Annotated in this window: 110 protein-coding genes and 2 tRNA genes (2 of these 112 cut by a window edge); 57 read left to right on the forward strand and 55 right to left on the reverse strand. The window is 37.7% G+C overall.

Annotation, left to right across the window (positions count from 1 at the left end):
* Together LC418_RS07220 and LC418_RS07225 are read left to right on the forward strand one after the other, a co-directional pair.
* Window positions 1-979: the 3' portion of a glycoside hydrolase family 55 protein gene (locus LC418_RS07220; protein ID WP_223558603.1), read on the forward strand. 584 nt of this gene lie to the left of the window's left edge; the window shows 979 of its 1,563 coding nt (coding positions 585-1,563); the start codon falls outside the window, past its left edge; its stop codon occupies window positions 977-979.
* 164 nt (window positions 980-1,143) lie between these two features.
* The gene (locus LC418_RS07225) at window positions 1,144-3,234 is read left to right on the forward strand and encodes a M13 family metallopeptidase (RefSeq protein ID WP_223558604.1); all 2,091 of its coding nucleotides are present in this window, start codon (window positions 1,144-1,146) and stop codon (window positions 3,232-3,234) included.
* Between the two features lie 64 nt (window positions 3,235-3,298).
* Here LC418_RS07225 and LC418_RS07230 read toward each other — a convergent pair whose 3' ends face one another.
* On the reverse strand, window positions 3,299-4,345 hold the full coding sequence (locus LC418_RS07230) for a hypothetical protein (protein ID WP_223558605.1): 1,047 nt from the start codon (window positions 4,343-4,345) through the stop codon (window positions 3,299-3,301).
* A 353-nt stretch (window positions 4,346-4,698) separates the two neighbouring features.
* Between LC418_RS07230 and LC418_RS07235 the strand changes: the two genes are divergently transcribed.
* The 9 genes from LC418_RS07235 to LC418_RS07275 all read left to right on the forward strand — a co-directional run bounded on the left by LC418_RS07235 (window position 4,699) and on the right by LC418_RS07275 (window position 13,160).
* Window positions 4,699-5,145 (forward strand): type VI secretion system contractile sheath small subunit, encoded by a 447-nt coding sequence (locus LC418_RS07235; protein WP_223558606.1) that lies wholly within the window; start codon window positions 4,699-4,701, stop codon window positions 5,143-5,145.
* A gap of 21 nt (window positions 5,146-5,166) precedes the next feature.
* Window positions 5,167-6,528 carry a DUF5458 family protein gene (locus LC418_RS07240; RefSeq protein ID WP_111956046.1) on the forward strand — a complete coding sequence of 454 codons (1,362 nt, stop codon included), beginning with the start codon at window positions 5,167-5,169 and terminating at the stop codon, window positions 6,526-6,528.
* 64 nt (window positions 6,529-6,592) lie between these two features.
* Complete coding sequence (locus LC418_RS07245; RefSeq protein ID WP_223558607.1) at window positions 6,593-7,066, forward strand: hypothetical protein; 474 nt, start codon at window positions 6,593-6,595, stop codon at window positions 7,064-7,066.
* Between the two features lie 195 nt (window positions 7,067-7,261).
* Window positions 7,262-8,296, forward strand: coding sequence for an A/G-specific adenine glycosylase (mutY, locus tag LC418_RS07250; protein WP_223558608.1), 1,035 nt, complete (start codon window positions 7,262-7,264; stop codon window positions 8,294-8,296).
* A gap of 44 nt (window positions 8,297-8,340) precedes the next feature.
* Window positions 8,341-8,898, forward strand: coding sequence for a gliding motility lipoprotein GldD (gene gldD, locus LC418_RS07255; RefSeq protein ID WP_111956052.1), 558 nt, complete (start codon window positions 8,341-8,343; stop codon window positions 8,896-8,898).
* 27 nt (window positions 8,899-8,925) lie between these two features.
* Window positions 8,926-9,849: a PfkB family carbohydrate kinase gene (locus tag LC418_RS07260; protein ID WP_223558609.1), complete on the forward strand. Its 924-nt coding sequence runs from the start codon at window positions 8,926-8,928 to the stop codon at window positions 9,847-9,849.
* Between the two features lie 87 nt (window positions 9,850-9,936).
* Entirely contained in the window at window positions 9,937-11,301 is a 1,365-nt protein-coding gene (locus LC418_RS07265; RefSeq protein ID WP_111956054.1) for a peptidylprolyl isomerase, read from the forward strand.
* Between the two features lie 91 nt (window positions 11,302-11,392).
* Window positions 11,393-12,382 (forward strand): NAD(P)H-dependent flavin oxidoreductase, encoded by a 990-nt coding sequence (locus tag LC418_RS07270; protein ID WP_223558610.1) that lies wholly within the window; start codon window positions 11,393-11,395, stop codon window positions 12,380-12,382.
* Between the two features lie 10 nt (window positions 12,383-12,392).
* On the forward strand, window positions 12,393-13,160 hold the full coding sequence (locus LC418_RS07275; protein ID WP_223558611.1) for an alpha/beta fold hydrolase: 768 nt from the start codon (window positions 12,393-12,395) through the stop codon (window positions 13,158-13,160).
* Window positions 13,161-13,346: 186 nt separating this feature from the next.
* Here the strand turns inward: LC418_RS07275 and LC418_RS07280 are convergent, their stop codons facing one another.
* Both LC418_RS07280 and LC418_RS07285 read right to left on the reverse strand, forming a co-directional pair.
* Window positions 13,347-13,964 (reverse strand): HD domain-containing protein, encoded by a 618-nt coding sequence (locus LC418_RS07280; RefSeq protein WP_223558612.1) that lies wholly within the window; start codon window positions 13,962-13,964, stop codon window positions 13,347-13,349.
* Window positions 13,965-13,990: 26 nt separating this feature from the next.
* Window positions 13,991-14,290, reverse strand: coding sequence for a rhodanese-like domain-containing protein (locus LC418_RS07285; protein WP_111956060.1), 300 nt, complete (start codon window positions 14,288-14,290; stop codon window positions 13,991-13,993).
* A gap of 163 nt (window positions 14,291-14,453) precedes the next feature.
* Here LC418_RS07285 and queG point away from each other — a divergent pair, with 163 nt between their 5' ends.
* The 4 genes from queG to LC418_RS07305 all read left to right on the forward strand — a co-directional run bounded on the left by queG (window position 14,454) and on the right by LC418_RS07305 (window position 17,572).
* A complete protein-coding gene (gene queG, locus LC418_RS07290) occupies window positions 14,454-15,407 on the forward strand; it encodes a tRNA epoxyqueuosine(34) reductase QueG (protein WP_223558613.1) in 954 nt (317 codons plus the stop codon).
* Window positions 15,408-15,763: 356 nt separating this feature from the next.
* On the forward strand, window positions 15,764-16,441 hold the full coding sequence (locus LC418_RS07295; RefSeq protein WP_420837283.1) for a TIGR02117 family protein: 678 nt from the start codon (window positions 15,764-15,766) through the stop codon (window positions 16,439-16,441).
* Between the two features lie 7 nt (window positions 16,442-16,448).
* Window positions 16,449-17,096: a murein L,D-transpeptidase catalytic domain-containing protein gene (locus LC418_RS07300; protein WP_223558615.1), complete on the forward strand. Its 648-nt coding sequence runs from the start codon at window positions 16,449-16,451 to the stop codon at window positions 17,094-17,096.
* Between the two features lie 14 nt (window positions 17,097-17,110).
* Window positions 17,111-17,572, forward strand: coding sequence for an SRPBCC family protein (locus tag LC418_RS07305; RefSeq protein ID WP_223558616.1), 462 nt, complete (start codon window positions 17,111-17,113; stop codon window positions 17,570-17,572).
* A gap of 76 nt (window positions 17,573-17,648) precedes the next feature.
* Here the strand turns inward: LC418_RS07305 and LC418_RS07310 are convergent, their stop codons facing one another.
* Window positions 17,649-18,077, reverse strand: a complete 429-nt coding sequence (locus tag LC418_RS07310; RefSeq protein WP_111956070.1) for a cold-shock protein — start codon at window positions 18,075-18,077, stop codon at window positions 17,649-17,651.
* A 682-nt stretch (window positions 18,078-18,759) separates the two neighbouring features.
* Here LC418_RS07310 and LC418_RS07315 point away from each other — a divergent pair.
* The 3 genes from LC418_RS07315 to LC418_RS07325 all read left to right on the forward strand — a co-directional run bounded on the left by LC418_RS07315 (window position 18,760) and on the right by LC418_RS07325 (window position 20,977).
* A complete protein-coding gene (locus LC418_RS07315) occupies window positions 18,760-19,143 on the forward strand; it encodes a DoxX family protein (RefSeq protein ID WP_223558617.1) in 384 nt (127 codons plus the stop codon).
* Between the two features lie 81 nt (window positions 19,144-19,224).
* A complete protein-coding gene (locus LC418_RS07320; RefSeq protein ID WP_223558618.1) occupies window positions 19,225-20,295 on the forward strand; it encodes a sensor histidine kinase in 1,071 nt (356 codons plus the stop codon).
* Window positions 20,276-20,977, forward strand: coding sequence for a LytR/AlgR family response regulator transcription factor (locus tag LC418_RS07325; RefSeq protein ID WP_174772294.1), 702 nt, complete (start codon window positions 20,276-20,278; stop codon window positions 20,975-20,977). The genes LC418_RS07320 and LC418_RS07325 overlap by 20 nt, the downstream gene beginning before the upstream one ends.
* A gap of 262 nt (window positions 20,978-21,239) precedes the next feature.
* Here the strand turns inward: LC418_RS07325 and lgt are convergent, their stop codons facing one another.
* The 3 genes from lgt to LC418_RS07340 all read right to left on the reverse strand — a co-directional run bounded on the left by lgt (window position 21,240) and on the right by LC418_RS07340 (window position 23,704).
* Window positions 21,240-22,076 (reverse strand): prolipoprotein diacylglyceryl transferase, encoded by an 837-nt coding sequence (lgt, locus tag LC418_RS07330; RefSeq protein WP_223558619.1) that lies wholly within the window; start codon window positions 22,074-22,076, stop codon window positions 21,240-21,242.
* Window positions 22,077-22,293: 217 nt separating this feature from the next.
* The gene (locus LC418_RS07335) at window positions 22,294-22,488 is read right to left on the reverse strand and encodes a cold-shock protein (RefSeq protein WP_034704100.1); all 195 of its coding nucleotides are present in this window, start codon (window positions 22,486-22,488) and stop codon (window positions 22,294-22,296) included.
* 91 nt (window positions 22,489-22,579) lie between these two features.
* Window positions 22,580-23,704 carry a DEAD/DEAH box helicase gene (locus LC418_RS07340; protein WP_223558886.1) on the reverse strand — a complete coding sequence of 375 codons (1,125 nt, stop codon included), beginning with the start codon at window positions 23,702-23,704 and terminating at the stop codon, window positions 22,580-22,582.
* Between the two features lie 519 nt (window positions 23,705-24,223).
* Here LC418_RS07340 and LC418_RS07345 point away from each other — a divergent pair.
* Window positions 24,224-25,171: a beta-1,6-N-acetylglucosaminyltransferase gene (locus tag LC418_RS07345; protein ID WP_111956078.1), complete on the forward strand. Its 948-nt coding sequence runs from the start codon at window positions 24,224-24,226 to the stop codon at window positions 25,169-25,171.
* Window positions 25,172-25,331: 160 nt separating this feature from the next.
* Here the strand turns inward: LC418_RS07345 and LC418_RS07350 are convergent, their stop codons facing one another.
* A complete protein-coding gene (locus LC418_RS07350) occupies window positions 25,332-25,697 on the reverse strand; it encodes a sigma-70 family RNA polymerase sigma factor (RefSeq protein ID WP_111956080.1) in 366 nt (121 codons plus the stop codon).
* Between the two features lie 522 nt (window positions 25,698-26,219).
* Here LC418_RS07350 and LC418_RS07355 point away from each other — a divergent pair.
* Together LC418_RS07355 and LC418_RS07360 are read left to right on the forward strand one after the other, a co-directional pair.
* Window positions 26,220-27,215: a terpene synthase family protein gene (locus tag LC418_RS07355; RefSeq protein WP_223558621.1), complete on the forward strand. Its 996-nt coding sequence runs from the start codon at window positions 26,220-26,222 to the stop codon at window positions 27,213-27,215.
* Between the two features lie 459 nt (window positions 27,216-27,674).
* A complete protein-coding gene (locus tag LC418_RS07360; protein WP_223558622.1) occupies window positions 27,675-28,928 on the forward strand; it encodes a hypothetical protein in 1,254 nt (417 codons plus the stop codon).
* A gap of 71 nt (window positions 28,929-28,999) precedes the next feature.
* Here LC418_RS07360 and LC418_RS07365 read toward each other — a convergent pair.
* Together LC418_RS07365 and LC418_RS07370 are read right to left on the reverse strand one after the other, a co-directional pair.
* Window positions 29,000-29,079: transfer RNA gene (locus LC418_RS07365), tRNA-Leu, on the reverse strand.
* A gap of 68 nt (window positions 29,080-29,147) precedes the next feature.
* Window positions 29,148-29,915, reverse strand: coding sequence for an MBL fold metallo-hydrolase (locus LC418_RS07370; RefSeq protein ID WP_111956086.1), 768 nt, complete (start codon window positions 29,913-29,915; stop codon window positions 29,148-29,150).
* 54 nt (window positions 29,916-29,969) lie between these two features.
* Here LC418_RS07370 and LC418_RS07375 point away from each other — a divergent pair, with 54 nt between their 5' ends.
* Both LC418_RS07375 and LC418_RS07380 read left to right on the forward strand, forming a co-directional pair.
* Window positions 29,970-31,397 carry a TonB-dependent receptor gene (locus LC418_RS07375; RefSeq protein WP_111956088.1) on the forward strand — a complete coding sequence of 476 codons (1,428 nt, stop codon included), beginning with the start codon at window positions 29,970-29,972 and terminating at the stop codon, window positions 31,395-31,397.
* 11 nt (window positions 31,398-31,408) lie between these two features.
* Window positions 31,409-31,858 (forward strand): GAF domain-containing protein, encoded by a 450-nt coding sequence (locus tag LC418_RS07380; RefSeq protein ID WP_111956090.1) that lies wholly within the window; start codon window positions 31,409-31,411, stop codon window positions 31,856-31,858.
* A gap of 338 nt (window positions 31,859-32,196) precedes the next feature.
* On the opposite strand, the gene LC418_RS07385 is transcribed toward LC418_RS07380, so the two are convergent.
* The 7 genes from LC418_RS07385 to LC418_RS07410 form a co-directional block, all read right to left on the reverse strand.
* Complete coding sequence (locus tag LC418_RS07385) at window positions 32,197-32,934, reverse strand: ABC transporter substrate-binding protein (protein ID WP_223558623.1); 738 nt, start codon at window positions 32,932-32,934, stop codon at window positions 32,197-32,199.
* 22 nt (window positions 32,935-32,956) lie between these two features.
* Window positions 32,957-34,279, reverse strand: coding sequence for a magnesium transporter (mgtE, locus tag LC418_RS07390; RefSeq protein WP_111956094.1), 1,323 nt, complete (start codon window positions 34,277-34,279; stop codon window positions 32,957-32,959).
* A 172-nt stretch (window positions 34,280-34,451) separates the two neighbouring features.
* Entirely contained in the window at window positions 34,452-34,616 is a 165-nt protein-coding gene (locus tag LC418_RS07395; protein ID WP_157963372.1) for a hypothetical protein, read from the reverse strand.
* 29 nt (window positions 34,617-34,645) lie between these two features.
* Entirely contained in the window at window positions 34,646-34,789 is a 144-nt protein-coding gene (locus LC418_RS07400; protein ID WP_157963373.1) for a bacteriocin-like protein, read from the reverse strand.
* Between the two features lie 36 nt (window positions 34,790-34,825).
* On the reverse strand, window positions 34,826-34,987 hold the full coding sequence (locus LC418_RS21090; protein WP_420837281.1) for a bacteriocin-like protein: 162 nt from the start codon (window positions 34,985-34,987) through the stop codon (window positions 34,826-34,828).
* A 20-nt stretch (window positions 34,988-35,007) separates the two neighbouring features.
* The gene (locus LC418_RS07405; protein ID WP_156122694.1) at window positions 35,008-35,160 is read right to left on the reverse strand and encodes a bacteriocin-like protein; all 153 of its coding nucleotides are present in this window, start codon (window positions 35,158-35,160) and stop codon (window positions 35,008-35,010) included.
* 449 nt (window positions 35,161-35,609) lie between these two features.
* Complete coding sequence (locus tag LC418_RS07410) at window positions 35,610-36,161, reverse strand: pyruvate decarboxylase (RefSeq protein ID WP_111956245.1); 552 nt, start codon at window positions 36,159-36,161, stop codon at window positions 35,610-35,612.
* Between the two features lie 174 nt (window positions 36,162-36,335).
* Between LC418_RS07410 and rpsO the strand changes: the two genes are divergently transcribed.
* Window positions 36,336-36,605 (forward strand): 30S ribosomal protein S15, encoded by a 270-nt coding sequence (gene rpsO / locus LC418_RS07415; RefSeq protein WP_034704056.1) that lies wholly within the window; start codon window positions 36,336-36,338, stop codon window positions 36,603-36,605.
* Window positions 36,606-36,661: 56 nt separating this feature from the next.
* Here the strand turns inward: rpsO and LC418_RS07420 are convergent, their stop codons facing one another.
* Both LC418_RS07420 and LC418_RS07425 read right to left on the reverse strand, forming a co-directional pair.
* Window positions 36,662-37,021, reverse strand: a complete 360-nt coding sequence (locus LC418_RS07420) for a DUF4260 domain-containing protein (protein ID WP_223558624.1) — start codon at window positions 37,019-37,021, stop codon at window positions 36,662-36,664.
* Window positions 37,022-37,159: 138 nt separating this feature from the next.
* Window positions 37,160-38,581: a sugar MFS transporter gene (locus tag LC418_RS07425; protein ID WP_223558625.1), complete on the reverse strand. Its 1,422-nt coding sequence runs from the start codon at window positions 38,579-38,581 to the stop codon at window positions 37,160-37,162.
* A gap of 444 nt (window positions 38,582-39,025) precedes the next feature.
* Here LC418_RS07425 and LC418_RS07430 point away from each other — a divergent pair, with 444 nt between their 5' ends.
* Window positions 39,026-41,305, forward strand: a complete 2,280-nt coding sequence (locus tag LC418_RS07430) for a polyribonucleotide nucleotidyltransferase (RefSeq protein ID WP_111956100.1) — start codon at window positions 39,026-39,028, stop codon at window positions 41,303-41,305.
* 301 nt (window positions 41,306-41,606) lie between these two features.
* Here LC418_RS07430 and LC418_RS07435 read toward each other — a convergent pair whose 3' ends face one another.
* From LC418_RS07435 to LC418_RS07450, 4 genes are all read right to left on the reverse strand, one after another.
* On the reverse strand, window positions 41,607-44,774 hold the full coding sequence (locus LC418_RS07435; protein ID WP_223558626.1) for a M1 family aminopeptidase: 3,168 nt from the start codon (window positions 44,772-44,774) through the stop codon (window positions 41,607-41,609).
* A gap of 2 nt (window positions 44,775-44,776) precedes the next feature.
* Window positions 44,777-45,649: an ABC transporter ATP-binding protein gene (locus LC418_RS07440; RefSeq protein ID WP_223558627.1), complete on the reverse strand. Its 873-nt coding sequence runs from the start codon at window positions 45,647-45,649 to the stop codon at window positions 44,777-44,779.
* A gap of 205 nt (window positions 45,650-45,854) precedes the next feature.
* On the reverse strand, window positions 45,855-46,058 hold the full coding sequence (locus tag LC418_RS07445) for a helix-turn-helix domain-containing protein (protein WP_040995723.1): 204 nt from the start codon (window positions 46,056-46,058) through the stop codon (window positions 45,855-45,857).
* Between the two features lies 1 nt (window position 46,059).
* A complete protein-coding gene (locus LC418_RS07450; RefSeq protein WP_223558628.1) occupies window positions 46,060-46,575 on the reverse strand; it encodes a DUF2975 domain-containing protein in 516 nt (171 codons plus the stop codon).
* A 161-nt stretch (window positions 46,576-46,736) separates the two neighbouring features.
* Between LC418_RS07450 and LC418_RS07455 the strand changes: the two genes are divergently transcribed.
* Window positions 46,737-47,081 carry a TfoX/Sxy family protein gene (locus LC418_RS07455; protein WP_223558629.1) on the forward strand — a complete coding sequence of 115 codons (345 nt, stop codon included), beginning with the start codon at window positions 46,737-46,739 and terminating at the stop codon, window positions 47,079-47,081.
* Window positions 47,082-47,149: 68 nt separating this feature from the next.
* Here the strand turns inward: LC418_RS07455 and LC418_RS07460 are convergent, their stop codons facing one another.
* The 5 genes from LC418_RS07460 to LC418_RS07480 form a co-directional block, all read right to left on the reverse strand.
* Window positions 47,150-48,208 carry a nucleotidyltransferase domain-containing protein gene (locus tag LC418_RS07460; protein ID WP_223558630.1) on the reverse strand — a complete coding sequence of 353 codons (1,059 nt, stop codon included), beginning with the start codon at window positions 48,206-48,208 and terminating at the stop codon, window positions 47,150-47,152.
* 67 nt (window positions 48,209-48,275) lie between these two features.
* A complete protein-coding gene (locus tag LC418_RS07465) occupies window positions 48,276-49,025 on the reverse strand; it encodes a nucleotidyltransferase domain-containing protein (RefSeq protein WP_223558631.1) in 750 nt (249 codons plus the stop codon).
* 161 nt (window positions 49,026-49,186) lie between these two features.
* Entirely contained in the window at window positions 49,187-49,324 is a 138-nt protein-coding gene (locus LC418_RS07470) for a hypothetical protein (protein ID WP_165570718.1), read from the reverse strand.
* Between the two features lie 254 nt (window positions 49,325-49,578).
* Window positions 49,579-50,598, reverse strand: a complete 1,020-nt coding sequence (locus LC418_RS07475; RefSeq protein WP_223558632.1) for a helix-turn-helix transcriptional regulator — start codon at window positions 50,596-50,598, stop codon at window positions 49,579-49,581.
* Window positions 50,599-50,783: 185 nt separating this feature from the next.
* A complete protein-coding gene (locus LC418_RS07480) occupies window positions 50,784-51,116 on the reverse strand; it encodes a HopJ type III effector protein (RefSeq protein ID WP_111956112.1) in 333 nt (110 codons plus the stop codon).
* A gap of 715 nt (window positions 51,117-51,831) precedes the next feature.
* Between LC418_RS07480 and LC418_RS21095 the strand changes: the two genes are divergently transcribed.
* From LC418_RS21095 to LC418_RS07495, 3 genes are all read left to right on the forward strand, one after another.
* Window positions 51,832-52,632 (forward strand): RtcB family protein, encoded by an 801-nt coding sequence (locus LC418_RS21095; protein WP_420837284.1) that lies wholly within the window; start codon window positions 51,832-51,834, stop codon window positions 52,630-52,632.
* A gap of 122 nt (window positions 52,633-52,754) precedes the next feature.
* A tRNA-OTHER gene (locus LC418_RS07490) sits at window positions 52,755-52,865 on the forward strand.
* A gap of 196 nt (window positions 52,866-53,061) precedes the next feature.
* Window positions 53,062-54,816, forward strand: coding sequence for a hypothetical protein (locus tag LC418_RS07495; RefSeq protein ID WP_223558634.1), 1,755 nt, complete (start codon window positions 53,062-53,064; stop codon window positions 54,814-54,816).
* A gap of 119 nt (window positions 54,817-54,935) precedes the next feature.
* On the opposite strand, the gene LC418_RS07500 is transcribed toward LC418_RS07495, so the two are convergent.
* Window positions 54,936-56,120 carry a DUF1501 domain-containing protein gene (locus LC418_RS07500; protein ID WP_223558635.1) on the reverse strand — a complete coding sequence of 395 codons (1,185 nt, stop codon included), beginning with the start codon at window positions 56,118-56,120 and terminating at the stop codon, window positions 54,936-54,938.
* Between the two features lie 184 nt (window positions 56,121-56,304).
* A complete protein-coding gene (locus tag LC418_RS07505; protein WP_223558636.1) occupies window positions 56,305-57,684 on the reverse strand; it encodes a DUF1800 domain-containing protein in 1,380 nt (459 codons plus the stop codon).
* A 236-nt stretch (window positions 57,685-57,920) separates the two neighbouring features.
* On the opposite strand from LC418_RS07505, the gene LC418_RS07510 reads away from it, so the two are divergent.
* From LC418_RS07510 to LC418_RS07535, 6 genes are all read left to right on the forward strand, one after another.
* Window positions 57,921-58,484, forward strand: coding sequence for a hypothetical protein (locus LC418_RS07510; protein WP_223558637.1), 564 nt, complete (start codon window positions 57,921-57,923; stop codon window positions 58,482-58,484).
* Window positions 58,485-58,599: 115 nt separating this feature from the next.
* Window positions 58,600-59,649 carry a glucokinase gene (locus tag LC418_RS07515; protein ID WP_111956255.1) on the forward strand — a complete coding sequence of 350 codons (1,050 nt, stop codon included), beginning with the start codon at window positions 58,600-58,602 and terminating at the stop codon, window positions 59,647-59,649.
* A gap of 145 nt (window positions 59,650-59,794) precedes the next feature.
* Window positions 59,795-60,361, forward strand: coding sequence for a YceI family protein (locus tag LC418_RS07520; RefSeq protein ID WP_111956120.1), 567 nt, complete (start codon window positions 59,795-59,797; stop codon window positions 60,359-60,361).
* Window positions 60,362-60,439: 78 nt separating this feature from the next.
* A complete protein-coding gene (locus LC418_RS07525) occupies window positions 60,440-61,069 on the forward strand; it encodes a YceI family protein (RefSeq protein WP_111956122.1) in 630 nt (209 codons plus the stop codon).
* A gap of 302 nt (window positions 61,070-61,371) precedes the next feature.
* Window positions 61,372-62,013, forward strand: coding sequence for an alpha/beta hydrolase (locus LC418_RS07530; protein WP_111956124.1), 642 nt, complete (start codon window positions 61,372-61,374; stop codon window positions 62,011-62,013).
* 106 nt (window positions 62,014-62,119) lie between these two features.
* Window positions 62,120-63,463 (forward strand): ammonium transporter, encoded by a 1,344-nt coding sequence (locus LC418_RS07535; protein WP_111956126.1) that lies wholly within the window; start codon window positions 62,120-62,122, stop codon window positions 63,461-63,463.
* Between the two features lie 77 nt (window positions 63,464-63,540).
* On the opposite strand, the gene LC418_RS07540 is transcribed toward LC418_RS07535, so the two are convergent.
* Complete coding sequence (locus LC418_RS07540) at window positions 63,541-64,164, reverse strand: FMN-dependent NADH-azoreductase (RefSeq protein WP_223558638.1); 624 nt, start codon at window positions 64,162-64,164, stop codon at window positions 63,541-63,543.
* A 60-nt stretch (window positions 64,165-64,224) separates the two neighbouring features.
* The gene (locus tag LC418_RS07545; RefSeq protein WP_223558639.1) at window positions 64,225-64,803 is read right to left on the reverse strand and encodes a Crp/Fnr family transcriptional regulator; all 579 of its coding nucleotides are present in this window, start codon (window positions 64,801-64,803) and stop codon (window positions 64,225-64,227) included.
* A gap of 189 nt (window positions 64,804-64,992) precedes the next feature.
* On the opposite strand from LC418_RS07545, the gene LC418_RS07550 reads away from it, so the two are divergent.
* Window positions 64,993-66,411 carry an L-serine ammonia-lyase gene (locus tag LC418_RS07550; protein WP_223558640.1) on the forward strand — a complete coding sequence of 473 codons (1,419 nt, stop codon included), beginning with the start codon at window positions 64,993-64,995 and terminating at the stop codon, window positions 66,409-66,411.
* A gap of 172 nt (window positions 66,412-66,583) precedes the next feature.
* Here the strand turns inward: LC418_RS07550 and LC418_RS07555 are convergent, their stop codons facing one another.
* A complete protein-coding gene (locus tag LC418_RS07555; protein WP_111956134.1) occupies window positions 66,584-67,426 on the reverse strand; it encodes a prephenate dehydrogenase in 843 nt (280 codons plus the stop codon).
* Window positions 67,427-67,809: 383 nt separating this feature from the next.
* Between LC418_RS07555 and LC418_RS07560 the strand changes: the two genes are divergently transcribed.
* Both LC418_RS07560 and LC418_RS07565 read left to right on the forward strand, forming a co-directional pair.
* Window positions 67,810-68,520: a hypothetical protein gene (locus LC418_RS07560; protein ID WP_223558641.1), complete on the forward strand. Its 711-nt coding sequence runs from the start codon at window positions 67,810-67,812 to the stop codon at window positions 68,518-68,520.
* A gap of 183 nt (window positions 68,521-68,703) precedes the next feature.
* Window positions 68,704-69,369 carry a hypothetical protein gene (locus LC418_RS07565; protein WP_111956257.1) on the forward strand — a complete coding sequence of 222 codons (666 nt, stop codon included), beginning with the start codon at window positions 68,704-68,706 and terminating at the stop codon, window positions 69,367-69,369.
* A gap of 127 nt (window positions 69,370-69,496) precedes the next feature.
* Here LC418_RS07565 and LC418_RS07570 read toward each other — a convergent pair whose 3' ends face one another.
* The 7 genes from LC418_RS07570 to tsaE form a co-directional block, all read right to left on the reverse strand.
* Window positions 69,497-71,779 (reverse strand): cation:proton antiporter, encoded by a 2,283-nt coding sequence (locus LC418_RS07570; RefSeq protein ID WP_111956138.1) that lies wholly within the window; start codon window positions 71,777-71,779, stop codon window positions 69,497-69,499.
* Between the two features lie 325 nt (window positions 71,780-72,104).
* Complete coding sequence (locus tag LC418_RS07575; RefSeq protein ID WP_223558642.1) at window positions 72,105-72,494, reverse strand: hypothetical protein; 390 nt, start codon at window positions 72,492-72,494, stop codon at window positions 72,105-72,107.
* A gap of 108 nt (window positions 72,495-72,602) precedes the next feature.
* Window positions 72,603-73,313, reverse strand: a complete 711-nt coding sequence (locus tag LC418_RS07580) for a LytR/AlgR family response regulator transcription factor (RefSeq protein WP_111956142.1) — start codon at window positions 73,311-73,313, stop codon at window positions 72,603-72,605.
* The gene (locus tag LC418_RS07585; protein ID WP_111956144.1) at window positions 73,288-74,061 is read right to left on the reverse strand and encodes a histidine kinase; all 774 of its coding nucleotides are present in this window, start codon (window positions 74,059-74,061) and stop codon (window positions 73,288-73,290) included. Before LC418_RS07585 ends, LC418_RS07580 begins: the two co-directional genes overlap by 26 nt.
* A gap of 49 nt (window positions 74,062-74,110) precedes the next feature.
* A complete protein-coding gene (locus LC418_RS07590; RefSeq protein ID WP_111956146.1) occupies window positions 74,111-74,482 on the reverse strand; it encodes a hypothetical protein in 372 nt (123 codons plus the stop codon).
* A complete protein-coding gene (locus LC418_RS07595; RefSeq protein WP_111956148.1) occupies window positions 74,482-75,675 on the reverse strand; it encodes an alanine dehydrogenase in 1,194 nt (397 codons plus the stop codon). Before LC418_RS07595 ends, LC418_RS07590 begins: the two co-directional genes overlap by 1 nt.
* Window positions 75,676-75,743: 68 nt before the next feature.
* The gene (tsaE, locus tag LC418_RS07600) at window positions 75,744-76,151 is read right to left on the reverse strand and encodes a tRNA (adenosine(37)-N6)-threonylcarbamoyltransferase complex ATPase subunit type 1 TsaE (protein WP_111956150.1); all 408 of its coding nucleotides are present in this window, start codon (window positions 76,149-76,151) and stop codon (window positions 75,744-75,746) included.
* A gap of 296 nt (window positions 76,152-76,447) precedes the next feature.
* On the opposite strand from tsaE, the gene dnaG reads away from it, so the two are divergent.
* The 3 genes from dnaG (at window position 76,448) to LC418_RS07615 (ending at window position 80,851) form a co-directional block, all read left to right on the forward strand.
* Complete coding sequence (gene dnaG / locus LC418_RS07605; protein WP_111956152.1) at window positions 76,448-78,430, forward strand: DNA primase; 1,983 nt, start codon at window positions 76,448-76,450, stop codon at window positions 78,428-78,430.
* Between the two features lie 122 nt (window positions 78,431-78,552).
* Window positions 78,553-79,239, forward strand: a complete 687-nt coding sequence (gene clpP, locus LC418_RS07610; protein WP_047487818.1) for an ATP-dependent Clp endopeptidase proteolytic subunit ClpP — start codon at window positions 78,553-78,555, stop codon at window positions 79,237-79,239.
* Window positions 79,240-79,585: 346 nt separating this feature from the next.
* Window positions 79,586-80,851, forward strand: a complete 1,266-nt coding sequence (locus LC418_RS07615; protein ID WP_223558643.1) for an esterase-like activity of phytase family protein — start codon at window positions 79,586-79,588, stop codon at window positions 80,849-80,851.
* A gap of 91 nt (window positions 80,852-80,942) precedes the next feature.
* On the opposite strand, the gene tpiA is transcribed toward LC418_RS07615, so the two are convergent.
* The 6 genes from tpiA to LC418_RS07645 form a co-directional block, all read right to left on the reverse strand.
* Window positions 80,943-81,704: a triose-phosphate isomerase gene (tpiA, locus tag LC418_RS07620; protein WP_111956156.1), complete on the reverse strand. Its 762-nt coding sequence runs from the start codon at window positions 81,702-81,704 to the stop codon at window positions 80,943-80,945.
* A 66-nt stretch (window positions 81,705-81,770) separates the two neighbouring features.
* On the reverse strand, window positions 81,771-83,897 hold the full coding sequence (locus LC418_RS07625; RefSeq protein ID WP_223558644.1) for a S9 family peptidase: 2,127 nt from the start codon (window positions 83,895-83,897) through the stop codon (window positions 81,771-81,773).
* A gap of 27 nt (window positions 83,898-83,924) precedes the next feature.
* Window positions 83,925-84,275: a tellurite resistance TerB family protein gene (locus tag LC418_RS07630; protein WP_223558645.1), complete on the reverse strand. Its 351-nt coding sequence runs from the start codon at window positions 84,273-84,275 to the stop codon at window positions 83,925-83,927.
* Window position 84,276: 1 nt separating this feature from the next.
* A complete protein-coding gene (locus LC418_RS07635) occupies window positions 84,277-84,957 on the reverse strand; it encodes a DUF6058 family natural product biosynthesis protein (protein ID WP_223558646.1) in 681 nt (226 codons plus the stop codon).
* 4 nt (window positions 84,958-84,961) lie between these two features.
* Entirely contained in the window at window positions 84,962-86,074 is a 1,113-nt protein-coding gene (locus LC418_RS07640; protein ID WP_223558647.1) for a BT_3928 family protein, read from the reverse strand.
* Window positions 86,075-86,080: 6 nt separating this feature from the next.
* On the reverse strand, window positions 86,081-86,644 hold the full coding sequence (locus LC418_RS07645; RefSeq protein ID WP_111956166.1) for a DUF1599 domain-containing protein: 564 nt from the start codon (window positions 86,642-86,644) through the stop codon (window positions 86,081-86,083).
* Window positions 86,645-87,058: 414 nt separating this feature from the next.
* Here LC418_RS07645 and folP point away from each other — a divergent pair, with 414 nt between their 5' ends.
* From folP to ilvA, 7 genes are all read left to right on the forward strand, one after another.
* Complete coding sequence (folP, locus tag LC418_RS07650) at window positions 87,059-87,946, forward strand: dihydropteroate synthase (protein WP_476727395.1); 888 nt, start codon at window positions 87,059-87,061, stop codon at window positions 87,944-87,946.
* Between the two features lie 336 nt (window positions 87,947-88,282).
* A complete protein-coding gene (gene ilvE, locus LC418_RS07655) occupies window positions 88,283-89,155 on the forward strand; it encodes a branched-chain-amino-acid transaminase (protein WP_223558648.1) in 873 nt (290 codons plus the stop codon).
* Window positions 89,156-89,364: 209 nt separating this feature from the next.
* Entirely contained in the window at window positions 89,365-91,047 is a 1,683-nt protein-coding gene (gene ilvD / locus LC418_RS07660) for a dihydroxy-acid dehydratase (RefSeq protein WP_223558649.1), read from the forward strand.
* Window positions 91,048-91,054: 7 nt separating this feature from the next.
* Window positions 91,055-92,782 carry a biosynthetic-type acetolactate synthase large subunit gene (ilvB, locus tag LC418_RS07665; protein ID WP_223558650.1) on the forward strand — a complete coding sequence of 576 codons (1,728 nt, stop codon included), beginning with the start codon at window positions 91,055-91,057 and terminating at the stop codon, window positions 92,780-92,782.
* Between the two features lie 19 nt (window positions 92,783-92,801).
* Window positions 92,802-93,083 (forward strand): ACT domain-containing protein, encoded by a 282-nt coding sequence (locus LC418_RS07670; protein ID WP_111956172.1) that lies wholly within the window; start codon window positions 92,802-92,804, stop codon window positions 93,081-93,083.
* A 47-nt stretch (window positions 93,084-93,130) separates the two neighbouring features.
* Window positions 93,131-94,177 carry a ketol-acid reductoisomerase gene (gene ilvC / locus LC418_RS07675; RefSeq protein ID WP_072922848.1) on the forward strand — a complete coding sequence of 349 codons (1,047 nt, stop codon included), beginning with the start codon at window positions 93,131-93,133 and terminating at the stop codon, window positions 94,175-94,177.
* Between the two features lie 11 nt (window positions 94,178-94,188).
* Complete coding sequence (ilvA, locus tag LC418_RS07680; RefSeq protein WP_223558888.1) at window positions 94,189-95,445, forward strand: threonine ammonia-lyase IlvA; 1,257 nt, start codon at window positions 94,189-94,191, stop codon at window positions 95,443-95,445.
* Window positions 95,446-95,935: 490 nt separating this feature from the next.
* Here ilvA and LC418_RS07685 read toward each other — a convergent pair whose 3' ends face one another.
* The 4 genes from LC418_RS07685 to alaS form a co-directional block, all read right to left on the reverse strand.
* Window positions 95,936-97,405, reverse strand: a complete 1,470-nt coding sequence (locus LC418_RS07685; RefSeq protein WP_223558651.1) for a M20/M25/M40 family metallo-hydrolase — start codon at window positions 97,403-97,405, stop codon at window positions 95,936-95,938.
* Window positions 97,406-97,414: 9 nt separating this feature from the next.
* Complete coding sequence (locus LC418_RS07690) at window positions 97,415-97,651, reverse strand: hypothetical protein (protein WP_111956178.1); 237 nt, start codon at window positions 97,649-97,651, stop codon at window positions 97,415-97,417.
* Between the two features lie 30 nt (window positions 97,652-97,681).
* Window positions 97,682-100,096, reverse strand: coding sequence for a hypothetical protein (locus LC418_RS07695; RefSeq protein WP_111956180.1), 2,415 nt, complete (start codon window positions 100,094-100,096; stop codon window positions 97,682-97,684).
* Window positions 100,097-100,255: 159 nt separating this feature from the next.
* Complete coding sequence (alaS, locus tag LC418_RS07700; protein ID WP_223558652.1) at window positions 100,256-102,859, reverse strand: alanine--tRNA ligase; 2,604 nt, start codon at window positions 102,857-102,859, stop codon at window positions 100,256-100,258.
* A 306-nt stretch (window positions 102,860-103,165) separates the two neighbouring features.
* On the opposite strand from alaS, the gene LC418_RS07705 reads away from it, so the two are divergent.
* The 4 genes from LC418_RS07705 to msrB all read left to right on the forward strand — a co-directional run bounded on the left by LC418_RS07705 (window position 103,166) and on the right by msrB (window position 105,640).
* Window positions 103,166-103,720, forward strand: coding sequence for a sigma-70 family RNA polymerase sigma factor (locus LC418_RS07705; protein ID WP_223558653.1), 555 nt, complete (start codon window positions 103,166-103,168; stop codon window positions 103,718-103,720).
* A 12-nt stretch (window positions 103,721-103,732) separates the two neighbouring features.
* On the forward strand, window positions 103,733-104,005 hold the full coding sequence (locus LC418_RS07710; protein WP_223558654.1) for a hypothetical protein: 273 nt from the start codon (window positions 103,733-103,735) through the stop codon (window positions 104,003-104,005).
* 79 nt (window positions 104,006-104,084) lie between these two features.
* A complete protein-coding gene (locus LC418_RS07715) occupies window positions 104,085-104,528 on the forward strand; it encodes a DUF417 family protein (RefSeq protein ID WP_223558655.1) in 444 nt (147 codons plus the stop codon).
* Window positions 104,529-104,548: 20 nt separating this feature from the next.
* Window positions 104,549-105,640, forward strand: a complete 1,092-nt coding sequence (gene msrB / locus LC418_RS07720; RefSeq protein ID WP_223558656.1) for a peptide-methionine (R)-S-oxide reductase MsrB — start codon at window positions 104,549-104,551, stop codon at window positions 105,638-105,640.
* A gap of 86 nt (window positions 105,641-105,726) precedes the next feature.
* Here msrB and LC418_RS07725 read toward each other — a convergent pair whose 3' ends face one another.
* From LC418_RS07725 to LC418_RS07735, 3 genes are all read right to left on the reverse strand, one after another.
* Complete coding sequence (locus LC418_RS07725; RefSeq protein ID WP_223558657.1) at window positions 105,727-106,374, reverse strand: hypothetical protein; 648 nt, start codon at window positions 106,372-106,374, stop codon at window positions 105,727-105,729.
* Between the two features lie 128 nt (window positions 106,375-106,502).
* Complete coding sequence (locus tag LC418_RS07730) at window positions 106,503-107,348, reverse strand: ABC transporter permease (RefSeq protein WP_223558658.1); 846 nt, start codon at window positions 107,346-107,348, stop codon at window positions 106,503-106,505.
* Window positions 107,341-108,252, reverse strand: coding sequence for an ABC transporter ATP-binding protein (locus LC418_RS07735; RefSeq protein ID WP_223558659.1), 912 nt, complete (start codon window positions 108,250-108,252; stop codon window positions 107,341-107,343). Before LC418_RS07735 ends, LC418_RS07730 begins: the two co-directional genes overlap by 8 nt.
* Before the next feature lie 202 nt (window positions 108,253-108,454).
* Here LC418_RS07735 and LC418_RS07740 point away from each other — a divergent pair, with 202 nt between their 5' ends.
* The 5 genes from LC418_RS07740 (at window position 108,455) to LC418_RS07760 (ending at window position 114,325) form a co-directional block, all read left to right on the forward strand.
* Window positions 108,455-109,441 (forward strand): alpha/beta fold hydrolase, encoded by a 987-nt coding sequence (locus LC418_RS07740; protein ID WP_223558660.1) that lies wholly within the window; start codon window positions 108,455-108,457, stop codon window positions 109,439-109,441.
* A 124-nt stretch (window positions 109,442-109,565) separates the two neighbouring features.
* The gene (locus tag LC418_RS07745; RefSeq protein WP_111956196.1) at window positions 109,566-110,930 is read left to right on the forward strand and encodes an AAA family ATPase; all 1,365 of its coding nucleotides are present in this window, start codon (window positions 109,566-109,568) and stop codon (window positions 110,928-110,930) included.
* Window positions 110,931-111,113: 183 nt separating this feature from the next.
* Entirely contained in the window at window positions 111,114-112,220 is a 1,107-nt protein-coding gene (locus LC418_RS07750; protein WP_223558661.1) for an NAD(P)/FAD-dependent oxidoreductase, read from the forward strand.
* A gap of 209 nt (window positions 112,221-112,429) precedes the next feature.
* Window positions 112,430-113,542 (forward strand): peptide chain release factor 2, encoded by a 1,113-nt coding sequence (gene prfB / locus LC418_RS07755; protein ID WP_223558662.1) that lies wholly within the window; start codon window positions 112,430-112,432, stop codon window positions 113,540-113,542.
* A gap of 87 nt (window positions 113,543-113,629) precedes the next feature.
* Window positions 113,630-114,325, forward strand: a complete 696-nt coding sequence (locus LC418_RS07760) for a DedA family protein (protein ID WP_111956203.1) — start codon at window positions 113,630-113,632, stop codon at window positions 114,323-114,325.
* Window positions 114,326-114,365: 40 nt separating this feature from the next.
* Here the strand turns inward: LC418_RS07760 and LC418_RS07765 are convergent, their stop codons facing one another.
* Together LC418_RS07765 and LC418_RS07770 are read right to left on the reverse strand one after the other, a co-directional pair.
* Window positions 114,366-115,235: an alpha/beta hydrolase gene (locus LC418_RS07765; RefSeq protein WP_223558663.1), complete on the reverse strand. Its 870-nt coding sequence runs from the start codon at window positions 115,233-115,235 to the stop codon at window positions 114,366-114,368.
* A gap of 103 nt (window positions 115,236-115,338) precedes the next feature.
* Window positions 115,339-115,343, reverse strand: partial view of a serine hydrolase gene (locus LC418_RS07770; RefSeq protein WP_223558664.1) — the final stretch only. Its footprint extends 1,387 nt past the window's final position; 5 of the gene's 1,392 nt are visible here — the last part of the coding sequence; its start codon lies off the right edge, out of view; its stop codon occupies window positions 115,339-115,341.

A 115,343-nucleotide genomic window follows, 5' to 3' on the forward strand; every position in this document is an offset into this window, starting at 1 on the left:
GAATTTTTCAACTTTGCTGAAATCGATCAATAACTATTATACAGTTTTTGAAGATTTAAGGACAACTCACCACAATGAAGCAAGAATAGGTGAACGTTTTATCTTTTCAGGAGATATGAACTTAAATGTTTTTCGTTCATTAGTGGCGGCAAATTCTTTAGTTGGTTATAAGTTTGACGGTCCTTTAACAGCATGTCATTTTGATGCAATATCCATTGAAGGTGTTACAACCGGAATTCAATTTAATTCGTATGTGTTTAATTGTTCAATTGTTAACTCATATCTTGAAGGCTTCGACAGAGCTTTTGAATTTAATAGTTATATATATAATTTCACCATAGATAATAATTATATTAGATTTGTAAGTCCAAACCATAGGCTTATAAAATATACAGGCTTGCCAATGAATAATATTCATTTATTGTCAAATAATACCTTTATAGGAATGTCTGGTTATGATCAATTGTTCGAAAATATCGAGAATAATTATGGATATGGTATGGAAATGAGTTTCAACCCTGTTCAAAGTGATTCTATTAATAATCTTCTTACCGATGATTTCGGAGCTAATTTTAATATTAATGGGAAAGCAAAATTCCCAACCTACTTAGCCAATATTCAAAATGCAAAAGGATTGATTCCTGGAAACTACTCAGGCCAATATACCCATGGTTATGATGGAACCTCTGGCTTTGAAGTAGACTCTTCATTATCTAATTTAGTACACGTTAAAACTAAAATTAAGCATACATGGACTCAGATTGTATATGTCAATTTAGAAGTATACGTAGGTTCAGTGGTAAAGTATTATAAAGGATTTTTTATAGGAAATGTATTCTATGAATTTGGAAGCAGTGGAATATCTGTTACCGGAGGACTGAAATCTATTGTTAATTCTGATGGCTTTATTGATATACAAGGAGGCAGCTATGAAAGCGGAGATATAATTAGTGTAAAAGGTGAAGTACGTTTAATTTAAAGCATATTATATTAGTTATTAACCCTGAATAATTATTTTATTCAGGGTTAATTATTTGATAATTCTAGATTAGAATATATGGTAAAGTGTTGAAATAAACTAAATAAGGATTAACATAATTTTGTATATTTGGTAAGTTTGTGTTAAATCAAAAATTATCTTTAATGAAAAAGCTAAATATTGGAATACTTGCTCTTTCCGGCATTGTATTTTTAAACTCATGCGGAACGGCTAAAACTGCTGCTACAAAAACTGAAACTACGGTTGCTGTTGCAGAGCCTGTGAAAGAAGAATTAAAAGAAGAAGGAATCAATTTATCTTATATGGATAAAAGCGTCCGCCCGCAGGATGACTTTTTTAGCTATGTGAACGGAAATTGGGTGAAAACTACCCAGATTCCTTCCGATAAAGCGAGCTGGGGTTCTTTCAATGCGTTGAGAGAAAATGTAGATGATGCTTCTCTGGATATTCTGAATAAAATTTTATCCGAAACATATTCTGAAGGTTCAGAAGGCCAGAAAATTCAGAATCTATACGCATCTTTCATGGATGTAAACAAAAGGAATGCAGATGGATTGGCTCCAATCAAAGGAGATTTATCAAAAATTGAGGCGATCAAAAACCTTAATGACCTGCAGAAATACCTTCTTGAAGCCACAAAGTTAGGAGACAATTCCTTTTACGGCTGGAGGGTAAGCGCAGACATGAAGAACTCTAAAATGAATGCAGTATATCTTGGCGGTCCGGATCTTGGATTAGGAAGAGATTACTATCAGAAAGTAAATGATGCCAATACTAAAACCTTAGCAGAATACCAGATGTATGTCGGGAAATTATTCGATGTTTTAGGAAATAAAAATTCAGCACAGGCTGCGCAGAATGTAGTGACATTTGAAAAGCAGCTAGCCAACTACCTGTTGACTCTGGAGCAGAACAGAGATGCCAACCTGAGATATAACCCTAAAAATGTAGCTGAACTTCCAGGGCTGGTTAAAAATGTCAACCTGGCTAAATATCTGAAGGATGCAGGTGTAAATACCGATAAAGTAATCATCGGAGAACTGAAATATTATCAGAATATGGATCAGTTCATCACTGAAAAAAATCTTCCTCTGTTAAAAGATTATCTGAAATACCATTTAATTAACGGGAATGCCAGCAATCTTGATGATAAGCTTGAGCAGATCAGATTCGATTTCTATTCAAAGTATCTTCAGGGCCAGAAAGAGCAGCGCCCGATGGACAAAAGAGGGCTTAGCCTTGTGAATGGAGTCCTTGGTGAAGCTTTCGGAAAATTATACGTTGAAAAATATTTTACTCCTGAAGCAAAAGCTCAGATGGAGATGTATATTGACTATATTTTAAAATCATTCAAAACACATATCAACGATATGGACTGGATGTCTCCGGCCACTAAAGTGAAAGCTCAGGAAAAACTGTCTAAATTCACTGTGAAAATTGCTTATCCCGACAAATGGAAAGATTATACCCAGTTAAAGGTGGAATCTCCAAAACAGGGTGCAACACTATACTCCAATCTTCAGAACGTAGCTGCATGGCAATATCAGAGAAGCCTTGATAAAGTAGGAAAATCGGTTGATAAAACAGAATGGGGAATGTCTCCGCAAACTGTAAATGCTTACTACAGCGGATCAAACAATGAGATTGTTTTCCCGGCGGCCATTCTTCAGCCTCCTTTCTATAACCCTAAAGCTGATGCTGCCGTAAACTTCGGAGGAATCGGTGCTGTTATCGGACACGAGATCTCTCACGGATTCGATGACAGCGGTTCGCGTTTTGACGGGGACGGAAACCTCAACAACTGGTGGACGGATGAAGACCGTAAGAATTTTGATGCGAAAGTAGCACAGCTGGCGGCTCAGTACAGCGCTTACGAACCGGTAAAAGGAAGCTTTGTAAACGGTAAATTTACAAGCGGTGAAAACATCGGGGACCTTGGTGGAGTAGCTGTAGCCTATGATGCCCTTCAGATGTACCTGAAAGATAAAGGAAACCCTGGAAAAATCAGTGGATTTACACAGGATCAGAGATTTTTCATGAGCTGGGCAACCGTATGGAGAACAAAATCTACCGACCAGTATATGATTAACCAGGTGAAGACCGATCCGCACTCTCCGGGAGTGTTCAGGGCATTCGGGCCGCTGGTCAATCAGGACGCATTCAACAAAGCATTTGATATTAAACCTGGGGACAAAATGTATAAAGCGCCTCAGGACAGAATAAAAATTTGGTAGAATAACCAAAAATTGTTAGAAAAGAAAGAATCCATCCCCATTAAATGTGAGATGGATTCTTTTTTTAATATGCTTTCTTATAATTCCGGAGGACAAAATTTATTCCGGTTTCAATAATGTCACCCATGGTTTTACAATACTTGAAGTTGACGTCGTAGGTAAGTTTTTGCAAAGCTGTTTTCAGCTCTGTAACATTGGCTTCCGGCGCAATATCTTCTTTTTTCATAATGGCAATAAGTTCATTGAATCTGCTTTTGCTGCTGGTTACTCTTTTTACAATTTGTGAACGTACTTCTTTACGATACTGCTCTATAGAATTAGGCTTCAGTTTTTCCAGTACCATGCTAACCATCGCGTTGTTTTCTTTAAAATATTGGGGAAGATAAACTTTCAAATTCCCTTCATAGCTTTGCTGGTCAAAATCGATGGGGCGAATTTTATAAATAACCTGGTCGAAATCGTGAATGGGAATAATAACATAATTATAAGAGCGCATGTCACCCAGCAGTCCTATGAGGCAACGTTCATTGAATTTTACAAACTCCTTGGAAATCTGTGCTTTTTCCAGTTCTGTACAGTTCTGTAAATGTTTCTGGATAAAAATATCTCCGGGAATTCCTAAGATATGTTCTTCGATCAGGGTATTTTTGTGGATAAGGAAATTAATTCGGTTGGGAGAAAGCAGATCTTCAATTTCCAGCCCATAGATACGGGAAGCATCAGCCTGTTTAATATAAAAATTAGTATGATTGTCATTGAGAATATTTCTCACCCGAATTCGAAAAGGTTTAGAGTTTCCGAAAGTACAAAAGTCGATCGTATCCACTTTCAGATAAGGCAAAGTTGCCTCGTCTCCATCGGAATGAAGAAGGGTGTAAATCTTATTTAAATTAGCCTCTATTTCTTTAAATTCATGCTCAGAATACAATACACCAAGCCACAAAGTATCTTTGCCCTCCTTATCCAGAATATTTACACTGTCGCTGAATCTCAGCAGATCTTCATATAAAAACTGGATCTTAGTCGTTCTGTTATGTCTTTCCAAATACTGATTTAATGCTTCTGAAACAGGATATATTGGTTTTCTAAATGCGATCTTTACATCTTTCATGACTCTGTTACTTTGTTTAAATATAAAGAATTTTTTTCCTCATACCGGAAGAATTCCTATTTTAATACGTGGTTGATGTTTTTTTATAAATGCAAAGCATACAAAGATTTATTTTTATTTTCCCACAGCTTATTTTATTTATTTTTCATAGTTTAGTGATATCGTAAAGTCATGATTTTACGTTAAATATAAATTAGCTTAAATTAAATATTTCAAGAAAAATCTTTACAAAATTTTGTATGTTACAGTTTTTTTTTAAATTTAAACATTGGATTGGTAATTTATTTGATTCATCAGTAAATTACTCAAAGACAGATCCAAACCAAAATCAGAAATCTCAAAATAACAATAATATGGCAATGTTTAATTATGGTGTTGGCGGCAACGAGGTAAAAGTAGACGCTAATGAAGCTATTCAGGAAATACAGGAAAACAAATCGCTGATAGTGAGCCAGCTTACTACAGAAGAATCTTATACCCCTGAAATCGTAACAGGATTAAAAACTGTAGACGACGTCTTCAGACATTTTCAACCATCCGTAGCTGTACAGCACGAGACGGAAGATGGTGGAGTAGTAGAAGAGGAATTCCGTTTTCAGAATCTTGCAGACTTTACCCCTAGAAATCTTACTCAGAAATCAGACTATTTACAGCAGCTTAGCATGGAACAGGAGCAGTACAATAAAATCGTACGCCAGCTGAAGACCAATAAGATTCTGCGTAATATGCTTGAGAATGAACAGACCAGAGCTGCATTCATCGAAGTATTGAAAGATGTGGCACAAGAACTTGAAAAATAATTATTTACACTAAATCAAATCATGGATAGCAAATTACAGGCACAAGAAAGCCAACAGCAGAGTCAGCAGCAGCACTCAGGGCAGCCGAAAGGTAACCCGCTTGCGGAGCTTAATAAAATAGGAGGTTTTGGCTTTGTTGAATCCGTTGTAGACGGTATCGCCAATATGAACCCTACAAGAAAAGCCAGGAAAGAAATTTTCCTGACGGACACCAATAAATCAGACGAAAGAAAAGAGCTTCTTCAAAAAATAAACCTTTGGGTGAGTCTTTTAGAAGGAAATGAGTCTGCAGATAAAATGGCAGATACCTGCAAAACCAAAGCGCAGGCAGCAGATCAGAATCTAAAGACCAACCTGAAAAATACACTTGATGCAGTACGTCTGTTGGAAACCAACTACAGAACTGTAGCTCAGTTCTATAAAAATACAGAACTGGATAAAGTGGATAATGTAAGCATCGTTAATGCAAGCCTTGAGCAGGTTTCAGATCTGGATAATCCTTTATTCATTGATGCTATTTCCGAAGAATTCAAAAACTATTACGACCGTTTAGATCTTAGAGACAACTATTCTATCCTGGCAATACCTGGGTATTTAGGCTCAAACAAAGTCATTGAAAAATGGGCAAAGATCTGTAATGAGAACAAAGTAATGATGGTCACCGATTTCGCCAATCTGGATAAACCGGATGACGTAGTCGACTTATTCCACTCTGCAAACCTTACGGGAGGCGAGCTTCACAGAAGTAACGTTATTATGACGTGCAACTGGCTTGTGGGCAGAGGAAGAGCTGAAGAAGTAGGAGAAGAAGAGAATGTAGAGCTTCCGCCTTCCACTTCATTAGCTGGAAAAATCCACAAAACTTTGATGTCTCAGGTGGCAGCAGGTAAAAAGCATGGTAATATCAACGAAGTAGATGCCGTAAAATTCGAATTGAAGAAAAGCGAAATTTCTCAGTTAGAAAAAATGGGTCTTGTTCCAATGGTGAACGAATATGGTAAGATCATGGCATTCTCTGCTAAAACACTGTTTACAGGAGATAACATCGGTCTTCAGACCTATTCAGTAGTACGTGTATTCGACTACGTAACTAAAGTTTTACTTGACTTCCTGAACAGAAGAGCCTTCGAAAACTGGAATGCCAAGAACGAAGACGATTTGAGAAGGCAGATTGTAACCTTCCTTGACAATATCAAAGGTCCGGACAAATTGATTGAAAAGTTCAAAATTGTTCGTTTCGAGCAGGACAGAGTCAATAAAGACAGAGTATGGCTTGATATCCGTATGACCCCTTATTTCCCTACAAAAAGTTTCGTTATTAAATTGGACGGACATAAAGGAGATGATGGTAACGAGTGGGATGCACAATATACTCAGGAATAACAACAACCCAATTTTAATAACAAAACCGATGCATTTTTACATCGGTTTTTTACTGCCAATTCATATGAAAATTAATGTGATCAAAAATAGTTTAAGCCTCTTTCTGCCTGTACTCCTGCTGATTATATTGTCGGGATGTGAGAAAAAATACCAGGCGCCGGACCATTATGCAGTAGATCTTTTTAAAGACGAACGGCAGCAGGGAAAAGCCTATATCATGAACGAAGAAGAATGCTTTGACGGTAGCGAGCTGGTTATTGCAAGTTCCAATGTGAAACTAACTGACAGTTCAAAAGGAAGAGGGAAAACATTCTTTCTTTACAAAGTAAGATCCGGAAAAGTACTGAAAACAATAAGAGATTCAGTGATGGATTATCCGTTCATGTTTCTTTCTGATCAAAGACTGAAGCTTAAGCCAGATTCAATCTACCTTTACCTGAAAAAACTTGAAGGCTACCGGTTTATTGCTGCAGAAAGAAATCTCAAATATCAATGGCTGAAAGCTGCTCCCGTATATTCCATTAAAAAGAATAAATAATTTTATCTTTGCAGAACGGGAACTGACAGCATTTTAAGCTTTTTAAAAAGAGGTTGCAAAATATGCTTCGACTCCGATCGACATGACAATCTGCAGCTATATGGCATTAGAGGTGTCACGCTGAGCGGAGTCGAAGCATCATAAAAATAGTTGCAGTTAAGAATTCCCTCAAATCATTTAAACAGACAAAGGTTTTTGGAAAAAAATAATAAAAGTTCAGAATTTCTCCATGTTGGAAATAAATTACTGAGCTGGTACGGGAAAAATGCAAGAGATCTGCCTTTCAGACAGACAAAAGATCCTTATAAAATCTGGATCTGCGAAATTGTTTTTCAGCAGACGAGGATCAGTCAGGGGCTCAATCATTACAATAATTTCATTAAAAGATTTCCAGATGTAAAGACACTGGCTGAAGCTGACGAAAATGAAGTGCTGCTCTATTGGAAAGGACTTGGATATTATTCAAGAGCCATTAATATCCATAAAGCTTCACAGCAGATCATGAATGATTATCAGGGTGTTTTTCCTGCTGATTATGAAGAGATTTTGAAATTAAAAGGAGTCGGGAAATATACCGCTGCGGCAGTTTCAAGCATCTGTTTTGGAGGTAGAATGCCGGCTGTTGATGGTAATTTTTACAGGGTTTTGAGCCGTATTTTTGCCGATGACTTTGATATTTCCAATTCAAAGGCCTTTTCCTATTTTTCTCAATTGGCAACATTGGTCATGCCAGAGAATGTAGGCGATTTTAATCAGGCTATGATGGATCTCGGTTCAGAAATCTGTAAGCCTAAGAATCCTCTCTGTGGCGAATGTCCGGTAAATGATGACTGTCTTGCATTTTCTATGCAGAAAACATCAGAGTACCCTGTCAAGACAAAAAAGATAAAAACAGAAGATCTTGCCCTGAAATATTATTTTGTGCACAGAAACGGACAGTTTCTGATCCGGCAGAGAAAAGACGATTTCATCTGGAAGAAATTATTTGAGTTTCCACCGGTAATTTCTGCCGATTTGGAACCGTTTATCAGGAATGTAAAAACCATTACCCATAAGCTTACCCATAAGAATCTCACCATTGAAATTTCTAATGTTGAGGTCGATTCAGAAGCGGTTTGGGATAGTTTTATAGCCGAAAATCAGTACCTCATTACAGACTTTGAAGCTTCTCATGACAAATCTTTTCCCAAACCTTTGGAAAACTACATCCAAAACTCATTGAAAGACTGAAATTTGTCTCCCAAAATCTAAAATCTAATTTGTACTTTTGCAAAATGATAAAAAACGTCATTTTTATTTTTGTATCACTGCTTTTAATTTCTTGCGGAAAAGATCATGTTCCAAAACCTTACGGGGAACTCCGCCTGGAGTATCCGGCACCCAAATATCAGAAATTTGAGAATAACTGTGCCTATACTTTTGAATATTCAGACTTTGCATCGATTTCTGATGCTAAAAAGCCTTGCTGGTATTATATAAATTACCCAAAAATGAAAGCCAAGGTCTTTGTGACCTATTATCCGATACAGAATGATTTTGCAGATCATATCAAAGAAGCTGAGAAAATGGTTTATGAGCATACCATTAAAGCAAGTTCCATCGATACCAAATCATTTGAATACCCGGACAAAAAAGTGTACGGAAACTTCTATGAGCTTAAGGGGCAGAGCGCTTCTAATCTTCAATTTTACATTACAGACAGCACAAAACATTTTGTGACTGCTTATTTATACTTTAATACAAGGCCAAAACCTGATTCTTTGGCCCCGGCAGTGAACTATATCAAAGATGATATGAAGCATCTGCTGGACACTTTTGAATGGAAAAAATAATTGACTTTAAAATACATTGAAAAATATATGAAACTTTTAGTTGTAGGAAGCGTTGCATTTGATGCAATCGAAACGCCATTTGGTAAAACTGATAAAATTTTAGGAGGGGCAGCTACTTATATCAGCATCACTTCATCCGTTTTAGGCGTTAAATCTGGTATTGTTTCCGTTGTTGGAGGAGATTTCCCACAGGAGCACCTTGATATGTTCACAGACAGAGATGTAAATATTGAAGGAATTGAGATCGTAAAAGAAGGAAAAACATTCTTCTGGTCCGGGAAATATCATAATGATCTGAATACCAGAGATACTTTGGCTACAGAAGTGAATGTTTTGGAGAATTTTGATCCTAAAATTCCAGATTCTATGCAAGATGCAGAGATTCTTCTGCTTGGTAACCTGCACCCTGGTGTTCAGCTGTCCGTACTGGAAAAAATGAACAAACGTCCAAAACTTGTTATCCTTGATACTATGAACTTTTGGATGGATTCAGCATGGGATATCCTGATGGATATGATTGCTAAAACAGATGTTATTACCATCAATGATGAAGAGGCAAGACAGCTTTCAGGAGAATATTCTTTAGTAAAAGCAGCTAAAAAAATCCACACCATGGGTCCTGACTATGTAATCATTAAAAAAGGAGAGCACGGAGCTTTACTTTTCCACGACAATAAAGTATTCGCTATCCCTGCACTTCCATTAGAAGAGGTTTTTGATCCAACCGGGGCCGGAGATACTTTTGCAGGAGGTTTTGCAGCTTATCTTGCCAAAAAAGGTAAGTTTGATTTCGAGACCATGAAGTCTGCTTTAATCGTAGGTTCGGCTATGGCTTCCTTCACGGTTGAGAAATTCGGAACAGAAAGAATCCAGGAAGTAAATGAAGCGGATATGTTCAGCAGATTAAGACAATTCAAAGAATTAACGACATTCGATGTTGAACTGCAATAAATAAGTCTTTTTAAGAAATATTTATAATAAAAAATTTAGACTAATTCGTTAAGTATTCTAAATTTGCAACTTGTTTAAAATAGTAAAATGACAAATAAACTAAAAATCACTTTTCTTCTTGGGATTTTCATGATGATATTCTCTTCAAACATGAATGCTCAGCTAAAACCGGGAGAACTAGTGGATGGTATTGCTGCTGTTATCGGTGATGAAATTGTTTTGGAATCGGATGTGAATGAGCAGATGAACTATGCCAAACAACAGGGAGCCTCTGAGACTGACAAATGTGACTTCCTTGAAAACCTGATCAGCAACAAGCTTCTTGTATACGAAGCCAAAAAAGATACATTAATTGAAAACCGTTCTGCTGCCATTAAAGAGCAGGCCAATGCAAAATACCGTCAATTGCTTTCTCAGTTCCCTGACGAAAAAACGATGCTTGCTGCATATAAATTCAGAAATGGGTATGAAATGAAAAACGCTATTGAAAAGATAGATGTAGACCAATATTACGGGCAGGCAAAATATCAGCGTATCACTGAAAAGGCAGACGTAACTCCAAATGAGGTTACTGACTTCTATAACCTGTACAAAATGCAGCTTCCGGAAGTAAAGGATGAAATCTCTTTAGCACAGATTATGATATACCCTAAACTGACCGATGCGCATAAAGAAGATCTTATCAAAAGATTAAATAAAATTAAGCAGGATATTGCCGCCGGAGAGACTTTTGAAAGCCAGGCAAGAATTTATTCTGAAGATGAAGGATCTGCTGCGAATGGGGGACTTTATAAAAATATAAACAAAGGACAAATGGTTAAGCCGTTTGAAGCGGCTGCACTGAACCTTCAGGAAAATGAGATCTCAGATCCCATTGAATCCGAGTTTGGATACCATATCATACAGCTGATCAAAAAATCAGGAAAAGTATACGACGCAAGACATATCTTATTGAAAGCGACTCCTACAGATGATGAAATAAAGACAGCAAAAGCAAAACTGGACAGTATCAAAAAACTTGTTCTTGACGGGAAAATAACATTTAAAGATGCTGCTTTTAAATTTTCAGATGATAAAAGAACGAAATTCAATGCCGGAATTATTTCAGGTGCAGACGGTTCTGATAAAATTGAAAGAGAAAGTATTCCCGGATCTATCACTTATGAATTGGCAGGTCTGAACAAAGGAGATATTACTTCAGCTTTCGAAGATGAGGACAATAAAAGAAAAGTAGTGAAGATCATCAAATTAGAAGATGTTATTCCTGCCCACCAGATCACACTGGAAACAGATTATAACAGAATCAAGCAGATGGCGCTCAACAAAAAGCGTAATGAAATGATTGAGAAGTTTGTCAACTCTAAATTACCGACAACCTTTATATCAATTGACGGGCGCTATGATAACTGTAAATTCAAAGCCAACTGGAAAAAAGAATCAATCAAAAAATAAAATATAAAACCTTCAGAATTTCTGAAGGTTTTTTTATACCAAAAAGTCAGGATATTTCCTTTAGAACCCACGTTTTTTATTATTTTTACGCATGAGCAATTTTATAGATTTCAATTCAGCAAAAAAACTTCAGGAAATGAAGGCAGATCAAAATAGAATTACAAGGCTTTTTAACATACAATATCCTATTATTCAGGCAGGGATGATCTGGCATTCAGGGTGGAGGCTGGCTTCGGCGGTTTCCAATTGTGGAGGCTTGGGGATCATAGGAGCGGGAAGCATGTATCCTGATATCCTGAGAGAAAATATTCAGAAATGTAAATTGGCTACAGATAAGCCTTTTGGTGTTAATGTGCCTATGCTGTATCCTAACCTTGAAGAGATCATCCAGATCATTCTGGAAGAGGATGTGAAGATTGTTTTTACTTCAGCCGGGAATCCTAAAACTTATACGGAAACGCTTCAAAAAGAAGGAATAAAAGTTGCCCACGTTGTTTCATCTACTAAATTTGCTGTAAAATGCGAAGAAGCAGGAGTAGATGCTGTAGTGGCCGAAGGTTTTGAAGCAGGAGGACACAATGGAAGAGATGAGACCACCACTTTCTGTCTGATCCCGAATGTAAAGAAACATATTTCCAAACCATTGATTGCTGCCGGAGGAATTGCATTAGGCTCTCAGATGAAAGCTGCCATGATCCTCGGTGCAGACGGTGTACAAATCGGTTCCCGGTTCGCTGCTACCGTTGAAGCAAGTGCTCACGAAAACTGGAAAAAGAAAATTACAGAACTGAATGAAGGTGATACCCACCTTACTTTAAAAGAACTGGCGCCTGTAAGGATGGTGAAAAATAAGTTCTTTGGTGAGCTGGAAGACATCTACCAGTCAGGAAGAAATAAAGAAGCTTTAATAGCTTCATTGGGACGTGCAAGAGCAAAGCGTGGAATGTTCGAAGGAGATATGGAAGACGGTGAGCTGGAGATTGGACAGGTTTCTGCTTTGATCAACGATATATTACCGGTAGAAACCGTTTTCAGTAATTTACTAAAGGAATTTGAAGCAGCAAAAGTTCCAGGCTTATAGAACCGAATGAATGGAAGAGAGGATAATAGAAGTAAGAAGTCAGAAACTTTATATCACATACAATAACATAGTCGAAGAAAAGCCTGTTATTATTTTTCTTCACGATTCCTTGGGTTGCGCACAACTTTGGAGAGATCTTCCGACAAAACTGTTTGAAATTACGGACTGTAATATTCTTATGTATGACAGACCAGGTTATGGGAAATCCGGACCTATGCCGACCCACGAAAGGCCGGTTAATTATATGGAACTGGAAGCAGATTTACTGAATGAGCTGCTGACAGAGCTTAATATTAACAATGCCATCCTATTCGGGCACAGCGACGGAGGAACCATTGCCCTCATTACAGCTGCAAAATATCCCGAAAGAATAAAAGGCATAATCTGTGAAGCAGGACATATTTTTGTAGAAGAAGTTACTTTAAAAGGAATTTACGAAGCCTGGGACGCTTATAAAACGACCAATCTTGCCGAACGTCTTGCCAAATACCATGGAGAAAAAGTGGAAATGCTTTTCAGGGCCTGGACGGAAACATGGACCCGTGAAGATTATAGAAACTGGAATATTGAATACCTTTTAAAAGATATTCAATGCCCTTTACTTTTTATTCAGGGGGATGCTGATGAATATGGCACCGTGGATCAGGTTGAAAAAACAGTTTCTCAGGTAAGCGGTCCTGCAGAAAAATATATCATTCCCGGAATAGGGCATACGCCGCATAAAGAAAATCCAGAGCTTGTTTTGGTTAAGGTATCAGAATTTATAGAAAAAATATAGCTGTAAGCATAATCAGTAATAAGAGCATCTTGTGTTACAGGGTGCTTTTTATTTTCAGTCATGTAATTAAACAATATCTGATTTAAATTGTCTATTTATATTTTCTGTACAAATTGATGAGTTGTGTTTGAATGAGTGGTTTAATAAAGGAGATGCGGCAAAGCCGCATCTCCTTTATTATTACAGTTATAGAAGCTGAATTTCTGCAGCTATATTTTCTCTTGCCTGCTGCTCATATTTGTCCCTGAAATGCTCTGTTTTAAAAATACTTTCCAGTTCCAGGAAATGTTTCAATACCTTCTTTCTTCCCGGTTTGTACAGAAGGTCAGGATAAAGAGCATATTCCTTCCGGATCTTCCGGGTATAATCAAAATATATTGCAGAATTTTTTCCCAAGATAGAAAGGTCTGCATCCAGAAGATAGTTTGTATCCGCATCATCAGACTTTTGATGGGATTTTGTAGCTAAGATCTGATTTTCTGTTTTTAAAATTATAGTTTGAGGCAATCCCATTTTATGAAGCCGTTCTGCAGCATACGATGCACTTTTTTCTTCATTGGACTTTGAAGAAGTATCATAAATAACATCATGGTAAAAAACAGAAAATGAAACAGTAGAAAAATCATCAATAAGTTTTTTTACACTTTCCAGTTCTATGAACATATTCTCAAGGTGAAAAAGATCATGATAATACCTGCCTTTTCCGGAATATTGGGTTTCAATTTCTTGCCACATACTTTCAATAAGGGTCTCGTCTTCTGTAAAATGAAGACAAAGATCTGTGAAGTATCCTTTCAGATGCATGATGAATGAGTATAAAAAAAGGAACTTTAAAAAGTTCCCTGATTTGCTTCCAACACTGCTTTCAGATCAGCCCAGCCTCCGCCGTTATAACCATCCTTCAGGCCCTGCCCATTAAGATATTCCAATGCTTTTCCGCTTCTGTTTCCGCTTCTGCAAAATAAGATCACAGGTTTTTCGATAGATAAGATCTCTTCCTTTCTGTCTTCTACTTCACCAAGAGGGATATTTTGGGCTCCGTCTATATTTCCGTCCATTTCAAGCTCCATAGGCTCACGAACATCAATTAATTCATAATTTCCAGACTGTATAACTTCTATTAAAGACATAACTGTGTAATTTAAGATTAAAAATAAGAACGAAAATACGCAATTTTTTCCTGAAAAAACTCTTTATCTAAACTTAAATTTTCCCAAAAATGCTTAAAACTTAAGGCTCATTCACTTCTTACCAAAGACCGTAAGATTCATAAATTAAGCTTAATTTTGCAGAATGGAAATCCTGAATGGCGGTGCCGAAAAATATTCCCAGCTTATAAAATCCAAAGCAAAACATTTTGGGTTTCAAAGCTGTGGAATTTCGAAAGCAGGATTTTTAGAAGAAGATGCTCCGAATCTTGAAAAATGGCTTAAAAACAATTTTCATGGCGAAATGAAGTACATGGAAAACCATTTTGATAAAAGATTGGATCCCAGGCTGCTTGTAGAAGGCTCAAAATCTGTTATTTCACTTTCTTACAATTACTTTCCAAAAGAAGAAATCTCTACCCTGGAAAATTATAAGATCTCAAAATATGCTTACGCAGAAGATTATCATGAAGTGGTAAAAGAAATTCTCCGCGAGATGGTTTCAGAACTGCAGCAGGAGATAGGAGAGTTCGGGTTCCGGGTTTTTGTGGATTCTGCACCCGTTTTGGAAAGAAGCTGGGCCAGAAAGTCAGGAATAGGCTGGGTAGGGAAAAATGCCAATCTCATCACAAAGCAAAATGGCTCCTTCTATTTTTTGGCGGAAATCATCTGTGATCTTGAATTAATCCCCGATCATGCCACTACAGATCATTGCGGTACCTGCAGGAAGTGTATTGATGCATGTCCTACGGATGCTATTGTTTCAGAAAAGATTATTGACGGAAGCCGCTGCATCTCTTACGCAACTATAGAGCTCAAAAACGAAATTCCCAATCATTTTAAAGATAAAATGGAAGACTGGATGTTCGGATGTGATATCTGCCAGGATGTATGTCCCTGGAATAGATTTTCTTCACCTAACCTTCAGAGTCGTTTTGCTCCGAATGAATCCCTGAAAAATTTCAAAAAAGAAGAGTGGAGAGAAATTACCCAGGAAATATTCTCTGAGATCTTCAGGAAATCCCCTGTAAAGAGAACCAAATTTGCCGGCCTGAAGCGGAATATTGAATTTTTGGAACGTTCTTCAGATAAACTTTAGGATAAATTTTTGGTGACGAATCCTGGTCTGGAATTTTGGGTCCCAAAGTTGAGGAGGATAAATGACCATCCCTTAAGCTGTCGGTCTTAAGGAGGTTAAGATTTAATTCAGTAAGAATCTCTGAAAAACTTTTCCTAAAAAGAAAATTGACTTTCAGGAGACCAATGTCCCACAGAAAATCAACGCTTTTTTTGTACTCTTTTTGGAGCTGTTTTTACCCGTACTTTAAATCTTTTTTGTGATTTTGTATTTTTACGCATATTTGTGAATATTTCGTAACTAAATTTAATCATTTTTTCGATTAAAACAAATACTTTTACAGAAAATTGAAGATTAAATTTTATTAAAACATGAGTGTGAAAATTGTATTGCTGTATGTCCTGAAAACCATAGGAATTATTTTAGGAATTGTTGCTCTGTATGTTATTCTGGGCCTTTTACTTCCGCTTATAGAAGTTTCTGCAGATAATGACGGACAACCGAAAGATATTCCGATTTATATTTATACCAACGGTGTGCATACAGATATTGTAATGCCTGTAAAAAATGACCTTCAGGATTGGAGCGCAAAAGTTCCGTTTTCCAATACAAAATCGAAAAGAATAGATTACAATTATATAGGAATAGGATGGGGAGACAAAGGATTTTATCTGGATACTCCGACGTGGGCAGATCTGAAGTTTTCCACTGCTTTTAAAGCTGCCTTCTGGCTCAGCGATTCAGCCATGCACTGTTCCTATTACAACAGCATGAAAGAAGGCGAAGACTGCAAAAAGATCATGATCAGCAGAAATCAATATACGAGTCTGGTGAAATTTATAGAAGAAAAATTTGACAGGGATCAGAACGGAAACTTTATCCTGATTCCTACCAATGCTGTTTATGATGTAAACGATGCTTTTTATGATGCCAAAGGAAAGTACAGCTTCCTGAATACCTGTAATACCTGGGCAAATGATGCACTGAAAGTCGCAGGACAGAAGGCTGCCCTATGGACACCTTCCGATTTTGGAATTTTTAGACATTATAAATAATTTTTCAATGAAGATTTTTGCTGTAATTTTTGTTTTACATCTTATATTTTCATGCACTAATGAATCTAAAAGAGACTATTCCGTTATAGCAAATTCTTTCATTAAAGAAGACAACAGGCCGGAAGCGGATCTGTCTAAAATTACAGCAAAGGCTGAAGAAGCTCTGAAATTCTGTGTTTCAAAAAAGCTAAATACAGATTTTTGTATCCTGATCGACATGAGCCTTCATTCAGGAATTAAAAGATTTTTTGTCTGGGATTTTAAAACGAAATCAGTGGTCAGGAAATATCTTGTGGGTCATGGCTGTGGCTCAAATCCCTGGAGTGCAGATGGTTCAAAAGACAATCCACAGTTCAGCAACGAAGACGGAAGCCATCTTTCATCTTTGGGAAAATATAAGGTACAGGGAAGAGGATATAGTGATTGGGGAATCAATATCAAGTACCTGATGCATGGTCTCGAAGAAACAAACACTAATGCTTTAAAAAGATATATCGTTTTCCATTCATGGGATCAGATGAGCGACGACGAAGTTTTTCCAAAAGGTTCTCCCGAAGGCTGGGGGTGTCCTACTGTTTCTAACAACGCAATGAAAGAAATAGATCCTATGATTCAAAAGACTGGGGAACCGGTTCTGATGTGGATCTATCAATAATATACAGGAAAATTATGAAGCACCGCCTTGTCCGGGAACAGCAGCTCAGCTGCAATATAGAAACCGCCTGGGGATTTTTTTCCTCAGCTAATAATCTTTCCGAAATCACACCGAAAGACATGAATTTTATCGTCCTGACTACAATGGAAAATGATGAAATTTATGAAGGAATGCTCATCGATTATTACGTTTCGCCTTTATTCGGAATAAAAATGAAATGGCAGACAGAAATTATTAAAGTTGATTTTCAGAAAAGCTTTATAGACTTTCAGAAAAAAGGACCCTATAAGCTATGGCATCATCATCATGAATTCATTTCCAACGAAAAGGGCGTACTCATGAAAGATACCATTGATTATGAACTTCCAATGGGATTTTTGGGTGAAATAGCCCATCCACTTTTTGTTAAAAAGAAACTGGAACATATTTTCGACTACCGCTACGAAGTCCTGGAAAAAATGTTCAATAAAGTGTAAAATATGATAAAAGCCGCTCTGTGGAGCGGCTTTTATTATTATCTGACAACATCTGCATGATAAAGCAGAATGTTATTTATTTAACCAATTCGATATTAACAGCAGAGAATCCTTTTGGAGATTTTTCTTTCTCGAAAGATACTTTGTTCCCCTTTTTTACAGGATGTGCACAGCTGTTGTTGTGAAAGAAAACATTTTCTTTGCTGTTGTCTTCAGTAATGAAGCCATAGCCTTTCTCACTGTGGAAAGTGATGATCCCAGTTTTTCTGATTTCTTCTGCCATAATAGGAGCGGCACCAAGCTGGATCTCATCAATGTTTACTTCCTGTCTTTCTCTGTCTTCAGGAGGTGTAGAGGTAAGTCTTCCGAATTCATCTACATACATGAAAACATCTTCTGCACCCTTGTTGTTATTCGTTTTACGATCTTCGCGTCTCAGCGCTTTTTCTTTTTGCTTTTGAATTTTTTTCTTGAAATTTTCTTTTTTAGAAAAAGAGTCTGCCATAAATTATTCTAGTATTTAAATTTTATATTGTATTTGTTTACCTGATCTGCCAAGTCTTATAAAGCTGCAGTCGTCCGTCTGTTCTTCTTTATGAAACGAAGCGTCGAAAGCAGTTTGTTTGGGCGTTCATCAGTAAAAGAAGTGATTTTTAAAAAATGAGGCATCTGAAAAGCGGGAACTGAAAAGAAAGAATTTCTATACTGTAACAGAGGGCAAAGGCAGCGGCCTATTAATTAATATACAAATATACGATAATTAACTGAATAAACCTATTTTAAATCATTGATTATCAAAAATGTATTTTCTCATTTAAAACGAGAACTGATTTCACTATTGAGTAGCAATAAAAATCCTCAGCATGCTGAGGATTGTGGAAAATAATATATTATAAAAATGAAGTGGTGTATAATATGTTCATACAGCAGCAAATGTTGTGCCTAAAAATCACATATTTTGGATTTTTTTTGTGTGGAAGCTCAATTTTAGAGCAGTTGAAGAGCGTATCCGGTTGGTATGGTAATGTGATATATCCTTTACATGAGTAATATTTTAATAATTCATGTATAATGCATTAGATATGGTAAATTCGGAATTCATTGTCTAATCTAACTTTTATATGCACTTTTAAGCTGTTGGTACCTGATGTTCATCATTGTTTTTTGTGCTTTTTTAATTTAGATTCATGAAAAAAAACTTCTATCTCCGCGCAGCTTTGTCGGTTATTTTACTGATGCACAGTGTAGTATCTATTTTCAGTGGCGATGTTAATAATTTTGGACGTCTTTACCTTGATACCATAGGCTTCAGTCCTTTTGGACTTTACCTGGCCTGGGCTGTGAAGCTGATCCATCTTTTCTCAGTATTTCTGATCTGGTCGGAACGTTATGTAAAGGCAGTTTCTATTTGCAATATGATTATCCTGATTTTTGGAATTTATTTTGTGCATTGGCAAAATGGATGGTATGTTGTAGGCGGCGGAACCAATGGAATTGAGTTCAATATTCTTTTAATTTGCTGTTTTTTACAGCTTATTTTTACCGGAAAGGAAGAAAACTGCAGTTCATAGACCATTGCTGTGGGTTAAATGCTTAAATTTTTATTTTCCGCTGAAAGATGGTATTTTGCATAGTAAATCCTATCACACTCAATGCCAGGCAGAAAATCAAAATTATATATCCATTTACTCTTTTGGATACTGTACTATATTCTGGAAGTTTATCTGGACTTTTACTGGTCAAGATACCAGTTTCCTGATGCAAAATGGCAGATAAGGCTTCAGAATACTATTATTCTGGAACTTGGATATCTTCTGATTAAAATTCCGTTGGGTTATGCTCTTCTGTATGTGTACGAAAGAACCGGTCTCAAAAGATTTCTTGCCTGCATTCTCTCTGTTATTATTCTTATTGCGGCGGTTCTTGCCCACAGGTTTTTTACTCATTATATCATTTATCCCCATATTTATGGAATTGTTGAAACATTGGATGGCAAACAGCCTTCAGGATTTATCAACGGACTCGTGGCTTTTAACTCCTTTATGGATCTGATCTTTATGGCAGGCCTTATATTCGGCGTTGAAATTACAAGGCAGAAGAATCTGCTGAAAGAACAGATCTCAAAGCTGAAATCAGAAAAGCTGGATCAGGAACTTACCATGCTGAAGGCTCAGATCAATCCCCATTTTTTGTTCAATACACTGAATAATATTTACGGAATGGCCCTTAAAAAAGCTGATGAAACACCTGATGTGATCTTACAGCTTTCCAAAGTGATGCGGTATAATATTTATGAAGCAGCTGAACGGTATATTTCTATAGAAAAAGATGTAGATAATATCAAAGATTTCCTCCAGATCCAGAAGATCCGGCACCATGGCCTTGTCATCCGTTTTAATGAGAATGTAGATAATCCTTCCCAGGAGATTTCGCCGCTTATTTTGATCCAGTTCGTTGAAAATGCTTTTAAACATGGTGTTTCAGAAACCCTTGGAAAGAGCTTTATTCATATTGATATCCAGCTGAACAATGGTGTTCTTCATTATCATATTGAAAATTCAAAAGAAGAAAAACCTCACGGAAATTCTACAAAAATAGGACTGAAAAATATCCGAAGACAGCTTGAACTGCTTTATCCAAAGCACATTCTCACCGTTGAAAGTACCAGTGAACGCTTTATTGTAACCTTAATTATTGACCTTAATGATACATTCCGCTTCTAAAAAATACAGTTGCCTCATCGTGGAAGATGAGCCGATAGCCGCAGAAATCCTGGAAAATTTTGTTTCAAGGGATGAAGAATTTCAGCTGGTGGCAAAATGTTCCGATGCTGTTTATGCCGGAACCCTTTTAAACAGGCATGATATTGATCTGATGTTTCTGGACCTTCATCTTCCGGTGGTAAAAGGCTTTGATTTCCTGAAAAAACTAAAAAATCCGCCTCTTGTTATCGTGACTACTGCTTATCACCAATATGCGGTAGAAGGCTATGAGCTTGATATTGTAGATTATCTGATGAAACCTGTTCCTTACGAGAGGTTTACCAAAGCGATTGAAAAGTTTAAATATCTGATGAATGCTGAGGAAGCTTTATTGGAGGCAGCGGACCGGGAACATATTTTTATCAGTAGTGGAAAAAAACAAATTAAAATTGTTCTTCATGACATCTTTTTTATTGAAAGCCTACGGGAATATATTCACATTCACACCAAAGCAGGAACGATCACAGTGAAAATGCCGATCAGCAGGATAGAAGAAAATCTGGATCCTAAAATATTCGTGAGAATTCACAAATCTTACATTATTTCCAAGTCTAAAATTGAGGTACGTTCTGCCAGCATGATACAGGTGATGGGCAAAAAGCTTCCGATTGGCAGGACATACAAGCCTTCCATTGAGTTGTAAGCCTTCATAGACTTAAAGCTTTATTTGATAGCTGTTTCTTTTCTTTTACTTTTATTTTGAACAACTTTGAACTGTTAAATAGCAGTAAATAAAGATTTTAAGAGGAAAACCGATTGCAATAATTAGAATATATGTGGATGTTAGTATTCTGAGGAATACGGATTGGCTTAATCATATTAAGCCAATTTTTTATTTGGAATGATCCGAAAAAAAACCTCCGGTATTACAATTGGTACCGGAGGTTTTGGTTATATTTTAAGGACTATGAAACTTTCATTTCTTTTTTGTCCCGGATACTTTTAATAATAAAGAAAAGTCCCAGGAACAGAAACGGAATGCTTAAAATTTGTCCCATATTCAGGCTCATTCCTTTTTCAAAATCAACCTGGTCTACTTTTATAAATTCTACAAAGAACCTCACGATAAAGATGAGTAGAGTAGTGATGCCGAAATAAAAGCCCTTCCCGACCTTAAAGATATTTTTGGTATAAATGAAATACACAAGAAGGAAGATCACCAGATAGCAGACCGCCTCATACAGCTGGGCAGGATGTCTCGGAATGTTATCTATCTGTTTGAATATAAAAGCCCATGGTGCATTGGAAGGCGTACCTATAATTTCAGAGTTCATCAGATTGCCCAACCTGATAAATGCTCCGGCCAGAGGAGTAGCAATAGCGATTACATCCAGAACAGTCATAAACTTAATGGAAAATTTTCTTGCATAGATGAGAAGCATAATTATAAGTCCAATTCCGCCGCCGTGGCTTGCCAATCCTGCATATCCTGAAAAATGGTAGGCTCCGTCAGCTCCTTTTTGGATCGGCAGGAATATCTCAATAGGATGCTGGGAGTAATAATCAAAATCATAAAACAGACAGTGCCCTAATCTGGCACCTACTAAAATTCCTATAAATGCATAAGAGAAAAGTGCTTCATGTGCCTGCTGACTTAGATTTTCTTTTTTATAAATGGTTTTTAGGATCGTGTAGCACAGAACAAGTCCGGCCAGAAATAGCAACCCATAATATTTAAGGGGAAATCCGGAAATATTGAAGATTTCAGGACTTACATCCCAGTTAACGTATAGCAAATTCATTGATGATGGTTGTGAAATTATTTTTTAGGGACAAATATAGCAGGATATAGCCGTTTTTAAGGAACATAAGTGAGACTTTAGGATATTTTGGGGGAATATATCATGTTTTTATAAGGATACAAAAAAAACCTCTCACATTAAGTAAGAGGTTTTAACGGACATCAAATAAAAGTATTGCTACTTATCAGTCAATGTTCGTTTAAACGTTATATTCAAATTATGCTAACTTTACGTTAACTGCATTTAAACCTTTGTCGCTTTTTTGTACTTCGAAAACTACTTTATCGTTTTCACGGATAGATCTTGAATCTAAACCTGAAGAGTGTACAAAAATGTCCTTACCTCCATCTGATGGAGAAATAAATCCGAAGCCTTTTGCTTCATTGAAAAATTTTACTGTGCCTTCTTGCATTGTAATGGGTATTAAAAATTGTTGTATTAATTATTTTGAGGATTTTTTTCTTAAATTTCTTAGAGAAACAATCCATCTATTTTATTGTGATTTAATGTATATATTGGAATTTTTCAACAGGCATGATAAATCCTATCAGCTTCTGAATATTTGTTAAGTCGGAACGTTGTCCTTCATCACAGAAAGAAACGGCTGTTCCCTGGGTTCCTGCTCTTCCTGTTTTTCCAATACGGTTAACATAAGTCTCTGGTACATCCGGAAGTTCATAGTTAACTACATAAGGAAGTTCTTCAATGTCGATTCCCCTGGCGGCAATATCAGTGGCAACCAGAACACGGATCTTACTGTTTCTGAAATCTTCCACAGCCTGTTGTCTTGCCATCTGAGATTTGTTTCCATGGATCGCTGCTGCAAAAATTCCTGTACGCTCCAATTGTTTCACGAGTCTGTCGGCTCCCTGCTTGGTACGTGTAAAAACCAGTGAACGTAAAATAGATACATCCTGCAGTATATTGATAAGCAGATTAGCTTTTTGGGTCTTTTCAACGAAATAAACAGACTGGTTAATGGTATGCATTGATGATGGAACCGGATTTACTGTAATTTCTACAGGGTTCTTCAGCATGGCATCTGCAAATTTCTGGACGTCCGGCGGTAAAGTTGCAGAAAAGAACAAGGTCTGTCGTTTTTGTGAAACCAGTTTCAGGATCTTTTTTACATCCTCTGCAAATCCCATATCAAGCATTCTGTCAGCTTCATCAAGGACCAGTATTTCAATTTTAGAGAGATCAATATATCGTTGGCTTACCAAATCCAGTAGCCTTTCGGGAGTGGCAATAAGAATATCCACTCTTTTTCTGAGAGCAGCAAGCTGGCTTCCGGATAATACACCTCCAAAAATGGAAAGCTGTGATAATGGTAAATATTTACTGTAGACTTTAAAACTTTCTTCCAGCTGCAGGACTAATTCCCGGGTTGGTGTTAAGATTAAAGTTCGTATTTCTTTATGATCTGGTGTGTTTCTTTTTAATAACTGGAGAATGGGCATGGCAAATGCCGCCGTTTTTCCAGTGCCGGAATGGGCATAGCCTATAATATCCCTTCCTGCTAAAATATGGGGAACAGCAGTATACTGTATCTCTGTAGGTTTGGAATATCCGGCTTCTGTAACGGCACGGACTATAGGATTTATTAAATTTAAATTTTTAAAACTCATCATATTCTACCGGAACATCCGGTTCTGAGTGGCCAAATCGGTTAAGATCTGAATTGTTGTCTTGTATCAAAATAATGAATATCAGTTCTGATAAAGCATTATCTTTAATTATTATTTACTTTGCATTAACTTTGACAATAAATTCAGTTGGGAATATATTTGCTGAGCTTTGCAATATCATATCGTTCTTATTCTCAGGGGCAGGATTTTAAATCCGTACCGTTCTGAGCTTTATAACTACTTCTAACCTGAAAACCAAGGAAGCAGTATTAAAAATTATTTAAAAATAAGTTTTAATTGGGCAGCTGAAAAAGCAAAACTGAAAGAGAAAAATGAAGATTTTAAACTATTACAGAATAGCAAAAGGCAGAGACCTGTTTTTATAAATGCTTTGCAAAGCTACAATAAAGAAATTGAATATTAATTGATTTAAATGATTGATTATCAAAAAATTATTCGTAGCTTTCGCACGTTAACTGAATTGTTTGCACCCAAGCGGATGATTTTAAATCCGTACTTATGCAGACCTCTGTTCCTACAACCAGCCCCCAACCCCAAACTTTACAATCTCACACAGACCAGCATGTGAGAATTGCATACTTCATTATGCTTCATCATAAGCCGGAAGTATTCAAAGCAATGTTTCAGAAGATCTATACAAGAGATCAATTTTACCTCATCCACATAGACCGTAAAGCTAAGGAGGAGTTTACCGATGAGATCCAGATGTATCTCATCAAGTTTCCCAATGTTTATATTCTGGAAAGCATCAATATTGTTTCCGGAGGCTTCAGTATGATCCAAGCTGAACTTGATGCCATGGAATTTCTGCTTAACGTCAACCAGGAATGGGATTATTTTGTTAATCTGAGCGGTGAAGATTACCCTTTGAAATCTCAGAATATCATCAGGAAGTTCCTTACAGCGAATAATGGAAGGAATTATCTTTTCTATTATGATCAGAAGTTTTACCGTCCGGATACTCTTAAGAGAATACAGAACCATTTTACGGAGCTTTCTTATAAGATTTCGTCTCTTATGTACAAAAGAGAATTTATGAAAGGAGTTACGCCTTATATAGGAGGGAAGTGGGTTATTTTTACCAGAGATACCTGTGCTTTTCTTGCCAATAATAAAAGAGTAATGAATTTTGAAGATTATTACCTTCATACATTTCTGCCCGCAGAATCATTTTTCCAGACTGTTCTTATGAATACTTCTTTTAACGATCTTATTGTAAATGATGATAAAAGAGCCGTCATAGAAAAACCAATATTCGGTAAAAAACAGACACCAGATGAGCTTATTCTTTTTCTGAAAGCTACGAACCACCTTTTCATCAGGAAAATAAATGAGAAAACAGAAGAAGAAGTTGTGAAATATATTGAAGAAAGCTACGATCTTCCTTTACCGAACATAGATGAAGTAGAAAGAGAGCTGAAAATTGATAAAAGACAGGATAATTAACTTCTGTATTTCCTCAAAATATTAATAGAGGTCTTAGATTTCGCTCATTACATACATATTCTCCATGGTAGGAACTGTACTGCCACCTTGCTTTTCAAGTGTTATAGCGAAGACCTGTGCTTTCGGAATATGGGCAAGAGCTGTTTTGCTGTCTTTTTCTTCAATGCATTCGCATTTTGATTTTCACCGTTCCAAGAGGTATTTTCAGCTTGTCCGATATTTCGTTCTGCGTATAGCCCTGGTAATATGCTAAGTCGATAAGTTTCTGTTTAGCAATCTCCAGACCTTTCAGTACATTATTAAATCCAATAAAATCAGATGAATTATTAGTCGTTGAAAGTTCTGCAGAGCTATATACGAAATCAGGAAGCGGCTGGTTTTTAAGTTCATTCTGAAAACCTTTCGATTTTAAATAATCTATAGCCGTGTTTCTTGCAATATTAATCATCCATGTATAAAATCTTCCTTTTGAAGAATCGTACTGATGGACAGCATTCCAGATTTTCACAAAAACATCCTGGATGATTTATATTTTTATGTTATTAATTCTTTTTAATTTTTATTCGTTAAAACCCCAATTACATGAAATAAAATTATGTTATATTAAATAAATTTTTAATTTTAGTATATCAAAAACACTAAGACCATGAAATCATGGACAATGAAAATTTTAACCCATTTGAGTTGCTCAATGACCAATTTAAGTATCCTTTTCCAACTTTGAAAGCCCTCATGCCAAACAGCTCCAGGAGATTACCGAAAAAAATGGATAGAGAATATCTATGGCTTTATGAGTAAAACCCCGAACTCCGCAAAAAGTATAAAAAAACCAAAACAGCACATATTTCTGCTCAATGGTTTCTCGTTACAATGCTATGGAATTTCCGGAAACCAGAGAATTGAAAGAAAAGTTAAGTCAATACAAATCTTATTAAAATACTTGATCTAAAATATTCAAATTTACAGCTAGAATGGAAGTTTGCCGATAGGGGTCTTATGAAATTTCCCTTCTATATTCACTTTTTTTAACACTACAATTTAAAATACTATGAAAATAATTAATGTTCCAATTCCCAAGTACCCATGGCCCTATTTAGTAGGCCCCTTTGTAGAGTCCTTTACACAGGATGAAATTGATTGGTACGACACAGACTTTACATTCATGTCTGAAGCAACAAGGGAGAAATACAAAAAGCATGGTCTAGCACAGGCAACATCTTATATGTTTCCCGGTGCAGACACAATAGAAAAGATACGTCCCATATGTCGATTTATGATCTGGCTGACTTTGTATGATGATTATTATGAATTATGTCCAGTTGATGAACTGGCAGTCATTAGAGATCGCATTATGGAAGTGATGTTGGGAGCTTCGCTCAAGCCCGATGATATAGGATTAATAAGGCAGGTAGCCTATTGCAGGGATGAATTTCGCCCCTATGCTAATAATGAATGGTTTGATCGTTGGACACAGGCTTTCTACCGCTATACCACATATGGTCTTATGGAAGAAACACCATATAAGCTGTCGGGTAAAATGCCTACTCTTAATAATCTTCTGCTTATCCGTGAATACTCCATATCTATGTATACATTTGGTGAACCGGTAGAATTAACTATTGATTTTATAATGCCAGGATATATTGCAGAGCATCCGGCTATTCAACGTATAAAAATGTTGATGTGCAGGATTATTGCTATTCAAAATGATCTTGCTTCTTTACAAAAAGAACTTGCAGTAGAAACTGAAATATTAAACATTGTCTTGGTAATACAACATCAGTACAAAATTTCCCTGGAAGAGGCATGTGTAGAAACAATACGGATACATGATGAATATGTTAAAGAGTTACAGGATATGGAAACTAATCTCCCAGACTTTGGCATATATCAAAAAGATGTGGAGAAGTATATTTATTATATGATTCTAATGATTACAGGGTTAGGTGCATGGTATTATAAAGGAACTTCTTCGCGCTATACAGTGCCCGGAGCATTTCCAAAGCCGGAATATGGAATTACATCTTCTAATGTGCCAGAGTAGAATGAATAGAGTCTGCATATTTATTCTGACCAAAAAAGAGCAAGACTACTGGATGGAGATTTCCAATTCTTGGGAATATCTTTTTGATCTTCATCCTCTAAAGTGAATCAAGCAGGGTTCAATACCAGTATTGCTTTTGGAGCAGCTGCAGGCTCTGGGGTTTATGATGAGATTTTAGCAGGAATTGAAGCTCAGGCAATTGCGGGTCTGTTTATTGTCTGAGGTAATTTTTATTACTGAGGTGTGAATCCTACCCTTAGAAAATTTCTGAGGATAGAATTTTTTTAATTATTAATCTTAATTATAGAAAAATATTACCCAAAAGTGTAATTGACCTGCTTTGTTTTTATCATCAGTTTTACTATGCAAATCAATAAGCGATAAAACAGTGTGCCAGAGGCACGCTATACTGTAGAAGTCGGATTTGTAATGATTACTGCTAATAAAAACAAAATTACCATGAAAACACTACATTTAAAAAGTCTGAAGATTCTCGTGAGCTTTTTCTTGCTTGTTCTGTTTACCAGCCTGTATTCACAGCCGGCTCCTGTTGGCCGTATTTATGACCAGGCGCACCAGCAGAGCTTTGTTTTGTATAGTGACGGAATGACGGTGCAAGATGGCAACCCCATGAATAGAGGCATGGCGTATCGTGATCCGTCCGGAATGATGTATTTAAGGCTACCGGCGGCTAATCCGTACCAAAAAGCTTTTTTCCTGGATTACAACAGGAATGTTATTGAGATTGATTATATCCAGGGGGCCAGGATTATTGGTTATTCAGACATTCAGCCACCACCCAATCCGATGATTAATTATGTTCCGCCGGTATACAACCCTAATGTCGGTATTCAGACAGCGAACGGTTTCCAGCCTTTACCGGAGCAGATTATAGACATCAACAATCCGTATGGTGATCTGATGATCACAAACGAGCAGACTGCTAAAAACTGTTACGACCGGTCAGTTAGTTTTAATGGTACCCTGGACCAACAGAAATTTGGCGATTGCATGATTGAAAATATGGCCGGAAAAAAGGAGAATGAAATTTATAACTGTGTTAAAAATGCTTCAACACCGGAAGAGCAGGCTTTATGTCTTGTTGGCACTATGGGAGGCACAAATGAAAGAAGAATATCTGGATCTCTGCTGAAATGTTATAAGCAGTATGGAAACGACTATAGTAAATATCCGTTATGCCTGGCAGGTGAATCCTCGGATCCTGAGCTTCAAAAGCTTCTTTCCTGCGTGCAGCAGCAGGGCAGTTTTGGACAGGTGAACTTTATGAATACAGCCATGTGTTATGGAGCAAGCAGGCTTAATATGAATACAGAATCTCAGATCGTAGTGCAGTGTGCTGTAACGTCAGGCGGGCAGCCTTATGCTTTTGCCGGTTGTGCCGGTGGGCAGCTGATGTCAAGAGAGCTGGATAAATGCCTTACCAATGGAGTAGGCGGAGATTCCGGTTGCTTTGGTAAAAATAATGACATTGTAAAAGGTTTGAATAAAATTGGTTTAGAGCTACAGAATCAATTTGGTCCTAATAATGACATCGTGAAAACATGGAACAATACTGTCCACGACATTCAGTATGGTCCGGGTAAAAACCATGAAGCGGTAAAGGTCTTTACCAATGTCGGAAACGAGCTGGGAAAAGCAGGAAATAATATCGCAAAAGAAATAAAAAAAGTACTGCCGAAAATAAAATGGTGATTGCAGGAAGAGCTAATTTTTTTAATTTAATAAAAAACCTCTAAGAATCAAATGATTCCAGAGGTTTTTAGTACCCAGGACCGGGATCGAACCGGTACTCCTAAGAACTGGTGTTTGAGACCAGCGCGTCTACCAATTCCGCCACCTGGGCAAGTGTTAAATTGGTGTGCAAATATAGAAACTTTTTTTAATGTTCAAAAGCTTTTTAAGAGAAAAATTTTAAAATTCTATTTCCAAACCATCATAGGCCAGATGCATTCCCTCCGGAAGATCCTTATCTTCAATATCATGCAGCCCAAGATGATGGCTGATGTGAGTTAAAAATAATTTTTTAGGCTTAAGCTCCTTAAACAGGGCAATGACGTCAGGAAGGATAAAATGAGCTGGATGCGGATCGAATTTTCTGATGCAGTTTAAAACCAGCACATCCAGATTCTGCAGTTTCTCCTTTTCTATATCCGAAATAAAATTGGCATCCGTAATGTAGGCAAGGTTTTTAAATTTATATCCGAAGACCGTAATTTCATAATGAATTACTTCAACAGGCGTGATTTCGGTATCTAAAACGTGGAAAGGTTTATTTTCAATTTCGTGGAGATCAAAAGCCGGCGCTCCCGGATATCTTATATCGGCGAAGGCATAAGGAAAGCGGTTTTTAATCTCATGTCCAACTCTGTGGAAGCAGTAAATAGGCATATTTTTTCCGCTTTTAAAGATCAGCGGACGCATATCATCAAGCCCGATCACATGGTCATTATGTTCATGGGTAAGAAGAGCAATATCTACAGTGTTTTCGTGGTTGAGAAGCATCTGTTCCCTGAAATCCGGACCGCAGTCGATGAGTATTTTTTTACTTTCCTCAGTAGTAATCATTACTGAAGAGCGGAAACGCCTGTCTTTGGGATTTTTGGAAGTACATACCTCGCATGTACAGCCTATAACGGGCACACCCTGGGAAGTACCGGTTCCTAAAAATTTCAACTTCATTTTCTTTTGAGGTTGGTTTAATTTTGGTAAATTTACGAAAAATTTCACGTCCTAATGTATCAGAAACTAACTCCTAAACAAAAAGCATTAACAATTAATCTAGATCCTACTATTTATGGTACTTTCGCAGAGATTGGAGCAGGGCAGGAGACTGTTCGTCACTTTTTTAGAGCAGGAGGGGCTTCAGGTACAATTGCTAAGGCGATGTCTGCTTATGACAAAGATTTTAGTGATGCCATTTACGGAAAAGAAGCAAAAAACAGGTATGTTACTCAGAACAGACTTCGTAAAATGCTCCGTTATGAAGTTGCATTAATTGAAGAAAGGATTTCAAGGGAAAATAACCCCAACAGAAAATTTTTCTCTTATGCAAACACGGTAACTACCATTAATTTCGATAAAACACTTAAAGGCCACGGCTGGGTTGGAATCCGATTCCAGACAAAGGAAAACGAAGATTATAATGAGATCGTAATCCACGTAAAATTTAAGGAAAATGATGCTACCTTACAGCAGGAAACTTTAGGAAACCTGGGAGTAAACCTTATTTTCGGAGCTTTCCATTATTACGACAATCCAAGAAATTTAATCGAATCTTTATACGATGACATTGCAAAAGACGGTCTTGAAATTGACATGATCGATTTCAGCGGTCCTGCCTTTGACTATGTTGATAACAGGCTAATGTCATTGCAGCTTGTGAAGCACGGAATGACAGATGCTGTGATTTTCAATTCCCAGGGGAGCAATATGCTGCCTGCCGATGTTTTATACAAGAAAAATATATTCGCGGTAAGAGGAAGTTTTAGACCCGTAACGAAAGTGAACATCGATATGCTTAAAAACGGCCTTGAGATGTTCCAGAAAGATGCAACCTGTACCCATGAAGAAACAGAAGTCCTTATTGAGATCACCATTTCAAACCTTCGGGCAGATGGTGATATTGATGAGAGAGATTTTATGGACAGGGTGGATATTCTTGGTAAACTGGGATATACCGTTATTATTTCCAACTTCTCGGAATACTACAGGCTGATCGATTATTTTGCTTCCTATACGAGCGGAGATATTGGTGTTGCAATGGGTGTGAATAACCTTCTGATGGTATTTGATGAGAAATATTACAAAGATCTTTCAGGTGGAATTCTTGAAGCATTCGGAAAGTTCTTCAGAAACGGGATGAGGGTGTACCTTTACCCTTACAAAGATCCTGAAACCCATGAACTGCTGGATTCTTCAAACCTTAAAGTAGAAGAAAACTTAAAAGAGCTTTACAAATATTTCAAGCACAACAACCGTATTGTGGATATTACCAATCATAATCCTGAGTTTCTGGAGATTTATTCCAGAGAAATATTAAGAAAAATTGCATGCTGTGTTAAAGGCTGGGAAAACCAGGTTCCTGAAGGTGTGGCAGAAATGATAAAAGAACGTGGAATGTTCGGCTATAAAGAAGAGCTTTCCTTCAAACAATTCTCCTAAAACAAAATAAAATGTCAGAAATAAAGAAAAGACTTTCTTCCATTCTTGAAAGTCCAAAACATAATACAGAAGAAAAGCTTGAGAAGGTATGTCACCTGCTGGACCAGGAAATTTCCTACTTCAACTGGACAGGATTCTACTTTAAAAACGGGGATAAAGATGAGCTGAAACTTGGTCCTTACGTAGGAGCACCTACCGATCATACCATCATTCCTTATGGAAAAGGGATCTGCGGACAGGTTGCTGTTTCCAATGAGACATTCGTAGTTCCGGATGTTCATCAGGAAAGCAATTATCTGAGCTGCTCTATTGATACGAAAGCTGAGATTGTGGTACCGATTTTCAAAGATGGTCAGAATGTGGGTCAGATTGATATCGATTCCCATACTGTAGACCCATTTACTGCTCAGGACCGTGAACTTTTGGAATGGCTTTGTAATGAGGTGTCAAAGATTTTGTAATTGAAATTTCAATTCTACAGATAAAATACAAGCTCCGGTGTAAATTGGGGCTTTTTTGTTGCATTTAAATACAATTGGTGGCTGAGGTTCCCGAAGCTATCAAATTGATTGGTTCAAGAGATTGCTGAGAAATATGGATATTCTTTTGACCACCCGTCAAAAATTATTTGAATTTTCGCCACCCCTCCAGAGAAGGGGAATTCTGAACCCTCAGACGAATTTTCGCCCGTATGAAAATCAAAGATTCTCATAGAACTTAAGTGCTCTTCTATGCAGCTTTTATTACAACTTATAAAAAACTTAAGTGTTTAAAACTTTTACCCCTTTTGTGGTTAAAATTAACGCTGCATTGCATGAATTTCAGCTAATAATTCCTTAAAATAATCCCCGCATTTTGCAATATGCGTTCCGTACCATGAAAATGCCTCTCCATCCACGATCATGATCTTTTTGTCAGGATAAAAAGCCTTCATCTCCTCAATATGTTTTTCTTTGAAAGGGAATGGTTCCGAAGAAAGCATAATGACTTCCGCTTCAGCAAGATCTTCCATTTGAATCTCAGGATAGCGGGTTCTGTTTTTAAAAATATTTTCAAAACCAATCTCTGACAGAATTCTGTGTATAAAAGTATCCGAACCAATGGTCATATAAGGATTTTTCCAGATAAGATAAGCTGCTTTTATTGTTGAATTGAGTTTTGCCTGTTCCAGGACCTCATAAATCTTAAGATTGAACTGTTGTGCCCTTTCTTCTTTATTAAAAAGATTCCCGAGTGTTTTAAGAAGGTAATAATTATCTTCAATGGTCTCCACATTAGTCACGATGACTTTAAAATCGTCCATCAGTGCTTCTACCTGCTCTTTGATATTTTCTTCTTTATTGGCCAGAATGAGATCCGGCTGCAATGCCCTGATCTTATCAATATTGATATTTTTTGTTCCGCCAATAACCGGAACATTTTTTACTTTGTTTTCAGGGTGGATACAGAATTTTGTTCTCCCGATCACTTCATTTTCACTAAGACCAAGATCAAATAACGCCTCTGTAATAGAGGGAACTAAAGAAACAACTTTCATATTCAGACTTTCTCTGCCTAAATTACAAAAGTTTTCCTGTCAGGAAAAGCCCGGCTACAGAAAAATAAATAATAAGCCCGGTAACATCTACCAGAGTGGCGACAAATGGAGCGGAAGAAGTAGCGGGGTCTAGGTTGAGCTTTTTCAGGATAAAAGGAACCATAGATCCTGAGAGTGTTCCCCAAAGAACAATCATCACGAGAGAAACACCAACACTTAAACCTACGTATGGCCAATACATTCCATAATTGAAGAATCCTGCTTCATGCCACACCATAATCCTTAAAAAGCCGATCACACCAAGAATACCACCCAGAGCGAGCCCTGTAAAGATCTCTTTTTTCATGACATACCACCAGTCTTTCAGACCAATTTCCTGAAGAGCCATAGCCCGGATAATAAGAGTTGCTGCCTGAGAGCCGGAATTTCCTCCACTGGAAATAATTAGCGGAACAAATAAAGCCAATACAACAGCTTTCTGAATTTCATCCTCAAAATAACCCATCGCAGAAGCAGTCAGCATTTCTGAGAAGAAAAGAATGATCAGCCACGTTCCTCTTTTTTTGATCATCTCCACCAGAGAAGTTTGCGTATAAGGATCATCCAAAGCTTCAAGACCCCCGAATTTCTGGATATCTTCTGTATTCTGCTGTTCGATCTGGTCGAGGATATCATCAATCGTTACAATACCTACGAGAACGCCGGCTTCTGTAATGATGGGAAGAGCAGTCCGGTCATATTTTTCAAAATACGTTACCGCATCTTCTTTCGAAGTAACGGTAGTTATCGCAACGAAATGATTGTCGGTCAAGTCCGAGATCAAAGTATCTTCCTCAGCCAAAAGAAGGCTTCCTAAAGCAATATCATCAATCAGTCGGTTTCTTTCATCCACTACATACAGATGGTTCATGGTTTCCACTCTTTTACCGACCTTTTTAATCTGCTGAAGACATCTTTTTACTGTCCACTCTTTACGGATCTGGATGTAATAAGGCGTCATCAGACGGGCAATAGAGTCTGAGTCATAGCCAAGAAGCTTCAGGGCAATCCTTCTTTCCTGGGGATTAAGGTGATTGATGGAGTACTTGATCAGCTCATCCGGAAAGTCCTCAAAAAGAGAGGTTCTGTCATCCGGAGTCATTCCGTTCAGGATTTCTGAAACTTCTTCGCTTCCGATACTTCTGATCGTTTCTTCCTGGAAATCAGGATCAAGATGGGAAAAAACTTCCGCTTTATATTCTTTCGGAACTTTTAAAAATGCCAAAAGCCTCTCGTCAGCGGGAAGGTTGCTGAGAGTTTCGGCGATATCGGCAGGATTAAAGATAAGTTCGTCTCTGGAATTCAAAACGTGAATTTTTTGGATATGCAAAAATAATTCAAAAATTTAAGACTATGAAGGAAAGCGGCAAAATTAAGGATTAATTAAAGCTTAAAATGAATTAGAATGTTTTTTAGAAACAAAAAACACCCGCCGGAGCGGATGTTCAAAAATTAAATTTAATTCATAAATACCTATATTATTCAAGAATAGGTCCGCATAAAGGGTATGGAGAAGGCATACACATGCCTCCGTCACAGCATTCCCCAAATCCACACTGAGTGTGGTCCTGGCATTTTTTGCCCAGTCCGCTGCCGTTGATCGTCAGCTGTTCTTTTCTGGTGAGCTTTTTTATATTCTTCATGGATATCTTGTATTAAGTAAAAAACTGATTTATTCTTCAATACAGTCGTATTCCATGCACACTCCCCGGCAGCAGAAACCAATAAAACATGGTCTGGTTGCGCTGCATCTTTCAATAGCTCCTCCGTTGATTTTTCTTTGCTGTTCTCTGTTGAGTTTCTTTAAATTTTTCATGATAAATATTTTTTAGTTCAATAAAAGATAAGGCTTTTAGAATTCAATACATGCCTGTGGGCTACATACTCCATCACAACACCATCCAACGGTGCATGGTCTGGTTAAACTGCATCTTGCGATAGTCCCGCCATTGATCTGGCTTTGCTGCTCTCTGTTTAATTTCTTTAGATTTTTCATATCAATAGATTTAATCATTAAGATAAAAGATCTAATACTTATAGCTCAGGATCAATACATGCATAAGGTGAGCATACTCCGTTGCAGCACCATCCTATAGAGCAGGGTCTGTTGGTATTGTTACATCTGTTAATAGCTCCTCCATTAATTTGTTTTTGTTGCTCTCTGTTGAGCTTCTTTAAATTTTTCATATTATATAAGTTTTAATTTGTAAAACTAAAATAGTAAAAAATATTTAATTATTCATCTATTGGTGAAAATATTTATCTAGTAATCAGTTTGTTCTGGAAGTTTATCAGTTTTTATTAAAAAGTGTAAATAGAAAAAAACGTTGGGGAAGTGAATGATGAATGGTGAGTTTTGCTACGCAAGTGAATCGTTAGTTCTGAAATTAATTATGTGCTAAAAATTGATAGCGGAGCAAATTGACCAATGACCATTAAAAATAGTGATTGATTTGTGAATAGTGAATCGTTAATGGTGAAATTCGACTGCTTAACACATCAATTGACTTGCGCAGCAAAATTCACAATTGACCATTAGAGATATAGTTTGTGAATAGTGAATTGTCAATGGTGAAATTCAACTGCTTAGCTTATCCATTAACAATTGACTTGTGAAGCAAAATTCACCATTCACTTTAAAGCTCTGCTCCAGCCCCGGATTTAAGTTTTCTGAGTTTTTTCAAAATCCCCTTGATCGCACCATCAGTTCCTATTTTAATAGAATTTTCTGTGGAACCTAGAAGGCGCATATTTTTCCGGTAAGTGTCATAATCGGTTTCTGTAACCAGATTTCCTCCTGCATCAAAAAGCTTCATGCTTACTACAACCTGGTTGGAAAACACATATTTACCGATGCCTACTTTGAAATACCTTACTTTAGGAACAATAGCAAAATCAGCGTCGTTATTGACACAGTAATCGGTGATGGTTTGTTTTTCAACACTGTCAAAAGGGATCTGCACCTCGGCTCTGAGTACTTTATTCTTTCTCCCGCTGAAATTATCGGAAACAGCACTGAAGAACGCGAGGTTTGTAGGCTCTTTGATTTCCTCAATATCAGGTTCTACCTCGGGATTGAAGTATAGGATTTTTTTTGTCTTGTTGTCAGCATTTTTCTGCGCTTTTACCGAAATAACACCGACCAATAAAAAAGTTCCAAGAGCTGTAAAGAATATAAATTTTCTCATTGTGTAATTCGTATGCAAAATTACTGCCTTTTCACCGGATGACATACAATTTATTAAGAAATTTTTAACATTTTTTTCTATCAAATTCAATAAATGAAATCGATAATGTTTGCAGAATCAAAAAATAGTCGTAATTTTGCACCCGTTACATAATAATCATTAAACAATATTGGAATGTACTTAACAACAGAAAAAAAAGCAGAAATTTTCGCAAAACATGGAAAATCTGCACAGGACACAGGAAGTGCTGAAGGACAAGTAGCTCTTTTCACTTTCAGAATCAACCACTTATCTCAGCATCTAAAAGCTAACCGTCACGATTTCAACACAGAGAGATCTCTAGTGAAATTGGTAGGTAAAAGAAAAAGCTTATTGGATTATCTTAAGAAAAAAGATATTACAAGATACAGAGCTATCATTGCTGAACTAGGTTTAAGAAAATAATCTACAGAGATTTTCAAATAAAAGCAACTTCGAAAGGAGTTGCTTTTTTTGTGTTCTTATTTTTTGTCTTTTCCGATTTTTCCCAAATGTGTATTCTGAAAACTGTCAGGATACTTCAGTCCATAGCCTAATATTCTGTCGAAGGCTGAATGCGCAAATAAAATAGCCCCAATCATCTGCAAATAGGGAAGTGTTAATGCTGTTCCCACAAGGTACACCATAAGAGCAACACCCAAATGATGGAAAAGATTATAGCAAAAAGCGCCAATTTTATTGTTTACAGTATATCCCAGCATGGAAATGTCCGGAGCCAGAAATAGTCCGGCAAACCACCACCAGGAAAGGCCAGTCTGGCTAAAAGCAAATATTCCCAGTATAAAAAAAGCAAAATATTCCAGCTGTAATTGAATCTTCATGACAAAAATATTGATTATTTGATAGGTGTCTGATTCAATGTAAAAGTTACAGCTTAAATTGTATTTAAAAACAAAAGTGAGACGTTTTTAAACATCTCACTTTAAATTATGAATTAAAATTCTGTATAAAAAAATTGTTTAATGTCCCGATTTTGCTTCAGTGCTTTCCACATGCCCTAAATATTTGCTGCAATAAGCCCCAAATACAAGAATCACCAGATAACAGAATACCGGAATGATAAATGAATGCTGCACTCCCAACTGATCGGCAAGGTAGCCCTGGAAAATAGGAACGATAGCACCACCCAATATAGCCATTACCACCAAAGATGATCCCTGGCTGGTATATTTACCCAAACCTGAAATGGCCAGAGTATAAATATTGGAAAACATAATTGAGTTAAAGATTCCGATTCCCAAAATGCTGTACATTGCCAATTCACCGTGATTAACCATTGCTGAGATAAGAAGAATGACATTAATGCCGGCAAAAATAGATAATGTTCTTGCCGGAGCTGCTTTACCAATAAAGAAAGCAATAAAGTTAAGTACAATAAATACAAGGAAAAAGCTGATTTGTGCAAAGCTTAGGTCCACAATACTGAAAATAACCAGAAAAACAGCAGCAGCTGCACCCAGCATATAGACTGCTTTTTTCCCCCGGCTTAATGATTGATTTAAAGAAATTGCCCCTAGAAAACGCCCGATCATCGCTCCGCCCCAATAAAGAGAAAGATAATTTTTGCTGATTATCTCATTAAAGCCCATGATCTGAGGCTGTTCCAGAAAGCTGATGATAAAGCTTCCCACCGCTACTTCTCCCCCTACATAGCAGAACATGGCAAAAACGCCGAATTTCAGATGGCTGAACTGAAGAGCACCCCAGCCTTTTACGATCTCTTCTTCCTGGGTCTGGAAAGAAGGCAGTTTCACTCGGGAAATCAGTAATGCGACCAACAGCAGGATACCAGCAAATATTAGGTAAGGAATTCTTGTCGCCACAGCACTGAACGAGCCGTCCGGAGCCGAGAAAAATTCAAAGATCAGATGGCCCCCAAGAACCGGTGCAATCGTGGTTCCGAAAGCATTGAAAGCCTGGGTCATATTCAGTCGGCTGGAAGCAGATTCTTCGCTGCCGAGTAATGAAACATAAGCATTAGCCGTGATCTGAAGCACGGTAAAGCCTAGTCCCAGAATAAATAAAGCTCCAAGAAATAAAGGATAATAAGAAAAAGTCGCAGCCGGATAAAATAAGACACATCCAAAGGCGGCCAGAAAAATACCGAACATGATTCCTTTCTTGTAGCCTGCTTTATTAATAGGGTCTCCCTTTGAAATGGAGATTAGAAAATAGATCAGAGAACCAATAAAATACGCTCCGAAAAAACAGAACTGTACCAGCATCGATTCGAAAAAGGTGAGCTTGAAAAGCTGTTTCAGATAGGGGATCAGGATATCATTCATACAGGTAATGAATCCCCACATAAAAAAGAGCAAAGTAATTGTAATTAAAGGAATGGTGTAATTCCTGCTCTGTGTTTTTACTTCTTTATTGATCATAAACATTTATTTAATTTGAAAAGAATTAAATTCTCTCAGTTGATTTTCCTCGTACATCTATATTTGAGAAGCAGGACAAATATAAGCTAGCAAAGTGTTTTTCTGCAACTTTTTCAATGTTTTTTATGTAAATAAATCAACTTTTCCGATAGAAAAATATTATTTACATTTTTTGAGACAATAATACGAAAACAACAGGATTTAATAATCAATTTTCTTTAAAAAAACATTTTTTATCATTCTGAATCATGAATAGGTTCAAATATACTGTCAGTAATTTTTACATCTTTGATAAAAAAGGAAGGGAAATCTTACGATTCTGAGTTGTATTTCTGAGACTGAAAATTTAATATCTCATTATTATATGGTATATTTGCACACGAAAATTTAGACGAAATATCAATAATTAAAGCACTCAATACGGAGTGCAACACAAAACAATTTATGAGTATACCTCAAGCAATTACAGAAACGATTATTCTTGCAGACGGCAGAGAAATCACAATTGAAACAGGAAAATTAGCAAAACAGGCTGATGGTTCTGTAGTCGTAAAAATGGGTGGAACAATGCTTTTAGCAACTGTTGTAGCCAGTAAAGAAGCAAAAGACGGAGTAGATTTTCTACCCTTAACTGTAGATTACAGAGAAAAATTCTACGCAGGAGGAAAAATTCCTGGAAACTTTTTTAGAAGAGAGGCCAGACCGTCAGATCAGGAGATCTTAACAATGCGTTTGGTAGACAGAGTTCTTAGACCATTATTCCCAGAAGATTTCCATGCTGAAGTTCAGGTAATGATTTCATTAATTTCTTATGACGGACAGTCAATTCCTGACGATTTAGCAGGTCTTGCAGCATCTGCAGCGATTGCTATTACAGATATCCCTTTCAACGGGCCAATGTCTGAAGTAAGAGTCGTAAGAATCAACGGTGAGCTTTCTATCAACCCTAAATTTGAAGATCTTAAAATTGCTGACCTTGACATCATGGTGGGAGCAACTAAAGATTCTATCGTAATGGTAGAAGGGGAAATGAAAGAAATCTCTGAGCAGGAAATGCTTGAAGCTATCCAATTCGCTCACGTAGAAATCAAAAAACAAGTTGAAGCTCAGGAAAGATTAGCTGAAAAGGTAGGTAAATCATTCCCAAAAAGAGAATACAGCCACGAAAATCACGATGAAGCTATCCGTGAGAAAGTGTGGAAAGAAACATATGATAAAGTATACGAGGTAGCGAAAACTCCTTCAGGAAAAGAAGAAAGAGGTGAAAAATTCAAAGCTGTTCTGGATGAATTTTTAGCTCAATATGTTGATAATGCTGAAGAATTAGAAAGAGTAACACCTTTCGCTAAAGTATATTACCACGATGTGGAAAAAGAAGCGATGCGTCAGATGATTTTGAATGATAAAATCCGTCTTGATGGTCGTGATCCTGAAACGATTCGTCCAATCTGGAGCGAAATTGATTATTTACCGGGAGCTCACGGTTCTGCAATCTTCACAAGAGGTGAAACTCAGTCTTTAACAGCGGTAACGTTAGGTTCTGTGAAAGATGCGAACATGGTAGACAGCGTGATGGTAAACTATGACGAAAGATTTTTCTTACATTATAACTTCCCGCCGTTCTCAACGGGTGAAGCAAGACCTTTAAGAGGAACTTCAAGAAGAGAAGTAGGACATGGAAACCTGGCTCAGAGAGCTTTGGCAAACATGATTCCTGAAGAAAACCCTTACACGATCCGTATCGTTTCTGATATTTTAGAATCAAACGGTTCATCTTCTATGGCAACTGTTTGTGCAGGAACTTTAGCATTGATGGATGCTGGTATTCAGATTGCAAAACCTGTTTCCGGGATTGCAATGGGATTGGTAACAGACGTTAAAACCGGAAAATTCACTGTTCTTTCTGATATCTTAGGAGATGAAGATCACCTGGGAGACATGGACTTTAAAGTAACGGGAACTGCAGACGGTATCACGGCTTGTCAGATGGATATCAAGATCCAGGGGCTTTCTATGGATATCATGGAAAAAGCTCTTCTACAGGCAAGAAACGGAAGACTTCATATCTTAGATAAATTAAATGAAACTATTTCTGCTCCAAGAGAAGATGTGAAACCACACGCTCCGAAAATGGTAATGCTTGAGATCTCTAAAGATTTCATTGGTGCTGTGATCGGACCTGGTGGAAAAATCATTCAACAACTTCAAAAAGATACAGATACTGTTATTGCTATTGAAGAAGTAGGAGAAATCGGAAGAATTGAGATTTCTGGTGTAAGCAGAGAGAAAATCAATGCGGCAATCGCCAGAATCAACGAGATCACATTTGTACCTGTAGTAGGTGAAGTGTATCAAGGAAAAGTAGTTAAAGTAATGGATTTCGGAGCTTTCGTAGCCATTGCGAAAGGAACTGAAGGGCTTCTTCATATTTCTGAAATTGAATGGGCTCGTCTGGATAAGGTACCTTATAACGAAGGTGACGAAGTAGAAGTGAAGTTCATGGGTTACGATGACCGTAAGAAAATGAAACTTTCAAGAAAAGTTCTTTTACCAAGACCTGCAAGACCTGAATCTAAACCAAGACCAGAAGGACAGGACAGACCACAAGGTGACAGAAGACCGGAAGGACAGGGTAGACCTGACAGACCGGCAAGAAGAGAAGAGAATACAAGACCGGAAGGGGAAAAACCTGCCGGAGATCAAAATCCTTCTTCTGAAGCTTAAGACTAAATCTTATATATAATGAATCCCTCAATTTTTTGAGGGATTTTTTTTGCATTACACGTATATCATTACAACTCATATTCCTACGATTAATTAATGAGGATTTCGCTCGGCGGAGCGGAGCTGAATTGTTCTATTTTTCTTCAGCTGATATTCCCTGATTGAAAAAATTTAGGTTGAAGAAACTTGAAGTCATACAGTTTGAATAGTAGAAAAAAGAAATCTGCTCGATCTGCGAAAAAATATTTTAATCTCTCGCAAATTAAGCAGATGGTTGTGTAAAGTTTTGTTGGTGAATGATTTATATGGTTTTAAATAATAGGTCAACCTGCTTTCTTGTGGCTTCATCAGGGCAGACCTTATAAAATTCATTGAGTAGATCCAGAGAAGAAGGCTTTTTAGGGTACTGATTGTTCTGTAGAAAATTCTTTAACGCTTTATTTACTTTTTCTTCCCCGATCAGTTCACTTAATTTTACCATGGCCACAGCCCCTTTTGAATAAGATATATGAGTGGCGTCTCCCGTTACTTTATAAATCGGAATATTTTCAGAAAAACCTTTTTCACTGTCGTAGATCTGCTGGTGCATTTTTATTCTTTCCAACATTTTTTCTCTGCCGTGCATTTTTTTGTAGAGAATCATTTCGGTGTACATAGCGAGTGTTTCGGTAAGCATTACTGCGCCTTCCCTGTCATCAGGATCAATCTGGTTATTTCCCCACCACAGATGGGAAAGCTCGTGCCCGGCAAGTTCGTTGATCACATCCTGCTTCTTATCTGCATGAATATTGGCATGGAAAATCATATCCTCAGGCATAAAAACAGCAGACGGATAAGCGGTAGCTGCAAATCCTCTGGTAAAAGATGAAATTTCAGCAAAACTGACTGTTTTGAACGGATATTTTCCAAAGTTCTTTGTACAGTAATCCAATGTAATTTTTGCATTTTCAAGGAGATGATCTGTATTTTCAAAATGGTTTTTCTGATAAAATATATTCACTGTAATTCCTTTGTATAAAACACTTTTCATGGTATAATCTGCCGAAGAGATGGCAAACCGGAACGGAATATTTCCTGCCTTGTACTGAAAATAGCTGCGTCCTGATTTTGTCCATTTTCTAACCAGATCCCCTGTGCCTATTGCGGTCTGGCTTCCTTCTGTAGAAATGATCATATTTAAATTAATAAAATCCTTTTTAAAGACTTCAGGGGCTTCTGTTTTTTTCAATGCTTCCAGTTTTCCGAGATGATTTTCTTTTCTTAGCTTTTCATCCTGAATTTCTTCTGATTTCTGGTATCCGATCATCGGATAATATCTGCTGATCCTCATAAAAGAACCGTTGCCTATGATGGCATTGAAAGACTGATGCCCGTTTACGGCACACCATTTATAAGATAGTTTGAATTCAAGATGAGCGGTTCCGTTGGGTTTCATTGGTTGGTTTAATTCAACTTCCGATATATTTTTATTAATTCTCAGAGATTCGGATCCGGATTGAAAAACAGCATATTCTAATTTGAGGTCAGGGTTAAAATTGATGAGGATTTTATTGATCTGCTGATCGGTAAAGTTAACCAAAGTATATTTTCCAATGATCTCGTATGCATTTTCTGAAGGATACAACCTGATTTCGGTGATAACATCTGAAATTTCAGGCTGTGGCAGGTTTTCATATTTCTTAAACGCTTTTTCGTACCGGATAGATCCTGTTAATGCTTTTTCTTCATTTTCCGGAATATAACCTTTCATGAAAAATATACCGGAAAAAATCCCTGACGAAAGCAATAGAATACTGGCAATAAGAACAATAGTGCTGAGCTTTTTAGTTCTGAAAATTCTATTGATCATCCAAAGAAATGCAATAACTCCGGCACCGAATAAAAGTCTTTCTGCAAAAGCAAGAACGTAAGGCCCATATCCGTTAAAATCACTGTAAGTCCCTTTAAAATCTGAAAATATTCTGAAAAGAGGATAAGGAAGTATTTTACCGGAAACCGGGCCGGTCAGAAGGAATACTGCTAAAACGGAAACGCCCAAAGCAATAAACTTATTTCTGATACAAGCATTAACCAAAATGATCAATCCTGAAAAAAGCATTAACGGAAAAGTATTAAAAAGAAAAACATACAGATAGGCATTCCAATCGATATGAAGGTAATGATACAATGCCTGAAATAAGATGCCTTCGGTTATTAAGATTCCGGTAAAGAAAAAAAGAAGAATACTCATGGAAATAAAATGGCCCATAAGTTTGCTTTCCGAAAAAAATGTTGTGTTTTCGATGGGTGAAAAACCTGATGAGTGACTTCTCCAGTACAAATCATTGATAAAATAAGCTGAAAGGAGAAAGCCGAACAGAGGAAGATTTTCTGAAATGGTTGTTGCCATAAGACCTGATCCGGCATATTTTTGTGGAAGGCGGATGCCTTTTTCAATCTCAGCATACATTTCCATCCCGATAAAGAAAAGCAGAAGTATGGAAGCAGAAGGAATGATAATGCCTCTGAAAAGGTAGAGCAGATCCATCTTTACAAAGGACAGCATCGATCTAAGGGCGTTTTTCCGACCGAAATCTGTTTGCAATGTCATATAAGAAAATGTTGGCCTGTTTGTGATTTCGGATTCCGGTAATGCTTTTTTTACTTTTTGTTTTGAATGATCTGAGAAAGAAAATAAATGGTAGGTAAGCAAAAGAAATACTGCAGAAGTGATCAGGTAAATTACCCTGTTAAGTAATAAATATCCCGAAAGAGGAACAATTAACGTGTTTTTCTGATGAACAGAGAATGTTCCTGCTTCAAAGAAATAAGACGATAATCCGAATGGGTCCAAAATGGATGAAAGATGCTGTGTTTCTATTGACTGGGGTAGGCTTCCTGCCATAAACGGAGAATTGGAAAAGACCAAAACGACCATATACAGTACATATAAAAGCAGCCCGCCTACAACGACCAGCAGTTTTTTCTTAGCCGTGAATGAAACAAAAAACAGAAAGCTGCATACAAAAAAACAGTTGATAAACCCGAAAATCAGCATAGGATAAAGATAATATCCTATATTAAAGTAAGTCTGCATCTCACTTCCGGTCCGCAGAACCTGGCCTATGAGAAAGCCTGTCATTAAAAAAGAAAAACTAAGGAAAGTCTGCAGAAAATAGACAAAGAATTTTCCACTCAGATAAGTCCATCTGGAAAAAGGAAATGAAAATAATACAAGATCAAATTTTGAATCATAATCCTTAAAAAGAAACTGAACAGCATAAATTGCAGCCATAAACAGGATGGACAGGCTTAGCATTCCTGTCATAAAACCGATGGTATAGGGTGAATTCAGATAGATCCTGTCTCCAACGGTAAGGTTGAATTTGTTACCGCAGAATATACCTGTACTTACCAGGATCAGGGCTATAAGATAGGCTGGCCAGTGCTTGGAAATGCGTCCGGCTTCGAATAAAAATAAAGCATTCATAGTTAAGGTTTTTGGGTAAGGGTATGGAAGTAAACGTGTTCCAGCAGTGGATTTACGGGATCGAAATCTTCAGGTTTTTGTTCTGAAAATATGGTGATGTGGAGCTCTCTTTCAATCAGCTGCCTGCTGATGATCTCATAGCTGGAATAGTAACTTTCAAGTTCATCTTTGCTGATCGGTTTCGACCAGATCCTGTTTTCCAGTTCGGAAATCAATATTGCCGGTTTTCCTTGCCGGAGGATCTGACCTTTGTTCATGACTGCCATTTCCGAGCAGAGATTTCTGACGTCCTCCACCAAATGGGTGGAAAGAATTACAATAACATCCTGGCTGATTTCATTCAGTAGAGCATTGAAACGGTTGCGTTCCTCAGGATCTAGACCGGCGGTAGGTTCATCCACGATAATAATCTTCGGATTTCCCAATAGAGCCTGGGCCACCCCGAAACGCTGCTTCATGCCTCCGGAAAAAGTATGGACCTCCTTCTTCCTGAATTCTGAAAGGTTAACTTTTTCAAGCAGGCTCAGGATCTGTTTTTTACGTTCCGCACTGTTCGTGATTCCCTTTAATATGGCAATATGTTCCAGGAGATCATAAGCTGACACTTTTGGATAAACCCCAAAATCCTGTGGAAGGAAACCCAGATTTCGCTTAATATGATCAGGATCTTTTAAAACATCCGTCCCATTAAAAATAATATTTCCGGAAGTAGGTTTTTGCAATCCTACAATAGCTTTCATCAAAGATGATTTTCCGGCGCCATTGGGTCCAAGCAGACCGAACATTCCGTTTGATATTTCAAGCGATAGGTCTTTAACTGCCTGATATCCATTTTTGTAGATAAGGCTGAGATTGTTGATTGTTAAGGTATTCATAGGTTAAGGTTTGGATAATAGAAGGGTAGAGCAGACCTGTACGGTTGCTTAAAAAGATGAAAAAGGAAGATGGAGGGGGGACGTTATCGAGAGAGTCAAGAATCAAGAATCAAGAGTCAAGAATCAAGAGTCAAGAATCAAGATTTTTTTTAAGATTAAGAGATTATTTAAGACTTTTTTACTCTCAAACCTCGCAACTCGAACCCTATTCCCGGTACTCAAGAATATCGCCGGGTTGGCATTCCAGAATTTTGCAGATGGCTTCCAGGGTATCAAAACGGACACCTTTTGCCTTGCCGGTTTTAAGAATGGAAAGATTAACGGGGGTGATTCCCAGTTTTTCTGCCAATTCCTTACTCTGCATTTTTCGTTTGGCCAGCATGACATCTAAGTTGACTATAATTGGCATTTTATATAAATAGATCTTGTTCGTTTTGCAAATGTAGTCCTTGCTTAAAGATATTTGCAAGAAACAGACAGAAAATTCCCAACATGAAATGGATAAAAACCAATCCCCAGACAATACTTTCGACCTCCACAAAAAAGCTTGCCGTAATGACCACAGGCAGTGGTATGAAAATATTATACATGTAAAATCTCTTAAGGTGAAGAATATTTTCCTTTGTAAACAGTTTTGACTGAAAAAATACTCTGAAAACTAAAGCTGAAAGCCAGAAAAAAATTCCGTAAGAAACTAAAACCAACAAAAAAGAGAAGATGATATACGAATTATTGTTTTCAATATTCATAAACGGATTTTCTGTAAAAGGATAATTGATATGAAGGTATTGATCATTCTTGTAAGGTGTAACAGCAAAACCTGTAGTCAGGCAAAAAACTGAGTAGGCTAAAGTGATCAGGTACCCTGCAGACAATAGGATGCAGATATAGTAAAGTATCTTCGAAATAATTTTGGTCTGGTTCATGGCAATAATTATTTAACTATTGCAAATGTATAATTAATTATCGTAAAACAATAATTATTTTAAATAAAATTTTATTTATATAGATCTGATTAAGTTTATTAACAATGAAAATAAGCCTTCTTAAGGCGTTTTTTGCTAAATTTAATTCTAAAAATTATTTTATGGCTTACAGTACAGATCTTGCAGACAGAATCCGGGAAAGGCTTTCTGAAGTGGCCGGAATTGAGGTCAGCGAAAAGAAAATGTTCAGCGGATTATCATTTTTGGTGAATGGTAAGATGTGCATTAATGTAAGCCATGATAACCTGATGTGCCGTTATCATCCTGATCTGGAAGAGGAGGTTTCGGAAAGAACCGGCTTTCTTCCGATGATGATGAAAGGAAAGCAGCTTAAAGGATATTGTTACGTGGAACCTGCAGGTTTTCAAAAACCTGATGATTTTGAATACTGGATTAAAATATGCCTGGAGTATAATTCGATAGCCAAAGCTTCAAAGAAAAAATAACCTTAATATTCCTGACATTTTAAAATTTAACCATTAAGGTAAAGTTTAGTTATTAAGAATATTAAGATTTAACTATATAAGTTTTCGCGTATCTCTATTAAGATTTTCTCCGTCTTTTTTACATCCGGGTAATCAGGAAGAGTAGAAACTGCGTGATGACGTTCTATAGACTTTACCAGATTTTCTGCCTTTTGCATGACTGCTTCATAGGACCAGTTTCCGGCTTTGATATCAAGTAATTCCTCTCTGTTGTCTACACGGATATGTAACGAATTTGTTTTGAATATATGCTCGCAGGACTGTAATAAACGGATGGTGTGCATCATATTCTTACTGTCATAATTCTGGCCGTGTTTCTGATTAACGTTATAACGGTCTTCATTGCGCTCGGAAACCCATTTCCAGTATTCCTTATAATCTTTGCAGTAAGTGGAGTAGGCGTCCAGGTTGCAGAAGAGATAGGCTGTTGGTTTTTCGTCTTTCGGAACGGATGATACAGAAACCTGGTTGGCTTCTTCATGCTGGATAATTCCTCTGTAACCTGAACTTCCCGATTCATCATAAAACAGGGCAAACATGCCTTTTGTATGATCAATGCTTACCAATCCACATTTTTCCTGAATTTTTCCGTTATCTGAAAGCCATTTTTTCAATGGAACAGAAGCATGATTCTGAAGGATATAGCAGAAATCAAGAATAGATTTTCTTTCTTTTTCTATGGGATTGAGGATTTTTTTATTCAGTCCTTTAGCCTTTTTGATCTGCGAAACAGCATAACCGGCAAATGTATCTTTGCATAATTTGGATAAAAAATCTTCCGGACGGAGAAGACCCATCAGCGGATGTTTTTGCAGAATACAGTCTTCCGGGCTTGCCAAAACTTCCAGAATATTGGGATTATTCTTTTGAAGAAGCTCTACAAATCTCCCTATCTCATAATAAGTGATATCATTCGTTTCATTGGAGATCTGCGGGATATAATTCAGACCGAAGAAGTCTTCTTTTGGTAGATAATATATCCCACGGATATCTGTGTCAGAGTTTTCAGTGGCCAACCCGAAAGAGCGGCTTCCGGAGATGGCTTCGAGGAGGATGAAGTTATTAGTTTTTAGAAATTCAATAGTCATAATTTGTTTTTTTCTTTGGATACATGAGTTTCTTCCTTTTCTTTAAAGTTAAACATTGTAGTAGTTTCTAGGCCTTTAATATCTCCCTAAAAACCCTTTCCATTTCATTTTTATCAGATTTTCCTCCGGTCAAACTCTTTGCTCTTTCTTCATTATCGAGTATTGTTTTCTCTAAAAACCCAAAAAGCTCCCAATCATTCGGGTGGTAATAGGATTCTCCTTTAGTAGCTTTTAATGCGATAAGGTCTTCTATCTTTTTTCGGGTATAATCATCAACCAAAACTAACAATTCGCTGAATAAAACTGGAGGAACCGTTCCTTTTTCTATGATCCATTTACCGGTCAGTGCAGTTCTTAAGCAGTAAAAATAGCTTTTCAGTTTTATTTCTTCGTTTCTGCAGGCTTCCAGATACTTTTTGCTCATGCTCAAATAGTGATAGGAAACCGCTATCGGTGAAAAGCAGACATCAGCCAAAGGCCTGAACAGCTCCACAAACTTGTCGTCCTTTTTGTAAACGATGGGAGAATAAAACCAGCTCAGTAAAGCTGCATTCGACTTCAGTAACAAATGAAAAGTCTTTCGTAAATCCCATCCGGAACCGTCCAGATCGTCCTCCGTCATAAACTCTATCGTTTCATCCTTATCCCACGGAGAAAGATACCAATCTTTTTCATGGCGGTAGATAAATCGTATATCATAATCGCTGTCCGGAGAAGCAAAACCCCATGCCCGGCTTCCGGATTCTACGGCCAAAAGGACTTCTACACCGCGTGTTTTCTCTATTTCTTTTATTTTCTCTAGTATTTTTGGTGTCATTGTATTCAATTTTAAAGCAAAGTAAAAGCAGTAGTGCGCAGTGTTTTTGCGTAGATTTTCCGCTGGAAGTTTTATTTTGAAGCTGTTGAACAAAAAAAGAGACTGTACATGATTAATGACAGTCTCTTTTCAATAAAATTAAATTCTAACTACTTCTACGTTTAAGCAGTAATCTGCTTAGGTCCTTTTCCTTTATCTTCTTCTTTTTTATCTAATTTCTCAGATATTTTTTTTACGATATACTCTATCGCAATAGGTGCTATAATGGCAATCAATGCTTTAAATATTCTTGATTTCATAGTAAGATTTTTTAATGTGTAAATTAATACAATTTCTGAGCCATTTTAAAAATGTCGGGATTGATCAATATTGTAGAGGGTATGGAGTGATTATTTACCACCCCGTCAAAAATTCTATGAATTTTCGCCACCCCTCCAGAGGAGGGGAATTCTGATCCGAAGAATTTTTAGTCGTTATAAAATCTTATACAGGCTTTCATAAAACTTATCACTTACAACTTAAGTAAAACTTATCACTTTTGTTGTTGAAAAGATCAGTTTTCATCCGGAATTATTAAATCTTCATAGTTTTTTAATCCTGCTTTAAATTTGTCCTGCAGCTTCAGCCTTAGTTTTTTAGGTTGATGGACAACCAGGCATTCTCCAAAACCCAGCAGAAGCCTTTCAAGTTCAAAATTAATTTGTACACAGATCTTAAATAATGTGCCATCCTCCGTTTCGCTTATAATTTCTTGACTTCTATGAAGTGGTTTTGTTTTTACATAAGGCGCATTGGAAGAATCTACAAAGAAAATAACATTTCTGGGTGCCATCGTATCGGAAACTGTAACCCCTACAATATCTTTAAAATATTCATCTCCATCCAGATCTTTATCAATATACTCAGTATTTTCCTTCAGATCGATCTTTTCCATTCTGTCAAGGGCCAGATTATACATTTTGCCTTTATGCAGGCAGATCAGAAACCATCTGTTATTAAATTCCTTCAGAAGTTGCGGATGAACCACATAATTGCTGGATTCCCTGGCGGTAAAGCTGCGGTACAGAATATTCAGTACCTTTTTGTTGGATATGCTTTCATAAAGGACATCAATATATTCTAGCCCTTTCAGCTGTTCATTTTTATCCAGATGAATGATGGATTTTTGTCCGGTAGAATGGATGGAATCCTCCAGCTTCTGAATGACTCCGTTCATCTCTTTGAACATAGAAAAATCCTTAAACTGTTTCAGGATCTGAACTGCATTATTCATCGCTTTCAGGTCGCTTTCATTCACAGAAATATTATGGATGCTGTACTCAGGATCGCTGTAGCGGTAGTATTTTCTATCATATACTTCAATAGGTGCTTCATACCCGAATTTTTCACTTCGCATATTCTGCAGATCCAGCTGGACGGTACGTCTGCTTACATAAGATTCCTTTCCTTCAAACTCGAACAGGGCATCAGAGCAGGCATCGATAAGGTCTTCAAGCGTATATTTCTGGTATTTGTTCTTAAGACATTTGTCTAATGTTTTGTAACGGATCAGGGCATTTTTATTGGATGACATTTTTTGTGATTTTTTATAGAGAGAGTGAAAAGGTGAATGGTGAAAGGTCAATTTTTGCTTCGCAATTCAATTTTTAATGTGTCAATTCTTTTTTTCAAACTAATCATTCACTTGCAAGGCAAAATTGACCATTGACTTATAAAATGATTCACTTGCAAAGCAAAATTCACAATTGACCCGTATAATTACTTCTGTTTCAACGCTTCCCCTTCAAAGGAAATCCCTTCCCATCCGTATTTCATAAAGTTTCTGATGTTCTGGTGATCTGTTCCTTCCGGGTTTTTTAATACATCTTCCCTGTAAAATTCTCCAAAAAGAGGAAGTGTCTGCTCCTTTGACAATCCCTGAAGTTTTGCAAAACTGAAAACTTTGCACGAACCATTATTCTGACCAGCTTCATTGACGGTATTGCCGTTTTTAAAAGAAGTAGGTATAAAATCGTGATGCTCATCAATATAAGCAATAACTTCTTTGAACTGAATGGTTTCAGGATTGTTTTTTAATTGTTCTAATAACATATTCTAAATTTTAATCAAATGAAAATAAACAGGTCTTTTGACCTTTTTTACAAAAATAATTAAAATATTTTTATCTGCGCAGAATTATTGCGCACTTGTAGTCTTACTTTGCACTATCAAAATCAAAAGACAAATGGAATTTAACGGAAATAACTTAATTGAATTAGGATACAGACCAGCCAAATGGTTTAAAGATGCCATTACACATATCAACGAAAACAATCTGGATGAAGTTCAGATCAGAGAATATCTGGATCAGTTCAAACAGACGGATATTATTCCGCTTCATGAAACGGCGAAAGATTTTATAATTAACATCAGAGCTGAACATGAAAGTGAAAATGACAATGTAGAGAAAGTGATCAACACAATGAAAGTTCTGATGAAAACACCTACGCTTACTGCCGGAGCATTGATGCCTGATGCATGTCCTACAGGACCTGAAGGGTTGATCCCGGTAGGGGGAGTGGTGGTTGCCAAAAATGCCATCCACCCTGGATTTCATAGCGCAGATATCTGCTGTTCCGTGATGCTGACAGATTTTGGTGATGCCGATCCTAAAGACGTGTTGGATGCTGCCCATTCAGTGACGCATTTCGGATACGGAGGAAGACCAAGAGGTGAGCAGATGCCGATGTCCCAGGAACTGATGGATGCGTTCAGAGAAAACTATTTCCTAAATGATGAAAAATTAATCAGCATTGCCCGTTCTCATATGGGAACCCAGGGAGACGGAAACCACTTCCTGTTTGTCGGGAAGTCCAAAAATACAGGAAATACCATGCTGGTTACCCATCACGGATCAAGAGCTCCGGGTGCGGTACTTTACGATAAAGGAATGAAGGTGGCCAACCGTTTCAGACAGGAGATTTCCCCTGAAACATTAAGAGAAAATGCATGGATCCCTTTCGATACGGAAGAAGGACAGGCCTATTGGGAAGCACTTCAGTTAATAAGAGCATGGACCAAGGAAAATCATTCGAACATTCATGATGCAGTTTTAAATAAGCTCGGGAGAGAAAAACAGGATAGATACTGGAACGAACATAATTTTGTTTTCAGAGACGGTGATCTGTTTTATCATGCTAAAGGAGCCACTCCGCTGGATGATAAATTTATGCCGGATATCACCGGACCAAGACTGATTCCTTTGAATATGTCAGAACCAGTTTTAATTGTTCAGGGAAAAACTAACGAGAGAAATCTGGGTTTTGCCCCTCACGGAGCCGGAAGAAACTTCAGCAGAAGCCAGCATAAGAGATCTTTAGCTCATAAAACGACCGAGGAAATCTTCAATGAGGAAACAGAAGGATTAGATATCCGTTTCTTCTCCAATGAAATTGATATTTCTGAGCTGCCAAGCGCTTATAAAAGTGCCAAAAACGTAAGAGCTCAGATTGAAGAATATGGACTTTGCGAAGTTCTGGATGAGGTGATGCCTTATGGATGTATCATGGCAGGTGATGTAGGAAAAAATGCACCGTGGAAGAAAAAAAAGAAATTCAGAAAAGCATAATTATTAATATAATATTCAAACCTTATAGGTTTTCAAAACCTATAAGGTTTATAAGAACAAATAACCAAACCTTGCGGGTATAAAAGCCTGTAAGGTTAATGAAAACTATTTTAATAACGGCAGGGGCAGTAGCTCAGATGGTAGAGCAACAAAATTACTTTTCGCTGCAGGCAAATAAAGTTCCTATAAATCGCCAAGATTGTGTGTCACAGGTTCGAGTCCTGTCTGCTCCTCAAAATAAAAAATAAGGCAAAGAAAGTTCCTATAAGTTAGAATTACTTTCCGCTTTTTTACAAATTATATGGCAAAGGGAGTTCCTATATTTTCGGTAAATTACTCCCCGCTTTTTATAAACTATAGGTAAAAGGAGTTCCTATACACTTCACTTTTAATGAACCTACTCCTCACTTATTTTTAAAATTAAAAACAATGAAAACACTAAAATTATTCAATGCAGTATTAGCTAAGGAATCGAATGCAGAGCCATTTGTTTCTAATGAAGGTTTTATCATTGAACCTGATGCACTATGGGCAAAAAATGAGATCATTTCTTATTATGCAAAGGAAAAATTAAATGGAAATGATTTGAATAAAACCTTTCATAAATCCTGGGAGAAAATAAAAAATACCTCCAGAATTGATTTGTTTTTTGAACAGATTCAACATTATATTTCAACATATGGAAGCGATTTCCAGAATGAAATCTATATTCCTGCTGAAATACTGAATGTTCCGGATACAAAGCTGGTTTTTAAAGTCATCAAAGCCTATACTGTAGAAGAGATGCAGGAAAAGTGCCTTTCTCTTTTGAGATCAGGAATTGCTTTAAAAGAAGAAACTATTGATGAATTGCTTTATATTTTACATACGGAGCTGGAATATGATTTTACGGGAAAAGAAAACATCAGAAATAAGGAGGCTGTTATAAAAATAGCCGATCTGTACGATATTTATCCTGAAAATCCTGTTGAGTTTTTCCGTTATGTTATTTATAAAACGACCAATACTACGCTTTTAATTAAAAGTGATGATCTGATTGATTCAATTAAGCAAAGTAAGTTTAACCCAACCTATTTGTTTGAAAGCTTCGGGCTGGAAAAACTGGCAGAAATTTTTAACAGGTTCAAGCCGTTATTCCTTGCTTATAAGAACAGAGCTCCGAAAGCCATCAATAAAATTTCGAAGTTGTCTAAAGTACATCATAAACCATTGATTTCAAATCCTTTGAATGATGCTACGAATACAATGCTGGAAAACAGTGATTGGCACTGGCTGGAAAATGCAACACCGTTTGCACTATTCAAAGCATTGTCAGCATGTTATTCTAGAATGTATGGCCAGGATACTTTTGTTTACAGAGTCCGAAACGGAAAATCCTGGGTGAAAAAAGGTAAGGAAACTTATGTGAATCAATTCAACTATGATTTTATTCTGGATTATCTGAAACTGAAATATGATAACTTATCCGGAAAGAAATTCTATTTCCCGGAGAATGTAGAATTTGCATTACCCACTTCTGAAAAAATGTTTGTTGGAAATATTCCTACCGGAACCCGTTTTTATGGCGACAGACTGGCTGTAGGTATTTATTGGGAAGATCGATGGGGTGCCCGTGACCTTGATCTTTCAGGATTAAATATCTCCGGAAAAATAGGTTGGAATGCCGCTTATAATCATGGTGACGGACAATTGATGTATTCAGGAGATATGACTTCCGCTCCTAACGGTGCCGTTGAATATCTTTATGCCAATAAAGGACTGTGTACTCCAACACTTGTTATGAATAATGTTTTCAGCGGAAATGCAGATTGCGGATATAAAATCGTTATCGGAAAAGGAGATAACATTTCCTACGATTATATTATGAATCCTAACAATCTCTTTGCTGAAGCCAGATGTAACTCTGTTCAGAAGCAAATGATTCTGGGAATGCTGGTGGCAAAAAACGAAAAGCAATGTTTCGTACTGTTGAATTTCGGAGCCGGACATTCTCATGTTTCAGGAAATAATCAGGTTTCCATGATGGCAACAACTGCATTGTATCAGCAATGGTACGAAGCCATGTCTTTCAATGAGCTTGTAAAAGAGCTTGGAGCAGAGATTACAACAGAAAAAGCGGAAGCCGACTTCGATTTCTCACTGGAAACGCTTGAAAAAGATAGCTTCATAAAGGTTTTTAAGTAATTAGGAACTATAGAATAAAGCCTAAACATCTGTTCCATCTGCAAAATCTGCGAGAGATTTATTAAATCTACTGCCACCTGATGAATACAATCAGAGTGGCAGTTTTATTTTAGATTCAATTATATAAAATCATAAATTCCGTTTTTCCAGCCCAGAACTTTTGAAGAATCCGCTTTAAGCCAGTTTTTAAGAACAGTAGCATAAACTTTTCTGAAATCTTCTGTATAGATCAGATCTCCTTCATTCAGTTTCTGCAGATCAGGAAGTGCATTCAGCAGCCCTTTCTTTTTAAGTCCGCCGCTTATAAAAAACATTTGGTTGGCTGTTCCGTGATCGGTTCCATTGCTTGCATTCTGAGCCACCCGGCGTCCGAATTCTGAAAAAGTCATTAACAGCACATTTTCAAAAATTCCATTGCTTTTCAGGTCGGTTACAAAAGATTTTACTGCTTCATTGATGTCGCTGAAGAGCTTTTTCTGCCTGTCATTCTGATTGACATGGGTATCAAAACTTCCTACTGAAAGATAATAAACCTGAGTATTGATATCAGATTTAATCAAGGAGGCGACGGTTTTAAAATCCTTTCCCAGCTGGGAGTTTGGATAAGTCTGCTCTGTTTTTTTAGACTTACTTTTTTCAAAAATATAATCAGCATTATTAATGGTAGAACCCAAAGTCTGATATAAATAAGAAACTGTTTCATCTTCATGATGATGATCGTAGAGAGATTTAAAATACTTCTCCTGGCTTGTTTGGTAAAGTCTTTTCGGGTCTTTGAAAGCAAATGCTTTATTGTTTTCCCCTTTCAATGCAAAACTCAGCATATCATCAACTTCAAGAGCTTGCGTGGGATGTTCGCAGCGGTAGCATTCTTCATCCAGAAAACGACCCAGCCAGCCTGTTTCCAGGAATTCGTCGCTGCGGCTGGCAGAGTGCCAGATATCCATACTTCTGAAATGCGATTTGTCAGGATCCGGGTATCCTACATTATTCATCACCGACAGCTCACCGTTATCGAAAAGTTCTTTGAAATAGGACAGTGCCGGATTAATCCCCGTTTCATCATTCAATGGTAAAGAATCTTTGATCGCTATACTGTTCCTTTCTCTGAAATAAACATCGTTTTTTGTAGGAATGATTGTATTCAGTCCATCATTTCCGCCCGTAAACTGCAGCACGACAAGAATCTTCTGATTAGTCACTAAGGCTTCATCCAGCGCCATTGCTTTCAGAAAATTGGGCATCATGAACGATGCGGTAGCTAATGAACTTATTTTGAGGAATTCTCTTCTCTTGATTAACATAATTTTGTTTTTTTAGGTAAAAGGTAGCAGGTAATAGATGACGGGTAGCAGGACTGAATCTTGATTTTACTAATATTGGAAGCTTTATTAATATTTTAAAGTGACAAATAATAAATCAAAGGCTGCAGAGCCAAACGGCGGTTACTATTACTGCAACCTTTTATCTGCAACCTACTATCTACACTTAACATAATTGGTATTCCGGGGTAGACATCAGATTGATGATATTCATTTTTATACTTTTATCAGAAAAGTTTTTCACAGAATCCATATCCAGTGTTTGGGCATTCTGAATCAGATAATCTTCACATTTTTTATCAGCAAATACTTTTTCCAGCCTGTTCCAGTCTATCGTGATGTTGGGATTCTTAAATGATTTGTTCAAAGCGGTTTCACGGGATTTCATACCCATGTCGATATCATCATCCTGTCGGGGACTGTATTCTAAAGGGCGTAATCCGGACCATATCTGTGGAATCTGCAATCTCAGCATCAGGGTAGAGCTGTCTATCCATGACCTTCCGCTGGGCCATCCGGCTACGTTGGGAGGGTAGAGTAGCATTTGCCCCAGCAATTTCTGGTAAACGATGAGGTTTTCCGGATTCTGAATGTTCATGGGAAGCATCCGCATCATTCCGGCCATCAGTTCTACAGGAGATTTTATTCTGTTTCCGATATTCTTTTGCGCGTAGAACCATGAACTTGAGAAAATTTCAGTCATAAGCTTTTTAATATCATATCCGGAATTGTAAAAGTCTGCACTTAACTGATCCACAATAGGACTGTCTACATTTTCATTAACGAAGAACTTATATATTTTTGTGGTAATAAACCTGGCTGTGGCTTTCTGTTCAAGGATAATATTTAAAATGTCAGTTCCGGTGAAATTTCCGGTTTTCCCTAAAAATATTTTAGAACCTTCATCATGCAGGTTTTTTCTTTCTTTAAAATAGCCTTCTTTGTCATAACCCCATCCTGTAAATGCTCTTGCGCCTTCCCTGATATCTTTTTCAGTGTAATTTCCCCTTCCCATGGTAAATAATTCCATCACCTCACGGGCAAAGTTTTCGTTCGGGTGGCCTTTCTTGTTTTGCTGATTGTTGAGGAAATTCAGCATTGCCGGCGACTGGCTTACTTCAAAGAGAAGATCTTTAAAATTGCCCAACGCATTCTTCCTGATCGTATTAAGGAGCTGTTTGTTGAATTTTGAATTATTGATTCTTGTTGCAAAATGTCCATGCCAGAAAAATGACATCTTTTCTCTCATCTGCTCCCTGCTGTTCACCATTCTGTCCAGAAAATTAAGGTTCAGTTCATTATTTTGCTGCCTGCTGATGCGCTGCATTTCTTTTCTTTGTTCTGCAGGGGTTTTACCGACCATCATATCCTCTTGAATAAAAGTGTCGGGAGTATTATAATTAACTTCTGTAAAGTTTTCTTCTTTAAATAAATCATCAGTCAGCACCTTTATACTCTTGTTTTTAAGATCACCGATCTGGTTGATTCCGACTCCGAAACCGGCACGCCAGAGAAGATGTTTATTATGTAATAATGAATCAGGCATGGTGGAGATTTAATTTTTTGATTAAATAGAACGGAAAAGGTTAAAATAATAACGGTTAAGATTTCTTAATATTATCTTTTTTTAAGATTTAATTTAAACAATCATTTGAATTTATTATAAATTAACATATTGATAATCATTATATTGTAATGCGATTGAATGTTAAAGTCGAAAAAAAGGCCTCCCTTGGCATGATTTTTACAGCTTATTGGAATAGTAAAATTAAAATTAGAGTTATGAAAATGTTAAAACAAGCAATAGTACTGGCTGGAATCTTAACAGCAGGTATCGCAAGCGCACAGAACTCAAAGATGAATAATATGATCAAAGTAGGTGCGAATGTTGGTTTAGCAGTGCCTGCGGATAATCTATCTGCAGCAGCAGGTGTAGATGTATCTTACCAGAATTTGATCACTCCAGGATTTGGATTAGGTATTGCAACAGGGTATACTCACTATTTCGGAAAAAGCAACAACGGTTATGATAACAACGATGTAGGAGTAATTCCTGTAGGAGCTTTAATAAGAATTTATCCTAAACAGACTGGTTTCTATTTTGGAACAGACTTAGGATATGGTTTTCTTGTAGGAGATGATAAAGTAGCTTCCAACAGTTCTGCTGACAGACCGGACGGAGGTTTTTACATCAAGCCGGAGATCGGATACCACAACAGAGACTGGAATTTCTTCGTACAGTATCAGAAGGTTTTTGTAGGAGATAAAGGAGATATTGCAGGACAGGATTATAATGTGGGGAATATCGGAGTAGGATTCGGATACAATATTCCATTAGGAAAGTAGTTAGATTTTTATATAAACAATTATTAGCCAAAACCTTTTTATGAAAATGAAAAGGTTTTTTGCTTCCCTGCAAGATTTACGAAAACTATTATTATATTTGATAAAATTTGAGGTTATGATTTTGAATCCAAAGTTTCCGCTTTATTTACCAGGAGTAGAGAACAGTAATAATGATAATGTCACTATCATTGGAGCAAGTCTCCGTGAAGATATAACAATCTTAGGCTATTTTGTTTCCAGTAACGGAGGCCTTGAGATTAAAATTCAGAATGAGTATAACACTAAAGATTACACTTCATTTTCTGACATACTAAGAAAATTCATACAAGATAACCAACTGGACAATGTGAAGCGTCTGGCAGTGGCTGTACCGGGACCTGTAATTAATGGCAAAAGTAGCCCTGCACGATTGGGCTGGGATCTGGATATTGAAGAATATACCAGAGACTTCGGATTCGAGAAAGGGGATATGCTGAATGACCTTGAAGCGTCAGCCTATGGAATGGGACTTCTTGAGGACAGCGATCTGGATCCTATTTATACCGGCGGACATCTTGAAAAAGGAAATGTAGCGATCCTTGCTCCCGGAAACGGACTGGGTGAAGCCGGATATTTCTTTGACGGAAAAAACCTGAGACCTTTTGCAACAGAAGGAGGACACTCAGAATTCTCACCAAGAACAAATGTTGAGGTAGAATTTTATCAGTTCTTAAATAATATCTATGGTATTGTAAGCTGGGAGAATGTACTCTCTAAAACCGGTCTTTTCAATATCTACAGATTCTTGAGAGACGTAAAAAGACATCCGGAACCGGAATGGCTTGCAGAACGTCTTAACGGAGGAAACTTTGTAGAGGAAATTTACAAAGCTGCGGTGGAAGATGATGTGCTGATTTGTAAAATTGCTTTAGACACCTTCGTGGAATTCCTTGCAAGAGAAGCCAATAACCTTGTACTGAAACTTAAGGCTACCGGAGGACTTCTGATCGCAGGAGATATCCCGCAGGTGATCAGAGAATATATCGACAAGGGTAAATTCTATGATAAGTTCAAGATCAGCGATAAGATGGAAGCATTACTGAAAAGCACACCCATTTATCTGATTAAACAGAATCATACGGCATTAAAAGGAGCCGCTCTGTACACTGCCTACTATCAAAATTAACATACAAAACTCCGAAACTTTCGGAGTTTTTTTATGGACTGATATTATTCATAAAAATAATTGATTTTATTGATATACATCAATGAAATCTATCAGATAAGTTGGCTACATTTGCACCATTAAACAAGTAAATAACTTATTCAAAATGAAAAAAATATTCTTATTAGCGGTTTTAGCTGGTGGTCTTGCATTCGGACAGTCAAAAAAAGTAGTGGCATCTGATGTTCACTGGTGGGGATACAAAGTAGCAAAATCTGAGGCAAGTTCTCATGACGGTACAGTGAAAGTAAAATCCGGAGACATGATCATGAAGGGGAATAACCTTGTAGGAGGAAGCTTTGTACTGGATATGACTTCCATCAACTCAACCGACCTTACCGGAGAATACCAGCAGAAATTAAACGGACATCTTAAGAACGGTGACTTTTTTGAGGTTGAAAAATTCCCAACTGCTTCTTTCAAAATCACTTCTGTAAAGAAAAACAGCGATAAAATCTATAATTCTTTAGTAACTGGAAACCTTACCGTTAAAGGAAAGACAAATCCTATTACTTTCCCTGCAAAAATTGCTTACAGCAAAGGAGTGGTAAGTCTGGTTTCTGAAAAATTCTCTTTCGACAGACAGAAATTTGATGTGGCTTACAAATCTACAATGCAGGATGTTTTTGTGAAAGATGACATCGAAATGCTTGTAAAGGTAACTGCTAAATAATTTAATCAAAAAAAGATTATTAAAAGTGTAGAAGTTCTACACTTTTTTTTATTTTTGTTGAATTGTAAATAAAAAAGAATGAAAAGATTACTATTGTTTGCTATGATGTGTGTGAGCATATCATTTGTTTCTGCACAGAAGAAATTTGATAAGGTTTCAAAAGTGACTTCATCAGAGATCAGGTGGTGGGGATATAAAGTTGTAAAAACTGAAGCTTCTTCGCATTCAGGGACGGTAAAGCTGAAAAGCGGGAAATTCAATTTTGATAAAACAGTCCTTGTAGATGGAGAGTTCATTATAGATATGAGAAGCATAATGGCGGGAGATGTTTCCGATGAAGATCAGATTAAGCTTACCAATGATCTGAAAAGCACCAATTTCTTTGAAGTTAAAAAATTCCCGATCGCAAAGTTTCACTTGACTAAAATCATTCCTTTAGCAAACAGTGAGTACAATTCAACAGTGTATGGTGATGTTACCATCAAAGGAGTAAGAAAAACAATTACTTTTCCTGCCAATGTATATGTAACCCAGTTTACAGTAGTGGTAGAGTCTGCCAAGTTCTCTCTGAACAGAAGAGATTTTAAAGTATTCTACCAGTCTTCATTGAAAGATTATTTCATCAAGAACGAAATGGATATCCAGTTCAGGGTTTCTACGGAAAAGCTTGATAACGAAAACAGGGTTCCTGTAAAGAAAAAGAAATAAGTACAATATACTTCAAATATTAAAAAGGGCGTTTTTATAAACTGCCCTTTTTTGGTGGTATAAACAGGGTGTCGAGATTAATTATTCTTTAATTCGGTTTGCAATTCGACCGTTTATTCAGTGACGTAGAGGCACGATCCTTTGCCTCTCTTAAATAAAAGGATGAATAAAGGCTTCGCGTTAAAAACTTCATATGTACCAAATCTGACATTCTAAAAACCTTCAATAAACTTAATGGTTCCAATAATGTACAACTAAAATTTAATCACTGTCTTTTCCTCCATTTTTCATAAATTAGTACTATGAAAATTTATGTAGTAAGCGGTCTCGGGGCCGATTTTAAAGTATTGGAAAGACTGGAATTTCCCGAGAACTGTGAATTAATTTTTATAGACTGGCTCATTCCCGAAAAAAACGAGCCTTTTCATTCCTATGTCCAAAGAATGGCAGAAAAAGTAGATGATTCTGAGCCGTTCTGCCTGCTTGGATATTCTTTTGGCGGCATTATGGTGCAGGAGATCAATAAGCTGAAGCCTGCACAAAAAGTAGTCATCATGGGAAGCATTAAATCAGATAAAGAAAAATCTAAATTTATCAGGACCGGTGAGATTACAAAGATTCCAAGAATACTTCCTGTCGGGATGTTTAATGACAAAGCTGCCAATGTGTATTCTGTAGTCAGAAAACTTTTTGACCCTAAAAATCCTAAAATCCTTGAATATTTCAGAGTCAGAGATCCCTATTACCTCAAATGGTCTGTAGAAAAAGTTTCGGAATGGAAATTTGAAGAAACTCCGGAAGTTATTCAGATATTGGGAGATAAAGACATTGTTTTTCCTATTAAATATTCAAAACCGGATTATGTGATTAAAGGAGGAACCCATCTTTTTCCTGCTACAAAACACAAAGAAGTATCTAAAATATTAAAGGAGGTTTTTATTTAAAACTGCTTGCATTTTAATTTAGGTGTAATATTTAAGGGTTATTTGATTAAAATATATGTTTTTATAAAATTTATATTTAATTTTGATAGGGTTAAATGTAAATTGTATGAAAATTGGTTTAAAGTGGATCGTCTCATTCTCAGTCATTACCCTGGTGGCATTCGGAGGATTATTTTGGAGTCCGGTTGTTGATCTTCCCAATACCGGAGAATTTCTCAGTGAAGATAAAATCGTAGGGGCAGATGTAGCATGGATTCTTGCAGCAGCAGGGCTTGTACTCTTGATGACACCCGGACTGTCGTTCTTTTATGGAGGCATGGTAGGAAAGAAAAATGTGATCTCCACTATGCTGCAAAGCTTTATTGCGCTCGGGGTTATTTCTATTTTATGGGTCGTTGTAGGATTTTCCTTATCGTTTGGGGATTCATTAGGTTTTGAGATCAATGGTATACATTACGGAATCATTGGAAATCCCTTAAGCTATCCATTCTTCAGCCATGTAGGAGTGTTACCTCACAAAATGATGGCTTCCACCATTCCTTTCGTCCTTTTTGCCCTTTTTCAGATGAAATTTGCCGTTATTACTCCCGCACTGATCACAGGTTCTTTCGCTGAGCGGGTGCGTTTTATCTCTTATTTGTTATTCATGGTGCTTTTCAGCATTTTTATCTATACACCGCTTTGCCATATGGTATGGCATCCGGACGGGCTTCTGAATAAATTTTTTGGAGTAAAAGATTTTGCCGGTGGAACTGTAGTCCATATGAGTGCCGGTTTTGCAGCTTTAGCCGGAGCTATGGTCCTGGGAAACAGGAAAAATCCGCACCATGAGCCTTCCAATATTCCTTACGTACTTCTTGGAACAGGAATGCTGTGGTTCGGGTGGTTTGGGTTTAATGCCGGTTCCGCTCTGAGCGCAAATGCATCTGCTGCAATGGCTTTCGGGACAACGACCATTGCTTCTGCTTCTGCTATGATGACCTGGATATTCTTTGACAGGATCAATGGAAGGAGCGTTTCTGCATTGGGAGCCTGTATCGGGGCTGTAGTGGGGCTGGTAGCCATTACCCCCGGCTGTGGTTTTGTAAGCATTCCGGAAAGTCTTTTTATAGGATTTGCAGCCGCTATTGTTTCCAATCTTATGGTAAACTCGAAAGCGTTGAAGAAAATAGATGATACCCTGGATGTCTTTGCCTGTCATGGAGTAGGGGGAATTATGGGAATGATCCTGACCGCTGTTTTTGCCCATGGTGAAAATGCCAGCCTTCTTCATGGTGGTATTGAAGTTTTTGCCCATCATATGGCTGCTCTGGTGCTTGTTTCAGCTTTTACATTCTTTGGCTCGCTGCTATTGTATAAAATTACAGATTCCATAATTACCCTTAGAGTTTCCGAAGAAGCAGAATCTATTGGGCTGGATCTTTCCCAGCATGAAGAAAGTTTCAAGTGATAATTACTAAAAAAAACAGGGCATAGGAAGTAAAGCCGAATGCCCTGATAAATACTCAAAAGGGATTTTTCCCGAGCTTATTCAATGGATTGGATGGCGTTGAAAATTTTGTTTTTTGATTTTTCAAATACTTCGCCCCCAAACTCTTCATTATCTAATGAAAAAATGGTAATATCTTTGACTCCCATGATTCCGAAAATGTGTTTTAGGTAGGCTGTTTGAAAATTGATATGTCCGTTTTTTTCATTTTCTCCGTATCCTGTATCGCCCCGGGCAGATAATATAAATGCTTTTTTATTTTCAAGCAAACCTACGTAGTCGCCATCGGGAGCCCCTGATCTGAATTTCCAGGTTTCATTGATGCGCATCACCTGATCTATATAAGCTTTTAACCCACTTGGAACAGCCCAGTTATACATTGGAGTTCCAATGACATACATATCGTGTTCTTTAAGCTCTTGTACCAGCTCATTGCTTAGCCGTAATGCCTTTTGGTTTTCTTCTGTCCTCTCTGAAGGCTTTTTAAAGGCTCCTGCAATCCAGGATTCGTCAATATTGGGAATACTGTCAATACCTGTTTCTCTGTACGTAAATACATCTGAGGGATATTTGGCTTTCCAGTTTTCAACAAAAAGCTGGGTTAATTTTCGGCTGTAAGACCTCTCATTTCTTACACTGGCGTTAATAATCAATACTTTCATTATGATGAATTTTATAATAACAAAATTCCTGATTATTCATTTCTGAAAAATTGATCTAGTTCAAGAGGATTTATTTTTTTTCCGGATTCGGCTTATAAATTCGGCTGACACGCCTAAATAGGATGCAATTAAATATTGAGGAACTCTGGAGGCAATATCAGGATAAGTATCTAGAAAATCATAATATTTCTGTTCAGCTTTGTACATGTTATTAAATACAATTCTTTTCTCAAGAGTTCCCAGGTAGCCTTCTAAAATAATCCTGAAGTATCTTTCCAGGGAAGGAATTTCCTGCAGCATTTTTTGAAAAGATTGATGACTGATCTGTAAAAGATTTGTTTTTTCTACGGCCTGTATATTGTAAATGGAAGCCTTTTGTTTAGAAAAGCTGGAGATATCGGTTGCCCACCAATTGTCAATAGCTAAAAAAAGAATCTCCTCATTTCCGTTTTCTGAATTGATGCAAAACGCTTTTAAAACACCCGAAACAATATAACTGTCATAGCGGCAGGTTTCTCCGTTTCTTAAAAGAAATTCACCTTTTTCCAATGTTTTTTCTGTCCAGAAGCTTTTGAAAACAGCTTCTTCTTCAGAACTTAACCTGACATGCTGTGCAATATTCTTAATTAATGTTTCCATTTGAAGTGATTAAAAGGAGAGAAACTTATATAATGGATTGAGGTGACCACTATAACTGCTAATTTACAAAAATACCTATTATAAAGGCATTCCATGATTTATGAACTGTTATTAATTCTGAGATCCTGGAACGCTTTTATTGGGATTTATCGCGTATCTTTGTTTTAAGAGGAAAATGAAGAATTATCTATGGAATCAATATCGGTTTTTGAGATTATTAAAGTAGGAATAGGGCCATCCAGTTCGCATACGATGGGCCCATGGAATGCAGCTTCTGCATTTATTAGAATTATAAAAAGGGAAAGATCAATCGCAGAGGTGAAAGAAGTTTTCCTTGAATTTTTTGGCTCTTTAGCTAAAACCGGAATCGGACATGGGACGGATATTGCCGGAATGCTTGGACTGAATGGCGAAGATTTCAAAACAATAGACACAACAAAGATCGATGATAAAGTCGATAAGATAAAAAATACCCAGATCCTGAATCTGGGCGGCGAAAAAGAAATTCCTTTTGTGTACGGACATCACCTGGTCCTGAATATGGAAAAATCCCTTGATTTTCACCCAAACGGGATGATCTTTAAAGCTGTTTTTGAAGACGGCACCGAGCTTGTTCAGGATTTTTATTCTGTAGGAGGCGGTTTTATTGCCAGCCAGGAAAAAAATTCCATAGAAAAGCACTGCGTCCGAACATTATATCCTTGCCATCACGGTTCGGATATTGTAAAATACTGTGAAAAATTAGGATTTAAAAGATTTTCAGATCTGATCCTGATTAATGAAGAAAGCTGGAGATCCCAGGAAGAAACCAGACAGGAAGCACTGAATATCTGGAAGAATATTAAAGAATGTATCTACAAAGGTGTCAATAAAGAAGGCATTCTTCCAGGTGGTTTAAATGTGACCAGAAGAGCTGCAGGCATCAACAGAAAGCTTTTAGGAGACAAGATCTATAGAAATATCGATGAATGGTTTAAATTGGTGGTCGATGCAGAAGAGAATTTCACCAATATCAATAAATGGATTGCTTGTTTTGCTTTGGCTGTGAATGAAGAAAATGCGAGCTTCGGAAGAATCATTACGGCACCTACCAATGGAGCCAGCGGTGTTATTCCGGCAGTTTTAATGTATTCGCAGGCATTTACAGAATGTATCAGCGAAGATGATATCGTAAGGTTTTTACTGGTTGCTGGAGAAATTGGAACTTTATTCAAGAAAAATGCAACCATTTCTGCTGCAATGGGTGGATGCCAGGCTGAGATCGGGGTTTCATCAGCGATGGCAGCAGCCGGACTTACAGAGATTTTAGGCGGAAGTATCGGCCAGGTATTGATGGCGGCTGAAATAGCTATGGAACATCACCTTGGACTTACCTGCGACCCCATCAAAGGATTGGTGCAGATTCCTTGCATTGAAAGAAATACAATGGGTGCCATGAAAGCGATCACAGCAGCTAATATTGCCCTTGAAAGTGATCCTGCTAAAGCAAAAGTAACACTGGATGAAGTAATTCAGACCATGTGGGAAACGGCTTTATCAATGAGTGACCGTTTTAAGGAAACTTCAGAAGGTGGACTTGCCATTGCGGTCAATGTTCCTGAATGTTAAGAAGAAAACGATACTGTTTTATATAAAAAATCCTTAGATTAATTTCTAAGGATTTTTTATGATGTATTTAAAGCTTAATAATTTTAAACCATTAAGAGCTATGAAATGATTAAGGAAATTAAGACAAAATCAATTGCTTGTTAATGACAAACCAAGCTCAGCTTAGTACTTTTTATCTTAAAATACCTCTGATCCTGTTGGCATTGCTGATCAGTTCTTCAAGGTATTCATAATTTTCTTTTTCTAATGCGGCTTTGAATTTTCGGAGCTGTGTGATATGTTCATTCAGAACATCCAGAACATTCTCCTTGTTTTGCTTAAAGATAGGCACCCACATTTCAGGATGAGATTTTGCAAGACGTACTGTACTGGAGAAACCGGAACTGGCAAGCTGAAAAATGGTCTCTTCTTCCCGTTCCTTTTCCAAAACGGTATTGGCCAGAGCATATGATGTAATGTGTGAAATATGTGAAATATAGGCCGTATGAATATCATGAGCTTCCGCATTCATATAGATCAGGTGCATATCAAGGTTTTCTGCCACTTTTTCAACCAATTGAAGCGCATCAGGGGCAGATTCCTCTTTATTGCAGATCACTCCGGCTTTTCCCGAAAAACTGTCGGAAACAGCAGATCCTGGACCACTGTTTTCTGTACCCCACATTGGGTGAAATGCTACAAACCTGGAACGTTTCGGATGGTCTTTGACAGCATTTACAATTCCGGCTTTGGTTGATCCCGCATCCATAACGGTCTGTTGGTCTGATATAAGGTCCAGAACCTCCGGAAGCAGTTTTCTGGCCGCATCTACAGGAACGGCAATGATGATGAAGTCGGCATTTTTAACCCCATATTCTAGATCCGTGCCGGCATCGATAATATGACGATTCAATGCTTCCGTAATATGCTGCTGATTATTGTCGATTCCGTAGATAAAATCTGCAATGCCTTTTTCCTTTAATTTTAAAGCCATTGAGCCTCCGATTAACCCTGTACCAATAATACTTATTTTCATATTTTAAAATTTTTTAAAATAAAAAACCCCGTCAAGGACGAGGTTTTTAAGTTATGTTCATAAGAATCCTAGCCCAGTTTTGAGTTAAAAATTCTATAATAATATGTTCCGTTATTGAAATTCATAGAGCGAAGGTATAAAATATTTTTTAAACTCAGGATATTTTTGACTTAAATTATTATGGTGTTTCTTTGCCGGCTTAACCTTCAAACTGAAACTCAATATCTGTTTTTCTCTAGAGAACCTTATACCTGATGGATACTAGGCCGTCTTTTTGTACTTTTGTATAACGAGGCCTTTTTGTGAAAAAAAATGATTTCACTGAATTGTATCCATTTTATCATTAAAATCTAATAATATGAATTATCTGAAAAATATCATTCATGATATGCTTTGCTGCAGGCATCTGTCATGCTCAGCAAAAGAATACTGATGCGGATTATAGTTTTAGCGGTCTTATTGACCAAAAAATCCCTGTTGAACTGACCGTCAGCGTTTCAAAGAATGTCGTTTTAGGGAACATCAGATATGTAAAAACTAAAGAAAAGAAACCCATTAAAATAATAGGAACGCTGAATTCTGGGAATCATTATCATCTTGAGGAATTTGAAAACGATGGGAATATCAGCGGAATTATTGATGGGGTCTTAAAAAATGGAAAATTAGAGGGAGACTGGTCTTCCACAAAGTCTGACGCAGTTTATCCCATGACACTTGATGTTCAAACTAAAGTAAATCCGAAACCGGAAATATTTTCACCTGTTCCGTCTGATCATTTTGAAGGAACGTATACCTATCAATATGGAGAAAATGGTTATCAGGGAAGTATTACTATTAAAAAGATAAAAGGTCAGATGTATTCCTATGATATTGGCTCTGTGACCAGGGCTCCGGGTAGAAATATTGCAGATGCAGCAGGAGAAGTGATGATTAAAAATAATCAGTTTACTATTGAAATCAATAAATCATGTTCATTCCTCGCTACATTTTATAATGGATTTATATCAATTACATCAGTCCCATCTGAGCAGTCGCGTGATTGTGAATTTGGACTGAATGCAACTTTAGATGGAACTTTTCTTAAAGTAAAATAGATTGGTGAATTAACGCAAAACAAACTTATTGAATCACTCTTGTAAAAATAAAAACCAACTTTTAAAAGTTGGTTTTTATTATAGAATGCACCAATGAGCCTCCCTACATAGTTGCATTATCATGAAGATTAACTAGCTTTGTTACAGAGCAGTAAATCAATATCACGACAAAATACAATGATCATGAAGAATTGTTTTTATACTTTACTGGTAGTAATTGCTGCCATACATTGGAGTAATGCGGAAACTTTCACACCCGAAATTGGAAAGCATCAGCTTCCTGCTTCTTTACAGGTCATATCATCTGATACGGTAAAGATCAAAGAATCTTTCAGGGAAAATGATATTGCCGTCAACGAATATTTAACAGACAGGCTGAAGCCGATCCGAGCCAATTTTAAAAGAATCAATTCCATTACTCAATGGAGTTCCATCAAAAAGAAAGACATAGAAGGGGAATCCGCAGAGGGCGGGGAAGCTGTATTTTATGAACAGAAAGGGCGCTTAGAAAAAATAACGGCAAGACTTTACGGAGAAATGGGGCAGGTACTTACCGAATATTATCTGCTTAACGGACATTTGTCTTTTGTTTTTGAGAAGATATATACCTACAACCGTCCGATGTTTTATGATGTCAAAGTCATGAAAGAAAATCATGATACGGAAGCTTTTGACTTTAAAAAATCAGAGGTTGAAGAAAACCGGAATTATTTTGAAAAAGGAAAATTGGTTCATGTAACCAATAGTCTGGATTGTGGTGCACCTTTCAGCAGTGATTATATTGAAGGAGAGCAGAAAAGAATTTTTGAGGCATTTCAAAAACTTCTAAAACTCAGGAAGGAAAAATAATGTAACAATATAACAATGTACCAGTTTATCAATCATTTAATCAGGCCGGATACTACAAATATCTATTATAATACCCAGGGATTATTCTATTGTTACATTTTTATACTGCTACATTGTTACATTAATTCTATGGGTTCGAGATAATCAGTGTCGAAGGAATATCAGACAGCCAAAGGCTCTTAGTATCGATCAGGTTTTTCCAGCTTTTGCTGCTGACCAGCATCAGATCCTGCGAGTTCAGGAATTCTTTCTCGATCTTTTTCTCGTTATATAACGTGATATGATTCGGGGCTACCTGTTCAATGCTTCTGATCAGTTCTTTCACCTCGATATTATTGCGGATCTGTCCGGCCGCATCCAGGATGATGATCTGGGAATTGTTATTGTTGATCAGTCTTTTAGCATATTCCAACAGATAAAAATCACTGAGGTTGAACATAGGGATAAATACTTTGTCTGCAGATTTGAAATCTTTTTCTACCAGAATTCCTACCGGAATATGGGTCTTATCAAGGATCTGGAGGGTAAAATCGTCAAAAGGAGAATTGTTGAAAATATTTCCTTTACCTTTTACCGTGTTCAGAAGTTTTTCCGGGTTAATGATCTTTGTCGTAAATCCTAGCAGCCTTCCCAGTAAACTTCCTTCATACATAGATTTGCCGAGCATAATCAGAAGAAGGTCGTAATTTCCTTTATTTGAAATGCCTGCAAGGTCACTTTCAATATCCGTGGAAGCTTTGAAAAGGGTAGTGACTTCAAGTTTTAGGTCGTGAGAGGTTTCAATAACGTTTTTAAACTGTGCATCTTCATATTCATTGATATCATAAGCGTGCATTTCATCTACCGGAGCAATATTCATGGCTGTGATACTTTTGTTGCCGTTCATTTTGTTGGTGAAATCATGGGCAAGCTTCAGCAGTGTGCTTCCGGATTCAGGCTTATCAAAAGACAGCAGTACACGGTATTTTGAATCGTTATTGCCGGGACTATCTTCATCTGAGCTTTTTTTAGATTTAAAAATAAAATTAATAAAGTCTAAAGCCGGTCCTGTCATAAAAGTGGTAAACAAAGCCATGATCACCAGCATAGCAAAGATCTCCGGACTTAATACTCCAAGATCATACCCGATGTTCAGGACAATAAGCTCCATTAATCCTCGGGTATTCATCAGGGCACCAATCGTTAAACTTTCCTTCCAGTTGATTCCGACGAACCGTGCGGTAAGTGCGCTTCCTATAAATTTACCGGTAACAGCTGTTAAAATGATAAACCCTGCCGTCATCCACAAATGACTGTCATTTAATAGTCCGATTTGTGTACGGAGACCTGTAAATACAAAGAACAATGGAAGAAGAAGCACTAAAGCCACATCTTCAACCTTATCGATGAAAAGGGTACGGAATTTTGCATTTTCCGGCATAATAGCTCCTGCCATAAATGCCCCGAATAATGCATGGATACCAATAACTTCAGTAGCATATGCAGAAAGAATAAGTGTCAGGAAGAAAATAGCGACCATTGGCTTGCTGATGGTGTTTTTACCCGCTTGAAGATCTCCGATCCTTTTCAGGAACGGTCTTACAATTTTAATCATTAAAAAGACATAAGCGACAGCCATAATGATCACATAGATGGAACTGGCGAAAGAGCCTGCTTTTACAATGGCAATAACAGCTGCAAGAATGCACCATGCTGTAATATCATCTGCTGCAGCACAGGTAATAACGATTGTTCCCAGTTTGGTTTTCTGAAGATTTCTCTCCTGAACAATTCTGGCGAGTACCGGAAATGCGGTAATACTCATTGAAATTGCTATGAACAGGGCAAATGAGGTAAACTGAATACCTTCCGGTGCAAATTCCTGATATACAAAATAAGAAAGCCCGATACCCAGTGCAAAAGGAATAATGATACTTGCATGGCTGATTACCACTGCATCATGTGCTTTTTTTCTCAACACACTAAGATCAAGCTCCATCCCTACGATATACATAAACAGGATAAGGCCTATCTGACTTAAAAACTGTAGGTTACCTAAAGATTCTTTCGGGAAAAGAAAAGCTGAGAACTCAGGGAAGTACATACCCAGCAATGAGGGGCCTAGAACAATCCCCGCGATCATTTCACCAATTACCGTAGGCTGCTTGATTTTCATACAGATCCATCCGAAAAGCCTGGCGACAAGAATAATGGTGACGATCTGTGCCAGAAGAAGAGCCAGCGGATGATGAAGATTTGCTTTAAAAGATTCCTGGAAATTTTCCCAGGTAGAGCCCGTGTTGGTTTTTGTTACTATATTTTCCTTGATCTCCAGCGTCTGTCCCTCTATGATGAAGAAGTACATCAGACAGGAAAAAAAGGCGATGGTGGCTATGTAAAAAATTAAATTTCTGTATTTTCCCCAGTTCATGATTCCTAATATTTTAATGCAAAGTTGATAAGAATATATTGATGTTAAATACTATTCTTTTTAAAATGTAATAAATGTTCTAAAAAATGTAATAAAAACCGGAAGAGGTTGGGAAGCTGGAAAAGGGAGGTCGGACGTTATTGTTGAGAACTTATTTTAATATCTATTTTAAAATTTGATTTCCTACCCTTGTCAAGGTTCAAAACCTTGACAAGGGTAGCTAGTATAAAGCAGCTCTGGAAATTAATAAAACTGTATTTCAGTTATGTTTCAGACCTCGATAACTTCACTCTTCGGGCCTCCATCTTCTTTACTTCAAAAAAGTCTATCTGAACGAATACCCCAATCCGATTCCAACTTTCCAGGTTCCGTTTTCTGCGGCTGTTTTTGTATTATAATAGACGGGTATCTGAAGAGCAATTTTTTTATAAACTACCGTAAGACCAGCTCCCAGATTAGGCGTAACCGGGCTGTTTTTGGTTCCGGGAGAACGGTCCTCTTTGATCCGGAGTGAAGGAAGCATTCCGGCAATAAGTTTAAGGCCTTTATGGGTAAAGCTCATATTAGGGCCTGTAAAGTTGATAAAAGCTCCATGATCTACATATCCGGCCACTACAATTCCATCAAAAAAGGAGGCCTTGACCTTTGGACCAGATTCCTGGGAAAAGCAAAGTCCGGATATGAGAATTCCTGCTGCATACATAATGTTTTTCATTATAAAATCATTTAATCTGCAACAAAAATACGCTGTACAGCTAATGTAAAGTGGAGGGTGTAATGAAACCACCAGATTCTGCAATGAAACCTTAAATGTCTGAAAGATCTACTTTCCGAACAATTCCATTAATGAATGTTTATAAGCTTCTCCGATCTGGAGCTTAAGAAAATTATCGCCATCCGATTGAATTGTAGTAATAATTTCGTTGGTAGAAAATACTTTGATGGAAGACAGGGCAATAATCTCTTTTTTATTCACCTGTGCGAAATCCTTTGGAGGAAGCATTTCAAGGAGGTTTTTAAAGCTGAGGTTTTTTAAGACGATCGTGGTTCCGTCATTCAGAATAATATCTTTGTCGCGGCTATCGATTTCTGAGGTTTTAATATAAGCGATCTGTTCAGTAAAAATCACAGTTCTGCCGATATTGGTGTTCCATTCAATCAAATCCTTTTTATGAGGAATGTCTACCAGTTCTTTTGCTTTTTCAAAGGCCTGAATCAGTCTTTCTTTTTTGATGGGTTTTCTGACATAATCGACTACATTGAGGTCGAAAGCTTCTGCTGCATATTCTTTGTAAGCGGTCGTGAAAATGATTTTTTTGGAACCGGAAATGAGCTCTGCCACTTGGAGTCCTGTCATACCCGGCATTTCAATGTCCAGGATGCAGAGGTTACAGTCGATATTGTCTATTTCGCTCAGGAAAATTTTAGGATCATTGAATGCTTTTACGACTTCTACATTTTCGATCTGTTCGCATAGAAGTTTTAAATAGCTGATTGCCAGCAGTTCATCATCGAGAATAACGCATTTTATCATAGAACTCTCCTAAATTGATTTGTAATTCTGCCGTGAAGATACCGTTTTTCGAACTTTTTTCCAGCTGGTAATGATTGCTGTAAATCATTTTAAGCCTTTGATCCAGTGACTGGCTTCCGAAACCGCTGTTTTCCTTTTCGAGAATATTTTTCAATGAGGCTTTGTTGCTTACTTTCATGGTGAAAATGCTGTTTTCAAGCTCCAGATAGATTGAAATAAAAGAATCCTGGGCCAGAAAATCAGTATGTTTAAAGGCGTTTTCAATAAGATCAACGGAGATCAGCGGGGCAAAGACTTTTTCTTCATATACCACATCAGACTTATTGATCTTTGATTTGATCCTGAAATCAAAAAGAGGATTGATCTTTATTTTATTGATTTCGATGAGGCTTAGGGCGAAGTTTAGTTCTTCTTTGGGGCTGACAAATTTATTGTTGCTTTCGTACAGGATATAATCCAGAACATTCGCAAGTTTATCAAGAGACATATAGGTTTGGTAAGCATGCGACTGCACAGAATTAAGAATATTTTTAAACAGATGGGGGTTCAGTTTCGTACCGATATGTTCCAGCTGAACCTCATTCAGTTTCTGTTCGATAATCCTGTTGGTTTCGGAAAGGCGGATATTTTTCTTCTTAATCCTGCTGTTTTGGCTGAAAAGGTAAATACTGACCGTAAGCAGGAAGAAAATAGCAAAAACTCCAATGAATATCAGATAATCGTGGATCATGTAGTAATTGCCTTCCATAAAAATAGCTTTAATGATCTTCTACAAATTTAGTAAAAGATCTTTAGGATTATTTCAGTTTTTTCAGACTGTTTACGTTAACCGTTTCCTCACACTTTTCAAAGGTGATCTCATAAGAAGGATTTTTCTCAGGATAGGTCAGAACATAGTCAGGACAAGGCTTCTTCTGTGCGTGACTTCTGTCGAAATCTATTTTTCCTTTGGTAATGATACTGTCTTTTATAAATTTTTCATCAATTTTATACGTACTCATCCCGTTTTTAACGTCTTCAGAATACTTGAATTCTTTGGACAGGGTTTCTGCAATCACACGGCTGTTGGGAAGATATCCGCTGCAGCTCGCCCCTTTTTTGTTTAGAATAAAAAATACAAGAATCAGACCCGGAATAAGGCCTATTAAAAAGAATTTAACTTTTTTCATTAGAAAATTAAAAGATTGATATCATGGTAAGTAAGTCCGAAACGGTCGCAGATCACTTTTTTGGTGTGTCTTCCTTTGTACATATACAGGCTCTGCTTCATTTCGTTTTTGCGGATCAGCATATTTTCGAAACCTCCTTCTTCATCGTAATTCAGGATATAGGAAAGGAAAAAATTGGAGATGGCTTTTGTTGTCGTTCTCGGCATTCTGGATGTAAGATTCGGAAGCCCGCAGTGGATTACGCCGTGTTTGATAATATAAGGATTATCCATAGTCGTAAGCTCAGAGGTTTCGATTACCTTGCCGTTGTCGATCGTAATATCAATAATAACACTTCCTTTTTTCATTTTTGCGACCATTTCTTCAGTAACGATCGGGGTCATATTCAATCTTGGAAGGGCACCGATAACAACATCTGCACGTCTTAAAGCTTTACTCAATTCTTTCGGATCAATAATGGAAGTCGGAACACGGCTGTCTACTAAGGTATGAAGCCTTCTCAACTTTGAAAGTGAATTATCAAAAACCCTTACACTGGCTCCAAGCCCGATAGCAGCTTTCGTGGCAAATTCGCCTACGATACCGGCTCCTAAAATAACAACTTCTGCCGGTCTTACTCCTGTAATGCCACCCAGCATTAAGCCGTTTGACAGAGCAAGAAGTTCTGACGCGTATAAAATAGAAACTGTTCCTGCAATTTCACCGATCAGTCGTACTAAGGCAAGCTGCTTATACTCATCTACGATAAATTCAAAAGCAATGGCATTGATCTTTCTCTCCGCAAGTTTTAAGAAATAATCTTTGTCCCTCAGGTTGATCTGAAGAGCTGAAACCAAATACGTATTGGGTTTCATATAGTCTATTTCTTCTTCTGTAGGAGGGTTGACCTTTAAGATAAGATCCTGTCCGAAAGCCTCTTTGGGATCATTGGTGATCTTTGCCCCGGATTCAGAATACTGAAGATCTGTAAAAAAAGAACCTTCTCCGGCACCTGCTTCTATAATAAGCTCGTGACCGTGTTCTACCAATACCTGTACTGCATCCGGAGTAATGCATGTTCTCCTTTCGTTAAGACAGGTCTCCTTAGGAATTCCAATGCTGAACTGTTTTCCTTTCTTTATAACCTCCAACTTTTCTTCCTTCGGCATCAATTCTTCTTCAGTGAAAGGAGTAAAAATATTTGTAGTACTCATTCTTTAATTAAATTAGGTCTTACAGGTTGTTATTTTACAATGAATTAATAAGCAAAGATACATAATATTTACTCGAATGAAACTTCTCTTTCGTCCCCTGTATTCACGATGCTCATTGTGTGGTAGTTAAGCCCGTGGAGCTCTTCTTCATACACTTCCGGCCATTCTATGATACATAAAAAAGCATTATCCAGGTATTCTTCGATGCCAATGTCGTACGCCTCTTCAATGTTTTTTAAACGGTAAAGGTCAAAATGATAAATTTTTCCTTCCGGTGTGCTGTACTCGTTGACAATAGAGTAGGTAGGAGAATTGACTTCATCATTACTTCCCATATTTTTAAGAAGAAACTGAGTAAATGTTGTTTTTCCTGCACCCAGGTTTCCCTTTAAAAGAAGAATGTTATGCTTTAAGTCAGGAATAATCTTATCGACAACTTCTTGCCAGTCTTTGATCTCTTGTATAGTGAACTGCATAAAAGTAATTTGTGCAAAAATAAGCAATTTAGTTGGAGACTGGGAAGGTTTGAGAGTGGGAGAGTTTTAGGGTGGGAGTGTGGGAATGTGATAGAGTGGCGGGTTGTTGTGGGAAATATGGTTTTTTGTTTGTTAATTGTAGAAATATTTGTTTTTCATATTTAATATAGTCATTGTTAAACTCTGAAAAACTCTGAAAAACTCTGAAAAACTCTCAAAACCCTAAAACTCTCCTACACTCCAACTCGAATGCAAAACACTTTCTCCATCTCTATAAATTTACTTATTTTTACACTATGATTTCCAAACAGACCATAGATAAAATTTTCTCAACGATACGGGTAGAAGAAATAGTGGGAGAGTACGTTCAGCTGAAAAGAGCCGGGTCTAATTTTAAAGGACTCAGTCCTTTTCATGAGGAAAAATCTCCGAGTTTTGTCGTTTCGCCAAGCAAGCAGATCTGGAAAGATTTCTCGACAGGAAAAGGGGGAACGGCCATTTCTTTCCTTATGGAAATCGAGAATTTCACCTATCCTGAAGCCCTTCGTCACGCCGCTAAAAAGTATGGAATTGAAATTGAAGAAGATCAGCGGGAATTTTCTGAAGAGGCAAAACATGCACAGACGGAAAAAGATCAGCTGTATAAGATTCATGAGGTTGCCAACTCCTATTATCAGGATATTCTTTGGGATTCGGAAGAAGGAAAAAGTATTGGTCTGGCTTACTTCAGAGAACGTGAGCTTAAGGATGATATCATAAAGAAATTCCAGCTCGGATATTCACCGGAAAAGAAAAATGCCTTTACAGTGTATGCTGAAGAAAAAGGGTATTCGAAGGAAATCCTTGAGAAATCAGGACTTTCCATATTTCCTGAGAATACACCTTCCGGGATCGACCGTTTCCGGGAAAGGGTTATTTTCCCGATTCACAGTTTTTCGGGAAGGGTTTTAGGGTTCGGAGCCAGAATTCTTAAAAATAACGTCAAAACGGCCAAGTATCTGAATTCTCCGGAAACGGAAATTTACCATAAGTCTAATGTACTTTATGGCTTAAATCAGAGTAAACAGGCTATTTCACGAAAAAATATCTGCCTTCTTGTAGAAGGTTATATGGACGTGATTGCCCTTCATATGGCAGGGATCGAGAATGTAGTGGCGAGCTCCGGAACGTCTCTGACAACAGAGCAGATCAAACTCATCAAAAGACTTACTGAGAATGTAACGATTCTTTTTGACGGTGACAATGCGGGGATCAAAGCCAGTTTCAGAAGTATCGACATGCTTCTGACCGAAGGTATGAATATCCGTGTCCTGCTGTTTCCAGATGGTGATGACCCGGATTCTTTTTCCAGAAAACATCCGCAGGAATATGTTGAGAAATTCATTGAAAATGAAGCGAAGGATTTTATTGATTTTAAAGCTGAAATTCTTTTAAGGGAAGTCGGAAATGATCCGATTAAAAAAGCTGAAGCGATCAGAGATATTGTAAAATCCGTAGGTTTCGTTCAGAATGCTTTAAAAAGAGAAGTTTATCTGAAGGAGGTTTCCAATAAATTCGGACTTTCGGAGCAGAGTCTTTTCAATGAGCTGGATGTTCAGAAACAGATCACACAGAACCAGCATCAGCATGTTCAGCAACAGAAAGAAAAGGTTCAGCCAAAACTGGAGATTGTGCCTTTGAATGAGGAAAAGGAAGATCCTTATCTGTACGATGTTCTGTTTATGGAAAGCAAACTTGTAGACCATATGCTGATGTTCGGAGATATCGTTCTGAAAAGAACCAATGAAAAAAATGAGGAATACCAGATCACGGTTATTGAAGAAATCCTGATGCATTTTGAAGAAGAGCAGTACAGTTTTTTAGTAAAAGGCAATGAAATTATCATTGATCAGGTAAAGGAAGGTATTCAGAAAGACGAGCTGAGAAGCGGAAACTTTTTTGTGACATTCATGGATGAAGAGATCACCACTAAAGTAGTGGATGCTCTGATGCCTCCTGATGAATTGGAGAACTGGGGTTCCAGAAACATTTATCCTCCCAATTACGGCGACAAAATAGCAGAACAGGTGCAAGGTGATGTTCTGTTGCACAAATACAGGTATATAGATTATCTGATTAAAGAAACAGCACGACAGTTGGATGAATACAGAGGCTCTGATGAGACAAAATATTATGAACTGATTAAAAAGATTACCCTGTTGAAACAAGCATCTATCAGATTGAGCAATATTATTGAATATTCACCAATCAAAGGAATCTACATTGATAGAAAACGATAAATTTACAGACATAATACTGATGATCAGACGGCTATTCTGTGACAAAAAGTCCTATAAAATTTTAGGAATAAAAGTTGTAATTTAAACTTCGAAAAAAATATTTAATAATACATAATAGAAATATGGACATTAAAAAAGACTTCAGAGATTTCTCTGTAAAACATTTAGGAAACAGCGGTCTGGTTACCGATCAGTATATGGGAATGTATGGTCCAACGAATCTTACGCCATATATCATGGAAGAAAGAAGATTAAACGTTGCCCAGATGGACGTATTTTCGCGTCTGATGATGGACAGAATTATCTTCTTAGGAACTGGAATTGACGATCAGGTAGCCAACATCGTAACCGCACAGCTTTTATTCTTAGAAAGTGCAGATCCATCGAAGGATATCCAGATCTACATTAACTCTCCGGGCGGAAGCGTTTATGCAGGTTTAGGAATCTATGACACGATGCAGATCATTAAGCCGGATGTGGCTACAATCTGTACAGGAATGGCAGCCTCAATGGGAGCGGTTTTACTTGTAGCAGGAGAAAAAGGAAAACGTTCTGCGCTTAAGCATTCAAGAGTAATGATTCACCAGCCTTCAGGAGGTGCTCAGGGAGTAGCTTCAGATATGGAGATCAACTTAAGAGAAATGTTGAAATTGAAGCAGGAGCTTTACGAAATCATTGGTCACCACTCAGGGCAGACTTACGAATGGGTAGAGAAGTCTTCTGACAGAGATTACTGGATGACTTCTGAAGAAGCAAAAGGCTACGGAATGGTAGACGAGGTTTTACAGAGATCTACAGAGAAAAAATAATTTCCTTTTTAGGAATAATTGAAAAACGCACTGATTCGGTGCGTTTTTTTGTTTTACCACAAAAGAGACAAAAGTTTTTAAACACTTTAGTTGTTTTGAGTTTAAAAGCTTTGAAGAAAAAGATCACTTAAGTCTTATGAAAATCAAAGATTTTGATATTGACGAAAACTTCATCGGATCACATTCCCTTCCACTGGAGGGGTGGCAAAAATTCAGAGAATTTTTGACGGGGTGGTTAAAACGATTAACAATGAATACTCTTTAGAATGTATTGTTAAAATACAATTATTATTAAATTCAAGATCAGTTTACAATCAATGTATATTTTCGCGGCATAAAAGTAATTATGAAAAAACTGCTGTTATCGGCGATCGTATTCACAGCGCTTGCATCATGTAAAGATGATGACAACCAGATGAATAACCAGGATATCAATTATGCTAAACTTCCTCAGGAATTTCCTTTCTCCAAATTAGTAACGGTCAATGGTGTAGATGTAATTAACGGTGGCTTTGGTTCAGGTGCAGCGGCACATCCCACCAGAAAAGGAGAGTTTTATGTGATCACCGATCGTGGCCCGAATACAGACTACCTGAATGGGAAGAAATTTTCGGCCCCGAATTTTACGCCTACCATCATGCATTTTAAGATCAATGCAGAAGGAAATATCGAGGTCATTAAATATATTAAACTTAAGAATCCTTCCGGCCAACCGATTACAGGCTTACCCAATCCTGCAGGAATGGGAAGTACTGGTGAAACGGCCTATGATTCATCAGGAAATGTTTTAGGAACAGATAATTACGGACTGGACAGCGAAAGTATTGTGGCAGCAGCAGACGGAACGTTCTGGGTTTCGGATGAATATGGACCACATATTGTTCACTACAATGCAGATGGGGTAGAACTGGAAAGGATAAGTCCGATAGGAGTCAATACAGGACCACGTAAACTTCCTGCCGTTTTAGCCAAAAGAAGAGCTAACAGAGGAATGGAAGGCTTGTGCATCACTCCGGACGGAAAAACACTGGTAGGAACAATACAGTCTACCATGTATGTCCCAACAAAGGCTCTGGCAACCAATACAACTTTAACAAGAATTGTAACCTTCGATATTGCAACGGGACAAACGAAACAGTATCTGTATAAACAAAATGGCGGTGGTTCAGACTCGGTTTGTGATATTACAGCCATCAGCAGTACAGAATTCCTCGTGATCGAAAGAGACGGGAATTACGGTTCGCAGGGTGGCACTAAAAAAGTATACAGGATTAATATAGCCGGCGCTTCAGATGTAAACGGAACCGATATTACAGCCGTTGACGGAATGAAGATTAACAATAAAACTTTAGAACAGTCTACCTGGGATGAAATTACAAATGCTGGAATCAAGCCGGTGTCCAAAATTTTAGCCGTGGATTTGGTGGCAAAATTAGGATATGAGCATGATAAATTTGAAGGAATCGTTTATTTGGGAAATAATAAACTGGCCGTCTTCAATGATGATGATTTTGGAATCTTAGATGACGGAAACGGAAATCCAAAAGCGAAGATTCTTCCTAAAACAGGAAAAGTAGACAAAGGAACAATGTATGTAGTCGATATTCAATAATTAGATTTTTTTAAGAAAGCGGCGGCATCGAAGATGCCGCCGCTTTGATTGTATATTTTTAAATTAAATAGGAATGGACTTTAGTCAAAACCTATGAATTGAATCCCTCAATGATTTTAGAAAAATCCTCTAATTTTAAAGCCGCACCTCCGATTAATCCACCATCAATATCAGGCTGAGAAAAAATCTCTTTGGCATTATCCGGCTTCACAGAACCTCCGTAAAGAATAGAAACCTCGTCAGCAACTTCCTGTCCGTATTTTGCAGCGATGATACTCCTGATATGTGCGTGGATTTCCTGGGCCTGCTCCGGAGAAGCTGTTTCCCCTGTTCCGATCGCCCAAACAGGTTCGTAAGCGATCACCACTTTTTTGATCTCTTCCGCAGAAAGGGTGAAAAGAGCGACTTCAGTCTGGTTTTTTACTACTTCAAAATGCTGTCCTGCTTTTCTCTGCTCAAGCGTTTCACCATTACAATAAACGGGAATTAGACCTTTATCAAGCGCTAATTTTATCTTTCTGTTGCAGTGAGAATCTGTTTCACCGTGGTACTGTCTTCTTTCAGAGTGTCCGATCAGTGAACCGGTTACATCAATAGATTCCAGCATATCTGCAGAAAGCTCACCGGTATAAGCACCGCTTTCATGCTCGCTCATATCCTGAGAGAAAACACCGATTTCATCTTTTTCGAAGATATCTTTAGCCATCATCAGATATAAAGAAGGCGGCGCAATCCATACTTCGCAGTTGGTGGTGTTATTGTTTTTATAGCTCAGTAATTGAATCATCAACTGTTGTGCGTCAATGACATTTTTATTCATTTTCCAGTTTCCTGCAACTATTTTTCTTCTCATAGTCTTATTAAAATGTTATTTGTTGATATTATATTGCAAATTTATTAAGTAATAATCTGCACGATATTATTTAGTAATTCCCTCTAGTTTAAACATAAAAGCATACACCAGAGAAATATCCTTCAGATAATCAAATCTTCCCGATGCACCACCATGGCCGTAATCCATATCAGTTTTTAATAATAATACGTTTTTGTCAGTTTTCATATCCCTAAGCTTGGATACCCATTTTGCAGGCTCAAAATACTGTACCTGAGAATCATGCAGCCCTGTAGTTACCAAAATGTTAGGATAGTTTTTCTTTTCAATATTTTCATACGGTGAATATGATTTCATGTAGAAATATGCCTCTTTATTATTCGGATTTCCCCATTCATCATATTCATTGGTAGTCAGCGGAATACTTTCATCAAGCATGGTATTGACAACATCAACGAATGGAACCTGCGAAATAACGCCATTCCATAAATTCGGGCTCATGTTCGCTACTGCACCCATCAAAAGGCCTCCGGCGCTTCCGCCCTGTGCATAAAGATGTTTTGGTGAGGTATATTTTTCCTTAACAAGATATTCTCCGGCATCGATGAAATCGGTAAAAGTATTCTTCTTTTTCATCATTTTTCCGTCCTCATACCATTGTCTTCCCATTTCCTGTCCGCCACGGATGTGAGCGATGGCAAAAGCAAAACCTCTGTTCAGAAGACTCAGTCTAGTACTGCTGAAAGAAGCATCCATCGAGCTTCCGTAAGATCCATATGCATAAAGAAGCAGCGGACTGTTTCCATCCTTCTTGAATCCCTTTTTATAAACAATGGAGATTGGAATTTTCGTACCGTCTTTTGCCGTTGCAAAAAGTCTTTCAGTAGTATAATCATCTTTAGCATAACCACCAAGAACTTCCTGCTGTTTCAGTAATATTCTTTTACCAGTCTTTAAATCCTGCTCAAACTGAGAAACAGGCGTAATCATTGAAGTATACCCGAAACGGAAATTGTCTGTATCATATTCAGGATTTTCCAGTGAAGAAATGGTGTAAGCCGGCTCCTCAAATGTCAGTGCTTCCTTTTTACCGGTCTTTCTGTCATAAATAACCAATTGGGTAAGCCCGTTCTGTCTTTCACTGAAAACCAGATAATTTTTAAAGGCACTTACAGATTGCATTAAAACATCGCTTCTGTGCGGAATGAAATCTTTCCAGTTCTCTACACCTGTCTTATCCAAAGGAGTTTCTGCTATTTTAAAATTAAGCGCATCCTTATTCGTTCTGATCAGGAATTTGTCTTCCAAAGGCGTGATCGTATACAATACATTCTTCATTCTCGGCTGAAAAACCTTGAATGTTCCGTTGGGTTGGTCAGCATCAAGATATCTCGTTTCAGAAGAAGTGGTAGCACCGGAATAGATCAGAAGGTATTTGTGATTTTTGGATTTATATACTGAAATATAATTGGTCTTATCTTTTTCTTCGTAAACTGTCACATCTTTGCCTGGATCGGTTCCCAGCGTATGTTTCTTGATTTTCTCAGACAAAAGGGTTACCGGATTATTCTCTGTGTAAAAAATGGTTTTATTATCATTGGCCCATTCTGCGGAACCTTCTGTATTTTTAATGCCAAGATCGGTCGTTTTCCCGGTCTTTAAATCCTTTAAGAATAAAGTATACTGCCTTCTGGAAACATCATCAACACCATATACCAGTTTACTGTTGTCAGGGCTGATGCTGAAGCCTGTTGCAGAATAATAAGCATGTCCTTCCGCAAGCTTATCCACATCGAGAAGAATCTCTTCAGGAGCGGTAAGGCTTCCCTTTTTTCTGCAGTATTTAAAATATTGTTTTCCGGCTTCTGTACGGGTATAATAATAGTATCCGTTTTCAAAAACAGGTACAGATTCATCTTTTTCCTTGATGCGGGCTTTCATTTCCTGGAAAAGCTTTTCCCTGAAAGGTTCCGTGTCTTTCATCATGCCTTCCCAGTAATTGTTTTCGGCTTTCAGATAATCAACGACTTTCGTGGAATCTTTTCCCTTTTTAAAATAATCGATCATCCAGTAATAGGGATCGTTTACTTTATCACCATGAATTTCCCGGATATGTTCCTGCTTTTCAGCGATCGGAGCTTTAAGGGCAGGAAATTTTTGAGATTGTATCGTAGATGCGCTCATAATTAATATTCCCAGATAAAATTTTTTCATAGTATATTTTGCTTTTTGGGTATGGACTTATGCCAAATTCCACAGATTTTTCAGAAGCTTGTAGAAAGTATGCTCTTCATCGGTGACTTTATTGTCAGCTTTGATCAGTGTTTTAGCAAATTCTGCGAATTTTACGCGCTCCTCGGCTGTAGAATCATCAAAGAAACATCTTGCGTGGAATTCAAAGTGGTCTTTCCATTCTTCAGGTTGTAAAAGAGCCAGGGTTTCCAGTTCATTGTCAAGATTCATTCTGAAAGGAAATTCGTCCGCCATATACTGTTGAATCAGCATCCCTTCTTCAGGAGCAAATTCTCCGTCTACAGAAGAAAGAATCATTAAAAGATGATAGCCGGCGATTGATTTATTTGATTTTTGCATATTAGTAATTCTTTATTAAATGATCTAAATTATTTTGTTCTAAAATTTTATCGAGATATTTTCCTCTGCTGCTTGCTTCCCTTTGATAAGGTGCAAATTTTGAAGCTACTTCGTTAAACTCTTCATTTAATTTCATTAGCTCCTCTTTTTCATCATTGCTAAGTGTCTTTTGAGAAAACAGGGAATTGTATTGGATGAGTTTCTTTACAATAATTTCCTTTCTTACGATTTCTTCTTCAGTTGAATGGAGAGTACAGATTCCATAAATACCTTTACAATAAGCATCCCATTCATCCTCAAAAATTTCATTTATCTTTTGTTGATCTTCAAGATCATTTTCCGAAATATGATGATAAGCAAAATTTTTATCGGGATGCTTCATTAAGTCACGAATGAATTTCTCTTTAAATTCAGCTTTATATTGTAGAGAATTCTCCAGGTTTTTATGTTCCTGAATCAGTTGAATACAATTTTTACTGAAATATTTTTCAGTGATCTCACTTTGGAATTCATCATTCAGAGATGAAGTGATTTTTATATTTTGAGAAATCACATAAGAGGCATCCGGAACTAAATGGTTTTGAATAAGTATATTAAGTTCATCTTTGGTAATACCTGTTACAGCACATATATTATCTTCAGTAATGTAATTTTCGTTAATATATCTCAAATTCTTTTCCATGGCCTTATTTTATATAATCTTTTGCCGGTTGCTTGTCCACAATTTTCCCTTTCTCCAATATCAGTATAAACGGATTGCTTCTCGCGATTGTTTTGATAGCTGTTGCGTCCATCATAGCATTTTTAATGGTTTTAAAAGTGTTATGATCCGTAGAAACACCATAGATCACAGCTCCTTTTTGAGCATTCACTTTAGCTTCAACTTTTTTAATAAGATCAGCAGAAACTTCTTTTGGGTGATAAGAGAATACCAGAACAGCTTTCGGTGCATTGATGATTTCATCCGTCAAATCCATGCCCGTTGGATCTTCAATTTTGAATTTTACGATCTCGGATTTATACCCTTCTTTCGTCAAAACAGATTCATTTTTTCCTTCCTCAATTTTCCATGGAGAACCCTCTGCCCAGTATTTTGTTTCTTTAATATAATCGTCCTGATTAACCTTTAAAACTTCCCCCGTCTTCTGGTTTTTAAGAGAGTAAAAAGTCTTGTATTCTGAAGGATTTTTATTGATCTTTTCCTTTTCAGCTTTTATATTCGTCCCGATCTTATAATCCCGGAAATCGATTAGCGGTTCATGCATGATTCCCTGAGCCATAATGTAAACCATGATCACAGAAAAAAGGCCTAACAGAACATATCTGAACTTGTTGGAAGATTCTTTCGTACCAGTACTGCTGTATTCGTCTTTTTTACGGAATTCCTTTCTGTAAAGTATAAACAGGATAATGAGACCGGCAAGAAGCACAATGTCTTTAATAAAGCTCTGCCATGGCGTAAACTTTATCGCATCTCCAAAACACCCGCAATCTGTTACCACATTGAAGTAAGCAGAATAAAAAGTAAGGAATCCAAAGAAGATACAAAGGACAATTAACGCTGAAAGAGTGAACTTAAGCTTCAGTTTCAGCAACAGCATAAATCCTAGGAAAAGCTCCAGTACGACCACAATGATCGAGAAGAGAAGCGCGAATTTTTCCAGGAACGGCATATTGAAAACCGGTGGTGCAAAATATTCTTCCATTTTGAAAGAAAATCCTACCAGATCCACAGCCTTTACAAAGCCTGAAAGAATGAAGATAACAGCAATAATAAAGCGTAATAAACCTTTGATCATAGTATTTTATTTTTGAGTTTCGGAACTATTTTCTTTTTCAGAGAACTTGATCAGGCAGAAAACAGCGTAATTCAGCATGTCGAAATAGTTCGCATCCAGCCCTTCAGAAACAATAGTTTTCCCCTGGTTATCCTCAATCTGCTTTGTTCTCAGTACTTTTTGGTAAATAAGATCAGTGATGGAAGAAATTCTCATATCTCTCCAAGCTTCACCATAATCGTGATTCTTTTTTTCCATTAAAGCCTGAGCATCATTCGCATATTTGTCGTAAAGACTTAAAACCTCTTCCTTATTTTCATTAAAATCATTCGAAAGTCCTTTTTCAAGTTGAATAAGCCCGATAATAGAATAGTTAACGATCGCGATGAATTCATCCTCTTCACTTTCATCCACCATTTTTTTATCCGTCATCTGCAGCGTACGCACCCTGTTCACTTTGATGTAAATCTGATCCGTAATAGAGCTGGGTCTCAAAACCCTCCATGCTGCCCCGTAATCCTGCAATTTTTTACTGAAAAGATCACGACACTGACTGATCACTTTCCCGAACTGTACTGATGTTTTTGACATAAATTCTCTTAATCTCCCAAATATACGAATTCGGTTTTAGGTAGCGGGAATCGGGGATTGATTTTTGTCAGAGTTTGGGTTTTTTGGGTTGGAGAGTTTTAGAGGGGGAGAGTCGGAGGGTGAGTGGGTTTTATAGTTGTGGGATTCGGGATTCGGGGTGAGAGGATTTGAGAGTAGGAGAGTTGATTGCTGGTCGTCAGTTGCTGGTTTATTGCAAGGGGAATTTTGAAAGGAAGAGATTCTAAATTTAATTTCTATCTAAAAGAGTATTCGTTTCCGCACAAGCCCTTATCAACCAATAACAAACCAGCAACCAGCAACTGACAACCAGTAACTAGCAACTGACAAATAGCAACATTCCACAATAAGTCTTAATTTTGCAGGATATCATCACGTATCAATCATCAATAAGACATGCTTTCAAACTCCGAAACTCTCCGACCCTCAAACGCTCCGACTCTCAAACCTTTCCACTCTATTAACTGCAATGGAAGACTGGTAGAACTTGACATCCCAAAGATTATGGGTATCCTCAATCTTACCCCGGATTCCTTTTCAGACGGAGGGAAATTTAACAGTGAAAAATCAGCGTTGGAGCATGCAGAGACACTTTTGAAAGACGGGGCAGAATTCATCGACATCGGACCGCAATCCACACGTCCGAATGCTGAATTTCTGAGCAGTAAAGAAGAAATAGCCAGGATCGGAAACATAATTTCCCAAATCAAAAAAGAATTTCCGGAAGCATTGATATCGCTGGATACGTTCTATGCTGAAACCGTGAAATTTGGGTTTAATGAAGGAATTGACATGATCAATGATATTTCAGGCGGGCAGTTTGATAATACCATGTTTGAAGTTGCGGGTGAAACAAAACTTCCCTACATCCTGATGCATGTGAACCCATCTTATGAGACGATGCATGACAAAGTGAAATTTGAAGATATTACACTGGAAGTTAATCGTTATTTTTCTAAAAAGAGTACTGAACTTCTCGAAAAAGGAGTAAAAGATATCATCCTTGATCCCGGTTTTGGTTTCGGAAAAACGGTGGAAGATCAGATGAAAATGATCAATGAAACAGAGTATTTGGGTTTTGGGCGATTCCCTTTACTGATCGGTATTTCCAGAAAATCATTTATCTATAAGCCGCTTGGGAAAACTCCTTTGGACATTAATGAGGAAACGCAGAAACTTCATAGGACAGTTTTGGAACAGGGAGCTAAAATCCTGAGAGTACATGATGTGGCTGAAACCGCAGTAACCATCAAACAATTTTGCGAAAAAAATAAAAAGTATTAAAAAAGCTTGCTCAATATTAAAAAATGAATACATTTGCAGTATGAATTTTACAAATCAGAAAAATATTATTGTCATTTCTAGCATTATTGTTGTGATTAACAACAGTACAGAAGCGGCATTGTAAATATTTTAATTAAAATTATATAAGCCGTTTCATATTGAAGCGGCTTTTTTTATTTCAGAATTTATGTATCAGTTATTAACAGTAATTATTATCGTCATTATTATTCCCTTGCGTTGGTGAGAAGGATAGAGTATGACTGTACATATTTGAGCCCTCTCACATCGTGAGAGGGCTTTTTTTATATCCATTTGTTAATTTTTAAACCCTATACAATGTATTACAACGACAAAACTATCGTGTATTTTGATGGAAACTTCCTCAAGGCCGGAGAGGCCGGAATGGATCTTTACGGACAATCACTTCATTATGGTTATTCCGTTTTCGAAGGTATAAAATCCTACAATACGGATCACGGAACCAGAATTTTTAAAGCAGAAGAACATTATAAAAGGCTGAAAAAATCAGCAGAACTGATGTACATCCCGTTTGATTATTCAGTCAGTGAGCTTACAGATCTCACCTATGAGCTTTTGGAACGTAACGGGTTCAGCGATGCTTATATCCGCCCACTGGTAACTTGTTCGCCGAATATGTCCCTTTCAAAAGGAAAAAAATCCTACCTCTCTCTGCTTGCCTGGGAATGGAGCAACGGCTATCTCGCAGACAAAATGAAAATCATGACCTCAGGTTTTCAACGTCCAAATCCTAAGGCCTTTAAAGTGGAAGCCAAAGTAGGTGGCCACTACGTCAATTCTATTCTCGCCTGTCAGGATGCCAAAGACAGAGGTTATGACGAAGCTCTTTTGCTTGATGAAAACGGAAATGTCGCTGAAAGCTCAGGAGCCAATATATTCTACGAAAAAGGCGGAACATTATTTACGCCCGCAAAAGGGAGCATACTGCCGGGCATCACAAGGCAGACCGTGTTTGAAATATGCAGTGAATTGAATATTCCCGTTAAAGAAACCTTCTTTAAACCTGAAGACATGAGAGGAGCTGATGCCGCTTTCTTTTGTGGTACAGCAGCTGAAATTGTAGCGCTGGATTCTTTGGATGATGTTCCTTTTACCAAAAACTGGGAGGATACAGCAAGTGGAAAAGTACAGCAGGCCTATCAGAAACTGGTAAGAGTTCTGTCATTGTAAATATTTAGAATTTAAATGATTGATTTACAGTTGTTTATTTCTGTTTTTCAAACAGTTGAATATTGTAGTTTTCATAAAAGTGAAAATAAAAAAGAGATTACAAGCTGTAGTTTTGGACCAAAATTAAGTAAAAGCTTCAGTGATGAATTCCAAAAAAATGAAATTATTGATACACACAGAGAGGATAAGAACAGCAAATGCAGGATAATATGTTAAATAAATATTCAAAAACATTCACACAAAACAGCGAACAGCCCGCCGCAAAAGCAATGCTTTACGGAATAGGTTTTACAGAAGAAGATATGCACAAGGCCCAGATCGGTATTGCCAGTATGGGATATGACGGAAATACCTGCAATATGCACCTCAATGACCTGGCTAAAGTGGTAAAAAAAGGAACCTGGAACCATGGTCTTGCGGGATTAATATTCAATACCATAGGCGTAAGCGACGGGATGAGCAATGGCACAGACGGAATGCGGTACTCACTGGTAAGTCGCGATGTGATCGCAGACAGCATAGAAGCGATCTGCGGGGCACAGTATTATGACGGAATTATCGCATTACCTGGTTGTGACAAGAATATGCCGGGAACCATTATCGCCATGGGAAGGCTGAACAGACCATCCATCATGGTCTATGGAGGAACAATAGCTCCTGGGTGCTATAAGAACGAACCGCTTAATATCGTTTCGGCCTTTGAAGCTTTAGGAAAAAAAATTGCCGGAGAAATTTCAGAAGAAGATTTCAACGGAGTGATTAAAAATTCCTGTCCGGGAGCAGGCGCATGCGGAGGAATGTACACAGCCAATACCATGTCATCAGCCATAGAAGCTTTAGGAATGAGCCTTCCGTACTCATCTTCCAATCCCGCACTAAGTGAAGAAAAACAGAATGAGTGTCTTGAAGCAGGAAAATATATTAAAATATTACTGGAAAAAGATATCAAACCATCTGATATCATGACCCGTAAGGCCTTCGAAAATGCGCTTCGTCTGATCATCATTCTTGGAGGCAGTACTAATGCGGTTCTGCATTTTATAGCAATGGCAAAAAGCGTAGGCGTTTCTGTTACTCAGGATGATTTCCAGAAAATGAGTGATATCACACCGGTATTGGCAGATCTTAAGCCAAGCGGGAAATACCTGATGCAGGATCTTCATAACCATGGAGGAACACCCGCTGTCATGAAGTATTTATTGGAAGAAGGCTTACTGCATGGTGACTGTTTAACGGTTACCGGAAAAACCATCGCTGAAAATCTTGAGAATGTTCCAAGCCTTGATTTTACAAAGCAGAAGATCATCAGACCCTTATCCAATCCGATCAAAGAAACTGGACATTTAAGAATATTGTACGGAAACCTCGCCGAGAAAGGGAGTGTTGCGAAAATCACCGGAAAAGAAGGTGAAAAATTTTCAGGAAAGGCAAGAGTATTCGATGGCGAAAAAGATCTGATCAAAGGAATTGAAAACGGAAGAGTTCAGCACGGAGATGTCATTGTCATCCGTCATGAAGGCCCTAAGGGTGCACCGGGAATGCCGGAAATGCTGAAACCTACCAGCGCTCTTATTGGAGCGGGCTTGGGTGGAAGTGTTGCTCTGATTACCGACGGAAGATTCAGCGGTGGTACTCATGGATTTGTGGTGGGACATATTACTCCTGAAGCCTATGAAGGCGGTCTGATTGCTTTTGTGAAAGATAACGATCTTATTGAAATCGACGCTATCAACAACACCATACAGCTCAAAGTTTCCGAAGAAGAAATTGAGCAACGAAAGAAAGGATGGCAAAAACCTGAACTTAAAGTAAAAAAAGGATTGCTGTACAAATATGCACTCACCGTATCATCAGCTGCAGAAGGCTGTGTAACAGATGAAATCACTCAATAAAAAGACAATGAAGAATCTAAATGTATCCACAGAAACAGAAATCAGCGGCAGCCGGATCATCCTTGAAGCATTTCTTCAGGAAGGGGTAAAAACAATATTCGGATATCCGGGCGGAGCCATTATCCCAATCTATGACGCACTTTACGACTATAAAGATCAGCTTGAGCATATTCTGGTCCGCCATGAGCAGGGAGCAGTCCATGCAGCACAGGGGCTTGCCAGAGTATCCGGAGAAGTGGGAGTGGTATTAGCGACAAGTGGTCCGGGAGCAACCAATTTGGTGACAGGATTAGCTGATGCCCTGTTGGATAATACACCTATTGTATGCATTACGGGACAGGTTTTTGATCATCTTCTGGGAACCGATGCGTTTCAGGAAATCGATGTCATGAATGTCACCAGCCCTGTTACCAAGTGGAATTATCAGGTAACCGATGCCGATGAACTTCCGGAAGTATTGGCCAAAGCGTTCTACATTGCAAGATCAGGAAGACCCGGCCCGGTATTAATTGATGTTACGAAAAATGCCCAGTTGCAAAAGGTGTTCAACAGAGGTTACACACCTTGTGATTCTTTGAGAAGTTACAGACCCGATCCGGTTCCCCATATGGATGCTATTGAAAAAGCTTCTTTTCTCATTAATAATGCAGAAAAACCATTCATCATTGCCGGACAGGGGATTATGCTGGGAAAAGCAGAGAGTGAGTTTTTACAGTTTGCTGAGAAATCAGGAATTCCGGTAGCATGGACGGTCTTAGGAATGAGTGCGATCCCAACGGACCATCCACAGTCTGTAGGAATGGTAGGAATGCATGGAAACTATGGTCCCAATATCCTTACCAATGAATGTGATGTATTGATTGCTGTAGGAATGCGCTTTGATGACCGTGTGACCGGAAGACTGGATCAATATGCGAAACAGGCGAAAATCATCCATCTGGATATTGACAAAGCAGAAATCAATAAAAATGTAAAAGTTGAGGTTCCCGTTCTCGGAAACTGCAAAGAAACCTTACCACTTTTAACACAGCTGATAGAACCGGGAGCGCATACGGACTGGCATCAAAAGTTTAAAGACTGCTATGAAATTGAACATCATCAGCTGATCAGCCACGAATTATATCCTTCTGAAGGTGAAATTACGATGGGAGAAGTGATTCGGCACCTGAATGATATGACTCAGGGCGAAGCTGTGATCGTAACGGATGTAGGGCAGCATCAGATGGCTACCTGCAGATATTCATCCTTTAAACATTCCAGAAGCAATATCACCAGCGGAGGACTAGGAACCATGGGATTCTGCCTTCCGGCTGCAATAGGAGCCGCTTATGGAGTAACCAACCGTCCTGTTATTGCGGTGATGGGAGATGGTGGTGCACAAATGAATATCCAGGAATTGGGAACACTGATGCAGTATCAGCCCGATATTAAGATCTTGATTCTTAATAACTGCTATCTGGGAATGGTAAGACAGTGGCAGGAACTTTTTCACGAGGAAAGATATTCCTCGGTAGATATTCAGAGTCCGGATTTTGTACAGGTAGCCAAAGGATATAAGATCCCGGGAAGAAAAGTGACGGAGAGAGAAGAACTGGAAGCAGGACTCAGTGAAATGCTTCATCATAAAGGAGCCTTTCTGCTTGAAGTCATGACCGGGAAAGAACATAATGTTTTTCCAATGATTCCTCAGGGAAAAAGCGTATCAGAGATCGTATTGACCAACAATAAGACATAACAATTTAAATAGGAAAAAGATGAATTCAGAAAACAAGGAATACACCATAACAGCCTACACAGAAGATTATCTGGGGCTGATCGGCAGGATCAATGCTATTTTTTCAAGGAGAAGAATCTCTATTGTGAATTTTAATGCAGGGCCTTCCGATATTGAAAAAGTAAAAAAGTTTGTCATCGTTATCAGGGAAACTGAAGAATCTGTACAGAAGATTACCCGGCAGATGGAAAAACAGGTAGATGTTCTTGAGGTTCATTACCATAAAAATCCATACCTGACCGCAGCTGCACACGCAAGCTGAATAAAGCAACAATCAAATATCATTAACAACATATAAAAATTTAAAAAATGGCAAAATTGAATTTTGGCGGAGTAGAAGAAAATGTAGTAACAAGAGAGGAATTTCCATTAGATAAAGCTCAGGAAGTATTAAAAGATGAGATCGTAGCGGTGATCGGCTATGGCGTACAGGGGCCGGGACAGGCACTGAACCAGAAAGACAACGGGATCAATGTGATTGTGGGCCAGAGAAAAAACTCAAAATCATGGGATAAGGCTGTAGCAGATGGATTTGTACCCGGAGAAACCTTATTCGAAATAGAAGAAGCTCTGCAAAAAGGAACGATTATTTGCTATCTCTTGAGTGATGCGGCCCAGATCGAATACTGGCCGAAAGTAAAACAGCATCTTACTCCCGGAAAAGCACTGTATTTTTCTCACGGTTTCGGAATTACCTTTAATGAAAGAACAGGAATTATTCCGCCGGCTGAGGTTGATGTGTTTCTGGTTGCCCCTAAAGGATCCGGAACCTCACTGAGAAGGATGTTTCTTCAGGATCGTGGATTGAACAGTAGTTTTGCTGTATACCAGGATGCCACCGGAAAAGCAAGAGAAAGAGTAACTGCATTGGGAATAGCTATCGGAAGCGGGTATTTATTTGAAACAGATTTTAAAAAGGAGGTGTTCAGCGACCTTGCGGGAGAAAGAGGAACATTAATGGGTGCCGTACAGGGAATATTTGCCGCCCAATACGATGTGTTGAGGAAAAATGGGCACAGTCCTTCCGAAGCATTTAACGAAACAGTTGAAGAACTTACACAATCATTAATGCCATTGGTTGCAGAAAACGGTATGGATTGGATGTATGCGAACTGCAGCACCACAGCACAAAGGGGAGCATTGGACTGGTGGAAACGTTTCAGAGATGCTACTTCCCCATTATTTGAAGAATTGTATGAAAGTGTTGCCAAAGGAGATGAAGCCCAGCGTTCCATCGACAGCAACAGCAAACACGATTACAGGGAAAAACTGGAAGTAGAACTGACTGAGCTTAGAGAAAGCGAAATGTGGAGAGCAGGGAAGACGGTCCGCAGTCTCAGACCAGAGAACAATTAATCAAGAAAATAATGGAAGAAACATATCCTTCTGTTTTGGACAATGTCTATAAAGCAGCAAAAAGACTCAGAAATGTAGTGGTAAGAACACCTCTGGCTATTAATAATAATCTTTCCGGCATTTATGACGCGAAGATAAGCTTTAAAAGAGAAGATCTGCAGCAGGTGAGATCCTACAAAATCAGGGGAGCTTACAATAAAATGGCGGTGATGTCTTCTGAAGATCTTGCAAAAGGGGTGGTTTGTGCCAGTGCGGGAAACCATGCTCAGGGAGTCGCTTTTGCATGCAGTACGATGAAGGCAAAAGGAACTATTTTCATGCCTTTGCCCACGCCGGGACAAAAGCTGGAACAGGTGAAAATGTTTGGAGGAGATGATATAGATATTGTGCTTTACGGGGATACTTTCGATGAAGCTAAAGATGCCGCATTGAAGTTCTGTAAAGAGAATCAGGGGATATTTATTCACCCGTTCGATGATCAGGATATTATTAATGGCCAGGCAACGGCAGCGCTGGAGATTCTTGAGCAGTCGGATGAGCCCATTGATTATCTTTTTCTTCCAGTTGGAGGCGGTGGTTTGGCTGCAGGTGTTTGTTCTGTATTCAGAGAATTGTCTCCACATACGAAGATTATAGGAGTGGAGCCTTCTGCAGCGGCAAGCATGAAAAAGGCACTGGAAAAAGGTCAACCGGTGCTTCTTGAAAAAATAAGCCGTTTTGTAGATGGAGCGGCTGTACAGAAAGTAGGAGATCTTAATTTCGAACTCTGTAAAAATGTGCTGCACGATATGGCTTTAGTGGATGAAGGAATGGTGTGCGAAACTATTCTTTCCCTCTACAATAAAGATGCTGTGGTCGTGGAACCTGCTGGGGCTCTTTCTGTGGCTGCATTGGGAAAATATAAAGATCAGATCAGAGGAAAAAATGTGGTCTGTATCATCAGTGGCAGCAATAATGATATTACCCGGATGGAAGAGATCAAAGAAAAAGCTCTTCTCCACGCAGGGTTAAAGCATTATTTTCTCGTTAGATTTGCACAGCGTCCGGGGGCTTTGAAAACCTTTGTGATGAATGTTTTGGGGCCTAATGATGACATTACTTTTTTTGAATACACGCAAAAGAACTCAAAGGAGAAAGGAATTGCTGTTTTAGGAATTGGATTAAAAGATAGTGAAGATTTTACTCCGCTGCTTGATAACATGAAGAAATATGACTTTTTTGTCAATTATCTGAATAATGATCCGTCTTTGATGAATCTGCTTATTTAAAATGATGTGTGAAATGGTGTTGGTTTATCGCAAAGACGCTAGTTTTTTCATAGAATGCGTTGTTAAGGCGCAAGGATTTTATCTGCGATAAAATTTAATATTGTTGATTTGTTATAATGTTTGCTGAATATTGCTTTTTTAGCCACTATGATCCGGCTTCGGAAAATGGAGCGTTAAGAAAATAAATGCTGTGAACGTTAAGAAAATTCTACTGTCCGAAGCGCGGGACTGTGACTGAAACGAAGCAGAAATAATACATCCGCGCAAGTTTTATAATTTTTAGAGAACAGTATTTATTTTTAGCGAAAGTTTCCAGGTCTTGAATTTTTGATTCTTTTGTTTCAAGACAAAAGAATAATATAGAATATCTGGCAGAATGTAAGCAATGGTAAAGCAATCTGAAGAATAAAGAGATTGCTTCGTCGCTGCGCTCCTCGCAATGACATAAAAAATGAGTTTCGGCGGCCCTCTGGGCCGCCGAAACTTTTATTTATCTCTCAAGCGTAAAATTAGAAATCACTTTCGGACGTTCAGCTTCATTGGCTACTTTCCAGGATGTCCGGTACATCCATTCCGTCATTTTATACAACTTTTTGTAATTGATATTTTCAGATTCATCCTGAGGGGTATGGTACTGGTCATGCAGTACGCTGGTGAAAAATACGGCTGGAATTCCAATTTTTGCATATGGTAAGTGATCGCTTCTAAAGTAGAAATATTCAGCGTGATTTGGAGAATCCCAGTCTTTCAGGTATTTGAATTTTGTGCTTTCATTATTGGCGTCTTCTGCCATTTTTACCAGTTCTTCAGAGTTTTTATGCGGGGCATTTCCTCCCAGAAGAGCGGCTTCATTATTGTCATTTCTGCCGATCATATCACCGTTCAAAACGGCTACGATTTTTTCTTTCGGAACGACCGGATGAGCAGCATGCCATCTGGAACCCAGCAATCCTCTTTCTTCCGCTCCATGGAAAACAAACAAAATGCTTCTTTTTCCGGGCTGTTTCTTGTAAGCTCTGGCCATGGCTAGCATGGCAACGCATGTACTGGCATTATCGTCGGCACCGTTATAGATGGTGTCATTTTTCACAGGATGTCTGATTCCGTCATGATCCTGGTGACCGCTCAGCAAAACGTATTCTTCTTTAAGGGCAGGATCTGTGCCTTCAATTTTTCCGATGATGTTTACAGAAGGATATTTGTAGGTTTCTGTGATGAGGTTCAGCGCAATTTTAGGATTGTTTTTTACCCAGTCTGCATTTTCTCTCTTGATCCATACAACAGGAATATTATCCGTTATTTTCTCTCTCAGACCTTCCACGCCGTAAGTTCCTCTTGTCATTTGAGGAAGAACTTCAACCCAGCTTTTTTCAGAAATATCATCGGTGATGAAAATCACGGCTTTTGCGCCCAGTTCAAGAGCTTTGTTGTAATATTTTGTTCTTACAAAACCGGGATATCTTCTTACAAAAAGAGTCATTTCCTTGTTGATGTTTTTATCGGAGGCATTCACTGCAAGAACTTTTCCTTTGATATTTAATTTGGAAAGCTCTTCAGGCTCTGTATTTCCTGCGTACACAATTTCGGAATCAATCGCTGCATTGACGGGTTCTGCAACAAGAAAATCTTTCCAGAGCTTAAGGCTGCTGTTTCCAATTTTCAAACTACTTTGAGAGGTCACCTGATGCCTATACATATCAAAAAACTGGAAAAATGTACCATTGTCACCGGCGGGTTTCATTCCGGCTTCTTTGGCTTTGTCGGCAAGCCACATCGAAACTTTTAATTCATCTAAAGTTCCTGCTTCACGTCCCCAGAACTGATCTGCAGCCAGCTCATACATGTCTTTCCTTAAATCGGCTTCTTTGATGGCAGAAATTAAAGGCTTTTTATAATTCTGAGCAGTCCCAAAGCTGAAAAGGAAAATACTCAATAGAGAGAATATGTAGCTTTTATTCATTTAAAATTTTTAATTGAAGTTAGCCAATTTATCTGAGAACTGTTTTGAAAATTCTTTTCTGTCTTCCTCAAGTTTTTCCTGTTCTGCAGGGAGGATATAATTAAAAAGGACTTTATCTTCATTGTTAAGAAATATAATTTCCTTTTCATTACCATCGATCATCTGCGAGAAAATCTCCCACATTGAAGTGTCTTTTAGTTTTAATAATTCAAAAAACTGTTCCGCTTTTATTTCTATTCGCTGCATCTTTTGTTTTTATGTATTTATAAATATTATTTAAAATTCTAATAGTTTCAGTTTGAACTGGATGGCAAAATTCTGCTTGAAATTGGGAGTGGTGTAATATCCAACTCTGTAGAATAGTCCTAAATTAAAATAACTTGATAAGAAATTATTCCATTCCAGACCCACTTCCTGATACAGATGATCCAGTTTTCTGAATTTGAACTCATGATATTCCGGATGCTTCATATCTCCGATTGTTCCTCTCAGTACAAAATCAAAGCTCGAAATATTCTGTCCGAAACTTTTAAAATACAAAGGAAGTTTGTGGGTGAAATAATAGGCAACGAATTTATCATTGTAATACTTTCCACCCTCCAGCGTTGCAAAACCCAGGTAAGACGTAAAGTTGAAATTAAAATCCTTTCTTGGAGAGGCCAGCCCATTCATTGTAAAATGTTTCCAGATAGGCGCTTCACCCAATACCATTCCGCCATACAACCTGAATCCGGTAGTTCCGAACATTGTTTTAAAATTGTGCACAAACAGGGCATCAAAACGCGTGTAATTGAAATCTCCTCCCAGAACTTTGTAACTCTGCTCATAGTTGAAATACAGCTCGGGATATTTCTGATCGATGATAGATTTTCCCTGAGGTGTCATGATATTCGTAGAATTCGGTGAATATTTTAAGGTAAACAAGGTATTGAAATTATCAAACTCACCGCCTTTCCCCCGGAATTCATAATCAAATTTAGCTTCTTCAACATTTCTTTTGGCTGCGAAAACCAGTGTCAGTCCGTTTGTAACATCGTTCAGATAGGATAGGGAAGCGCCTCTGTAATGGTAGTATTTATCATTGTTGATGTTATTTCCGTAATTCATTGTTCTCATCTTGAAATTCCACAGTCGTCTGTAGAATTCTCCCGATGCTGTCACATCATTATAATATTCAGCTCTGAAAAATGAATTTTTATCCAGAGAGGTCTTCATATCAAGACCGATCCCATATTTCCATTTATCGTCTTTGAAGCCGTACGCGAAATAATAATCCGGTGAAAAATAAGGATTAAAAGTTTCGTTAATCTTTGCCTTCAAACCTAATCTGAAGCCTTCATACAGGTTGTAGTTTACAATTTCATCTACTGCGAAATCTACAATTCCCATCCGGATCTGCCCATTGATAAGCCCGGTCAGGATTTTTGCTTTACTATCGATATTGTATTTTTTACCCAGACTGTCTATCGTAGTATATGTATTTCTTTCCCTTTCCGTCAGTGGATCGGTTCTGTATTGATCCAAAAGGTGTCCGTCTGCATTTTTTACTGAAAATGTATAGCCTTTAAAATCATTCTGGTTTTCCTCAATTGGCGACTTGAAGTCAAAATAAGTAGAAGTGAGAAAAGCATACGTCCCAAAACTGGTTCTATCCTTTTTCCCATGGTGCTCTTCGGTCTTTCCTTTGCCTTCCTCTTCCATGGCCACCCTGCTCATTCTCAGTTTTACTTTTTCCTGAGCCAGGAACCATTTGTTATTATAAAAAATCCAGGTACTCGTAATAATACCGTCGTTCTTGTTTTTGCTAAAATTTTCGATCTTCTCGATGCCGTAGGTTTCGGTATCTATATAGATCGCACCGTTGTATTTTCTCCTTTTATCTGGTTTTTTATAGTTCACCTCACGAAAACGGATCACGAAAGTTTTTCTTCCGTTCACTTCAATGGTATCCGAAAGAAAAAACCGGTAAAGCCCTCTGTTTTCCTGCTTGATCTGGTTGGGGATTTTATCTCTGTTGCTTTGCTGAATGGCGATCATTTCATAGATCGGCTGCTTCAGACCGGAAATCCGGTTGTCCAGGACATTAATCTTTTCACCATATTGTTTGGAATATAAAAATTCCTGCGCTCTTTCCCACAGAAAGAGTTTGCTTTTTGAAAAGATCTGTTTGGCGGAGATATTATTTAATGAATCTTTTTCTCTCTTTTTCTTGAAAAACTGAGTGTCATTAAAAAACTGATTAAACTGCGAAATACTATCCTGGTCGATATCCAGGGATATTTTTTCGTAAGATTTAAAAGAGTAGGAGCCTAAACTTTTTGGCGAATTCTCCCTGAACAGCCTGTTCACCTTTTTAAGGATTTCCAAAGCCCGGGGATCACTTCGGTCTTCAATGATTACAGTTTCAATATCCGTTGTTTTTGATATTTTTTTCATCATCAAAACTTCCATGTCTGCTTCAACAGACGCTGTCTCATTTTGATATTTTTCTGCCTGGATTTCAAGGGTACTGCAAGACGACTTAAATTCCAAGATGCCCTGGATATCTGTAAAGCCTAAAACCTTTCCATCACAGGATATTTTGGCGTTGGATATTGGTTTCTGGTCGGTTTCATCAATGACCTTAATCCTTGATTGGGTAAAACCAAAGAAGCTGATCATCAAAAACAATAAAACTAAAAACCTTTTCATGCAAGAATTAGGTCAAAAGTAGTAATATTTCTTGTGTTGAGAAAGTTTTTATGATTTGTTAATACATTGATTTCATCTAAGGTTCAGATAGAAAAAATACAGAAAAAAAACTCCTGATATTTTCAGGAGTTTTAATGTTTTATGATAAAAGGATTATTCCTAAATATTCAAAGCTTTTTGGTAAGCATTTTCCAGGCCGTCAAGGTTTTTACCTCCCGCTGTTGCAAAGCCCGGATTTCCGCCTCCACCTCCCTGGATCTCTTTTGCCAGGTCTTTTACGATAGCTCCTGCCTGATAATCTGCTGCCAGATCATCAGAAACTCCAACGGTGATCATTGGTTTTCCGTCTGCATCGGAAAGAATAATCGTTACTGAAGATGGGATTTCTCTCTTCAGCTGGAATACAATATCTTTCACAGAACCTGCATCCAGGGAAGTCTTCTTCACCAATAGCTGCTTGTTGCCTTTCTGCTCGTAAGCATTTTTCCATTCACCGATCTCGCCTTTTGCTTTTTCTTTTTTAAGAGCTTCCACTTCAGATTTTAAAGATGTATTTTCTTCAATCAGTTTTTCTATAGATCTTACAACATCTTTAGACTTCAATAGTTGAGAAAGCTCATGAATCTGATTTTCCAGATTTTTAAAATATTCCTCAGATTTATCTCCTGAAATGGCTTCAATTCTTCTGATCCCTGCAGCAGCAGAACCTTCAGAAGTAATTTTGAAATGACCGATTTCGATTGTATTTTTTACGTGAGTTCCTCCGCAGAGCTCCTTAGAGCTTCCAAACTGGATCATTCTCACATTGTCACCGTATTTTTCACCGAATAAAGCCATAGCTCCTTTATCCAGAGCCTCCTGAATAGGAATGCTTCTGAACTCCTGTAAAGCAATGCTTTCTTTGATCTTGTGGTTTACTTTTTCTTCTACCAATGCCAGTTCTTCTTCCGTCATTTTATTGAAATGAGAGAAGTCGAAACGAAGATAATCAGGACCTACGTAAGAACCTTTCTGTTCCACGTGTGTTCCTAAAACCTCTCTTAATGCCTCATGTAAAAGGTGAGTTACCGAGTGATTCGCCTGGGAGTTTTTTCTGTCGGTTGCATCAACTTTAGCATAGAAAACAGCTCCTGCATCTTTCGGAAGACCATTAATCAGGGAAATGATCAGTCCGTTTTCTTTTTTGGTTTCTAAAACTTCAAAGCTTTCAACGGCATTTTCCAGAATACCTTTGTCTCCCACCTGGCCACCGCCTTCTGGATAGAATGGAGAACTGCTCAGTACTACCTGATAAAATTCTCCGTCTTTGTTTTCTACTTTTCTGTATCGGGTAATATAGGTTTCAGACTCGATCTGATCATATCCTACAAAGTTTTCAGGTTTTGTTTCTAAAGTTACCCAGTCATACACTTTCTGAGCAGAATCAGCTTTGGAACGGAGTTTTTGCTTTTCCATTTCAACTTTGAATCCCGCTTCATCAATGGTAAGTCCTTTTTCTTCTGCAATAATTCTCGTTAAATCATCCGGGAACCCGTACGTATCATATAATTCAAAAACTTCTTCGCTTGGTAATACTTTTGAATTATCTGCAATAGTCTGCTGAATCAACTTTTCAACTCTGATCAGTCCGTTTTCAATAGTTTTTAAGAATGAATCTTCCTCACTTTTGATCACCTCGGAAACCAGTTTCCCCTGCTTTTCGATCTCAGGGAAGAAAGGTCCCATTTGCTCTTGAAGTACAGCAACAAGTTTGTAAAGGAAAGGTTCTTTCATTCCTAGGAATCGGTAAGAATAAGAAATTGCTCTTCTTAAAATTCTTCGGATTACATACCCTGCACCTCCATTGGAAGGAAGCTGTCCGTCAGCAATTGCAAAAGCAACCGCTCTGATGTGGTCTACCACAACACGGATTGCAATATCTTTTTCGTCTTCTAAAATTCCTGTATATTTTTTACCTGAAAGTTCTTCCACTTTAGCAATAAGCGGAGTGAAAACGTCGGTATCATAATTTGAAGATTTGCCCTGAAGTGCCATACACAGACGCTCGAAGCCCATTCCTGTATCCACGTGCTGCTGAGGAAGTTTTTCCAAACTTTTATCTGCCTTTCTGTTGAATTCCATGAATACCAGGTTCCATACTTCCACTACCTGAGGATGGTCGTTATTCACCAGATCAAGTCCTGAAACTTTAGCTTTTTCTTCCTCAGTTCTAAGGTCAACGTGGATTTCTGAACACGGTCCGCACGGTCCGCTTTCTCCCATTTCCCAAAAATTATCTTTTTTGTTTCCATTGATAATTCTGTCTTCCGAAATGTGTGATTTCCAGAAATTGTAAGCATCCTGATCTCTTTCCAAATTCTCAGAAGTATCTCCTTCGAAAATAGTTACGTATAAATTTTCTTTTGGAATTCCGAATACTTCAGTCAGTAATTCCCAGGCAAAAGCAATAGCATCTTTTTTGAAATAATCACCAAAAGACCAGTTTCCCAACATTTCAAACATGGTGTGGTGGTACGTATCTCTTCCCACATCATCTAAGTCATTATGCTTTCCGGAAACTCTAAGGCATTTCTGTGTATCGGCAATTCTTGGTGCCGTAGGCGTTTTGTAGCCTAAGAAGAAATCTTTGAACTGTGTCATTCCTGAGTTGGAAAACATAAGGGTAGGGTCGTCTTTCAGAACGATAGGTGCTGAAGGAACGATAAGGTGGTCTTTACTTTTAAAATAATCTAAAAATTTTTGACGTATCTCTTGTGATGTCATAGTATTGCTTTGCTTTTAAAACTATCAAATTTTTGATAAGATGCAAATTTAATGTTTTTAAGCGATTTGTAAATAATTTTATGCTATGTTTTGAATGGTGTAGGACGGGAAGTGTTTATATTTTGAGATTGCTTTACCTGTAGTTGCAATGACGATCGTAATAAAACTTTGTATATTATCATTTAACTTTTTATATTCGTTTTAATATTAAATAAAGCCTTGATAGATTTTTATGATTTCGAAGTTCAATATATAATGTTCTGCGCAATTGATAAAATGAGTTTTTATGATATTAAAGAATAAAAAATGACGAAAAATGAAGTGCTGAAAAGCTGGGTAGAACAGTATTCCGGGCCTCTTCTGAAAAGAGCAGCTTATCTGCTTTCAGATAAAGTGGAAGCAGAGGATCTGGTACAGGATGTGTTTTTAGCGGCCTATTCGTCTTATGACTCTTTTGAAGAAAAAAGCCAGCCGCTAACCTGGCTGACGGCTATTTTAAACAGAAAAGCTGCCGATTTTTACCGTAAAAAATATAAATCAGAACCGGAGATCAGGCTGGATCATTTTTTTGATGAAACAGGTTCCTGGAAGAATGACAGTGTTTTGAATGACTGGAATGTTTCGGATAAAGAGCCGGAGCTTTTAGATAATAATGATTTCAATAAAACGCTGGAAGATTGCATTGAGGATTTGCCCGCCAGATGGAAGATTCCGATGAAAATGTATTATCTTCAGGAAAAAAAAGCACCGGAAGTGAGTCAGGAATTGCAGATTTCTGCGACCAATCTATGGAAGATTCTTCAGAGAAGCAGAATGCAGCTGAGGGAGTGCCTTGAGGTCAACTGGTTTGCCAACTTATAACCATATCATAAAATGTTGAGAAAATTTATTCATATTCTGTTCCTGCCATGCAGCAAAGCCACAATGCTGATGGAAAAAAGGAATGCCAAAGCGATCTCCCAAAAGGAAGACTGGCAGCTTTCCATGCACATAAAGATCTGTAAATGGTGCAGAGCTTATGAAGAGAAACTTAAAATTTTGGATGATATTTTAAAACGTAAACTGTCTCAAAAAGAAAATACTGAAATTAATGATTCTGATATTCAGGGTGTTAAAAATAAAGTTTTAGAAAAATTAAATCTTTAGAAGAAATACTGTCAGGATTTTGAAATGTTTCCGACTATACTTTTGACAATAATAAAGGATCATTCAAAATCTTAAAGACATGAACGGAACATTACAACTTAACGTAGAATCGCCGACGTACAAAACAGGATATTATATTTCGCTTTTTGGTGCCGCGTTTATTTTACTCTGGATTGGCGTATTTAAATTCACACCCACAGAAGCTGCTGCCATTAAACCTCTGGTCGAAAACCATTTCCTTACTTTTTTCGTATATAAAATAGCAGGCATCCAGATGGTGTCAAATGCTATCGGAGTGATAGAAATTATCATTGCTTTATTACTGATATTTAGTGTGAAATTTGCATCTCTAAGAAAGTATGCCGGAGGCGGGATGATTATGACATTTCTTGTAACACTGAGCTATCTGTTTACCACTCCCGGAATCTGGAAAATAGTGGATGGAGTTCCTGTCACAGATTTTTTTATTCTGAAAGATCTAATGCTTTTAGGATTTGGATTAATGATATTTCAAAAAAAATGAATACAAATAAAAAGATAAAAATGAAAAATATATTAATATTACTCGGAATGATTCTGGGAATAGGAGTATTTGCAATGAGTTGTGGAGATTCAAAAAAAATGAAATCCACTGAAACTAAAAGAGAAAATGAGACCATTATGGATAATAAAAATGTAAAAGAAGTTTATTTTGCAGGCGGATGTTTCTGGGGAACAGAGCACTTTTTTCAACAAATTCGTGGCGTTGTAGCAACTGAAGTTGGCTACGCAAACGGAAATGTTAAAAATCCGACGTATGAGCAGGTGGTAAGTCATACAACAGGTTTTGCTGAAACGGTAAAAGTGAAATATGATCCTGAACAGGTTGATCTTAGGCTGCTGATTGATTTGTATTTTAAAACAATTGATCCGACAAGTTTAAACCAACAGGGAAATGATAGGGGAGATCAGTACAGAACAGGGATTTATTTTACAGATAAAGATACAGAGGCTATTGTAAAAGAAGAAGTTACGAAATTATCTAAGAATTTCAGCAAGCCGGTTGTAGTAGAAACAATTCCGTTGAAAAACTTCTATAAAGCGGAAGATTATCATCAGGATTATCTCGGCAAAAATCCGGGAGGTTATTGCCACATTGAACCGGGCCTTTTTGAAATGGCTAAAAACGCCAACCCGCTTCCCAAAGCAAAATACCAAAAGCAGGATAAAAAAGCATTGAAAGAAAAGCTGACTGAAGAACAGTATAAAGTAACTCAGGAAAATGCAACGGAAAGACCTTTCCAGAATGAATACTGGGACGAAACCCGTGAAGGTATTTATGTAGATATCACCACAGGAGAACCCCTGTTTATTTCAACAGATAAGTTTGAATCCGGTTGCGGATGGCCAAGTTTTTCAAAACCGATTACCAAAAAACTGATCGATGAGAAAATGGACAAATCTGCCGGAATGGTAAGGGTGGAAGTAAGAAGTAAAACAGGAGACGCTCACCTTGGACACGTTTTCACAGACGGTCCTGCAGATAAAGGAGGTCTTAGATACTGTATCAACAGTGCTTCGCTGAAGTTTATTCCTAAAGCTGACATGGAGAAAAAAGGCTACGGAGATTATATCTCTCTGCTGGATAAAAAGTAATATGAAGACAGACCGCTTAAAGGCGGTCTTTTTTATTTAGATCAAATGCAAAAGTTCTCTCGCTGATAGCGCAGATATTTGAATACCTAGAAATGAGCTTGAAACCTCTCTTTAATGCTTAGCATCGACATGTTCACCAGAAATAAAAATCCGAATAGGAGATAAAACGATTGTTTGGGAAGTTGAATAAGCTGCGATTCAAATGTTTGAAATTCTTTTAGCCATGCATTGTTCGGTTGGTAACTAGCAAAAAGTCCTGTACCACATCGGGTAAATGAAGAATCATCCAGTATCTGAATATTCGAACCAACATAATGATGGGTAACAAAAAAGTGCCATGTTTTTTCCACATCCAGAGTGTAGCTGAATTGTCCCGCAAGTTTTACATCATTAAGTAAGGCAACCAGATCATTATAGGTGTTGCGGTCATCAAGAATAAATTCAATACCTGAATTTTTCTCATTTCTCTTCTGCAAATTCTTAATTTCAGCAACGTAAAGCTTTGTGTTTTTCTTTGCTTGATTTGGAGCTACCTTTATTTTTTTATAACTCCAGTTTCTATAAGGTTCAAAACTTAAAAAGGATGGCTTCTCTCCAGCTTTTGTTTTTGCAGGAAGCCAGATATCCATAGCAGTAAAATTCACTTCCTCAAACTTCCGGTTGCCATAATACCAGAACAGCAGCGGAATAATAATGGCGCTGATCAGTCCCGGAAAATAATAAATCTTTTTCATTTTCGTCCTTTTGATAAAAATAATAAAAAATTGATTATCTGGATGATTACCCTTGACTTTTTAACACTATCCAAATAAAAAGTGATCCAAAGGACCACTTCATTATTTAATCTTTTAATCTCAAATGTCTACCAATCCCTCTTTCTCAGAATCCAGTAAGAACCCCCAATAAAGATCACAGACCAGATGATGCAGGCAATCATACTTTCCGTAGGATAATGAGCATCGTATTTTACACCCATAACTTTCAGCATATTCAAACGCATCAAAGGATTAGGAATCAGATTTGACATGCTTTCCAAGGGTAACATGCTGGTGATGAAAAAATCATTTTCCAACACAGCTTTCCTCTGTTCGCCCTGCATTCCTGTTAGTTTCTGGTAAGCTTCCAAACCTGCTAAAATCTTTTCAGCAACCCAATATGCGAAGAAACCCAGGAATACAAACATAGATTTTCTCAGTAATACAGAAAGGAACATCAGGAAAGAGAAGAATGTAAACAGCTTTACAAAATAATTTCCGATATAGTAAACCTCTGCATAAATTTTTGAAGCATCAGTAACCTTGGAATACTGGTGTCCCAAAAACATAGTAATGATAAACACAATCAATGTGGAAACTGTTGTAAAGATGGTAATTGTTAAAAGCTTTGAACTTATAAATTCCTTTCTGCTCAGTCCGTCGATCGTATTTTGCTTAAACATTCTGTTGGTAAATTCCTGGGAGATTGAAAAAACAATAATTAATCCAAGAAAAATCTTTAGCAAAGCGACAATCCAGGTGGTGAAATTCCAGATCTCCGGGAAATTATAAATGCCCTGTTCTTTTAAATTAACAGTTCCTCCGAAAACATTCAGATCCACCAGCCCGATGAAAAGAAGAGCGATGAGAATGGCGAAATATAAGATTGTGAAAACCCTGAACGGTTTGTAATTCAGGTTTTTATAATATTCTAATTTTAATAGTTTAAGCATGGGTATTCGTGTTTTTTACAAGTTCAAGGAATTGAGACTCCAGAGACAGTTTTTTCTTCGTTAAATGAGAAAGATAAATCCCTTTTTCGGCAAGCTTCTGATTTAAAGTTGAGGCAGATATAGAGGCGTCATCTCGAATCTGAGCCTTGATAATGTCACCGTCTGCTTTTACAGCACTGAACCACTGAAGCTCCTCCAGGGCATTTAAAAGAAGTGTATTGTTGTCCGCCTTTAGCTCAAAATATCCGTTATTAGCCGTTATTTCATCCACCCGTCCGCAATAGATGGAATTTCCTTCCTTCAAAACAATAACGTGGCTGCAGATCTTTTCAATTTCGTCCAGAAGATGACTGGCAATGATAATAGTGATACCCTGCTTGGCAATTTCGCTGATGATATCTCTGATCTGGATAATTCCTTCAGGGTCCAGTCCGTTGGTAGGTTCGTCAAGAATCATCACCTCCGGATTATTCAGCATGGCTGATGCTATGGACAGACGTTGCTTCATCCCCAAAGAATATGTTTTGAAAGCATCTTTTTTCCTTTCCAAAAGACCAACAGTTTTCAGGACTTCATCAATTCTTGTATGAGGAGTTCCTTTGATTTCAGCGACGATCTTCAGATTCGTTTCAGCATCCAGATACGGATAAAAATTAGGCTGTTCTATAATAGCTCCAATCTTTTTCAAGGTATCCGGATCCGTTCCTTTCTGCCCAAACCAATACCAATCTCCGCTGGTTGGATTGATCGTAGATAACAGCATTCCGAATGTCGTTGATTTTCCGCTTCCGTTTGGTCCTAATAAACCATAGACATTTCCTCTTTCTACATCAAAAGAGATATTGTTGACAACAGTTCTCTTGAATTTCTTGGTTAAATTCTTTACTGATAAAATTTTTTCCATGTAATTTGTTTTACATAGTAGTAGTCTATGTAATTAAGGGATTGTTACAGCGTTATTGTTTTTTTAGATAATATTTTTGCCAAATACCAAAACTCACTGTAACAAGATTCACGGTCTTATTGTTTTATAGATGTAACTATTTTTATGGAGTACAGACCTATTGAGGAAACTATCACAACAAAAAAAACAAACTATGAATATTATGAAATGGATAAAAAGACTGTTAATGGCCTTGCTTTTAATCGTCATCCTATTACTAATTACCGGATTTATTTTTGAAAAAATATCCCGTTCAATAGCTGAAAAAATCCAGCCGGATGGCCAGTTTGCAGAAGTTGAAAACCATAAAATACACTATTTACAGGAAGGAAAGGGCGGACCTACAGTCGTTTTCGAAACAGCTTTCGATCCAGCGGGTCATCTGCAGTGGTATCATATCCAGAAAAATCTTCCGAAAACCTATACTACATTTTCTTATGACAGATCCGGGATTCTGTGGAGTGAGCGGGGAACAAACCCTAAAACAGGCGAAAAAATGGCAGAAGAACTTCATACGCTTCTCGAAAAATCAAAAGCCCCGAAGCCCTATATCCTTGTCGGACATTCCTTCGGGGGAATGCTTACCCGGTTCTTCGTACAAAAATATCCGGCGGATGTAGCAGGAGTGATATTGGTAGACAGCCAATATCCGGCAGATGAAAAATACCTGTCACCTGAAATGCATAAAATGGTAAATCAAGGGCTTCCGGGAGGATTTCTCCAGTTTGCAAATACTTTTGGTATGGCAAGACTTATGTTTGAAAATATGTTTCCGGCCACGACTGAGTATAAATTCCAAAACTCTGTGATGCCTGCGCTGCTTTACAAAAGTGCTGATGCTACCCTGGAAGAGCAGGACCATATGAAATCTATTAAAGCTGAAGCTGCTGCCATCAATTCTTTTGGCTCAATTCCTTTGTGTGTAATTACAGCAGGTGATAAGACAAGATATAATACCTTTATTAAAGATCAGAAATTAAAAAACGAAATGCTTCAAGCGTGGGATAAAATGCAGAAAGATTTGCTGAATTTATCTACCGACAGTAAACAGATCATTGTACCAAAAAGTGGGCATTATATTAATCAGGACCAGCCGAAGATCATAGAAAAAGCTGTAAACGATATGGTTAAAAAAGTTACGGTTAAGTAAAAGGCTCTTGCTTTCCTGTTTTTCTTCTTCATAAGACCAGGGTGGGTTTATGTTAAACTTTAATATATTTTCCCGTAGATTTTAAGATTAAAATATTAAATTTGATAGAATTAATCGGTAGTTTATGAAGTTAATTGAGTTAGCTAAGGAGCTTAATGTTTCAGCAGAAGCCATCAAACAGTTTATCCAGGATTTTGATCTTGAGCTGGGTGTATGCATAAGTACAAACTTTGAAGTAAAGAAAGATTTCGAAAAGTTTGCCCGTGAAAACCTGGACTTTTTAAAGCTTTATGAAAAAGATCTGGACAAAAATAAAACCCTGGAGCAAATCGCTGAGGTGATCAATCAGCCCAAAGAAAAGATCGAAGAAGCTATTAAAGAAGGAAATCCCAATATTTTTGATAACGGCTTTTTCCGTTCCTCAATCTCAAGTTATGGTATAGATAATAAATTGGGTGGAAATTATCAGTTTGTCTATGATTATTTCGGGCAAAAAACGACTCTTCAACATAGAGATTTTATCGGATACAGAGACTTATTCTTTTATATATCGGCTGTTTTAGAACCATTCTTAAATCCTCAGCAGATCAAAGATTGGGGCATTCACAAACCGGCAGGCATTATTCTGTACGGGCCTCCCGGCAGTGGGAAAATATTCTGGGCGACCAAAATCTCCGAGATTATCGGATATCAATTTAAAGAAGTCAAAAAACATTATTTGGGAACCTCTTTCATAGACGGAAATAAAACCAACTTCAATGATTTTCTGCTCACCATGATGAAAGAAGAAAAAGTTCTGCTTTTTCTTGACGATTTTGATGAGATTATGATGGAGAGAAAAGCGGAAACAAACCTTGCTTCCTGTAATCTGGAAACCCAGGAATTAATCCTGCATTATATCGGGAAATTTGAAAAAGAAGAGCTGTTGATGGTGGGGTCCGCCAATTCTGTTTCGGAGATTGACGAAGAAATTCTCGCTCCGGGAAGATTTGATGTGATGATTCCTATATTCCCTCCCAATGCTTCAGAGCGTTCAGAGATTATTCTGTATGCGATGACCAGAGAGCTTGAAGAAGATTCTCTTTTGTATAAAATTCTTAAAAATAACAAAGCCGATAAAGTTCCGTTCTGGCATGAGATTTCATCTAAAATGAAGGCATTCAGCAATACAATGCTCATTGATTTTACGCAGAGTCTGAAGAAACGTCTTAAAAACCGATATCAGCAGACCAAAAATGAAAATCTTAAGATCGATCAGAAACTTTTGGAAGCAGCGCTGAGAGATGCTGCCGGAAAGCTGACTGGGGAGTATCTGGATCAGGTCGCAAGATTCCTGGCAGATGCTGTAATCAATAATTTCGACGAATTTAAATTCAGGATTCAGGCTCTGAAAAAAGAGCTGGATACTTATAAAGCCGTTGAAGAGCCAAGAAGAGCAATCGGTTTTCAGCATAATGGTGAAGAGGGACATGATCCTGAAAAAGGGTAATGCGGGATTCGGGTTTGAGAGTTCTAGTGTGGGAGAGTTTTAGAGTAAGAGAGCTTGAATGCGATAACGTTTGAGGATGGAAATCTTTAATCTGAAATTTGAAATCCGATATCTTGGCTCTTGGCTCTTGACTCTTGGTTCGGATCCTTAATTAACATACATACATTTTACATTGTACAAAAAATGAACAGCATCTGGGAACTGGAAACCTTTTACAGAAAAAGAGATATCGTCATCATCGGATCAGGATTTTCCGGGCTTTGGACTGCTATATCTATCAAGGAAAAATATCCTGAAAAATCTGTTTTAATTATTGAAAGAAATACCGTTCCGCTCGGAGCTTCAACTAGAAACGCAGGTTTTGCCTGCTTTGGAAGTTTAACGGAAGTCATTGCCGATTCCGGCAACATGGGCTGGGAAAAAACACTTGCTCTTGTTAAGATGAGGTTTGAAGGGCTCCAGAAGATCAGAAAATATTTTAAGGACAGCGAAATAGATTTTGAGCTCAATGGAGGCTATGAAATTCTAAATAATGATGAATCTTTACAACAATTAGATACGGTCAATAAAAAGCTGAAAGAGATAACCGGTCTCGAAAAAACCTATTTTCTTAACCAGAAGAAGATCGAAGAATTCGGTCTTGGGAAATCTAAGTTTTTGGTAGAAAATCCCTGTGAAGGAAGTTTGCATTCCGGAAAATTATTGCAGAAGCTTTTAGAAAAATGTAATGAACTGAAAGTCGAATTCCTGTTTGGAACAGAAGTGAAAAACATTGATGAGAATACAGGAGAAATCGAGATATGTCTTTCGGAAAATCTTTCTGTAAAGTCGGATCAGATTATTTACTGTACGAATGCTTTCAGTGCAAAGTTTCTTGAAAAAGAAGAAATTATCCCGGCACGGGGACAGATTCTTTTAACCGAGCCAATTGATGGATTAAAGCTCAGAGGGACATTCCATTATGACGAAGGATTTTATTATTTCAGAAACCTTGGAAACAGGGTTCTCTTAGGCGGCGGAAGAAATCAGGATTTTAAAACCGAAGAAACAACCGTTTTTGAAACCACAGAATTTCTACAGAAACATTTAGAAAACTTTTTAAAAGAAGTTATTTTACCAGGGCAAGACTTTAAGATTGCGCTCCGCTGGTCAGGAATAATGGCTATGGGTTCAGAAAAAATACCGATTGTAAAACAGCTTTCAGAAAGGCAGTTCTGTGCCGTAAGGCTTTCAGGAATGGGAGTGGCTTTGGCTCCGGAAATAGGGGAGATGGTGGCTGAAATGATTTGATAGAAGATGGGAGGTTGCCAATGGTGAGTTTTACCTAAGTGAATGGTCAATGGATGAATTGTAAATTAAATAAATGATATTAATCCAATAATATTAAGCAACATGTCTTACATATCAAACTCATACCTAAGAATTCTCCCACACTAGAACTCTCAAACCCATTCCAACTCACAAAAGAATTCCGTATTTTTGCATAAAATAACAAATTCGTGATCAACAACGACCAGATAAAAGAAGTTCAGTCCAGAATTGGCGACTTATATAAATACCTTCAGATCGAAAAAAAGAAGATAGAAATAGCGAATGATGATGAAAAAACCGCTGCACCCGAATTTTGGGACAATCCAAAAGAAGCTGAAGTATTTCTGAAGCAGCTCCGTTCCAAAAAAAGATGGGTAGAAGATTATGAAGAGATCAGTACCCAGTTTGAGGACCTGCAGGTTCTTGCAGAATTTGCCAAAGAAGATCCGGACTCTGAAAAAGAGCTGGATGAAACATTTCCACAGCTTGTAGAAAAAATAGAAGACCTGGAATTCAAAAATATGCTTTCCAATGAAGGAGATGAGCTTTCCGCTGTTCTTCAGATTACTGCAGGAGCCGGAGGTACGGAAAGTTGCGACTGGGCTTCGATGCTGATGAGAATGTATACCATGTGGGCAGAAAAACAAGGCTATAAAATCCGTGAGCTTAACTATCAGGAAGGTGAGGTAGCCGGAGTAAAAACCGTTACACTGGAAATTGATGGTGAATATGCCTTCGGATATCTGAAAGGTGAGAACGGGGTACACAGGCTGGTAAGGATTTCCCCTTTCGACAGCAATGCAAAACGCCATACCAGTTTCGTTTCAGTATATGTTTACCCTTTAGTGGACGATACCATTGAAATTAACATTAATCCTGCCGATATTTCATTTGAAACGATGAGGTCTTCCGGAGCCGGGGGACAGAACGTCAACAAGGTAGAAACTGCCGTACGTCTTCGCCACGCACCAACCGGAATTATTATTGAAAACTCAGAGTCGCGTTCCCAGCTTCAGAACAAAGAAAAAGCCATGCAGCTCCTTCGTTCAAGACTTTATGAAATGGAGCTTGAGGCGCGTATGAAAGCAAGAAACGAGATAGAGGCCAATAAAATGAAAATAGAATGGGGAAGCCAGATCAGAAACTACGTGATGCATCCGTATAAACTGGTGAAAGATGTTCGTTCCGGTCACGAAACTTCAGACGTGGATTCCGTCATGAACGGAAATCTTACGCCATTCCTGAAAGCTTACCTCATGGCCGATGGTACCGCTGTTTCAGACGATGATGTGGACTTGTAAAATATCATGTCCTTATTTTAGTTAAAATCTTATAATTAATTTTTGTTTAAGACTTTTTACGCTTACTTTTGTTGTTAATCGTTATATATGGAAGATTTCAATAGCTGGAGAGATTTACTGAACCCCGAGTTTTATATCAAAATGGGTGGGTTCTGGCTTATTTTATTTATTGTTTTTGCTGAAACAGGTCTTTTTGTAGGATTTTTCCTGCCCGGAGATTCATTACTGTTTGTGTCAGGAATTTACGCTGTTGAAATTATCAAAGAGACTTTTGGCTCCACTGGGAGCGACTTTTTAGATACGACTATTCTGGCTTCCTGTGTAGCACTTGCCGCTATTATTGGGAATGAGGTTGGATATTATTTTGGAGTGAAAACAGGTCCCGCTTTATATAAAAAGCAGGATACCATGCTGTTTAAGAAGAAATACCTTTATCAGGCCCATGACTTTTTTGAAAAGCACGGAGCACTGGCGATCATTATGGCCAGATTTTTACCGGTGGTAAGAACCTTTACTCCAATTGTTGCGGGTATTGTGAAAATGGACAAAAAAGAATTTTTAAGAGATAATATTATCGGCGCAGTTCTTTGGTCATTCATCCTCATCTTTGCCGGACATTATCTGGACAAGCTTTTCCAGGAGCAGTTCGGAATCAATTTAAAAGAGAAGCTGGAACTGATTATCATCATCATCGTGTTAGTAACAACACTTCCGGTAATCATCAAATTTGTTTTTGGGAAGAAAGAAGACTTCTCTAAATACGAAGACAAAGATCCTGAATAAAAAATATAAAACAATATAGATAATCTGTCTTTCCGGCAGGTTATTTTTTTATCCATTCCAGAATATTCGGATAGATAATGCTGTCTCTTTTTATTTTGCTGAAAAACCTCGGGGCATGACCTGTTCTTTTCATAAAAACAAGTTTATGGGGTACATTCTGTTCGGTAAGCACAGAATCCATGGATAGTCCCTGATGCTGATTCACCAGAAAGTCATTATTCCCTTGAAACAATAATGTGGGAACGTTGGATATATTGGCAATCGGACTCGCTTCTCTAAATGCTTCAGATATATGTTTCCGGTCAAATTTTGTTCCTACCACTTTCTGGAAGGTTGGAGAAGTATATTTTGAATAAAATGATTTCAGGTATTCCGGGCTGTAAAAATCCGTCGGACCGCTCATTGAAATAATTTTTTTGATCTGTTCAGGATGTTTGTATCCGTAGAGTAGGGCAAGATGACCGCCGGCACTTTCCCCAAGCAGAATATAATTATTGGGTTGAAGCTCTGCTTTTTCAGCCAGGGAATTAAACTTTTCAATGGCAGCGCCAATATCCTCCAGCTGCTGCTTGTAAGTGATATTTTTACGCTTTGAAACAAGCCTGTAATTCATATTGATGCTCGGAATCTTATGTTCAAAAAGCATTTTCTGCACCTGGATCATGTGTTCCTTTTTTCCCAGAGTCCAGGCACCGCCATGTACAATAAGTACTACAGGTACATCTTGTGCATAATCCAACGGAAGGAAAACGTCCATTTTCTGCCTTTTATGCTCCCCGTATTTTAAATTATATATTTTCTGCTGTCCGCCGGTGCCTACCCAGACCCTGAATTTTGTATTGCATGACTGCAGCACGAAACTAAGGCATCCTACAACAAAGAAATGATATCTCAGAATGAGCTTTTTCATTAATTAAAATTACAGAAAAATTATAGTAAGTAAGGCTTTTAGATAATGATTTTTGATAGGTAGGAATCCAATATTCATACACAGAGATGAGAAAAATTAAAGCTTAAA

Source organism: Chryseobacterium lathyri (genome assembly GCF_019970085.1).
In the GTDB taxonomy this organism is placed as follows: domain Bacteria; phylum Bacteroidota; class Bacteroidia; order Flavobacteriales; family Weeksellaceae; genus Chryseobacterium; species Chryseobacterium lathyri.

Coding starts and splice junctions, on each gene's coding strand:
- LC418_RS07225 (WP_223558604.1), top strand. CDS start 1,144: ATGAAAAAGCTAAATATTGGAATACTTGCTCTTTCCGGCATTGTATTT.
- LC418_RS07230 (WP_223558605.1), bottom strand. CDS start 4,345: ATGAAAGATGTAAAGATCGCATTTAGAAAACCAATATATCCTGTTTCA.
- LC418_RS07235 (WP_223558606.1), top strand. CDS start 4,699: ATGGCAATGTTTAATTATGGTGTTGGCGGCAACGAGGTAAAAGTAGAC.
- LC418_RS07240 (WP_111956046.1), top strand. CDS start 5,167: ATGGATAGCAAATTACAGGCACAAGAAAGCCAACAGCAGAGTCAGCAG.
- LC418_RS07245 (WP_223558607.1), top strand. CDS start 6,593: ATGAAAATTAATGTGATCAAAAATAGTTTAAGCCTCTTTCTGCCTGTA.
- gldD (WP_111956052.1), top strand. CDS start 8,341: ATGATAAAAAACGTCATTTTTATTTTTGTATCACTGCTTTTAATTTCT.
- LC418_RS07260 (WP_223558609.1), top strand. CDS start 8,926: ATGAAACTTTTAGTTGTAGGAAGCGTTGCATTTGATGCAATCGAAACG.
- LC418_RS07265 (WP_111956054.1), top strand. CDS start 9,937: ATGACAAATAAACTAAAAATCACTTTTCTTCTTGGGATTTTCATGATG.
- LC418_RS07270 (WP_223558610.1), top strand. CDS start 11,393: ATGAGCAATTTTATAGATTTCAATTCAGCAAAAAAACTTCAGGAAATG.
- LC418_RS07275 (WP_223558611.1), top strand. CDS start 12,393: ATGGAAGAGAGGATAATAGAAGTAAGAAGTCAGAAACTTTATATCACA.
- LC418_RS07280 (WP_223558612.1), bottom strand. CDS start 13,964: ATGCATCTGAAAGGATACTTCACAGATCTTTGTCTTCATTTTACAGAA.
- LC418_RS07285 (WP_111956060.1), bottom strand. CDS start 14,290: ATGTCTTTAATAGAAGTTATACAGTCTGGAAATTATGAATTAATTGAT.
- queG (WP_223558613.1), top strand. CDS start 14,454: ATGGAAATCCTGAATGGCGGTGCCGAAAAATATTCCCAGCTTATAAAA.
- LC418_RS07300 (WP_223558615.1), top strand. CDS start 16,449: ATGAAGATTTTTGCTGTAATTTTTGTTTTACATCTTATATTTTCATGC.
- LC418_RS07305 (WP_223558616.1), top strand. CDS start 17,111: ATGAAGCACCGCCTTGTCCGGGAACAGCAGCTCAGCTGCAATATAGAA.
- LC418_RS07310 (WP_111956070.1), bottom strand. CDS start 18,077: ATGGCAGACTCTTTTTCTAAAAAAGAAAATTTCAAGAAAAAAATTCAA.
- LC418_RS07315 (WP_223558617.1), top strand. CDS start 18,760: ATGAAAAAAAACTTCTATCTCCGCGCAGCTTTGTCGGTTATTTTACTG.
- LC418_RS07320 (WP_223558618.1), top strand. CDS start 19,225: ATGCCAGGCAGAAAATCAAAATTATATATCCATTTACTCTTTTGGATA.
- LC418_RS07325 (WP_174772294.1), top strand. CDS start 20,276: ATGATACATTCCGCTTCTAAAAAATACAGTTGCCTCATCGTGGAAGAT.
- lgt (WP_223558619.1), bottom strand. CDS start 22,076: ATGAATTTGCTATACGTTAACTGGGATGTAAGTCCTGAAATCTTCAAT.
- LC418_RS07335 (WP_034704100.1), bottom strand. CDS start 22,488: ATGCAAGAAGGCACAGTAAAATTTTTCAATGAAGCAAAAGGCTTCGGA.
- LC418_RS07340 (WP_223558886.1), bottom strand. CDS start 23,704: ATGAGTTTTAAAAATTTAAATTTAATAAATCCTATAGTCCGTGCCGTT.
- LC418_RS07345 (WP_111956078.1), top strand. CDS start 24,224: ATGCAGACCTCTGTTCCTACAACCAGCCCCCAACCCCAAACTTTACAA.
- LC418_RS07355 (WP_223558621.1), top strand. CDS start 26,220: ATGAAAATAATTAATGTTCCAATTCCCAAGTACCCATGGCCCTATTTA.
- LC418_RS07360 (WP_223558622.1), top strand. CDS start 27,675: ATGAAAACACTACATTTAAAAAGTCTGAAGATTCTCGTGAGCTTTTTC.
- LC418_RS07370 (WP_111956086.1), bottom strand. CDS start 29,915: ATGAAGTTGAAATTTTTAGGAACCGGTACTTCCCAGGGTGTGCCCGTT.
- LC418_RS07375 (WP_111956088.1), top strand. CDS start 29,970: ATGTATCAGAAACTAACTCCTAAACAAAAAGCATTAACAATTAATCTA.
- LC418_RS07380 (WP_111956090.1), top strand. CDS start 31,409: ATGTCAGAAATAAAGAAAAGACTTTCTTCCATTCTTGAAAGTCCAAAA.
- LC418_RS07385 (WP_223558623.1), bottom strand. CDS start 32,934: ATGAAAGTTGTTTCTTTAGTTCCCTCTATTACAGAGGCGTTATTTGAT.
- LC418_RS07395 (WP_157963372.1), bottom strand. CDS start 34,616: ATGAAGAATATAAAAAAGCTCACCAGAAAAGAACAGCTGACGATCAAC.
- LC418_RS07400 (WP_157963373.1), bottom strand. CDS start 34,789: ATGAAAAATTTAAAGAAACTCAACAGAGAACAGCAAAGAAAAATCAAC.
- LC418_RS21090 (WP_420837281.1), bottom strand. CDS start 34,987: ATGATTAAATCTATTGATATGAAAAATCTAAAGAAATTAAACAGAGAG.
- LC418_RS07405 (WP_156122694.1), bottom strand. CDS start 35,160: ATGAAAAATTTAAAGAAGCTCAACAGAGAGCAACAAAAACAAATTAAT.
- LC418_RS07410 (WP_111956245.1), bottom strand. CDS start 36,161: ATGAGAAAATTTATATTCTTTACAGCTCTTGGAACTTTTTTATTGGTC.
- rpsO (WP_034704056.1), top strand. CDS start 36,336: ATGTACTTAACAACAGAAAAAAAAGCAGAAATTTTCGCAAAACATGGA.
- LC418_RS07420 (WP_223558624.1), bottom strand. CDS start 37,021: ATGAAGATTCAATTACAGCTGGAATATTTTGCTTTTTTTATACTGGGA.
- LC418_RS07425 (WP_223558625.1), bottom strand. CDS start 38,581: ATGATCAATAAAGAAGTAAAAACACAGAGCAGGAATTACACCATTCCT.
- LC418_RS07430 (WP_111956100.1), top strand. CDS start 39,026: ATGAGTATACCTCAAGCAATTACAGAAACGATTATTCTTGCAGACGGC.
- LC418_RS07435 (WP_223558626.1), bottom strand. CDS start 44,774: ATGAATGCTTTATTTTTATTCGAAGCCGGACGCATTTCCAAGCACTGG.
- LC418_RS07440 (WP_223558627.1), bottom strand. CDS start 45,649: ATGAATACCTTAACAATCAACAATCTCAGCCTTATCTACAAAAATGGA.
- LC418_RS07445 (WP_040995723.1), bottom strand. CDS start 46,058: ATGCCAATTATAGTCAACTTAGATGTCATGCTGGCCAAACGAAAAATG.
- LC418_RS07450 (WP_223558628.1), bottom strand. CDS start 46,575: ATGAACCAGACCAAAATTATTTCGAAGATACTTTACTATATCTGCATC.
- LC418_RS07455 (WP_223558629.1), top strand. CDS start 46,737: ATGGCTTACAGTACAGATCTTGCAGACAGAATCCGGGAAAGGCTTTCT.
- LC418_RS07460 (WP_223558630.1), bottom strand. CDS start 48,208: ATGACTATTGAATTTCTAAAAACTAATAACTTCATCCTCCTCGAAGCC.
- LC418_RS07465 (WP_223558631.1), bottom strand. CDS start 49,025: ATGACACCAAAAATACTAGAGAAAATAAAAGAAATAGAGAAAACACGC.
- LC418_RS07470 (WP_165570718.1), bottom strand. CDS start 49,324: ATGAAATCAAGAATATTTAAAGCATTGATTGCCATTATAGCACCTATT.
- LC418_RS07475 (WP_223558632.1), bottom strand. CDS start 50,598: ATGTCATCCAATAAAAATGCCCTGATCCGTTACAAAACATTAGACAAA.
- LC418_RS07480 (WP_111956112.1), bottom strand. CDS start 51,116: ATGTTATTAGAACAATTAAAAAACAATCCTGAAACCATTCAGTTCAAA.
- LC418_RS21095 (WP_420837284.1), top strand. CDS start 51,832: ATGGGAACCCAGGGAGACGGAAACCACTTCCTGTTTGTCGGGAAGTCC.
- LC418_RS07495 (WP_223558634.1), top strand. CDS start 53,062: ATGAAAACACTAAAATTATTCAATGCAGTATTAGCTAAGGAATCGAAT.
- LC418_RS07500 (WP_223558635.1), bottom strand. CDS start 56,120: ATGTTAATCAAGAGAAGAGAATTCCTCAAAATAAGTTCATTAGCTACC.
- LC418_RS07505 (WP_223558636.1), bottom strand. CDS start 57,684: ATGCCTGATTCATTATTACATAATAAACATCTTCTCTGGCGTGCCGGT.
- LC418_RS07510 (WP_223558637.1), top strand. CDS start 57,921: ATGAAAATGTTAAAACAAGCAATAGTACTGGCTGGAATCTTAACAGCA.
- LC418_RS07515 (WP_111956255.1), top strand. CDS start 58,600: ATGATTTTGAATCCAAAGTTTCCGCTTTATTTACCAGGAGTAGAGAAC.
- LC418_RS07520 (WP_111956120.1), top strand. CDS start 59,795: ATGAAAAAAATATTCTTATTAGCGGTTTTAGCTGGTGGTCTTGCATTC.
- LC418_RS07525 (WP_111956122.1), top strand. CDS start 60,440: ATGAAAAGATTACTATTGTTTGCTATGATGTGTGTGAGCATATCATTT.
- LC418_RS07530 (WP_111956124.1), top strand. CDS start 61,372: ATGAAAATTTATGTAGTAAGCGGTCTCGGGGCCGATTTTAAAGTATTG.
- LC418_RS07535 (WP_111956126.1), top strand. CDS start 62,120: ATGAAAATTGGTTTAAAGTGGATCGTCTCATTCTCAGTCATTACCCTG.
- LC418_RS07540 (WP_223558638.1), bottom strand. CDS start 64,164: ATGAAAGTATTGATTATTAACGCCAGTGTAAGAAATGAGAGGTCTTAC.
- LC418_RS07545 (WP_223558639.1), bottom strand. CDS start 64,803: ATGGAAACATTAATTAAGAATATTGCACAGCATGTCAGGTTAAGTTCT.
- LC418_RS07550 (WP_223558640.1), top strand. CDS start 64,993: ATGGAATCAATATCGGTTTTTGAGATTATTAAAGTAGGAATAGGGCCA.
- LC418_RS07555 (WP_111956134.1), bottom strand. CDS start 67,426: ATGAAAATAAGTATTATTGGTACAGGGTTAATCGGAGGCTCAATGGCT.
- LC418_RS07560 (WP_223558641.1), top strand. CDS start 67,810: ATGATATGCTTTGCTGCAGGCATCTGTCATGCTCAGCAAAAGAATACT.
- LC418_RS07565 (WP_111956257.1), top strand. CDS start 68,704: ATGAAGAATTGTTTTTATACTTTACTGGTAGTAATTGCTGCCATACAT.
- LC418_RS07570 (WP_111956138.1), bottom strand. CDS start 71,779: ATGAACTGGGGAAAATACAGAAATTTAATTTTTTACATAGCCACCATC.
- LC418_RS07575 (WP_223558642.1), bottom strand. CDS start 72,494: ATGAAAAACATTATGTATGCAGCAGGAATTCTCATATCCGGACTTTGC.
- LC418_RS07580 (WP_111956142.1), bottom strand. CDS start 73,313: ATGATAAAATGCGTTATTCTCGATGATGAACTGCTGGCAATCAGCTAT.
- LC418_RS07585 (WP_111956144.1), bottom strand. CDS start 74,061: ATGGAAGGCAATTACTACATGATCCACGATTATCTGATATTCATTGGA.
- LC418_RS07590 (WP_111956146.1), bottom strand. CDS start 74,482: ATGAAAAAAGTTAAATTCTTTTTAATAGGCCTTATTCCGGGTCTGATT.
- LC418_RS07595 (WP_111956148.1), bottom strand. CDS start 75,675: ATGAGTACTACAAATATTTTTACTCCTTTCACTGAAGAAGAATTGATG.
- tsaE (WP_111956150.1), bottom strand. CDS start 76,151: ATGCAGTTCACTATACAAGAGATCAAAGACTGGCAAGAAGTTGTCGAT.
- dnaG (WP_111956152.1), top strand. CDS start 76,448: ATGATTTCCAAACAGACCATAGATAAAATTTTCTCAACGATACGGGTA.
- clpP (WP_047487818.1), top strand. CDS start 78,553: ATGGACATTAAAAAAGACTTCAGAGATTTCTCTGTAAAACATTTAGGA.
- LC418_RS07615 (WP_223558643.1), top strand. CDS start 79,586: ATGAAAAAACTGCTGTTATCGGCGATCGTATTCACAGCGCTTGCATCA.
- tpiA (WP_111956156.1), bottom strand. CDS start 81,704: ATGAGAAGAAAAATAGTTGCAGGAAACTGGAAAATGAATAAAAATGTC.
- LC418_RS07625 (WP_223558644.1), bottom strand. CDS start 83,897: ATGAAAAAATTTTATCTGGGAATATTAATTATGAGCGCATCTACGATA.
- LC418_RS07630 (WP_223558645.1), bottom strand. CDS start 84,275: ATGCAAAAATCAAATAAATCAATCGCCGGCTATCATCTTTTAATGATT.
- LC418_RS07635 (WP_223558646.1), bottom strand. CDS start 84,957: ATGGAAAAGAATTTGAGATATATTAACGAAAATTACATTACTGAAGAT.
- LC418_RS07640 (WP_223558647.1), bottom strand. CDS start 86,074: ATGATCAAAGGTTTATTACGCTTTATTATTGCTGTTATCTTCATTCTT.
- LC418_RS07645 (WP_111956166.1), bottom strand. CDS start 86,644: ATGTCAAAAACATCAGTACAGTTCGGGAAAGTGATCAGTCAGTGTCGT.
- folP (WP_476727395.1), top strand. CDS start 87,059: ATGCTTTCAAACTCCGAAACTCTCCGACCCTCAAACGCTCCGACTCTC.
- ilvE (WP_223558648.1), top strand. CDS start 88,283: ATGTATTACAACGACAAAACTATCGTGTATTTTGATGGAAACTTCCTC.
- ilvD (WP_223558649.1), top strand. CDS start 89,365: ATGTTAAATAAATATTCAAAAACATTCACACAAAACAGCGAACAGCCC.
- ilvB (WP_223558650.1), top strand. CDS start 91,055: ATGAAGAATCTAAATGTATCCACAGAAACAGAAATCAGCGGCAGCCGG.
- LC418_RS07670 (WP_111956172.1), top strand. CDS start 92,802: ATGAATTCAGAAAACAAGGAATACACCATAACAGCCTACACAGAAGAT.
- ilvC (WP_072922848.1), top strand. CDS start 93,131: ATGGCAAAATTGAATTTTGGCGGAGTAGAAGAAAATGTAGTAACAAGA.
- ilvA (WP_223558888.1), top strand. CDS start 94,189: ATGGAAGAAACATATCCTTCTGTTTTGGACAATGTCTATAAAGCAGCA.
- LC418_RS07685 (WP_223558651.1), bottom strand. CDS start 97,405: ATGAATAAAAGCTACATATTCTCTCTATTGAGTATTTTCCTTTTCAGC.
- LC418_RS07690 (WP_111956178.1), bottom strand. CDS start 97,651: ATGCAGCGAATAGAAATAAAAGCGGAACAGTTTTTTGAATTATTAAAA.
- LC418_RS07695 (WP_111956180.1), bottom strand. CDS start 100,096: ATGAAAAGGTTTTTAGTTTTATTGTTTTTGATGATCAGCTTCTTTGGT.
- alaS (WP_223558652.1), bottom strand. CDS start 102,859: ATGACATCACAAGAGATACGTCAAAAATTTTTAGATTATTTTAAAAGT.
- LC418_RS07705 (WP_223558653.1), top strand. CDS start 103,166: ATGACGAAAAATGAAGTGCTGAAAAGCTGGGTAGAACAGTATTCCGGG.
- LC418_RS07710 (WP_223558654.1), top strand. CDS start 103,733: ATGTTGAGAAAATTTATTCATATTCTGTTCCTGCCATGCAGCAAAGCC.
- LC418_RS07715 (WP_223558655.1), top strand. CDS start 104,085: ATGAACGGAACATTACAACTTAACGTAGAATCGCCGACGTACAAAACA.
- msrB (WP_223558656.1), top strand. CDS start 104,549: ATGAAAAATATATTAATATTACTCGGAATGATTCTGGGAATAGGAGTA.
- LC418_RS07725 (WP_223558657.1), bottom strand. CDS start 106,374: ATGAAAAAGATTTATTATTTTCCGGGACTGATCAGCGCCATTATTATT.
- LC418_RS07730 (WP_223558658.1), bottom strand. CDS start 107,348: ATGCTTAAACTATTAAAATTAGAATATTATAAAAACCTGAATTACAAA.
- LC418_RS07735 (WP_223558659.1), bottom strand. CDS start 108,252: ATGGAAAAAATTTTATCAGTAAAGAATTTAACCAAGAAATTCAAGAGA.
- LC418_RS07740 (WP_223558660.1), top strand. CDS start 108,455: ATGAAATGGATAAAAAGACTGTTAATGGCCTTGCTTTTAATCGTCATC.
- LC418_RS07745 (WP_111956196.1), top strand. CDS start 109,566: ATGAAGTTAATTGAGTTAGCTAAGGAGCTTAATGTTTCAGCAGAAGCC.
- LC418_RS07750 (WP_223558661.1), top strand. CDS start 111,114: ATGAACAGCATCTGGGAACTGGAAACCTTTTACAGAAAAAGAGATATC.
- LC418_RS07760 (WP_111956203.1), top strand. CDS start 113,630: ATGGAAGATTTCAATAGCTGGAGAGATTTACTGAACCCCGAGTTTTAT.
- LC418_RS07765 (WP_223558663.1), bottom strand. CDS start 115,235: ATGAAAAAGCTCATTCTGAGATATCATTTCTTTGTTGTAGGATGCCTT.